This window comes from Ruegeria sp. CDSC054 (genome assembly GCF_059610645.1).
This window is the reverse complement of sequence record NZ_JBXWOA010000004.1, coordinates 1-113,358: the sequence shown is the minus strand read 5'-3', so window position 1 is coordinate 113,358 and position 113,358 is coordinate 1. Positions and strand designations below refer to the sequence as shown.

The window sequence follows — 113,358 nt, the reverse complement described above, 5'->3', positions numbered from 1 at the left end:
AGACATGGCTCGGGGTTATTCGTAAACGCGCTGATCCTCGATCACCAACCCGTCCTTCGGCAGTGATCCGGGGGTTACAACCTCGATTGCGCCTTTCAGTTTCAGCACCTCGACCACGGACTTGGCATAGGCCATGTCGTCTCCGCTTGCGCTTTCGATCTGAACGGTCATCGTGTCCATCTCACCCTGACGGGCGGCGATGACGCGGGCTTTGACGATTTCCTCGTGCTTATCGACCAATGCTGCCACCTGTTCTGGGCGGACGAACATGCCCTTGATCTTGGTGGTCTGGTCCGCGCGACCCATCCAACCCTTGATCCGAAGGTTGGTCCGCCCACAGGGTGAAACACCCGGCATGATCGCGGACAGATCACCCGTGGCAAAGCGGATCAGCGGGTAATCGGGGTTCAAAGAGGTCACCACAACCTCACCCACCTCACCCGGCTCTACCGGTGTTCCGGTGCCAGGGGTGACAACCTCGATGATGACATGTTCGTCGATGATCATCCCTTCCATCGCGGCGCTTTCATAGGCGATGTTGCCCAGATCGGCCGTGGCATAGCATTGCAGGCAGGAAATCCCCCGATCGGCATAGTCCTGACGCAACGATGGGAACAGCGCGCCGCCGCCCACGACAGCCTTTGAGAAGTTCAAGGCCACGCCCATCTCATCCGCCTTGTCCAGAATGACCTTCAGATAGTCCGGTGTGCCCGCATAGGACGTGCAGCCTACATCGCGCGCTGCTGTCACCTGCAATTCGGTCTGGCCAGTACCGGCTGGCAGCACAGCTGCCCCTACTGCGCGTGCGCCGCTTTCAAAAATCATACCCGCTGGCGTCAGGTGATAGCCGAAACAGTTCTGAACGATATCGCCGGGCCCAACTCCGGCGGCGTTCAGGAAACGCCCCATGCGCCACCAATCATGATCCGTGCTGCCAGGTTCATAGATTGGACCAGGAGACTGGAACACATGATGGAAATGCCGGGCCGGTTTGACGGTAAATCCGCCGAATGGCGGACGCGACGCCTGTGCTTGCGCCAGATCGGATTTTCGCAATACCGGCAGTTTCACCAGATCATCGGCTGAAATCACCGCGCTGGTATCCGCATCCGCCAGATGCGCAGCAAAGCCCGGTGCGGACAAGGCGCGGTCAATCTGAGTACGCAGCGCCTGCGCCTGATCAGCGGAGCGTTCATCGGCTGATCGGGTTTCGAGAGCGTCGAAATAGGTCATCGCCAGATCCTCCATTCGCTTACAACCACCTCTTGCGGCGGCGGTAAGACCGCACGTCACGGAAGCTTTTGCGGCCTTCGTCGGACATGCCCAGATAGAATTCTTTCACGTCCGGATTTTCACGCAGATCGGCGGCGGGGCCGTCCATCACAACACGCCCGGATTCCAGAATATAGCCGTAATGCGCAAACCTTAGAGCCACATTGGTGTTCTGTTCGGCCAACAGGAAAGAAACACCTTCTTTCTCGTTCAGGTCCTTCACGATACCGAAAATCTCTTCGACCAGCTGCGGCGCCAGACCCATCGAGGGTTCGTCCAGCAGGATCGTCTCGGGCCGCGACATCAAAGCCCGACCCATTGCAACCATCTGTTGCTCACCACCCGAGGTGTAGCCTGCCTGCGACCGGCGGCGTTCCTTCAGACGGGGAAAATATGTGTAGACCAGTTCAAGGTCCTGCTGGATGGCGGCCTTGCCATCCTTGCGGGTATAGGCCCCGGTCAGCAGGTTTTCTTCAACCGTCAGGTGTTCAAAACAATGGCGGCCTTCCATCACCTGGATGACGCCCTTTTCCACCAGATCGGCAGGATCGCTTTCATGCACGCTGGAGCCGCGATATTCGATCGTACCTTTAGTGACTTCACCGCGTTCCGAATGCAAAAGGTTCGACACCGCCTTGAGCGTTGTCGTCTTACCCGCGCCATTGCCGCCCAGCAGGGCCGTGATACCGCCCTTGGGCACAGTCAGGCTGACGCCTTTCAGAACGAGGATCACGTGATTATAGATCACCTCGATATTGTTGACCTCAAGCAGGGTTTCCGACTTGGTGTCAGTGGTTTGTGCCGCATCCAGCATCTGCGCGTGTCCTTAAGCGAGTGTGGGGTTCGGGACGGCGGTCTGCCGCCGCCCCGGGTTGTTCAAAGCGCTGTATCAGCAACGCCCTTCAATGTTGTTTTCTGCTGCATAAGCCGCAGAATCTTCATCGATTAGCGCGCCGATCACTTCACCATCGGTCTGCTTGAAGTCCGAGATCAGCGTCCAGGTCTTGTTTGCTGCATCCCACTGCGTCACACCCACAAGGGCGTCACCGCCATGGTTTTCGCAGGAGACCGAGAAGGTCGGACCGAAGTTTGCCAGGCCCAGTTCGGCCATCTTCTCTTCGGTCATCTCCAGTGCTTCCATACCGGCACGCATCTCAGACGGGGTGATTTCCGCATTGCCGGAGATTTCCTGGGCTTTCTTGATGGCTTCGGCAGCCAGAACAGCCGCATAGAGACCACGGTTATACAGAACAGTGCCTACCTGATCACCCGCACCAGCAGCCTTACCCGCATCGACAACGTGTTTCTGTAGATCGTCAAAGACCGGGAAATCCGTGCCAACGTTGTGGAAGGTAAGTGCCTTATAGCCATTGGCGGCTTCGCCCGCTGGCAGCACATCGTTCTCCGAACCGGACCACCAGATACCGATGAAGTTTTCCATTGGGAACCGGATATTGGCGGCCTCTTGTACCGCAACCTGGTTCATCACGCCCCAGCCCCACATCAGGACATAGTCGGGACGATCACGGCGGATTTGCAGCCACTGCGACTTCTGTTCCTGACCCGGGTGATCGACCGGCAGGGCGACCAGTTCAAAACCGTGCTTCTTGGACAGCTCTTCCAGCGTGCGGATCGGCTCCTTACCATAGGCCGAGTTGTGGTAGACCAGCGCGATTTTCTTGCCGCTCAGATCACCACCGTTCTCCTCAAGCAGATAGTTTACCGCACCCGAGGCCCCGTCCCAGTAGTTGGCGGGATAGTTGAAGGTGTGGCTAAACACATCGCCATTCTTGGCCGAGGTCCGGCCATAACCCATCGTGTGCAGCGGAATGTCGTCTGCGGTGACTTTTGGGATCAGCTGATAGGTGATGCCAGTCGACAGCGGTTGATACACCAAAGCGCCTTCGCCCTTGGTGGCTTCATAGCATTCCACACCTTTTTCGGTGTTGTAGCCGGTTTCGCATTCGACCATCCGGATCGGAACACCGCCGATGCCGCCATCGCGCTCGTTCAGCAGGGTGAAATAGTCGTTATAGCCATCCGAGAACGGAATGCCGCCAGCGGCGTAAGGCCCGGTACGATAGCTCAGATCGGGGATCACAAGATCCGCCAGAGCGGGTCCTGCAGCCATCAGGGCGCTCAGCGCCGCGGTTGCCAGTTTCAATTTCATCGGGTGTCTCCTCCCTTGGTTAGTCCGATGTTGCGTTCGGGCTTGTGCCGCCCGTTTTTTCATTGGGCCGACCCCTTAGTGCGGGAACGGCCATAGTCTCAGTTTCTCTTTCGCCACGCGCCACAGTTGTGCCAGCCCGTGCGGTTCCAAGATCAGGAACATGATGATCAGCGCGCCGACGATCACCAGCTGCAGATGTGCCACGATATCCGTGGGCCAGCCCAGAACGTCGACGCCCACCACTTTCAGGACCACCGGCAGCAGAACAAGGAAAGCGGCACCGGCGAACGATCCGAAAATGGACCCTAACCCTCCGATAATAATCATGAACAGGACTAGGAACGATTTCTGGATACCGAATACTTCGCCGACCTCGACCGCACCAAGATAGACAGCAAAGAACAGCGCGCCCGCGATGCCGATAAAGAACGAGCTGACGGCAAAGGCGCTCATCTTGGCCTTTAGCGGGTTCACCCCAATGATCTCGGCCGCGATGTCCATGTCACGGATCGCCATCCATGTCCGGCCCGTCGTGCCGCGCGTCAAGTTGCGCGCGATCAGGGCGCTGACGGCCAGGAAAATCAGGCAGAACAGATAGGTGGCCCATGCCGGTGCATTCGGGCCTGTGATGATGATGCCGAACACATCCCTTTCCGGCGCGTTGATCTGACCCGAGGCCGAATAGTTGTAGAACCAAGGCACCCGGTTAAAGAGCCACACAAGGAAGAACTGCGCCGCCAGCGTGGCCACGGCGAGATAGAACCCCTTGATCCGCAGGCTCGGCAGGCCAAACAGCACCCCGACAATGGCCGTTATGCCGCCGGCAAGAATGACATGAATGAACATGCTGACATCCGGGAAAGAGGTCATAAGCTTGTAGCAGGCATAGGCACCCACAGCCATGAAGCCACCGGTACCCAAGGATACCTGCCCGCAATACCCCACAAGAATGTTCAACCCGATCGCCGCAATGGCATAAATCAAAAAGGGCAGTAACAGCGCATTGGCCCAGTAGTCATTGATGACGAACGGGATGATCCCAAACGCCACCGCCAAAACCACATAATACCGATACCGGTCGAACTTGATCGGAAAGGTCTGGCTGTCATCTGTGTAGGAGGTTTTGAAATCCCCGGCCTCACGATAAAACATGTCTTACTTTCCCCATTCTTCTTGCGCCCGGTTGCGGGCCTCGGCGTTCAGCTGCTTGGAGCCTTTTGCATATCCGCTCGCCTCTGAGGCGCGCACCAGTTTCATGTAAGCCAGGATGCCCATGGCGAGCCCGGCAAAAGCCAGAATTGCTGCAATCACCAACTGACCTTCGGTTAAATCATCCGAAGTGAGCGCGATGTAGCCAAAAGCCCAGAACCCGGCCCACGCGATCACGTTGATGATGGCGATCAGCTTGGTCACGTCCTACACCCTCTCAATGATCTTCTCACCGAACAGGCCCTGCGGCCGGAACACGAGGAAGATCAGCGCCAGAACATAAGCGAACCAGTTCTCGGTCGCGCCGCCGACCAGCGGGCCGATCGCGAACTCGAACAGCTTCTCGCCCACACCGATGATCAGCCCGCCAACAATGGCCCCGGGGATCGAAGTAAATCCGCCCAGCATCAGCACCGGCAGCGCCTTGAGCGCGATCAGGGACAGCGAGAACTGAACGCCCGATTTGGTGCCCCACATGATGCCTGCAACAAGTGCGACAAAGCCCGCAACCGACCACACCATGATCCAGATGAAGTTCAGCGAAATTCCGACAGACAGCGCCGCCTGATGGTCATCGGCCACCGCGCGCATCGCCCGGCCCTGCTTGGTGTATTGGCTGAACGCGACCAGTGCGGTCACCAGCAGTGCGGCAATCACCGTCGCCACAATGTCCAGGTTGTCGATAAAGAAGCCGTAGCCAAAGATGTTGAACGTGGTCTCATCGATCCACAGGTTGATGCCCTGCGGCAGGCCGACATCCAACGTCTTGATCTCGGATCCCCACATCAGGTCAGCCACGCCCTCAAGGAAATAGGCCAGACCGATGGTCGCCATGAATAGGATAATCGGCTCTTGCCCGACCAAATGCCGCATCACAAAGCGTTGCACCGCCCAGGCCAGCAGAACCATGACACCCATCGTCAGGATAATCGCCACAAACGCAGGCACATTCCATCCGAACTTGTGGATATGCGTTCCGAATGTCGCGTTGATCAGATGGGCAAACGGGACCTGCCCGTTCATGATCCCCACCAGAGTCATGGCAGCGAAAAGGGCCATAACCCCTTGAGCATAATTGAAGATTCCGGACGCCTTGTAGATCAGCACAAAGCCCAGTGCGACCAGGGCGTACAGAACACCTGCCATAAGGCCGTTGAGGAAAACCTCCATCGCGAAAATCAGCTGATCAGGCATGTGCGCCCCCTCTCATGTCTGTCAGTTGCTCAGTCATGGCTCACCCCCAGATAGGCGTCGATGACTTCCTGATTGCTGCGCACCTCATCCGGGGTGCCGTCGCCGATCTTCTTGCCGTAATCCATCACGACCACCCGGTCGCTCAGATCCATCACAACACCCATGTCATGCTCGATCAGGGCGATGGTGGTGCCAAACTCGTCATTCACGTCGAGGATAAAGCGGCTCATGTCCTCTTTCTCTTCAACGTTCATGCCGGCCATTGGTTCGTCCAGCAGCAACAACTTAGGCTCGGCCGCCAAAGCGCGGGCTAACTCGACCCGCTTTTTCAACCCGTACGGCAGGCGGGAAACCGGCGTCTTGCGGATGTGCTGAATTTCGAGAAAGTCGATGATTTTCTCGACCGCTTCGCGGTTTTCAACCTCTTCCGCCTCAGCCTTGCCCTTCCACATGGCCTGCTGAAAGAGGTTGGTTTTCATATAGTTCAGCCGCCCGGTCATGACGTTGTCCAGCACGCTCATGCCTTCGAAAAGGGCAATGTTCTGGAACGTCCTAGCAATACCTTGCCGCGCAACTTCATAAGGGCGCATCTGCGGACGCTTGGCCCCATGGAACCAGACCTCGCCCTCCTGCGGGATATAGAACCCCGAAATCACGTTCAGCATCGAGGATTTACCGGCGCCGTTCGGACCGATGATGGCGCGGATCTCGCCTTCACGAATGTCGAATGAGATATCCTTGATCGCCACCACACCGCCAAAACGCAGGGTGATGTTCTTCATCTCCATCACCACGCCGCCGATCTTGCGGCCATCTTCGGTGACATATCCTTCGGAGTTATCCAGCATCAGTCACTCCCTGACTTGCGGAAAAACGGGACGGTGGGCGGGGCGATGACCACAGGTCGAGCGACGCATGACCGGCCCTCATTCCGCCGCCACCTTGTGCTGAGCAACCGGAACGACCGGTGCATCGATAATCTCAAGCGTTGCGCTGATCGACCCCTTTCGACCGTCCTCATAAGTCACTTCGGTCGTGGTCGAGACCTGCTTGGACCCGTCATAAAGCGCGTCGATGATGTCACTGAACTTGTCCTCGACAAATCCGCGTCGCACCTTCCGCGTACGGGTCATCTCACCGTCATCCGCGTCCAGTTCTTTGTGCAGAACCACAAAGCGATGCACCTGACATCCCGACAACATCTCATCAGCGGCTACAGACTTATTCACCTCTTCGACATGGCTACGAATCGTCTCTAATACACGGGGATTCGCTGTTAGTTCCTGATAGGATGCATAGGCCACGTTGTTGCGTTCTGCCCAGTTCCCAACAGCCGTCAGGTCGATATTGATAAACGCGACGCAGCGGTCTTTGCCGTTTCCGAACAGGACAACCTCGAGGATATCGGGATAGAATTTCAGCTTGTTCTCGACGTATTTCGGCGCAAACATCGACCCGTCGGCCATTTTGCCGACGTCCTTGGCGCGGTCGATGATCCGCAGATGGCCCGAACTTTCCTCGATGAACCCCGCATCCCCAGTGGCCACCCAGCCTTCCGCATCTTTGGTCGATGCCGTGGAATCTGGGTTGTTGTAATACTCGACGAAAACACCGGGTGAGCGGTAGTGGATCTCACCCTTGTCGTCGATCTTCAGTTCGACATCCGGGGCAGGCACACCAACGGTGTCGGCGCGCACCTCACCATCCGGCTGAACGGTGATGAAAACCGTCGCTTCGGTCTGACCGTAAAGTTGTTTAAGGTTGATGCCGAGCGAGCGGTAGAAATCAAAAATCTCCGGCCCGATCGCCTCACCCGCCGTATAGCCAACGCGAAAGCGGCCATAACCCAGTGTATCCTTGAGCGGGCCATAGACCAGCAGGTTGCCCAGCGCGTATTTCACGCGGTCGCCAAAACTCACCGGCTTGCCGTCCAGCAGCAGGCCACCCACTTTCTTGGCATGCGCCATGAAGTAGTGGAACATCCGCTGCTTCAGTTTACCTGCGTCCTCCATCCGGATCATTACGTTGGTCAGCTGGGTTTCAAAAACGCGTGGCGGAGCGAAGAAATAAGTCGGCCCGATTTCGCGCAGATCGGTCATCATCGTGTCGGCGCTTTCGGGGCAGTTTACGCAAAAGCCACACCAATAGGCCTGACCGATGGAAAAGATGAAATCGCCTACCCAAGCCATCGGCAGGTAAGACAGGATGTCTTCGTTCCGGTTCAAATGATCGAACTCGGCGGAGTTCTTGGCGCTTTCGATCACGTTGCGGTTCGACAGCACCACGCCCTTGGGTTTACCCGTGGTGCCCGACGTATACAGCATGACGCAGGTGCCGTCGTATTCGATCTCGGCAATCCGACGATCCAGTTCCGCATCAAAACGCGCGTGACCGGCACTGCCTTCGGCCATCAGATCGTCCAGTGCGTTCATCTGGCTGTGATCGTATTTCCGCATCCCCCGTTTGTCGGTGTAGAGGATGTGTTTGACTTGATGCAGGTTCTCCTGAATCTCGATGACCTTGTCGACCTGCTCCTGATCACCGCAGACGACGTATTTTGCGCCGCAATGATCCAGGACATAGGCCATCTCCTCAGCGACTGCATCCTGATACAGCGGAACCGGCACAGCACCCACCATCTGAGCCGCAACCATCGACCAGTAATGCGCCGGACGATTGCGCCCGATCACTGCGATGTGGTCGCCTTTTGTGACGCCAAGTTCTAGAAAGCCCAGGGCAATCGCACGGATTTCCTTGGCCGTTTCGGCCCAGGTCCAGCATTGCCAGATTCCGAATTCCTTTTCCCGGTAGGCCGGGGCGTCCCTGAACTGGGTCGCATTGCGGTGTAGCAGCGCCGGAAGAGAGTGCATCCCTTCAGCGCCCGACTGCGTCTGAGCCAATCTCTTTCTCCTCCCCATCCGACCCCTCCTCCGGGCCGGAAACGGCGGACCAGGGATCAACCCCGGACGCCAACGCCCCGATAAGGGACGCAGGAAAGATCAGCGTCAACTTTTTCCTGATGTTTTCTCAATTCTTACGAATTGTAACAGGGTTGAAGGAGTGATTTTCCCTACAGAAAAAGATGCATTCAAATCGGCCAAAAAGAGCAAATTTGGCTACGACTGTCATTTCCTCAATCGAAAGAGGAAAACCAATTGAACCAAAAAAACCGCGAGAAATACAGGAATCGTAAGAAAAGTGATCGGTAGGCAGATGAAGACTGGCCCATGTTGCCTCATCATGTCATCGCATTTTGCGAGTTCGAATGGCAAGTAACCGACCAAAGCTATAAGCACGACACCTGTTAGGATTGTAAAACGCTTGAGCATTCGAGACTAGTTCCTCTCAGACCGAAGTGGGCCCGCAAACGGGCTGCCTCTATAACCAATCTCGCAAAATCGGGATCAATGGCACATCCGCCGCAGGCATCGGATAGTTCCGCAACTCATTCGCGCGCGCCCATTTAAGCGCCTGCCCTTCCTTAGACTGCGGGATACCCTCCCACTTGCGGCAGGCAAACAGCGGCATCAACAGATGGAAATCGTCATAGCTGTGGCTGGCAAAGGTCAGCGGGGCGAGGCATGAGGCCCAGGTGTCTATACCCAGTTCCTCGTGCAATTCGCGGATCAGGGCGGCCTCGGGGGTTTCGCCGGGTTCGATTTTGCCACCGGGGAATTCCCAGAGACCGGCCATAGATTTACCCTCAGGTCGTTGGGCCAGTAGCACCCGGCCCTCAATGTCGATCAGGGCGACAGCAGACACCAGTAAAGTCTTCACGAGCGATAATCCGCGTTAATCTCGATATAGCCGTGGGTCAGATCGCAGGTCCAAACGGTGGATTTACCTTCGCCCAGCCCAAGATCGACCGCAATCACAAGGTCCTGACCTTTCATATAGGCGGCGGCGTCATCCTCACGGTAATCCGGGCTGACCCAGCCCTTTTCGGCAACCAGAATATCGCCGAAGGAAATGCTCAGCAGGTCGCGGTCAGCGGCGGCACCGGATTTACCGATAGCCATGACGATCCGGCCCCAGTTCGGGTCTTCACCAGCAATAGCCGTTTTAACCAGCGGTGAGTTGGCAATCGCCAGCCCATGCACCTTGGCGTCCGTATCCGACGCGGCACCGGTTACACGAATTTCCACAAATTTCGTAGCACCTTCACCGTCGCGCACCACCTGTTGCGCCAAGTCAAGCATCACGCCTTCCAGTGCCTCGGCAAACGCCGCATTGCCGGTTGCGTCCACACCCGAGGCCCCGGTTGCACAGAGCAACAGGCTGTCCGAGGTCGAGGTGTCACTGTCCACGGTGATGCAGTTGAATGTCCGGTCGGTCTGCGCGCCCAGCATGGCCTGCAAGGCGGGCTGTTCGACCTGTGCATCGGTAAAGATGTAGACCAGCATCGTCGCCATATCCGGCGCGATCATGCCTGACCCCTTGGCAATCCCTGCAATAGAGACTGTTTTTCCGTCAATCTCGACCTGCACACTGGACCCTTTTGGAAAGGTATCCGTGGTCATGATCGCCCGCGCCGCATCCTCGATGGCATGACGGCTGAGGCCCACCTTCAACGCCTCAAGCTGTGCCACGATGCGGTCATGGGGCAGCGGCTCACCAATCACGCCGGTGGAAGAGGTGAAGACGCGTTCGACTGCAACGCCGGTCGCTTTGGACACTGCATGCGTCACCTCGGCCACCGAGGTTTGGCCATAGTGACCGGTAAAGGCATTGGCATTGCCCGAGTTCACTAATATCGCCGCAGGCCCATCGCTAGCCCCGCCGATCTTGTCCTGACAGTCCAGCACAGGGGCTGCGCGTGTGGCCGATCGGGTGAACACCCCGGCCACAGATGTGCCCGGATCCAGAACCGCCAACATCACGTCGGTACGGCCCTGATAACGCACGCCAGCTTCGACGGTGGCAAAACGCACACCGTCAATCGCAGGCAGTTCGGGGAAGGCCGCTGGAGCCAGCGGCGAAACCTTGGTGATCGCGGCCACTGGAGTTACTCCTGAATCAGGTCGATCTGACGGATGACCTCGGGGCCCACACCGTCCAAAGCGGGACGTTCGATCTGCGACTGCTGCGTCAGCTCGTCGATCTTGGCTTGAATCGCGTCCTGCTGAAGGGACTGGGCCAGCTGTTCACGTACGGCATCAAGCCCCGGCGCTTCGGATTTTCGCGTGTCGTTGAGAATGATCAGGTGCCAGCCGAACTGTGTTTGCACCGGATCCGAAATCTGACCCTTTTCCAACGCAACAACGGCGTTTTCGAATTCCGGCACCATCTGGCCCTTGCCAAACCATCCCAATGACCCGCCATTCGGACCCGATGGGCCGGTCGACTTTTCCTTGGCCGTTTCGGCAAAATCGCCGCCGTCATCCAGCAGAGTTTTAATTTCCTTGGCTTCTTCTTCGGTGGCTACAAGAATATGGCTGGCGTCGAACTCATCTTCGCCTTCGAAGTTGCCGAATTCCGCGTCATAGGCTGCCTGAATTGACTCTTCGGTCACGACATCGCCCAGCAACGCATTTACTGTCTGCACCGCCCGCATGGAACGGCCTTCGTTTTCCAATCCCAACTGGTTCAGCCGGTTCAGATCGTCCTGCTGCTGCGCCAGCAATTGCTGCTGGATCAATTGCTCGATGACGAATTCGTACAGAACATCATCTTCGACCTCGGCGTAATTCGGAGGCAGGGCCGCGACAGATGCAATAACGTGACCCAGTGTGATTTCATCCCCGTTCACATTGGCGACAACCGTATCCGCGTCCGGCTTGGTTTCGGCGGCAAGCGGCATCGCCATCACGGCAGCCAGAGCCAGCGATGGCAGAAAAGTGAGGCCTTTGGGCATGGAATCATCCTATTTCTTTGCCGCGACGGGGCGTGGCGTTGACACTCTGGGACCTGCCGCTTACATCGCTTTGAAGCCTTGGACAGGGCCGCCTTTCATCCCCCGTATCTATGGGTTGCAAGCAAGGTGGGCAAGCCTGTCGCAACCAAGACAAGAACAGATCCGCTGGAGTGAACATGCTGGGACTCGGAACGCTCGCCAAAAAGGTGTTCGGAACACCGAACGACCGCAAGATCAAGGCGACCCGTCCGCTGGTCGAAAAGATCAATGCGCTGGAACCTGAGTTCGAAAAGTTGTCCGATGAGGGCCTGATCGAAAAGACCGCCGAACTGCGCAAGCGTGCGCTGGATGGTGAGGCGCTGGACGACCTGCTGCCCGAAGCCTTTGCAAACGTCCGCGAAGGCGCCAAGCGCGCGCTGGGTCTGCGGGCCTTTGATGTGCAGTTGATGGGCGGTGCCTTCCTGCATCAGGGCAATATCTCGGAGATGAAGACCGGTGAGGGCAAGACGCTGGTTGCCACCTTCCCGGCCTATCTGAACGCTCTGACCGGCAAGGGCGTACACGTGGTCACGGTGAACGAATACCTGGCCAAGCGTGACGCCGAGTGGATGGGTAAAGTGTTCGGAGCCCTTGGTATGACCACCGGCGTAATCTGGTCGGGTCAGCCGGACGCCGACAAAAAAGCTGCCTACGCCTGTGACGTCACCTATGCCACCAACAACGAGTTGGGCTTTGATTATCTGCGCGATAACATGAAGGCGGAGCTGGATCAGATTTACCAAAAGTACCACAATTTCGCGATTGTGGACGAGGTCGACTCGATCCTGATCGACGAAGCGCGGACGCCATTGATCATCTCGGGCCCGTCCGAGGACCGCTCGGACCTGTATACCAGCATCGACGCCCTGATCCCCTCGCTAAGCGATGATCACTTTACGTTGGATGAAAAGTCCCGGAACGTGACCTTCACCGATGAGGGCAACGAGTTCCTGGAACAACAGCTGATTGCCAACGGTCTGATCCCCGAAGGCCATTCTCTGTATGACCCCGAAAGCACCACGGTGGTACACCACGTCAACCAGGGTCTGCGCGCACACAAGCTGTTTACACGTGACAAAGACTACATCGTCCGTGACGGCAACGTCGTTCTGATCGACGAATTCACTGGCCGGATGATGCCAGGTCGCCGTCTGTCCGAAGGTCTGCATCAGGCCATCGAAGCCAAGGAAGGCGTCCAAATTCAGCCTGAAAACGTGACGCTGGCCAGTGTGACCTTCCAGAACTACTTCCGTCTGTATGACAAGCTGGGTGGCATGACCGGCACCGCGCTGACCGAAGCCGAAGAATTCGCCGAAATCTACGGTCTCGGTGTGGTCGAGGTTCCGACCAACAGGCCGATTGCCCGTCTTGACGAAGACGATCAGGTCTATCGCACCGCCGGTGAGAAATACGGCGCGATGATTGACGAGACCAAGGAAGCGCAGGAAAAGGGCCAGCCGGTTCTTTTGGGCACAACCTCGATCGAGAAATCCGAACTGCTAAGCCAGCTGCTGCAAAAGGAAGGCATCGAACATAACGTTCTGAACGCCCGCCAGCACGAGCAAGAGGCACAAATCGTGGCCGATGCCGGCCGGTATGGTGCGGTGACCATTGCCACCAACATGGCTGGTCGCGGCACCGACATTCAGCTGGGCGGCAATGTCGAGATGAATGTGCTTCAGGCGCTGGCCGAAAACCCCGAGGCCGATCCTGCCGAGCTGCGCGCCAAGGAAGAGGCCCGCCACGCCGAGGAAAAGGAAAAGGTTCTGGCGGCCGGTGGTCTTTACGTCATGGCATCCGAACGGCACGAAAGCCGCCGGATCGACAACCAGCTGCGCGGTCGTTCGGGCCGTCAGGGTGACCCGGGCCGCACCGTGTTCTACCTGAGCCTCGAAGACGACCTGATGCGCATCTTTGGCTCGGAACGGCTCGACAAGGTTCTGACTACGCTGGGCATGAAAGAAGGCGAGGCAATTGTTCATCCTTGGGTGAACAAGTCGCTGGAACGCGCACAGTCCAAGGTCGAAGGCCGAAACTTTGACATGCGCAAGAACGTTCTGAAATTCGACGACGTGATGAATGACCAGCGTAAAGTGGTGTTCAGCCAGCGGCGCGAAATCATGTCGACCGATGACCTGTCCGAGATCGTCTCGGACATGCGCGAACAGGTGATTGACGATTTGATCGACGAATACATGCCGCCAAAAACCTATGCCGATCAGTGGGATACCGATGGCCTGCACGCGGCAATCAAGGAAAAGCTGACCATCGACGCGCCAGTACAGGACTGGGCCGCCGAGGAAGGCGTCGATGATGAACAGGTGCGCGAGCGTCTGGTCAATGCTGCCGATGAGATGATGGCGCAAAAGGCGGCAGCCTTCGGTCCCGAAAATATGCGCAACATCGAAAAGCAGGTTCTGCTGCAGACGATCGACAGCAAATGGCGCGAGCACTTGCTGACGCTGGAACATCTGCGCTCGGTCGTTGGATTCCGCGGTTACGCCCAGCGCGACCCGCTGAATGAATACAAGAACGAAAGCTTCCAGCTGTTCGAAGGGATGCTGGACAGTCTGCGCGAAACAGTGACTCAGCAATTGTCGCGCGTCCGTCCGCTGACCGAAGAGGAACAGCGCGAAATGCTGGCCCAGATGCAAGCTCAGCAAGCTCAGGCACAACGGGCGGTGGATCAAGCCACCGACAAGGCGGAAGCACTGGCCGAAGCCCAGGCTTCAGGCGATGCGCGCCCTGGCTTTGTCGAAGACGATCCCTCGACTTGGGGGAACCCGTCGCGCAACGATCTCTGCCCTTGTGGATCTGGCAAGAAATTCAAACACTGCCACGGCCGGCTGACCTAACGTCACCTTGATCAAAACACATTGAGTCCGTTTCACGGCCACATATTGGCCGTGATTCAACTTCAGGATGCGACTCGCTCCTTCAACTGGGGAGGGTGTTTTGTTTGTAATAAAGAATTACGTGACCACTGGCGGCACCGTCGCTTGTGCCTTAGCCATTGGTTACCTGATGCAAAATGGATCGCCAGCGCAATCGGATGGCGCGCAGGCTCCTGTAACTGTGGCTGCCGCCAATCAGTCCTCGGTGATTGCCGGGCTGGAAGGAATTGTTCTGACCTCCTCGCTTCCGGCCGCTGATGCAACCACCGACATCAAAGCATCCCGGCGCGCCCTGCAACCCACCCGATCGACCCCCTCTGATCAGGAAAGCTGCACTCTCAGTGCCCGCGCAAAATCCGTCCCCGGCGCTGCGGCGCGCCTGACCGTCAAAGCCCCCTGCCACGGCAATGAACGGATCGAAATCCATCACAGCGGACTAACAGTTACCCAACGAACGGACAAAAACGGCGCTTTGGATCTGACGATCCCGGCCCTGTCGGAATATGCGATCTTTCTGATCTCAGTAGATGATCAGACCGGAACCGTAGCCACCACTCACATCCCCGACCTGGCCAACTACAACCGCATCGCCCTGCAATGGCAGGGTGAGACAGACCTGCAGATCCATGCGCTGGAATTTGGGGCCAGCTATGGCACAGCGGGACATGTATCGTCGGACCCTGACGCGAAAGGTGCGGGTAAAGTCGTACATCTGGGACAACAGGCATTCGGCGACGCGCAGAATATCGAAATCTATTCTTTCCCTGCAGGCGAAACCAGCCAGACCGGTTCGATCGAACTGACGGTCGAGGCCGAAGTGACCGAGGCAAATTGCGGCCGGGATTTGGCCGTTCAATCACTCGAGCTGCGTGGCGATCGCCGCCTGCGGTCGCGCGATTTGACGCTGCCCATGCCGGATTGCACGCGGGCCGGTGATTTTCTGGTGTTGAATAATCTGCTCCAAGACCTGACAATCGCGGCAAATTAAACCGCAGGCAGGCTCGACTTTCTTATGACATTTTTTCGTGTGGCAGTGGCCACACTGATTTCGGTGACTCTGGCGCCCTATGTACACGCACAGGATATCACGCTGACCTCGCAAGACGGCAAGGTCGAGGTCACAGGCAACCTGCTGAGCTTTGATGGCGAGTTCTATCGCGTGGATACGCAGTTCGGTGAGCTGACAGTGGATGGGTCGGGTGTTACCTGCGAAGGACCCGCCTGCCCCAACCTTACGGATTTCGTGGCCGAGGTTCGGTTCTCCGGTTCCTCCGTCATGGCGGAAAAGGTACTGCCGGCCCTGATCGTTGGTTTCGCCCAGCAAGAGGGGATGTCGGCGACGCCGCAGCGTTTGGATTCGGGCGCATTCACCTATGAGCTTCACCAGACCGGGCGCAATGCCCCTTTGGGGCGGTTCTATTTCGCCCCTAACAACACAGGTGGCGGCTTTGCGGATCTGATCGCCGATGAGACCGATATCGTCATGGCATTGCGTGAAATTCGCCCATCGGAACAGGAGGCTGCGCAGACCGCTGGTCTGGGTGATCTGGCAGATGCAAGGCGATCCCGGGTCATCGCGCTGGACGCGCTGGTCCCAATTGTGGCCCGGGAAAACCCGGCGCGGCAAATTTCGCCAGCAGAACTGGTGCGCGTGTTTTCCGGCGAGATCAAGAACTGGTCTGAGCTTGGAGGACCTGATGCGCCCGTTTCCCTGCACTTACCAGACGCCGGTTCCGGTTTGGCGCAAGGGGTTGAGGATCGGTTGCTGACCCCTGCTCAGCCAACGCTGGCCGAGGGAATTATACGTCACACCCGTAGCAGCGATCTGGTGCGCGCTGTCGCTGATGACCCCTTTGCCATCGGTATCGCCAGCCATGCCGAGGTCGGGCCTGCCCGGGGCCTGCCTTTGACCGGCGGTTGCGGTCACGCGCTGACCGCCACGCGGCAATCCATCAAGACCGAAGATTATCCGCTGACATCGCCGATGTTCTTGTATCTGCCGGAAATCCGCCTGCCCCGCATCGCGCGGCAATTCCTGGCCTATTCGCAAAGCGCCGAGGCACAGATGGCGATCCGCGATGCCGGATTTGTGGATCAAGAACCCGAAACCATGCGGATCGGGTTGCAAGGGGATCGTCTGGCCAACGCAGTGGTTTCAGGTGGTGCCGAGGTCGGGTTGGAAGAGTTACAGCACATGATCGACACGCTGCGCCCACAATCGCGCCTGTCTCTGTCGTTCCGGTTCGAGGCAGGTTCCTCCAGACCCGACGCGCAGTCACGTTCCAACATCCGGCAGTTGGCCCACGCCCTCGAAACCGGGACCATCGACGCTCGTAAACTGACCTTTGTGGGCTTTAGCGACGGCGAAGGCGCGGCCACAGCCAATGCAAGGATCGCATTGCTGCGGGCAAAGACCGTGCGCAACGCAGTGCTGTCGGCGGTAGAAACAGCCATTCCGGAGAGTGTCGAGATCGCCGTGGACGCATTTGGCGAAGCAATGCCCATGGCCTGTGATGACACGGACTGGGGCCGCAAAGTCAATCGCAGGGTCGAGGTCTGGGTTCAGTAACCCTTACAAATAGCCCTCGGACCGAAAGCTCAACTCATTCGATTTGCCAATAATCAGATGGTCATGCAGCGTCAGGCCCAGCGCGACGCAGGCATCCTGAATTCGGTTGGTCATATCGATATCCGATTGCGACGGTGTCGGATCGCCCGATGGGTGATTGTGTACCAAGATTAGCGCCGAGGCATTCAGCTCAAGCGCGCGTTTGGCTACCTCACGCGGATACACGGGAACGTGGTCGACAGTGCCTTTGGCCTGTTCTTCATCCGCAATCAGAACGTTCTTTCGGTCAAGGTAGAATACGCGAAACTGCTCAGTCTCGCGATGGGCCATCGTCGTATGGCAATAATCCAGCAATGCGTCCCAGCCTGATACGACGTGCCGTTGCATGACCCGCGCGCGGGTCATCCGATGTGCACACGCCTCAAGGATTTTCAGGTCGGTGATCACCGTATCGCCTACGCCTTTGATTTGCCGCAGCCGTTCTTCGGGTGCGGTCAGCACGCGGTTAAAGTCGCCAAACGTATCCATCAGCGCTCGGGCCAGGGGTTTGACATCCTGCCGTGGGATCGAGCGGAACAGGGCAAGTTCCAACAATTCGTAATCCGGCATTGCCGCCGACCCACCAGACATAAACCGTTCGCGCAATCGTTTGCGGTGATCTTTGATATACGACGGCAAGCGACCCGTCGGCAGCGGCTGCACGGGGGCTTCGTCGGTTTCAAACAGCATCGGGGCTTCGGTAAAGGCGTCCTGATTCATGGGACCACCGTGCCGCAGAATCGGTTTCTGAATGGTTAACGCGTCTCACCCGCAATGCCTGCAGTTGCCCGTCGAACGGTCAGGTGCAGCAGGATCGAAAAAACCCCCAGAGTCAGCATAGCAGCAAACATAAGGTCGGTCTTTGCCCGGCCATTGGCCAGCAGCATCAGGTAACCCAGACCCTGCGACGACCCGACCCATTCGCCGATCACTGCCCCGATCGGGGCATAGACCGCCGCCAGTCGCATGCCCGACGCCAGCGAAGGCAAGGCTGCCGGAATGCGAATGTGCCACAACACCGCCCGCGAACTGGCCTGCATGGTGCGTGCCAGATCAAGATATCCCGGTGGGGTCCGCATCAACCCGTCGAAGAAGGATGAGGTGATCGGGAAATAGATGATCAACACCGCCATCGCGACTTTAGACCACAGCCCATAACCCAACCAAAGGGTTAGCAAAGGAGCCAAAGCAAAGACCGGCAGCGCCTGCGTAAACACCAGCATCGGCTGCACCAGCACCCGCGCGGCGCGGGAATTGGCCAATTGCAATGCTGTCAAAACGCCAAGAATCGTTCCACAAGCCAAGCCGATAACGACCTCGACCGCGGTAACCCAAGTGTGTTCCGCTATAACCCAGCGGTTCTGCCACCAGGTCTCGGCCACCAAAGCCGGGCCGGGAAGAATGAATTTCGGCAGGTCAGTCAGGGAAACGATCCCCTGCCAGATCACCAGCGCAAATAGCGTCGCAGCAAGAGCTGATAACAATTTCATGCCGCGTCCTCACGAAGCGTACGCAGTAAGGTGCCCTGCGTCTCGAGCGTTTCCAGATCATCGACGCTGCGCGGAGCTGGTGCATGCGGGGGTTGGCAGGGCGTTATGCCATTCTGCCTCATGACCACAATGGATTGACCTAACCGGGCAGCCTCGCCCGGATCATGGGTGACCAGCAGAACGGTTCGGTCCTGTAACGCTTCGGCCGCAAGGTCCTGCATATCCGCGCGGGTGCGGGCGTCCAGCGCCGAGAACGGCTCATCCAAAAGAACGATGGGCCGATCTTCCATCAACGTGCGGGCCAGAGCCACGCGTTGACGTTGGCCACCAGAGAGTTCGCCGGGCTTCTTGGTCATATGATCCTGCAGGTGCATCCGTTCGATCAGCTGATCACGGCGGCGCAAATCTGGCTTTTCTCCGCGCAACCGCGCACCCAACAGGACGTTCTGCGCCACAGTCGCCCAAGGCAGCAACAAATCGTCTTGCGCCATATATGCAACCCGTTCAGGCACAGATTGCCCGTCACTTGCAGTAATCTGACCGGTGAACTCTGCGCCGGTGTCCAAGCTAGCAATCAGGCGCAGAATGGTGGTTTTGCCAACCCCCGATCCACCCAGTAAACACGTCCACCGCCCGGCCTCTAGCGTCAGGGTCAACGGCGCGAACAATAACGCGTCGCCAATTGCGGCCGAACCACGGATGGTTAGATCGGGGGCTAGGGTCATGGGGTCAGGCTCATTTGCCAGAAATTGACCTCCAACTCGGTCGCGGTACCGAAGGTGTGGCACAGCCGGGTCCAACGCGGGGATGCTTCGAAATCCTCGCCAATACGCCTCGTTAGAGCCATGTCCAACAATTCACCAACCGCCACGCAGGCATCTTGGTAGTCATCGCTGGCATAGGTGGCGATCCAATCGCGATAGGTGTCAGACGTCGCCTCAGCCGCTAGTCTTGTGCCAATCTCACCATAGCCCATCACACAAGGTACCAAAGCCGCCAGCAGGTCCAGCAGATCGCCGCTATACCCAGCCTCAAGCACGAAACGCGTATATGCCAGGTTCTCGGCACGTTCCGGAGTAGCAAAGAGTTGGTCCTGCGGGATGCTTTCGGCCTCGCAGATCCCGATATGCAGCTTCATCTCTTCGCTGATCAACCCGTTCACGGTGCGCGAGGCTGCCAGCATTTCCTCATGCGTTTCCGACTTCACAACCGCCAGCGCCCATGCACGAGAGAAATGAATCAGGAACACATAGTCTTGCCGCAGATAGTGCAGAAACGCCGCGCGCGGCAGCGAGCCGTCCTTCATCCCTTCGACAAAAGCGTGGCAGGTGTAATCCCGCCATGGCCCCTGCGCGGCATCGCGCATAAGCGCAAATGCTTTGCCATAGTCGCTCATTGCACGGTCACATCCACTGAAATGTCGCTGACCGGATTGATGCTGTCGATCATGCCGCTGTCTTTCAGAAACGCTTCGAAACGGGCATAGCGACCCGCATCAAAACCCGCCGGGCGCAGCGCGAAACGGGGCAGTGTATCCACCCATGCGCGCGCGTTCAGTTCATCCTGCAGTTCGGGTGAGGTGGCGGCGAAGATTTCCCAGCTTTTTTCCGGGTTGTTGACGATGAACTGGGTCGCCTTTTCGGTTGCAGCCAGGAAGCGGGCGACCTTATCCGCATTCATCGTGTCGGGATTGGCGACATAGATCAGCTCGTCATAAGACGGTACGCCTTCTTCCTCGATGTAGAAACAGCGGCCCGCGACGCCTTCGATATCCATCTGGTTCAACTCAAAGTTCCGGAAGGCCCCGATCACCGCATCCACCTGACCGGTCATCAGCGATGGCGACAGCGAAAAATTGACGTTGACCATCTCAATATCATCCAGCGCGACATCATGGGCGTTCAGCATGGCGCCCAGCACCGCCTCTTCCACGCCCGCGACCGAGAAGCCGATTTTTTTGCCCTTGAGGTCGGCGAGCGTTTTGATCGGACCGTCCTGTAGCACCAGCAGGCAGTTCAACGGCGTCGCGACCAAGGTGCCGACGCGCTTCAGCGGCAGGCCCTCATGGATTTGCAGGTGAAGTTGCGGCTGGTAGGACACCGCCAGATCGGCTTGCCCGGCGGCAACCAGACGCGGAGGGGCCGATGGATCCGCGGGTGGCACAATCTCAATCTCCAGCCCCTCATCGGCAAAGTATCCGTTCTCTTGCGCCACGATGATGGGCCCGTGGTCGGGGTTAACGAACCAGTCCAGCAGAACGGTCATCTTGTCTTCGGCCCAGGCCGGCGCGGCGGCCAGCAGGGCAATTGCTGTCATCAGCTTTTTCATATCTCGCGTATCCTTTTCGTTCACGAGGTTGAGGCCGCAACGAGAACGATCTCGCCCGGCCAATCCGGTTGCAATTTTTCGGCAGTACGCCACGCACGCAGACCAGTGGCGCAGCACAGTGCCAGCCTTTCTCCATTGTTAGGCTCTAATTCTATCAATTCAGGAGAACCGCGGAGCGCGTTGGGATGAATGGGTTCAGGGGCCTCATCCGGGCTGCGCAACTCGATGATCAAATCATCCGTGGTCAGTTGGCCGGCCGACACAAACGGGAAGTGATGGCTGGGCTCAGGCGCATCGTCAACGCGGAACGTTGTGCTGCGCATCGTGCGAGCATTGAACTGAACCATCTGCCCAAGTGGCGAAGGGTCCAGCCCGAGAATGACACTCAACGCCATTTGCGCTTGCATCGCGCCAATCATTCCGACGACCGGACCCAACACACCAGCGGTGGCACAGCTTGCACCGCTGCCCGGCGCGTCGGGAAAAACCGCCCGCAAAGATGGGGCACCACCGCAGAAACCGCCGACATAGCCGGACAACCCCAGGACCGAGGCGCTTATCAACGGCTTGCCCAGCGAGTGACACGTATCCGACAGCGTATAGCTTGCCGCATAACTGTCTGCGCAATCGAGGATGACATCGACTTGTGAGGCAAGTCGTTGCGAATTTAAGCTAGTTAGAGCCTGATTTTTCGTGGAAATCGTAATTTCAGAGTTTAAGGCCTGACACCGCTCAGCTGCGACTTCGGTTTTGGGGCGGCCACAGTCCCCCTCGCCGAACAAGATCTGGCGAGGGAGGTTCGACAGGGCGACTTCATCGGGGTCTACGATGGTCAAATATCCAACCCCAGCACCAGCCAGCAAAGGCAAAACCGGTGCAGCCAGGCCCCCGGCCCCCACCACAAGAACCCGCGCGTCGGACAGGCGGGCCTGTCCACGGGCGCCGACCTCCGGCAGGATCATCTGACGGGCGTAGCGGCTCATCTGGTGACCTCAATCCACGCACGTACGCGGGCTTCTGGGTCTGCATTCAACGTGATGTCTGTCACGACTGAGACAATGTCCGCCCCGGCATGCAACACCCCCGGCGCGCGCTCGACACTCATCCCGCCAATACCGACCAAAGGGACTTCCCCCACGCGCGCTTTCCATTCAGTGACACGCGGCAGGCCCTGTTGTTTCCATTTCATCTTTTTCAGGATCGTTGGGTAGACCGGCCCAAGCGCAACATAGTCGGGGCTCATGGCCAAAACACGCTCAAGCTCGTCATCGTCATGGGTCGAGACACCCAGTTTAAGTCCTGCGCGTTGGATCGCCTTCAGATCCGCATCATCCAGATCTTCTTGCCCCAGATGTATCCAGTCGCAGCCAGCGTCGATGGCCGCTTGCCAATAGTCATTCACCACCAGAACAGCGCCATGCGTACAGCACAGATCCCGCGAAACCGCTATCTGTTCACGCACGACCGCATCCGGTTGGTCCTTGATCCGCAACTGCACCAGTTTCACGCCCAGAGGCAGCGTCCGGCGCAGCCAGTCCGAATGGTCGAAGATTGGATAAAACCGGTCGAGGGTCATGACAAAAACGCCTTTCCAATAACGGGGGTCGAGGGTTCGGCCATATCGCGCGCTTCGATCGGGTCAGCCTTATAGGCCAATCGCCCGGCCTCGATGGCCAGCTTCATCGCCTTGGCCATTGCTGCGGGATCACCGGCCCGTGCCACCGCAGTGTTCAGCAGAACGGCATCATACCCAAGTTCCATCGCATGAGCGGCGTGGCTGGGCAGGCCGATACCTGCGTCAATCACCAGTGGTACTTCGGGAAACTCAGCCCGCATTGCGCGCAAGGCGTATTCGTTGTTCAAACCACGGCCCGAGCCTATCGGAGCGCCCCATGGCATCAGAACCTCACACCCTGCCGCCAACAGTCGCTCACCCACGATCAGGTCGTCCGTGGTATAGGGAAAAACCTCGAACCCGTCTTCGCTCAGGGTTCGCGCGGCCTCGACCAGTTGGAACACATCAGGCTGGAGGCTGTCGGTATGTCCGATCAGTTCCAGCTTGATCCATTTGGTGTCAAACACCTCACGCGCCATATGAGCGGTGGTCACAGCCTCTTTCACCGTATGGCAACCTGCTGTGTTGGGCAGGATAAGGACGCTCAGATCGCGGATCATCTGCCAAAAGGTTTGTCCTGCGCCTGCTTCGCGTCGCAAAGATACGGTGACCACCCCGGCCCCGCTGTCCCGAAATGCCTGTTCCAAGATTGCGGGGCTTGGATATTGCGCGGTGCCCAGCATCAGCGGGTTCGGCAGTGATGTGCCGTAGAAAGTCTTCATCGCTCAGCCCCCCTGCATCGGGGCGACGACTTCGATCCGATCGCCATCCTTGATTTTACGGGCCTTGCGCAGGCTCGAGGGCACAAAACCCTCGTTCACAGCCGTCGCCACCCGGCCCGAAAACCCACATTCCTGCAAAAGATCGGCAAGAGTTCCGGCGTGCACATCGCGCATCTCGCCGTTAAGTACGATCTTCATCAACCATCTCCGAATGTTTGGTGTCCAACGCCAGGTCAGCCACGCCCTTGGCCAGTGCAGGGGCCAGCAGGTAGCCGTGGCGGTAGAGGCCGTTGGCGTAGATTGTCGGTCCTAGCCGCCGAATACGCGGCAGGTTGTCGGGGAAAGCGGGGCGCAGATCGACGCCGGTTTCCAACACTTCAGCCTCACCAAAGGCGGGGTTCAGGGCGTAGGCTGCGCTCAGCAACTCAAGCATCGAGCGTGCGGTAATTCGGCTGCTATCCTCGGATTCGATCATTGTCGCGCCCAGCATGTAGACGCCGTCGCCGCGTGGAACGATATACAGCGGCACGCGTGGATGAAGCAGGCGTATAGGCCGGGTCAGTGTCACGTCTGGGCACCGTATCACCAGCATCTCACCCTTCACGCCGCGCAAGTCCTGCAGGTATTCGCGCGCGTGCAGACCTCTGCAATCAATGGCGTTGTCCAATCCCGTCGGAGCGCACGCATGATGGAATTCAACACCGTGATCCTGAAGCTGGTGCGACAGATCCAGCAAGGCCTGACGCGGATCCAAATGGGCTTCCGCAGCAAAGTAGAGACCTTTTTTGAAACCATACAGATCAGGCTCTAATAAGGTTATTTCTCTGTCATCAACTTCAGAAAACCCCTCCGTTCTGCGGGCGAAACGACGCAGATCCGGCAGGTCTCGTGGGTTAGCGACAACCAATGTGCCGCGCCTGTGGACCTGAGTGCGCTTGGCCCACCAGTCGATTGCCAATTGCCCCAGACGCAGGACAGGTTCTTCGGCGTTTTCATACTCGCACCAAGGTGCCAACATTCCGCCCGCCCACCAGGAACAGCCATGCGGCCCCGGTGCACCACCGGGATCAAACACCTGAACCTTGGCCCCGCGCGCGACAAGTTCGGAAGCAACGGCCAACCCGGCCACGCCTGCCCCTATGATCGACCAGACGGTCACGCGGACCAAACCTGATGGAAGTGATGAACAGGCCCGTGACCTTGCCCGATGTTCAAAGCATCGGCCTGAGCGATGGCGCCCTGCAGATAGTCATGTGCTTGCGCCACGGCCTGGGGCAGCGAAAGATCCTTGGCCAATCCGGCCGCTATGGATGAGGACAGCGTGCACCCCGTTCCGTGGGTGTTGCTTGTCTGTCGGCGCGGCGCTTGAAATTGGTCCATCACGCCAAAATCTGAGACCAGTAAGTCGTGGCAGATGTCGCCTTTCCCATGACCGCCCTTCATCAGGACCGCACTTGCACCCAATGCGCATAACTCGCGCCCTTGTGTGATCATCTGTTCGAGGCTGTCCGCTGGTTCAGCGCCCAGCAAACAGGCTGCTTCTGGCAGGTTTGGTGTCAACACGGTCGCGCGCGGCAGCAACACCTCGCGCAGGGTTTGCACGGCTTCTTCCGCCAGCAACGCATCGCCGGATTTGGCAATCATGACCGGATCCAGAACCACCGGCCCGTCAAAATCCGCGATACTGTCTTCGACACACTGGATGATCTGAGGGGTCGCCAGCATTCCAATCTTGATCGCGCCAACATCCAGGTCGGTCAGAACAGCCTCGATCTGGGCTGCAATGACGTCCAGAGGGATACCATGCACCGCCGTAACTGCGCGAGTATTCTGCGCCGTCACTGCGGTAATCACACTGGCACCGTAGACGCCAAGCGCCGACATGGCCTTGAGGTCAGCCTGAATTCCAGCCCCTCCGCCGCTGTCAGATCCTGCGATTGTTAAGGCAATGGGTGCCATGTCGTTGCTCCGGTTCAAAATGGGCAACGGGCATGGAAAACGTCTAAGCACTATAAGACCGTTCCCTACGCCGGTATTGCCCGGATCAGGTTCGATGGGTTAGCGCGTTCACGCCTCTCAGCCCCCAAGCAGGGCACCCCAACGGTTGGGGCGACACTCTCAGGGGATGGCGGGAGAATCAAGGGCCAATTTTGGGGCAGATCACGGTCAAACTGGACTTATCAAATGCAAAAGCCGGCCTCGATGGGCCGGCTTGCGACAGAAGTTTACGAAGTGCTGGTTCAGCCCTTCATGCCGTCCCAGAAAGATTTGACGGATGAGAAGAAGCTTTTTGATTCCGGGTGGTTGTCTTCGCCCAGATCGTCAAACTCGCGTAGCAGCTCTTTCTGGCGGCTGGTCAAATTGACCGGGGTTTCCACCGCCAGTTCAATGAACATATCGCCAATTCCACCGCCGCGAAGGGCGGGCATGCCCTTACCGCGCAATCGCATCTGACGGCCTGACTGGCTGCCCGCCGGGATTTGTACACGGCCACGGCCACCGTCGATTGTGGGTACTTCGATCGAACCACCCAGCGCGGCTTTCCCCATGCTGACCGGAACGCGGCAATACAGGTTTACGCTGTCGCGCTCGAACAGCTTGTGGTCCGAAACTTCGACAAAAATATACAGGTCGCCCGGAGGGCCACCGCGCATCCCGGCCTCACCTTCACCGGCAAGACGAATGCGGGTGCCGGTTTCGACACCGGCCGGAATGTTGACCGACAGAGCACGCTCTTTTTCAACGCGCCCGGCGCCTCCGCAGGATTTACAAGGATTCTTGATGATCTGACCCAGACCCGAACAGGTCGGGCAGGACCGTTCGACTGTGAAAAAACCCTGCTGCGCCCGAACTTTTCCCATACCGGAACAGGTCGGGCAGGTTGTGGGCTCCACCCCACCTTCCGCACCTGATCCGTCACAGGCAGAACAGGCCACGGCGGCAGGTACGCTAATCGTCTTTTGCAGCCCCGAGAACGCCTCTTCCAACGTCACCCTCAGGTTATAGCGCAGGTCCGAGCCGCGCGCGGCACGCCGGCCACCGCTAGTTGCACCGCGCTGACCGCCCATGAAGTCGCCGAACAGGTCATCAAACACATCCGAGAATGCGCTGGAGAAGTCGCCCTGCCCGCCAAATCCGCCGCCGGGTCGGCCACCGCCGCCCATGCCATTTTCGAAAGCAGCGTGGCCAAAGCGGTCGTAAGCCGCTTTTTTGTCGCCGTCGCGCAGGACGTCATAGGCCTCATTCGCCTCTTTGAACTGCGCTTCTGCGTCGGGATTGTCCTTATTGCGATCTGGATGCAGTTCTTTGGCCTTCTTGCGAAAGCCTTTCTTGATCTCATCCGCCGAAGCGCCCTTGGACACGCCGAGCACTTCGTAATAGTCGCGTTTGGACATCAGTATTTCCTTCTGCCTCAACGTAATCGGGCCGGCCCGGCAACCGGACCGGCCCGAATTGGCCCGGTTACCCGTTAGTTACGCTTGTCGTTGTCCAGATCTTCGAACTCGGCATCGACGATGTCGTCATCACCAGCCGGAGCTTCATCAGCTGCCGCAGGCTCATCCTCGGCTTCCTCGGACTGTGCCTTGTAGATGGCTTCGCCCAGCTTCATGGCCGCTTCGGTCACGTTCTGAATGCCGGACTTGATCTTTTCGGCGTTCTCAGTTTCCAGCTCGTCCTTCAGCGCGGCAATCGCCAGCTCGATGGCTTCGATGGTGGTCGGGTCAACCTTGTCGGCATGCTCTTCCATTGACTTTTCGGTCGAATGGATAAGGCTTTCCGCCTGGTTCTTGGCGTCGACCAGTTCGCGGCGTTCCTTGTCAGCTTCCGCGTTCTCTTCGGCGTCCTTGACCATCTTGTCGATATCCTCGTCGGACAGACCGCCCGATGCCTGGATGGTGATCTTCTGCTCTTTGCCGGTGCCTTTGTCTTTGGCCGAAACCGAGACAATGCCGTTGGCGTCGATGTCAAAAGTCACCTCGATCTGAGGCATGCCACGCGGTGCGGGCGGGATATCTTCAAGATTGAACTGACCCAGGATCTTGTTGTCCGCAGCCATTTCCCGCTCACCTTGGAAACAGCGGATGGTCACGGCGTTCTGGTTGTCCTCAGCAGTCGAGAAGACCTGAGACTTTTTCGTCGGGATCGTGGTGTTGCGGTCGATCAGACGGGTGAACACGCCACCCAGCGTCTCGATGCCCAAGCTCAGCGGGGTCACGTCCAGCAGAACCACATCTTTGACGTCGCCTTGCAGAACACCGGCCTGAATGGCGGCACCCATGGCAACAACTTCGTCCGGGTTCACACCTTTGTGTGGCTCTTTACCGAAGAATTTGGTGACCTCTTCGATCACCTTCGGCATGCGGGTCATACCACCGACCAGAACAACCTCGTCAATGTCGCCCGCCGACAAACCGGCGTCTTTCAATGCGGCCTGACAGGGTTTCATCGACTTCTTGATCAGGTCGCCAACCAGCGATTCCAGCTTGGCACGGGTCAGTTTCATGACCATGTGCAGCGGCTGACCATTAGCGCCCATCGAGATGAACGGCTGGTTAATTTCGGTCTGCGAGGTCGAGGACAGCTCGATCTTGGCTTTTTCAGCAGCTTCTTTCAGGCGCTGAAGGGCCATCTTGTCTTGCGACAGGTCGACACCGTGTTCCTTTTTGAACTCGTCCGCCAGGTAGTTGACGATGCGCATGTCAAAGTCTTCACCACCCAGGAAGGTGTCACCATTGGTCGATTTGACCTCGAACAGCCCGTCGTCGATTTCCAGAATGGTCACGTCGAACGTACCACCACCAAGGTCATAAACCGCGATGGTTTGGGTTTCTTCTTTGTCCAGGCCATAGGCCAGCGCGGCGGCTGTCGGTTCGTTGATGATCCGCAGCACTTCCAGACCGGCGATTTTGCCTGCGTCTTTGGTGGCCTGACGCTGTGCGTCATTGAAATACGCGGGAACGGTGATGACCGCCTGCGTGACTTCTTCACCCAGATAGCTCTCGGCAGTTTCCTTCATCTTGCCCAGAGTGAAGGCCGAAATCTGGCTTGGGGAGTATTTTTCACCGCGGGCTTCCACCCACGCGTCACCGTTGCCGCCATCCACGATGGCGTACGGCACCATTTTCTTGTCCTTCTGGACTTCTGCATCATCCACACGACGACCGATCAGACGCTTGACGCCAAAGATCGTGTTGTCGGGGTTGGTGACCGCCTGACGTTTTGCAGGCTGACCGACCAGACGCTCATCTTCGGTGAAGGCGACGATCGAGGGCGTGGTCCGCGCCCCTTCTGCGTTTTCGATGACCTTCGGCTGAGAGCCGTCCATGATGGCCACACACGAGTTGGTGGTCCCGAGGTCAATACCGATTACTTTTCCCATATGTTCAATCCCTTTCTCTTCAAGGCGATGTCTCGAGGTCCGGACCCGTTATGGCATCCGGCCCCGATCTGGTTTGCACGAACAGCACTACACCATCGCGCGTCCCGGCGTATATAAGGGCGAGATCAGAGGCCTGCAAGCGGTGTAAAAGGCAGGTTTTCGGGAATCTGCGGCCTTTTTGGCAAGGTTTTGGCAAGGATTGGGGAATCTTCAATGGCGCGGCTGCTTTTGCGCGGATTTGACATCAGAAAAACCTATCTGGACGTTGCGGCACAAACGCAACTGATTGAGGCGTTGCGCCCGATTCTGAAATCTGCGCCGCTGTTCCGGCCGGTTACGCCTTCGGGCAAGGAAATGTCGGTGCGTATGACCTCGGCCGGGGCGCTTGGCTGGGTCACTGACAAAGGGGGCTACCGATATCAGGCGCAGCACCCTAAAGGAACAGTGTGGCCCGACATTCCCGATACGATACTGAGCATATGGCGCAAGCTTGCCAGCACCCAACGCGATCCGGATTGCTGTCTGATCAACTATTACGGCGAAGGTGCGCGCATGGGGCTGCATCAAGACAAGGACGAGGCAGATTTTTCATGGCCGGTCCTGTCGATATCGCTGGGCGACGATGCCCTTTTTCGCATCGGAAACGAAACCCGCGGCGGCAAGACCGAGTCGATCTGGCTGAACTCCGGCGACGTCGTAGTCATGGGCGGCCCCGCCCGCCTGACCTATCACGGGGTAGACCGCATCCGTTTCGGTTCATCCAAGCTGTTGCCCAAAGGCGGACGGATTAACCTGACCTTACGGGTCGCAAACTAGCGGCGCGCGCCCCAACTGGCTGACACATGCTGACGGGTGAAAAAGATACCCAGCAACCCAATCATCAACAAGGCCAGTCCAACCCAAATCGCATATTCCCAACTGGTGTTTCGCGGAAAGTAATTGCGAAAGACAAAGCCGCGGCACTGGTCGATTATGTGAAACAACGGGTTCCAGGCAAAGAAGCTCAGCATGAAGCCACCCAGCGCGTTCCCTACAACCATTTTACCAGAAAAAATCATGTTCAGACGTCGATAGATTGTACTGAGAATTCCCGTGGTGGTGGGAAACCATGGCGAGATTGCCATAAACACGACGCCCACCGCGCATCCGGTAAACCAGGCCAATATCAACATATAGAACGCGCCACCCGGTTCTTGGATCTCCAATGGCTCAACTGCGACAGTGTAGATGAAAAGGATCACAAGGATCGAGACCAACTGCGTGTAAAGCGACCCAAATGCGGTTGCCAACAGCGCAACCATCATGTTCATCGGAGAGTGCAGCATCATCGGGTTGTTTCCTGTTGCCACGCCAGAGACGGACGAGACGGCTTTGATATGGGTCAGGAACAGAAAGACACCTGACAACAGAAATAGGATAATGTTACCCCTGATCTTGGCGACCCGCGTGCCCAGCATCGACATGATCAGGTAAAACACGGTCACAAGTGCGAGAATTTGCAAGATATTCACAATGATCGCGATCACAGCATTCGAGTGTTTGGACCGTATTCCATGCGCCACCGCATGGAAGATAAGCTCGGAAGTCGTGAAAGCGCCGCCCAGAAGCGTCTGATTCCGCTTAAAATAAAACACTCAGTGCACTCTTTCCCGCTGAATTACCTGCAAACTGCCACGAAATTCTTGCCGTTCCGTAACCGGCACAGCATAAGACCCACAAGGATTTCGATCAACAAACTACAGCAACGGAGCATTTTTGTGACCTATGACGCCCTTATTCCCGTAATCAGACGTCTGGCGCTGGAAGCCGGGGACAAAATCATGCAGATTTACGAGGCGGATGATTTCGACGTCAAAGTCAAATCCGACGCCAGCCCGGTGACCGAGGCTGATGAGGCAGCCGATGCCTTGATTTCGGCGGGCTTGCGCGCGGCATTCCCGGATATTCTGCTGGTGACCGAAGAACAGGCCGCATCACATTCCGAAAAAGGCGACACATTTCTGATCGTCGATCCGCTGGACGGCACCAAGGAATTCATCAACCGGCGCGGTGATTTCACGGTGAACATCGCACTGGTTGAAAACGGAGTGCCAACCCGCGGCGTTGTGTATGCACCGGCCAAGGGGCGCATGTTCTACACGCAAGCTGACGGTCAATCGGTTGAGGAAACCGGCGCGCTGAACAAGGCACAGGCCGGCGACGTGACCCCGATTTCGGTGTCTGAACCGGACAATTCGGCACTTATGATCGTCGCGTCAAAATCACACCGCGATCAGGCGACCGAAGATTACATCAACAAATATCAGGTCAAGGACAGCAAAAGCGCGGGCTCGTCCCTGAAATTCTGTCTGGTCGCAACAGGGGAAGCGGACCTCTATCCCCGCGTCGGGCGCACGATGGAGTGGGACACAGCCGCTGGTCACGCCGTTTTGGCGGGTGCGGGCGGCAAGGTTGTTCGTTTCGATGACCACTCGTCATTGACCTACGGCAAGGACGGCTATGCAAACCCGTTCTTTATCGCCTACGCTCCGGGCGTTGACCTGAAGGAGGCCTGATGTCTGTTCTGATTGCCATCCCCGCCCGCTATGCCTCGACCCGCTACCCCGGCAAGCCGCTGGTTCCGCTGACCGGGGCAAGCGGCAACGCGATAACCCTGATAGAACGATCCTGGCGCGCCGCCTGTTCCGTATCGGGCGTGGACAAGGTGGTTGTCGCCACCGATGACGACCGCATCCGCGACGTGGCCGAAGGGTTCGGGGCCGAGGTGGTGATGACATCCGAGACCTGCGGCAATGGCACCGAGCGATGCGCCGAGGCCCATACTGCTCTGGGCGCGGGCTATGAGATCGTGGTGAACTTGCAAGGGGATGCGCCACTGACACCACATTGGTTTGTAGAAGACCTGATCGCCGGTCTGCGCGCCGCGCCCTACGCCGGGGTCGCAACGCCGGTTCTGCGCTGTGACGGAGATGCTTTGAACAGCTTGCTGAACGATCGCAAAAACGGGCGGGTCGGCGGCACAACGGCTGTATTTGCGACCGATCACAGCGCAATGTACTTCTCGAAAGAGGTTGTGCCTTTTACCGCCGAAACTTTTGCCGGCACCGAACCGACACCGGTGTTCCACCATGTCGGCGTCTACGCCTATCGCCCTGATGCGCTGTCAGCCTATCCAACCTGGCCAGTGGGACCTTTGGAGCAATTGGAAGGGCTGGAACAGCTACGCTTTATGGAAAATGGCCGCAAGGTTCTGTGCGTTGAGGTTGAGGCCAAGGGCCGCCAATTCTGGGAATTGAATAACCCGCAAGATGTGCCGAAGCTCGAAGAGATGATGGCCGCTATGGGGTTGGATTGACCCATTTTCACCTGAACTCCTGTCAAGACGACGTCTAACCGGGCGTCACACCGCAATTTGGAACGAATATGAAGAACATTCTTGTCACTGGCGGTGCCGGGTTCATTGGATCTCATGCCTGTAAGGCGCTTTCTCAAGCTGGTTACACGCCTGTGACCTTCGACAATCTGGTCACTGGCTGGCAGGATGCGGTGAAGTTCGGTCCGTTCGAACAGGGCGATCTGTTGGATCGTGCCCGGCTGGATGAGGTCTTTGCCAAATACGAGCCCTTGGCCGTGATGCATTTTGCCGCCCTCAGCCAAGTGGGTGAGGCCATGTCCGAGCCTGGCAAATACTGGTCCAACAACGTGACCGGTTCGCTGAATTTGATCGAAGCCACGGTGGCCGCCGGATGTGAGAACTTTGTATTCTCCTCCACCTGCGCCACCTATGGCGAGCATGACAATGTGGTGCTGGACGAAGACACGCCGCAACTGCCGCTGAACGCATACGGCGCCTCAAAACGTGCCATCGAAGATATCCTGCGCGATTTCGAGACCGCGCACGGGCTGAACCACGTGATCTTCCGGTATTTCAACGTGGCCGGTGCCGACCCCGATGGCGAGGTGGGTGAGTTCCACCGCCCGGAAACCCACCTTGTGCCGCTGATGCTGGATGCCATCGACGGCAAGCGCGACGGATTGACGGTATTCGGGACGGACTACGACACACCAGACGGCACCTGCATCCGCGATTATGTACACGTTTGCGATCTGGTCGACGCCCATGTCTTGGGGCTGAACTGGCTGGAGCAAGACAAGGGCAGCCGCGTGTTCAACCTTGGCACCGGGTCGGGGTTTTCGGTGATGGATGTGATCAGCCATTCCAAGGCCGTCACCAACCGCGACGTGCCTTTCGCGATCGGACCGCGTCGAGCGGGCGATTGCACCAAGCTGGTATCCGGTTCTGTTCGTGCGGGTAACGAGCTTGGCTGGTCCCCGGAAAGATCAACGTTACAGACAATGATTGCCGATGCATGGCGCTGGCATCAGAACGGCCATTACGAAAAATGAGCTTATTGTGACTGGTACAGGGGAAGATACGCTTCCGCCCATCTCATGGGTGCAAATGTACAAGTTGCGGCTAAAACGACAGCGGTTGTTGTGGCGGTCCTTTCGCAGCCGCCATCAATTGTCCTGTCTGAGCGATCGCACGGCGAACATCATACCCGGTGGTATTCTGGCCTTCACCACGCTGCGCAATGAAATCACCCGCCTGCCCTGGTTCCTGCGCCATTATCGCGCATTGGGCGTCAATCACTTTCTGATCGTCGACAACGACAGCGACGATGGCTCGGTGCCCTTTCTCAAGGAACAGCCGGACGTGTCACTGTGGCAGACCCGGGACAGCTATCGCACGTCGCGCTATGGGCTGGATTGGCTGACTTGGTTGCAAATGCTTTATGGGCACAACCACTGGACCCTGATGGTCGATGCGGATGAGTTGCTGATCTACCCCGATCATGACACCTGGCCCTTACCCGACCTGACGAAATGGTTAGATGATCAGGGACGTGTGGCATTCGGCGCGCTGATGCTGGATCTTTACCCTAAAGGCCCGCTGGGGGAACAAGGCTATGATCCTGAAACCGACCCGACCGATGTGGTGAGTTGGTTTGATGCCGCCCCCTACCGCGCACAACGGCAAAGCCCGCTGGGCAACCTTTGGGTGCAGGGCGGCGCGCGAGAGCGTATGTTCTTTGCCGACGCCCCACGCCGATCTCCGACGCTGAACAAAATCCCGTTGGTCCGGTGGTCGCGGCGCTACGCCTATGTGAATTCATGCCATTCCGCATTGCCGCGCCACTTGAACGCCAGTTACGGAGGGCCCGGCGAAAAAGCACCTTCCGGTGTTTTGTTGCACACCAAATTCCTGCCCGAAGTTGTGGAAAAATCAAAGATCGAGAAAGAGCGTCGGCAACACTTTCACGATCCCGAACAGTTTGCAGACTACTATGACGGCATCACGGATCGCCCCGTCATGTGGGCGCCAGAGTCCAAGCGATACACCGGTTGGAACTCATTGCAGCAACTGGGTCTGATGGGAACACTTGACTGGGAAAGCCACAACTCAAACTAACGGTTTTAAAGTCGTTGCTTCGAAAGATGGAAAAATGGCATAAAACGGCAATTGTCCGGTACCACTCTGGCTTGTAAAGGCTCCGGGCACGCTCGCGTAAATAACAAAGGTTGGGCAGTCGCGTGGGCCTATTGGATTCATACCGAATGAGATTGCGGCGCAAGCGCCGTATATTGCGTTGCCTTCGAAAGCGGCGCGACCTTATTCCCGTTTCCGTAAAAACAAATTCGATAAAACGGAAAGACGTCCTGCTGGTCAGCGTCATACGGAATGAGAAAATCCGCCTGCCATATTTTCTGGCCTACTACCGGCAACTGGGCATAAACCATTTTCTGTTCGTTGATAACGCCAGCAATGACGGGTCACTTGAATATCTGGCGGGTCAACCCGACGTCTCGGTCTGGCGAGCCGATGCAAGCTATAAGCGTGCGTCGTTTGGGGTGGACTGGACAAACTACCTGCTGCGCAAATATGCACACCGCCACTGGGTTCTGACCGTCGATCCGGACGAATTCTTCATCTATCCATTCTGCGATACCCGGCCGATCCGTGCCCTGACCGACTGGCTGGACGGCTGCGCCGTGCGCAGCTTCAGTGCAATGCTGATCGACATGTATCCCGAAGGACCAGTCGAAGACGCCATCTATTCCGAGGGCCAAAACCCGTTCGAAATCGCCAAATGGTTTGATGCAGGCAATTATACGATCACAAAGAACCCGACCTACGGGAATCTCTGGATTCAAGGCGGACCCCGCGCGCGTGTGTTCTTTAAGGACACGCCGAAAAAAGCGCCTGCGCTAAACAAGATACCATTGGTGAAATGGGACAAGCGCTATGTCTATGTCAGCTCGACCCATGCGCTGCTTCCACGCGGATTGAACCAGGTGTTTGATGAATGGGGTGGCGAAAAAACAAGCGGTGCGTTGTTGCACGCCAAACTTATCAGCACATTGGGCGAGAAAGCCCAGGAAGAGATGGAGCGCGGCCAGCATTACCGCAGCTCTGACGAATATCGCGCCTATGCCGAACATCTGGCAGACATGCCCGAGCTTTGGTGCGACAAATCCGAAACCTACATCAACTGGCGACAGCTTGAGATTCTGGGCCTCATGTCTAAAGGAAACTGGGCATGAGCGATCTGGGCATCATTATGCTGGTTCACACCGCGCTGAACCGGGCCGGCCAAGTGGCTCGACACTGGACCTCTTCGGGGTGCCCGGTGGTGATCCACGTGGATCGCAAAGTGCCAAACAAGGTCTATGCGGAATTCGTTGCCGCCTGTGCGAATGACCCGCTGATCCGGTTTTCTGACCGTCATGTCTGCAACTGGGGAGGGTGGGGCATCGTTGCCGCCTCGCAATCTGCTGCCACGCTGATGCTTGAGACGTTTCCAGATGTCCGCCATGTTTTCCTGACTTCGGGCTCCTGCCTTCCGTTGCGGCCAGTGGATGAATTGGTCAACTACCTCGCGGACCGGCCGCGCGTGGATTTCATCGAAAGCGCCACAACCTCTGATGTAAGCTGGACTATGGGGGGCTTGGATCAGGAACGCTTTACCCTGAGATTTCCGTTCTCGTGGCGCAAGAACCGCAAACTGTTCGATGCCTATGTGAAACTGCAGCGCGCATTGCGCATTCGACGCTACATACCCGAAGGGTTGGTGCCGCATATGGGTAGTCAATGGTGGTGCCTGACCCGCCAAACCCTGTCAGCCATATTGCAGGATCCAAAACGCGAGACCTATGACCGGTATTTCCGGCGCGTCTGGATTCCCGACGAAAGTTACTTCCAGACGCTGGCGCGCCTGTATTCGACCCATATCGAAAGTCGGTCTCTGACCCTGTCCAAATTCGACTATCAGGGTCGTCCGCATATTTTCTATGACGATCACCTGCAGCTGCTGCGCAGATCCGACTGTTTTGTTGCCCGTAAAGCCTGGCCAAACGCGGATCGCCTGTATCAGGCCTTTCTGACCGATCAGGCCGGTGCCATGAAACCCACAGAGCCCAACCCGAGCAAAATTGACCGGGTGTTTTCCAAAGCAGTCGAACGGCGCACACGTGGGCGTGACGGGTTGTACATGCAAAGCCGGTTTCCACGGCACGGCAACGAAAACGGGCTGACGTCCTCTCCGTATTCAGTTTTTCAGGGCTTTACTGAAGTATTCGAAGATTTTGAACCCTGGTTGACCAACATCACGGGCGCGCGTGTCCACGGGCACCTGTTTGACCCTAAGCGCGCTGAATTCGCTGGAGGAGAAACCATCGTCAACGGCGGCCTCAGCGACTGCGCAAAGCTGCGGGACTACAACCCAACGGCTTTCCTTTCGAACCTGATCTGGAACACGCGCGGCGAAAAACAGTGTTTTCAGTTCGGCCCCGCTGACACGCAAGAGATCAACTGGCTCCTAGCTCGGGACAAGAATGCGCTGATTTCAGTCATAACCGGGGCTTGGGCGATCCCGCTTTTTCGATCAAACCTGAACTTTGCCGATATCCGGGCTGAAGCCGCACGGCTGCAGCAGATCGAAACCAAGCAACTGGAAATCCTGTCTTCAGTCTGGACCAAGGCGCGGGTTCGCAAGTGGACACTGGCAGAATTCGTTGAATCTCCGGTCGAGCCCTTGCAGACCGCGGTCGAGGATACCGGAACCACCCAAACCAGCCACCTGACCGAAGCACCGAAAATGGTGGATCTGTCCGGGTTTGGCCAGTTCCTGCAAAACCTGAAGAACCAGGGCATGCACCCTTATCTGATGGGCGATTTCCCACCGGACGACAGCTTTGCGGACCGGGTCCGGCCATATCGAAAACCCTATCTGGTGCAGTAAAGCTAAATGACGCCCCAATTTGACTATTTCATCATTCTTGCAGCCATGCGGACCGGGTCCAACCTGCTTGAGGCAAACCTGAACGCCATCGAAGGGGTCACCAGCTATGGCGAGGCGTTCAATCCCCATTTCATCGGGCGCCTGAAATCCGACACTCTGCTGGGCATCTCGGTGGAAGAGCGGGATCGTGACCCTTCCGCATTGCTTGAGGCGATCCGGCGGGCACCAGGGGAACTGAACGGGTTTCGCCTTTTTCAGGGACATGATTCTCGTGTGTTAGAGCCTGCTTTGGGCGATCCACGTTGCGCCAAGATCATTCTGACCCGAAACCCTCTGGACAGTTTCATCTCGTTGAAAATAGCGCGCGAAACCAAGCAGTGGCAGCTGAAAAACATCAAGCGTCGTCGCGAAGCACAGGTTGAGTTCGATGCCGAAGCGTTCATGAAATACCTGAACCGGCAGCATGAATACCACCTGATGCTGGCGCAGCGTTTGCAGCAAAGCGGCCAGACCCCATTTTACATTGCCTATGAAGACCTGAACCAAGTGCACCTGTTGAATGGTCTTGCCGCCTGGCTGGGTGTGTCCGGCAGGCTGTCGGCGATCGACGAAACACTCAAACCGCAAAACCCCGAGCCTGCGCTGGCAAAGGTGACGAACCCCGACGAAATGGAGCAGGCGTTGTCACAGATCGACAGCTTCAACCTGCACAGCACTCCGAATTTCGAACCACGCCGACGCCCCTTGGTGGCGAACTACGTTGCCGCACCAAAGACGCCACTGATGTACATGCCCATCCGCGGGGGAATGGAAAGCCCGGTAACAAGGTGGATGGCCGCACTGGACCAAGTTGATGTCGAACAATTGCTCACCAACCAGAACAGAAAACGGACGCGTCAGTGGTTTTTATCCAATCCCGGGCATCGAAAGTTCGCCGTGCTACAACACCCAATGGCCCGCGCGCATCGCGCTTTTTGCAGACATATCCTCAACACAGGTTCCGATGCGTATCCGAAAATCCGACACGTCCTGCGCAACCGGCTAAAGATTCCGATCCCCGGACAATTGCGCGATGGCAATTACCCAGTTGAGCAGCATTACGAGGCGTTTTCAGCGTTCCTGACATTCCTGCGTCAAAACCTTGCCCAACAGACCGCCATACGCGTGGATGCGGCATGGTGCAGTCAGTCGCAGGCCATTGAGGGGATGGCGTCCTTCGCATTGCCCGACCTGATCCTGAGGGAGGATGAGGTCACAACCGCCCTGCCCGATCTGGCGCGCCGGATGGGGCACAGCACACCGCCCCTACCCGAACTCAGCGAACCGGATACACCGTTTACCTTGGCCGAGATTTATGACGACAAACTGGAAACGCTGGCCGCCCAGGCGTACCAGCGTGACTATATGCAGTTCGGATTTGGGCCCTGGAAACCGATTAGGGACGCAGAGTAATCAGCGTGCCCCGGTTTACCATCGAATAGATCTCTTCGATCTCGTCATTCTTGACGGCGATGCAACCTGCGGTCCAATCCGACGTCTTTTTAGCGCGCTTACGCTCTTTGCGACGGTTCGGTTGTCCGTGGATAAAGATATCGCCGCCGGGATCAACACCCATGGCCTTCGCCTTCGCGACATCCTCAGAATTCGGGTACGAGATCCCCAGCGACAAATGATAGCGGCTATTTGGATTGTGCCGATCAATCAGATAGCTGCCTTCCGGCGTACGCCCATCACCGCGCTTGGCTTTGGTGCCGTTGGGCGCAAATCCAAGATCAACCTTGTATTCTTTCAGGATCTTATCATTGTGCAGAAGATATAGTTTCCGTGAGCCCTTGTTGATGACCAGAGAGGTCACTTCGGGTCCGTTGTAAGTTAGAATTCTGGGGTTGGCCGAGGCACAAGCTGAGAGGCTCAGCGTTGCCATTGCACCCAATCCAAATGCTCGACGATCCATGTTCACTGCCTGCTGCTTTTTTTTCTGTATTATGCCAGAAAATGTGAAAACTGAAATCACTTTTTGATGTTTTGCTGCTCTGTCAGGCGACGCTCGATGCTTTCAAGCCGCTCCAGCACTTCGTCACGATAGGCATCGGTTTTGACTTCGTCCTCGGCATGGTGCGCATCCTGCATCGAATTCACGATCAGACCGACCAGCAGGTTTACCACCGCAAAAGTGGTCACCATGATGAACGGCACAAAGAACAGCCAAGCGTAAGGATATATCTCCATCACCGGGCGCACGATCCCCATGGACCAGCTTTCCAGCGTCATGATCTGGAACAGCGTATAGGCCGAAAGACCCAGATCACCGAACCAGTCCGGGAAGGTCTGCGAGAACAGCTTGGTCGAAATCACCGCGCCGATGTAAAACAGGATCGCCATAAGAAGGAATACGCTGGCCATGCCCGGCAAGGCCGAAATGAACCCTTCGACCACGCGGCGCAGGCGCGGCGCCACCGAGATGACACGCAGAACCCGCAAAATCCGCAATGCACGTAGCACCGACAGACCGGACCCACCTGGCACAAGAGCAATGCCGACAATCACGAAATCAAAGGCGTTCCAGCCGTTGGTGAAAAACCTGCGCCCGGTTGCCAGTAGCTTTATCGCAATTTCAACAACGAAAATGGTCAGGCAAAGGCTGTCCAGAGTCACGATCAACGGACCTGCAGTTTCCATCAGGGTGGGTGATGTCTCCATCCCCAGCAGCACCGCATTGAAGATGATGACACCGGTAATGAACTTCCCGAAAGCTGGTGCTTCGATAAGGGTCAGCAGGCGTTGGGTGATCCCCATTCGGGTGGTCTCCTGTAAATCTTAAGGGTTCAGGGTGAACCGTGCGGCAAGTTCGGTGTGTGACGACCATCGAAATTGGTCAACAACCTGTACCCATTCAAGGGTGTAGCCCGCATAAACAAGAATTTTCGCATCGCGGGCGAAGGTCACCGGGTTGCAGGACACATAAGCAATCACTGGGCGCAGGGCCCGCGCCAGTTCGGTCACTTGCGCCTCGGCTCCGGCGCGTGGCGGGTCGATCACCGCTGCATCGAAAGACTTTAGTTCATCCGGCATAAGCGGCCGCCGGAACAGGTCCCGTGCCTCGGTCGTGATCCGTTTGAGGCCCTGCGCCCTGCGCCACCCCTGATCCAGCGCTTGCGTCATCGCTGCTTCGCCCTCGACGGCGTGAACCTCGGCCCCCTCTGCCAGGGGCAAAGAGAATGTGCCGCTGCCAGCGAACAGATCCACAATGCGCTTGGATGCACCCACAGCTTCGGAAACGGCCTTTAATAGAGCCTGCTCTCCGTCTTTTGTCGCTTGTAGAAACGCGCCAGGCGGCGGAACAACATCTGCCTGACCAAAACGCTGGACGGGTGGCTGGCGCATGGCGATCACTTCACCGTCCCAGCTAAGCCGGGCAAGACCGTGTTTCTCGGTCGCTTGTGCCAAAGATAGCTCAAGCGGGCCGTCCAGCGGTTTGCCGCCTTTGACCGCCACATCAAGCCCGGATTCGGACAAGGTTAGCGTCACCGCCAACACGCCTTTACGGCTACCACCCAGAATCGCCAATGCTTCGGCAACCGGAATGGCCGCGATCAGGGCAGGGTCGAGCAAATGGCAATCCGGGATCTCGGTGATCGTGTCAGATGCACGGCCATGGAACCCGGCCAGAGTGCCCTTTTTAGTCCGTCGTACCGCGATCGTCGCGCGACGGCGGGACCGTTCTGTTGACGTATGGATCGGGCGCATCGACGCCTCCAACCCCTGCGCGGCCAGCGCGGTACGCACCACTTCGACCTTCCAATCCGCAACGAATCCATCTGCAGCGTGCTGCAACTGGCATCCACCACAGGATTTGTAGTGACGACACGGTGCCTTGACCCGCTGATCCGAGGGTGTCTCGACGCGAATATCTGTCAGAAACTGGCCCATCAGCGTGCCGCTGACGACCTCACCCGGCAAGGTACGCGGAGCGTAAACAGGGCCATCAGCGATGCCGTCGCCCTGATGGCCAAGGCGGGTAATGGTGTAGGTTTGCGTCATGAGGGCCTGATACCGGGGCTTGGCCCGCAACAAAACCCTTATTCCGCTGCCTCGGCCTGAATGAACCCACCGGATTGGCGATGCCAGAACCGGGCATATAGCCCGCCCTGGTCCAACATCGCGTCATGGGTGCCGGTTTCAACGACACGTCCCTGGTCCAGGACAATAATCCGGTCCATCTCGCTGAGCGTGGACAGACGGTGCGCAATAGCCAGAACCGTCTTGCCTTGCATAACCCGATGCAACGCCGTCTGGATCGAGGCCTCAACCTCAGAATCCAGCGCCGAAGTTGCCTCATCCAGCACCAATATAGGCGCATCCTTGAGGATGGCGCGCGCCAGAGCGATCCGCTGACGCTGACCACCGCTAAGCTTCACTCCGCGCTCGCCCAGATGTGCGTCATAGCCGGTGCGACCATGGGCATCCTGAAGGCTAAGGATGAATTCATGCGCTTCGGCCTTTTTGGCCGCCTCGATCATTTCCTCTTCCGAGGCGTCTGGGCGACCGTAAAGAATGTTCTCACGCGCCGACCGGTTGAACATCGCGGTTTCCTGCGTGACCATGCCGATCTGACGGCGCAAGCTATCCTGCGTCACTCCGGAAATATCCTGACCATCAATCAGGATCGCGCCCTTTTCACCGTCGTAAAGACGCAACAGCAACGAAACCAAGGTTGATTTCCCCGCCCCCGAAGCGCCGACTATGCCCAGTTTCTCGCCGGGGTGCACGGTCATGTTCAGGCCTGATACACCACCAACATCCCGACCGTAGGCAAAGCTGACATGGTCAAAGGTGATCTGGCCTTCGGGCACGGACAACTCCGCCGCGCCCGTTTGATCCTCAACCCGTTCACGCTTGGCCAGCGTATTCATGCCGTTCTCGATCTCGCCAACATTGGCGTAAAGACCCATGAGGGTGAAACTTACCCAGCCTGTCATTTGGGCAATTCGGATGGAAATGGCACCTGCGGCCACAATGTCACCGGCTGTCGCAGACCCCGCTTGCCACAGCCACAGCGTTGCACCTATCAGCAAAACCGGCAGAACCCCGGCCAACAGCATCAAGATAAAGCGGAAACTGGCCGACAGGCTTCCGAACGCCAACATCTTTTCTCGCAGATCAACCATGGAATTCCGCGCGGCCTGATCTTCGAAGTCAGAGTGGGCAAACAGTTTAACGGTTTTGATATTGGTGATCGTGTCGACGACTTGCCCGGACACCATCGCGCGAGCGCCTGCCCGCGCCGCTGAGCGTTTACGGATGCGCGGCAGATACCAACGGACAAGCAGGAAATACACAACCAGCCAAGCCGCAAATGGCAGCATAACCAGCGGATGAATAGACCCTAACAAAAGCAATGAGCCCGCCAGCGAGGCCAAGGCAAACACGATCGCACTGATCGTCTCGGACACGACCGACGCCATCGCGTTGGATGTTTGCATCTGCTTTTGCGCGATCCGCCCGGCAAAATCGTCGTCGAAATATGTGACCGACTGACCCAGCGTCCACCGGTTCAGCTTGGCCAGAACCAACGGCGTGATGTTGGGCATGACGATATAGTTGTTGGTCAACGACGAAAGCCCGAACAGGGCTGGCCGCAGCAGCATGAAAAATGCAACGACCCCAAGGATCATCCAGACGTTACTGGCGGTCAAAAAGTTCTCAGGCCCGCTTGTGGTTGCTGCGTCAATGACCAGACCCAGCATCCACGCCGTGCCCGCCTCCATCGCACCCGCGGTGGCCGAGAAAAACGCCGCGACGAATATCATTGGCCATGCACCCGACAGGCACCAGCGAATGAACGCCCCCAGCGTTTGCGGCGGGGGCGTTTCGATGTTCTTGAACGGGTTTATGAGGTCGGCAATCCTCATTCAGCGGCCTCCGGGTTCAGGAAGCCCCCAGATTGCCGTGCCCAGAACTTGGCGTAAAGCCCACCTTGCGCCAGCAGTTCTGAATGCCCGCCCTGTTCAACGATCCGACCACCATCCATGACCAGAATACGGTCCATCTGCGCGATGGTGCTCAGCCGGTGGGCAATGGCGATCACGGTTTTTCCTTGCATCATACCGTAGAGAGTTTCCTGAATTGATGCTTCGACCTCGGAATCTAGAGCGGATGTCGCCTCGTCCAACAGCAAAATTGGTGCGTCCTTCAGGATCACCCGCGCCAGCGTCACGCGCTGCCGCTGACCACCGGACAGCTTCACACCCCGCTCGCCCACATGCGCATCATACCCCGTGCGCCCTTCTGGGTCTTGCAAATCAAGGATGAACTCATGCGCCTCAGCCTGTTTGGCGGCGGCGATCATCTGTTCTTCGGTGGCATCGGGGCGACCATAGAGGATGTTGTCACGCACCGACCGATGCAACAGGGCGCTGTCCTGCTGAACCATACCGATATGGCTGCGCAAACTGTCCTGCGTGACCCTGGAAATGTCCTGATCGTCAATCAGGATCGCACCTTGCTCAACGTCGTAAAACCGCAAAAGCAGCTTAACTAGGGTCGATTTTCCCGCACCGGACCGCCCGATTAGACCGATCTTTTCGCCAGGATTGAGGGTCAGATTGATGTGATCCAGCCCGCCGGTCTTGCGACCGTAATGGTGCGACAGATCGCGAATTTCGATCTGGCCCTTGTTCAGCTGCAAGGACTTAGCGTCCGGCATATCCAGCAGGTCAACGGGCTGGGCAATTGTTTGCATGCCCTCTGCCACGACACCAAGCTGGCGGAAGAAGCTGGTCAACGCCCACATGATCCATCCAGTCATCGCGTTCAGTCGCAGGGTCAAGGCAGTCGCCGCCGCAACGACACCCACAGATGCGCTCCCTTGCATCCAAAGGGAAATGGCCCAACCAACCACGCCGACGATCAGCAAACCGTTCAGAGCGACCAGTACCGCATCCATTATGGTGAAAATCCGCATTTCGACCTGAAAGGTACGACGCGTTTCTTCAATGGCTTCGCGGGCATAGTCCAACTCTTGTTCGTTATGGGCGAACATCTTGACCGAATGGATGTTGGTATAGCTGTCCACCACCCGACCCGTCACAGCCGAGCGCGCATCGGACGCAGCCTGCGAAGCCGGACCGACCCTTTTCACCGTCCAGCGCACCAGAATGGCGTAAAGCGCAAACCAGATCAGCAGCGGCAACAGCAACCGTGGATCCGCCGCCATCAACAGGATCGCCGCGCCAATCAGATAGGCGATCGAAAATGAGATGGCGTCAAACACCTGAAACACGGCCTCGCCTGCGGCAGGTGGCGTCTGCATGATCCGATTGGCAATGCGTCCGGCAAAGTCATTTTCGAACCACCCCACCGATTGTCGCAGAACATGTTTGTGGGCACGCCAGCGGATCAGGGTGCCAAAGTTCGGCAGGATCGTGTTGTTTAACAACAGCACATCCACGACATGCAGCATCGGGCGCAGCAGCAGCACAAACGCCGCCACCAAGATAAATTCGGTGCCGTGGTTCTGCCAGACCTCGGCCGGAGGGCCCGACAGCAGGTCAACCACTCGGCCCATGTAGTAAATCAGGCCAACTTCAACCGCCGCAACAACGACGGAAATCAAACCAGCCCAGAAGAACACCCGCATGAACGGTTGCGAGTAGTCCAGCATGAACGGCCACAACCGCGTCGGCGGTGTGTCGGTTTCCTTATAGGCAACAAAAGGGTCAACGAGGTTTTCGAAATAGCGAAACATGGAGAGTGCTCCGATTGAGCAGAAAATTAGTCATGCGAAGAAAGATGGCGTCAGAACACCACCCTTACGGGTCAAAGTGTTCCAGCCTTAGCTGTCCCAGATCCCGTAATACATTCGCATCCCTCCATTCATGTGACAGGGGCAAGTAACCATAAACTTATTTGCTTGTCATCCCCTTTTGAGACTTCCTTTATTCGCCCAGCAGGTCTTCGCGGCCCAGCATGAAACCCGACGCAATCCACTGCGCCTCAAGCTCAGCCAGTTTCTTGCCCAGCGCGGGGCCGGTGAATTCAGGGATCAGATCTGTTGCCTTGATCGGAAAGATCGCAGCAGCACCTGCGTGAAGATCGCGTTTGATAGTGTCTGACCAGGGCTGCTCCAGAAAGGCACAGCGCAAAAGCGATTCATGCAGCCCGTCTGTTTCGCCGTACCGAAACCCCAATTCGGCAAAGCTGGCCGGGCTGGATGCTTCATCGCGCATTCGGGTCAGGCGCTGCAATTGTGCGCGACTCAGACGCAGCGATTTCGCGACCTCAGGTGGCGCAATGGCCGCCAGCCGCCGCACCGGTTCCGGATCGGCGCCGGCCTGCTGTTCCAACGCGATCAACGGTGCCAATGCACGATCATCTGCGCCCGGCAATAGCTGCACCATAACTCCGGCGCTGCGCATCGCGGCAACGGAGGGCGCGGGATCAGGTGCCCCCAACAGTTTCAATAGCTCGGCCCCGACGCGTTCGCGGGATAAACCCGCCAGACCGTCCAGGTTGGACGCAATGGCCGCCAGAGCGTCGGGATTAAACCCAGCCTCGGCATCCCCATACCAGGCGTGAAAGCGGAAATAGCGCAACGACCGCAGGTAATCCTCACGAATTCGGTTCGCAGCAGTGCCGATAAACCGGACGCGACGCGCCTGCAGATCAGGCAAGCCATTCAAAGGGTCCAGAACGATACCGTCAGGCCTCGCATAGATCGCATTCATCGTGAAATCGCGACGTGCGGCATCCTCTTCGACTTTGTCCGAAAAGGCGACGACAGCGCGACGGCCATCCGTTTCAACATCACGGCGAAAGGTGGTGATCTCATGCGGGATACCCTGACTAACCACGGTGATTGTGCCGTGATCAATCCCGGTGGGAATGGCCTTAAGCCCTGCTTTCTGCGCCAGCTCGACCACTTTTTCAGGCCGCGCGTCGGTGGCGATGTCGATATCCGATACCGGAGATCCCAATAGCGCGTTGCGCACGCATCCGCCGACAAACAGAGCCTGGAAACCGGCACCGGTCAGGGCGGAGCAGACCCGTTGCGTTGCAGGTTCGGACACCCAGTCTTCTGTGATGTGAGTCATTCGTTAATCCGTGCTGCCAATCCCCGCAAAATTCGAGCTGTTGCACCCCAGATGTAATAGGGGCCGAAAGGTACCGTGAAATAATACCGCCTTTGTCCGCGCCAGCGACGCGATTCAACGATATAATTCGCAGGGTTGAGCACATGTACAAGCGGAACTGAAAACACCTCGGCCACTTCGCCCGGTTCCGGTACCGGTTGGAAGGGTTCCCGCAGGATCGCCACCACAGGTGTGACCGTGAAGGAGGTCACCGTTTCATGTGTCGGTAAGTGGCCAAGAATTTCCGGCATTTCCTGCGGCAGGCCGATTTCTTCGCGCGCCTCACGCAGTGCGGTGGCGGTTACGTCCGCATCGCCGCTATCCTGCTTGCCGCCTGGAAACGCTATCTGCCCCGGGTGATGCTTGAGCGCCGAGGATCGCTTGGTCAAAATCAAGCGCGGGGCGCCATCTGCGACTGAAATCGGAACCAAAACGCCCGCGGGGCGCAGTTTACGACCCTCAGGCAGGACAAAATCAGGGTTCAGGTCGAAATCGCTTGAACCTTCACCGGGGCGGCACAAGGCCGCCCGCAGCTGATTAGTTGGATCAGGCGTTGTCCGCATCAAAACCAACCGTGGAAGGATCAAGCACGTAATGCGCACCGCAGAACTGGCAATCGGCGGTCACGTCACCCTCGGGCGTGGTCATCTTCTCGATGTCCTTTGCCGAATAAATCGACAGGCTTTGTCGCACACGATTTTCGGAACATGTGCACCCGAATTGCACCGACTGTGCATCGTAGACCCGCGGCTGTTCCTCATGAAACAGACGGATCAACAAATCCGTGGGTGCAATTGACGGGCCGATCAGCTCCAGGTCATCAACCGTGTCCAACAACACGTTGACGCGACCCCAGTTTTCGCCTTCTTCACCATCGACAAGGTCATTTGCAGTCAGGATGTTCCCCTCGCCCTCACCGGAGGCCACAAAGGGCGAGGCTTTGGGCATGTGCTGCAGCATGACCCCACCTGCACGCCAATGTTCGCCAACGCCTGGCTCGATCGATTTGCCAAAGCTCAGCGAAAACCGCGTCGGTAACTGTTCCGACTGGGCGAAATATGCCTCGGCACAGGCGCTAAGCGATCCACCGTCCAGGGGTGTGATGCCTTGATAAGGTTGGGTTCCCTCACCCTGATCAATCATGATGGCAAAATACCCCTCGCCCACCTGATCGAACGGCGCACCATCGGTCAGGCGATCACGGTCAAAGCTGGCATAGGCGCGAATGCGGGCGGGTTCCCCCTCTTGCTGAGGCGCATAATAGTCGGTCGCAATCATGCGCACCGGACCTTTGGACTGAACCTGCAGCGACAGCTTCCAGCGAAGCGCAACAGTCTGGCCGATCAATGCGGTCAGCAGGGCCATCTCGGCCACCAGCGCCTCGACCTTTTCTGGATAGTCATGCTGGCTCAGGATGCCATCAAGCACACCATCCAGACGGGCCACACGGCCGCGGATATCCGATACATCGAGTTGAAAGGGCAGGACGGTATCGTCCCACGCGATTTTTGTTCCAAGAGACATGGGGTTTCCTTACACGCCACAGGTTGGCATACCGCCAGCACATAGGTCGAACTATTCGGGTTTTAAGGGGCCATACATGATCAGACGGTTTGGTGAAACCCCTCAAGCTGGGCGAACATATACACGCCGGGTGGGTGTTTATGCATTGCTGCCCCGAGGTCGAAGCCTTTTGCTGACCTGTCAGACAGAACCCGGGCCTGATCTTCAATTGCCCGGCGGCGGAATTGATCCGGGCGAATCACCCATCACAGCCCTGCACCGAGAAGTGTTCGAAGAAACCGGCTGGTTGATCGCGTCGCCCCGCCGCATCGGCGCTTTTCGTCGGTTCACTTATATGCCCGAATACGATTTGTGGGCCGAAAAGCTGTGCCATATCTATCGCGCGCGTCCCATCCAGCGCATGGGTCCACCGTCTGAGCCGTTCCATGAAGCCTTATGGATGGACACCGCCGATGCGGTCCAATTGCTGGGCAATGACGGAGATCGCCACTTTGCCGCGCTGCATGAAAAGCGGCTTTAGTGACCGTTGTATTCAAAGAAAACAGCCGAAACATCATCATCCATACCCCGGCCAGGTGCCATCGCCTGTGTCAGCCGCCAGAACATATCGTCAAGGAACTCCGTTCCGTTTCGATCGGGCCCGCAATCCAGCGCCATCTGTCGTAAGCCATCCTCGTCCAGCAGGCCACCGTCGGCGAGACTGCATTCTGTGAACCCATCGGAATAAAGCAGTAGCCGGTCGCCGGGTTGCATGTAGAATTCGGTCCGCTGAAAGGTGACGTCCGGCAGCAATCCGATAGGCAACCCGCCCTCGCCCAGAAATTCAGTTCTGCCGTCCTGACACAACAACAGCGGATGAGGGTGCCCGGCCTGCACCATTTTCACATGCCCGTTGCGCAGGTCTACGATGGCATAAACCATCGTGAAATACTCTTCGATTCCTGTATCCGCCATCAGCCGCGAGTTCAGGGTTTCGGCAACCTCTTCCGGCGGCAGCAGAGCATAAAACTTGTCGAAACGCCGCGCCATCGCCACGTTCTGATCAAAGTGGTTGCTGGACAGATAGCCCCCCAAACGCGCGGTCATCATCGCAGATGTGATGCCATGCCCGGACACATCGATACTGTAAAAACCAAGCCTGTTCACACCCGGAGAGAACATCCCCACCAGATCGCCGCCGATATGACCGCAAGGTTTCAGCAACATGCTGACTCGGGACTTACCGAAATCGCGCGTCAGTTCGGGTACCAGCGATTCCTGTATCTTGCGTGCCTGGATGAGGTCCTTGTCGATCGCGTCATGGGCGACGCGCAGCTCCTCAAGCGCGGATTCGATCATCTGGTTTTTTTTAGACAGCTCGCGCTGCATATCCAGAATACGCGCACCGGCTGATATACGCGCCCGCAGTTCATCCGCCTCAAGCGGTTTAATCAGAAAATCATCCGCACCGGCATCCAGACCGCGCGCCACTTCTTGCTTTTCGCTTTTGGAGGTCAGCAGGATGAAATAGCTGTATTGCCTGTTGTCCAAGGCGCGGAACGCCTTGCAGAAATCCAGCCCGCTCATCCCCGGCATCACCCAATCGCTGAGGACAAGATCCGGCGGGTCCGCTGCGCACATTTCAATCGCAACATCGCCGCTATCGGCCTCAAGCACGTCAAAGCCCCATTTTTTGAGCGAGGCGACCAGAATACGGCGCTGCAGGCGGCTGTCATCGACGACAAGCACCTTTTGGATCACACCAAAATCCAGATCTGACCCACTGTCTGCCTGACTGACCCTTGTCACCTTAACCCTCTGCCCAGCGGCGCTTATCAGAATAGGAAGACCCTATCGCGCCGCAGTTTAACAATGGGTGAAAGCCGAAGTTCATTCCGCTTAACCTGCTCTTTACCGGTTCTGCGGTACCAAATCCCCTGGCAGATAAAGCGAGGATGGCATGATCAACTGGTCCAGGGTCCGGCAACTAAGGGACGAGGTTGGCGCCAGCGAATTTGAAGAGGTAGTGAACATCTTTCTTGATGAGGTGAACGAAGCCCTAGCCCGGCTTCGGAACGACACCGCCCGCACAGAGTTTGAACAAAACCTGCATTTCGTAAAAGGCAGCGCACTGAGCCTTGGGTTCGAGGCTTTGGCCAAGCTGTGTCAGGATGGGGAACGACAATCGGCGCAAGGGAACAGCCAGGTGGTCGACTTTGCCAATATCCTCAGTGTATTCGAACGCTCTGCCAGTGAATTCAAGACTGGGCTGGGCGATCTTTAACGGCCAAGGCCATTTTCGGGACCTACAGGCGCAAGATTTTCACGGCAAACCCGTCCAACGAAGGGGATTTCTTGAAGTTGAACTCCAATCCTCGTTCTTGAGTCAAAAACCCAACGCCCATCTTTTTCAGGATTCGCAGCGCGTCCTGTCGGCACAGCTCCACGCCGTCCTTCATACCGCAGTTCTCTGCATGCGTGTCCTAGTTGGCGCGAACCGTGGCGTTCATTCCTGCGCGCGACTGTTCATTTTCTGCCGGGTATTAATACTCTGATCAGTGTCGAACAAAGAAAGAAACCCAGCTGAAGGCTTTCAAACAATGCATGTCAGTTCCAATTAGGCTTTCTGCGACAGCCCTAAACTGGCAGCGATAGTTTTTGCCGCCGCCAGAAAACTGTACTCCTGCACAACGTAGTGCGCGAAGTCTGCACGCTTGCGGCGTTTCGCAGCCGATTCCGTTTTTGCCTGCGTGATTAAGTCCGCCAACGGCAAGCCATCATCAAACATATAAATGAATTCCTCGAACCCATCAGGCAGGCCTTTTATTCTATCTGAAATCAGCGGGACTGCGCAGGCAAGTACATCGAACACCCGGTTGGAAATCAGACCATTCTCACGCATGGGGGGGCGGTGATCGTTCAGAACGACGCCCGCCGATCGGTATAGTTGACCCAACTGGAGGTTCGGAACGCTTGCAGCACGAAGGCGATCCGCGTTTAATTTTCTATCCCACCTGTCACCATAAACGTCGACAGGCAATTCCTCGGCCAATGCTTTTTGAATGACCGGCCGAACTTCCCATCTTCGGTAATTGTTGCCCACAAACAGCGTAGGACCACCATAGTCACGCTCGCCCGGGTAGAAAATGCGATGATCCGTTGCCTGAAAAAGAACGGAATCCTGAGGGCGAGTTTTGATTCCCTCGAAAAAGAGACGCGATGCAAAGAAGTTGGCTGTATGATTGTCGGCCTCTTTTGAGACCTCGCCCCGAATCATCTCGCTGATTAACCAACTGGCAGAGCCCTGTTTTGCTTCATACGGATACTTCAACTTACCGCGAATCAAAACGGCCGCTTCGTCGGCGTCAGATTTTGATGACCACTCGTTGTGGTCATCTACCCGCGCAGGAAGACCAATGTCGGAAAATGCGTCAGCAAGGCTGCGTGCATATATTTTTTCCCCCCAACTGTGCTGCTTGCCTTCTTGATAGGGTGATTTCACAGCAATCAGGACTGGGTCAGTTCTGCGCGATGTTGAGGATCTTTTTTTTTTGCTGGGGCAGATTTGACGGCACGCATGAAGGAACGCTCAAGCTGTGTGAAACGATCATATTCATCATTCGTCAGCGTCAAACCAATGCCTTCCAAAACCATTCTTGCGGTGCCAAAAATTCTTGCTTGATTGTATGAAATCTTGGGCGATCCATGCATCATGACCTGCCTGACACCGCGCGCGATCACCCACCCCAATGGAACGTCTTGTTCTGCCCGCCATTCGACATCAATTTGCTTTAGCCCGCTGGGGGTTCTGATGAAATTGAATGGTGTAGCGTCGACATAAGAACCGTCGATGGTCCAGTCCTCACTTGAGTTGCTGTCCGCTGCTTGCGTGCACTGGGCTTTCAGATGCTCTGCCCAAGGCAAAAAACTCCGCCAAAGACGGACAGGACGTGGGGTTCGGTGCATCTGGCGGATAATCTGGCCACCCTCGCTGACGCCTGAAACGTATGGCGCGGAAGAGGTGTCGTGACAAATGGTGTAGGGGCCGACGTCAATTTTCCGGTCCGGCTCTGAGATTGCTGTCGTTTTTTGAACGGATATCTGACCTCTGCGGGGCACAAATGCGGTCTCGCAGGTAAATGCCAGGTGCCGTTTTCCGATGTTATGCGTGAACGCAAGTTTCGTGGCGTGTTTGAATTTCCGAGAGCTTGCAACGATCAGAAACGAGTTGGCGAACTCACCAAGAAGCCCGGCCTTGTTCAGAGTAGAGATGGCAAGACCGTCTGTGAATGCTGGCTCCCACTTTCGGCTGTAGTCGCGTGAACGGGTGCCCAGAAGCAGATCAGAGGAATTGAAGCCAGGAGCAGTAAGGCCGGCCTCGGTAAGCAAAGTCTCACAGACTTTGTAATCTGGAAAAGCGTATTGGAATTCTTGATGTTCAAAACCTTTGTCAGACAGTAGGTTCGCTATTTCCCGCTTACTGAATGTTTCAGCTGAGCCCCCATCATACAAATCGTGGATTCCGTAGTAAGGGCTTCCCACGTGATCTTCTGACGCCCCGTTCCAGTACTTCAAACCAAGCTTGTTCTCGATCGCGATGACCATTTTACCGCCAGGCTTTAGGTGCCGCTTGGCCACTTCCAAATAAGAACCGAACGGGTCATTCTGGTCACCAAACAACGGCGCATACTCCAGCACGCCAATAAAGAGGACCCAATCGAATTTTTTGTCGGACTGAAACTTGGTGAAATTGTCGACATAAAACTCGGCGTTCGGCAGGTCTTCGCAACGTTTTGATGCGGTTCGTGCACGCGAGACCGTTCCTTCGACGGATGTTAGATCCACGCCCTGCTCTGCCAGATACCTGGAAATGGCACCGCAACCGCAACCTAGTTCCAGTACCGACTGGTTTTTCTTGAAGTCCAAGCCTTTGAGAACAAAGTGGCGCTTGGCCGAGAAATGGTATTCCGAAGCCCAATCCGTGATCAATGCGTCGATCTCGGATGAATTTACGGATCGGTCCTTACAGCTTGATACACCATTAAAGAGTCTATCCTCCTTCGCGACACCATCCGAATAGAGGATGTCTGCGGAATCGTTGCGAACCCAAATGTTGTGTTCGGCATCTTGTACGTATGTCATTTTGATCAAGCTATCTGAGGGTGTTGGTGGCTGTACACTATCCGGCAACCGGAGTTGTCTCTAGAGGGAATTTGGACAGAAGCGTTCCCATTCTGTTGACCTGCACCCACGCTGCCAAGCGAACGACGACACCACAAGCCGGCCCGTGATCCAGCCGCCGTGGCGTTTGCGCCCGTCAGATCACGAACTGCGCCAGCGTTTCGTCTTCGGTAATGTCGGTATAGGTAAAGCCCGCATCATCAAGATGCGCGAACAGGCGCACAAAATTCTCAGGCTTTCGCGTTTCGATCCCGATCAGGACAGACCCGAAATTGCGGGCCGATTTTTTCATGTACTCAAAGCGGGCAATATCGTCCTCTGGACCTAGAATGCCCAGGAATTCCTTCAACGCGCCTGGACGTTGTGGCAGGCGGAGGATGAAGTATTTTTTGACACCCGAATACCTCTGCGCCCGTTCCTTAACCTCGGGCAAGCGCTCGAAATCGAAATTGCCGCCCGAGGTGACGCACACCACGGTCTTACCACGAATGAAACTTTGCACGTCGCCGACGGCTTCGACCGCCAGAGCACCCGCAGGTTCCAGTACGATGCCCTCGACGTTCAGCATTTCGATCATGGTGGAACAGATGCGATCTTCGGACAGAACCAAAACGTCGGACAGATGGCGGGATTTCAACAGCTCAAATGGCTTTTCCCCAATCCGACCCACGGCCGCACCGTCGACAAACGTATCCACATGGTCCAAAGCCACCGGATGCCCCGCCGCCAAAGCCGCGCGCAGACAAGCCCCACCCGCCGGCTCCACGAATAGACAATGGGTGCGATCCCCGAACCACGTGGCGACGCCGGACGACATGCCGCCCCCGCCGACCGGTAAAACAACGTGGTCGGGCACGCGGCCCAGCTGTTCCTCGATCTCGACCGCCAGTGAAGCCTGCCCTTCGATCACATCTTCATCGTCGAACGGCGACAGGAAATATCCACCTTGCTGGGCACACCAGTCCTGCGCCGCAGACAGAGTATCGTCAAAATAGTCTCCGGTCAGGTGGATCTCGATATTGTCGCCGCCAAAAATCCGTGTTTTCTGGATTTTCTGCTGAGGCGTCGTCACCGGCATGAAGATAACGCCCTTCACGCCCAGATGCTTACACATGAAGGCCACGCCCTGGGCGTGATTACCTGCGCTGGCGCAGACGAACAGGTCCTGCCCCTGCTGCTTGCGCATGGCATTGAACGCACCGCGAATTTTGTACGATCGTACCGGACTGAGATCCTCGCGCTTTAGCCAGATATCGGCCCCGTAGCGGTCTGACAGATGGGCGTTCCGCTGCAACGGCGTTGCCGGAAACACAGAGCGCATCGCCTGTTCGGCAGCGCGGGCGCGGGTCACGAAATCACTCATGACCCGTTCAGTGGCCTATCCCGACCAAAAGGGCAAGGAATACATATGTGTACGGCTCACGAGAGCTGGCGTCTTTCGATAAAGACGCCGTAGATCGTGGTCAGGATGCTGACATTGATCAATGGGACAACCAGCATGCTGGCAAACAACACGATCAGGACGCCGACTACCGGGACAAAGAGCAACAGCGACGCCAGCAGTTGAAGCAACAACTGGAGGAGTATGGACAAAACGACCAAAAGCGCAATTGCACCGCTGGCGCCCGAAGTTGCCTGCCAAGCCTCAGAAAGTTTTAGTGGTTTTCCGATGGCTGCGCCGGGCAAAATAGGGGATGCCCGATAAAACCCGATGGTGAGAAAGATTACCAAAGCCACCCAGACCAAAATTCCCAACGCTGCTGAAGCTTGCGCCATCATACCCATGACCAGCACCGCCGGTATCATGATTACAAAAGCTATGAGGCAAAGCATGAGAAGACGCCCGAAATAGGCGAGAACTCGGTCGAACCGGAAAGGTGGAACCAACCCGGTCGGGTATTCTTCAAGCAGAACAAACCGGTGCCACGACACGACAATCCAGAGCATAGCCCCAAAGATAACCACCACTAAACACAACAGAAACCCCGCGAAGGAAGCCGCTGTTACGCCTTCAGGGAAGCCGTTCGTTTCACTGTCGAATTCTTCAAAAGGGATGCCGAACAGAAAAAACAATCCGATGACCAGAAGCCCACCGATGAGCGCAGGCACAACTGAAATCTGCAGCGCTTGTTTAAGGTTCCTTAGAACCATTTTCACCGAATGCACCAAAATCTCTAGTCCCAGCACGAAAACCGCCCTCTCAACCAATCCTTGTTCTCTATCCGACCGTTTCACCCCAATTCCGGGCCTGCGTCAATCCACACAGCTTGCCCCCGCGTCCAAAACCCGCTAGGGGCCAGTCGTTCTACGCATAAAGGGAAGTCAGATGTCCGCGCCCAAGAAAGTTGTTCTGGCCTATTCCGGTGGCCTTGATACCTCGATCATTCTGAAATGGCTGCAGACCGAGTATGGCTGTGAGGTTGTGACCTTCACCGCCGATCTGGGTCAAGGTGAGGAACTGGAACCCGCCCGCCAAAAGGCCGAGCTGCTGGGGATCAAACCCGAAAACATCTATATCGAAGACATTCGCGAAGAGTTTGTCCGCGACTTTGTCTTCCCGATGTTCCGCGCCAATGCGCAATACGAAGGCCTTTACCTGCTGGGCACCTCAATCGCGCGTCCGCTAATCTCGAAACGTCTGGTTGAGATTGCCGAGGCAACCGGTGCCGATGCCGTCGCCCACGGCGCGACAGGCAAGGGCAACGATCAGGTGCGCTTTGAACTGGCGGCCTATGCGCTGAACCCCGACATCAAGGTGATCGCGCCTTGGCGTGAGTGGGACCTGACCAGCCGGACCAAGCTGTTGGAATTCGCCGAAGCGAACCAGATCCCGATTGCCAAGGACAAACGTGGCGAGGCGCCCTTCTCGGTCGATGCCAACCTACTGCACACTTCGTCCGAGGGTAAGGTTCTGGAAGACCCCGCCGATATGGCGCCCGATTACGTCTATCAGCGCACCGTCCACCCCGAGGATGCGCCAAACGAGCCGGAATTCATCGAGATCGGCTTTGAAAAAGGCGACGCGGTCAGCATAAATGGCGAGGCTATGAGCCCCGCGACCATCCTGACCAAGCTGAACGAATACGGCGGCAAGCACGGTATTGGGCGTCTTGACCTGGTCGAAGGCCGGTTTGTGGGCATGAAGTCGCGTGGCATCTACGAAACGCCCGGCGGCACCGTCCTGCTGGAAGCACATCGTGGTATCGAATCCATCACCATGGACCGTGGCGCAATGCACCTGAAGGACCAGTTGATGCCGCAATATGCGGAGCTGATCTATAATGGCTTCTGGTACTCGCCTGAGCGTGAGATGTTGCAGGCTGCAATCGACAAGTCGCAGGAACACGTCACCGGCACCGTCCGCGTGAAACTTTACAAAGGTTTGGCCTCGACGGTTGGCCGCTGGTCGGATCATTCGCTCTATTCTGAAGAGCATGTAACCTTTGAAGACGATGCTGGCGCGTATGATCAGAAAGACGCGGCTGGCTTCATCCAGTTGAACGCGTTGCGTCTGAAACTGCTGGCCTCGCGCGAGAAGCGTCTGTCCAAGTAATTCTTGCCATCGCTGCAACGACGAACCCGGTGCCCGAAAGGATGCCGGGTTTTTCTTTGTCTTCGTTGGCCTGTTAGTTCCAGTAGCGTCACCCTTGCCTGCTTTGCCTGTTTGTCTTTACGCAAAGGTCAACGGGGAAAGGACATACCATGCTTCAGGACATCGCCGACGGGATCCAGAAAGGTCTGAACGGCAAGACATTTGACGGCTCTCTCAAGTTCGATTGCGGTGATGACGGGGTGATCGTGCTGATCGACAATCAAGCGACGACGCAAGATCAGGATGCAGACTGCACGATCCGAATTTCACAGGAAAACCTGACCAAGCTGCTGACCGGCAAGCTGAACCCAATGACCGGCGTGGCATTGGGCAAGCTCAAGATCTCGGGCAATATGGGTGTGGCGATGAAGCTGGGGCAACTGCTGGGGTAAGCGCCGATAAACTCGTCTCACCAGCGCGTGACAAACCATGTCAGCGGATTGCAACGGCAGAAAAGTCGGGGCAGCCTGATCTCAGAAGGAGATCTGCCATGACCCGGACCGCATACCTCTGTTTCGTTAAACCGTCGCTTCTGTTTGTTCTGATCACACTGGCCGCGATGCTGCGCGCCCTGCCCGCACCAGCTGCCGGCACCGAAACCCTGACCGTCGCCGGAGGGTGTTTCTGGTGCGTTGAATCCGATTTTGAATCGGTTCCCGGCGTGATTGGCGCCGTATCCGGCTTTACCGGCGGTAAGACAGCCAATCCGACTTATGACCAAGTGACGAAAGGTGGCACCGGACATTACGAGGCTGTTCAGATCACCTTCGACTCTTCGCGGGTTTCCCGTGAAACGCTGCTGAGCATGTTCTTCCGTTCCGTTGATCCAACCGATGCGGGTGGCCAATTCTGTGATCGCGGCAACAGCTATCGCACTGCTGTTTTTGTCTCTAACACAGGCGAAAAGGCGTTGGCGCAGAAAGCCAAAGCCAATGCGCAGCAGGCGCTGGGTCAAACCGTAGTTACCCCCATCTTGAACGCGGGCACCTTTTACCCGGCCGAAGCTTACCATCAGGATTACTATAAGGGCGACAAGCTGGTGCTCACCCGCTTTGGTCCGAAACGCCAGAAAAACGCATACAAAGCCTACCGCAAAGCCTGCGGTCGGGATGCGCGCGTCAAACAGCTCTGGGGTAGCAATGCACCTTTCGCCGGGTCCTAACCGAACCGGGCCTCCAGCACCTCTTTGAGGTCGGGAATAACATCCGCCGTGCCGTGCCGCGTGACCATCAGGGCCGCGGCACGATTTGCTTGTGCAATCGCCTGCGGCATCGGCAACCCGCGGTCCATTCCGGCCAGAACGTAACCGGTGAAGGTATCCCCCGCGCCGGTCGTGTCCACGGCTTTCACCTTGTGTGCCGAAATCTCAAGTGCCTCACCATCCTTGGGTAGGTAGCGCGCGCCTTTAGACCCCAACGTGACCAGTACATGCTTAACAGGCAATTCAGCGACGGATTGACCCGTACTTTCGCGCAGCTGTTCTGCTTCGACCTCATTCAGGATCAGGAAGTCCAGATAAGGCAGCACCGCCTGCACGGCATCAGCCTGAAACGGCGCGGCGGCATAGCAGACGGTCAGTCCAAGATCACGGCCCATGCGGGCGGCCTCGACCTGGGCGTTGGTCTCGTTCTGCATAACCAGCAGATCACCGGGAACAGCCTGCGATAAGGCCTGTCCCAGCTGATCCTGCTCGATGGCGTGGTTTGCGCCGGGATACAGAATGATCTGGTTCTCACCCTGCTTGTCCACCGCAATGATCGCGTGACCTGTAGGCACGTCGACCTCGGCAATGAACCGGGTGTCGACGCCATATTCGGTCATGCGATCCAGGGCCCAGCGCCCGTCCGGCCCAATGCCACCGATATGCGCCACACGCGATCCGGCACGCGCCGCTGCAACGGACATGTTGGCCCCTTTGCCACCCAGAAACCGCTCCAAGTTCGAAGCGGCCAGCGTTTCACCGGCAGTGGGAAGATGCGGCAGGGCATAGACCATGTCCGCATTGATCGAGCCTAGGTTCCAGATCGTCACGGTTTATCCAATATCGCAAGAGGCCAGAATGGCCATGTTCAGAATGTCATTTGCTGTCGAGCCAGTCGAACAGATCTGAATCGGCTTATCGACACCGGTCAGGATAGGGCCAATGACGTTCGCGCCACCCATCTCTTGCATCAGCTTGGTCGAGATCGAGGCCGAATGCCGTGCGGGTACAATCAGGATATTCGCCGGGCCCGTCAGACGCGAGAAGGGATAAGCCTCTTGCTGTTCCACGTTCAGCGCCACATCCACAGTCATCTCGCCATCATATTCGAAATCGACGCCGCGCTTATCCAGAATCTCAGGCGCAACGTGCATTTTCTCAGCCCGTTCAGATACCGGATAGCCGAAGGTGGAAAAGCTGACAAAGGCAACGCGTGGGTCCAGCCCCAAATGCCGCGCGACCGAGGCCGAGCGTTCGGCGATATTGGCCAGATCATGCTCATCCGGCCATTCATGGACCAGCGTGTCACCAATCAGAACGATCTTACCCTTGTGCAACAGCGCCGTTACACCAACGGCCCCATGTTCGGCATCAGCGTCAAACACATGATTGATGCGTTCCAGCACATGTGCCGATTTCCGCGTTGCGCCGGTGACCATGCCATCGGCGTGGCCATGCGCCAACATCAGGCAAGAGAACACATGGCGATCCCGCGCGGCCAGACGATGGATATCTTTGCGATCAAAACCACTGCGCTGCAGACGCTTGTAAAGGAAATCCTTATAGGCTTCGAGATGCGTGGTTGTGGAGGCGTTAATCACCTCCAACTCGCGCACCGCGTCCTCCAGACCGGCGGCTTCCAGCTTTTCCTTCACATCGTCAGGGCGACCAACAACAAGCGCCTTGCCAAAACCCGATCGCTGATACATCACCGCCGCGCGCAAGACGCGTGGATCGTCGCCTTCGGCAAAGATCATCCGGCTTTGCGCCTGACGTGCACGGGCGTTCAGGCCGCGCAGGATGCTGGCGGTCGGGTCCATGCGGGATTTCAGGCTCAGCTCATAGGCGTCCATGTCAATGATCGGGCGGCGGGCTGCTCCGGTGTCCATCCCCGCCCTGGCAACGGCAGGCGGAATACGGTGGATCAGGCGTGGGTCAAACGGCGTCGGGATAATGTAATCCCGGCCAAAGGTCAGAGATTTGCCATAGGCCATGGCAACCTCATCCGGCACATCCTCGCGCGCCAGATTGGCCAGCGCATGGGCACAGGCGATCTTCATCTCGTCATTGATAGCGCGGGCGTGAATGTCCAGCGCGCCGCGGAACAGGTAAGGGAAGCCCAGAACGTTGTTCACCTGGTTCGGATAATCGCTGCGCCCGGTGGCGACGATGGCATCAACACGAACCTCATGCGCCTCTTCTGGCGTAATCTCCGGGTCCGGGTTCGCCATGGCGAAAATCACCGGATTGTCTGCCATGCTGGCAACCATATCCTGGGTCACTGCCCCTTTGACCGACACACCAAGGAATACGTCCGCGCCCTTCATCGCCTCTTCCAATGTGCGCAACTCGGTGGTGATCGCGTGGGCCGATTTCCACTGGTTCATGCCTTCGGTTCGGCCTTGGTAGATCACGCCCTTGGTGTCGCAGACGATGCAGTTCTCGTGTTTTGCGCCCATCGACTTGAGCAGCTCGATACAGGCGATACCCGCCGCACCCGCGCCGTTCAGCACGATTTTCACGTCTTCGATCTTTTTGCCCGAGATACGCAGCGCATTCAGCAGACCCGCCGCACAGATCACCGCCGTGCCGTGTTGGTCGTCGTGGAAGACGGGGATGTCCATCTCTTCCTTCAGGCGCTGTTCGATGATGAAACACTCGGGCGCCTTGATGTCTTCCAGGTTGATACCGCCAAAGGTCGGTCCCATCAGACGCACAGCGCGGCAGAATTCGTCCGGGTCTTCGGTATCCAGTTCGATATCGATCGAGTTCACATCAGCGAACCGTTTGAACAGGACTGATTTCCCCTCCATCACCGGCTTCGAACCCAGCGCGCCAAGATTACCAAGGCCCAGAACGGCAGTACCGTTTGAGATCACCGCAACCAGATTGCCTTTGTTGGTGTAATCATAGGCGGTTTCCGGATTTTCCGCGATGGCTTCACATGGAACCGCCACACCAGGGCTGTAGGCCAGCGACAGATCGCGTTGCGTCGTCATGGGTACGGTGGCCTGAACCTCCCACTTGCCGGGTGTCGGGTCGAGGTGAAAGGCCAGCGCCTCTTCTTTGGTGATCTTCGCTTTGGGCATGTGATGGGTCGTTTCTTTACATCTGCGGGACTTTTGCCTCATAGCGCAGGCAGGCGCGCGCCTCAACGAGAATACTTTTCACCTTTCGCCGAGATGGGTGGATTTGTAAGGTCGCGACCGGAATACGCCAAAAGGGGTCAGCCTTGTCCACAGTCACGCCGATGATGGCGCAATATCTCGAAATCAAAGAGGCGCATGCCGATGCCTTGCTGTTTTACCGCATGGGCGACTTTTACGAGATGTTCTTTCAGGACGCCGTCAACGCCGCCGAAGCGCTGGACATCGCCTTAACCAAGCGCGGAAAGCATAACGACACCGACATTCCGATGTGCGGCGTGCCCGTCCATGCGGCCGAGGGGTATCTGCTGACGCTGATCCGGAAAGGGTTTCGCGTGGCTGTCTGCGAACAGATGGAAAGCCCGGCTGAAGCAAAGAAAAGAGGCTCTAAATCGGTCGTAAAGCGCGATGTTGTGCGCCTTGTTACGCCTGGCACGTTGACCGAAGATGCCCTGCTTGAGGCTCGCCGCCACAACTTCCTGGCCGCCTATGCCGAGGTTCGCGATGAGGCCGCGCTGGCTTGGGCCGATATCTCAACTGGGGCGTTTCACGTGATGCCTTTGACCTCAGTGCGCCTCAGTCCCGAACTGGCCCGGTTGGCACCATCCGAGTTGATCGTGGCCGATGGTGTGCAGGACAAACTGAACGAACCCGTTATGGATCTGGGTATCTCACTGACCCCAATCGGGCGGGCCAGCTTCGACAGCACTGCGGCGGAAAAGCGCATCTGCAGGCTGTTTCATGTGGGCGCACTGGACGCGTTTGGCAGTTTCGGCCGGGCTGAGATTTCGGCCATGGGTGCGTTGATCGACTATCTGGAAATCACGCAAAAAGGCAAACTGCCGCTTCTGCAAACCCCACTGAAAGAATCCGAGGACCGAGTCGTTCAGATCGACGCTGCCACACGGCGCAATCTGGAACTGACCCGATCCCTGTCCGGTGGCCGCGCTGGTTCGCTGCTGTCTGTGATGGATCGCACCGTCACACCGGGTGGTGCACGACTGTTGGACCAGCGGCTTTCCAGCCCATCCCGCAATCTGGACGTCATCCATGGGCGGCTGGATGCTGTAACTTTTGCGGCCGAAGACAGCTTGATCACATCAGACCTGCGTGAGGCTTTGCGCAAGACCCCGGATCTGGACCGGGCGCTGTCCCGACTGTCACTGGATCGGGGTGGCCCGCGGGATCTGACCGCCATTCGCAACGGCCTGACACAGGCCGCCGCAATCGCTGAACTCTGCGCGGGTCAAGACCTGCCGGTTCTTCTGGCCACTGCCCTTCAAAATCTGGTCGGATTTGACGACCTACTGAACCTGCTTGACGAAGCGCTTGTGGCCGAACCCCCATTGCTGGCCCGAGACGGCGGGTTCATCGCCCCGGGTTATGATGCCGAACTGGACGAAGCCCGCACCCTACGCGACGAAGGTCGTTCCGTCATTGCCGGGTTTCAGCAGAAATATGCGGAACACACCGGCATCACGTCACTGAAGATCAAGCATAACAATGTGCTGGGCTATTTCATCGAAACAACGGCTACCCATGCCGAGAAAATGCTGAATCCTCCATTTTCTGAGACCTATATCCACCGCCAAACAACCGCCAACCAAGTCCGGTTCACGACAGTGGAGCTGTCCGAGATCGAGACCCGCATTCTAAACGCCGGAAACTTGGCGCTAGAGATAGAAAAACGGCTCTATGCAAGGCTTTCTAGCGAAATTCTGGATAAGGCCGCACGGCTCAACCAAGCAGCGCGCGGTTTGGCTGAACTGGATCTGACCACTGCTCTGGCCGATCTGGCGCGTGGTGAAAACTGGTGTCGCCCGCAAGTTGATGCCTCACGCGCGTTCGATGTTCAGGGCGGAAGACACCCGGTGGTCGAACAGGCATTGCGCCAGCAAAACGGCGACGCCTTCATCGCCAATGACTGCGATCTCAGTGCTGATAAAGGCGCGGCGATCTGGCTGCTGACAGGTCCCAACATGGCCGGTAAATCGACCTTCCTACGCCAGAATGCCCTGATTGCCCTGCTTGCCCAGATGGGCAGTTACGTGCCTGCGGAACAGGCGCATGTCGGGCTAGTCAGCCAACTGTTCAGCCGCGTCGGAGCGTCGGATGATTTGGCCCGCGGACGCTCGACCTTTATGGTCGAAATGGTCGAAACCGCCGCCATCCTCAATCAGGCTGATGACCGCGCTCTCGTTATTCTTGATGAAATAGGTCGCGGCACGGCCACCTATGATGGCCTGTCCATCGCCTGGGCCACGCTGGAACATCTGCACGCCTCCAACAAATGCCGGGCCCTGTTCGCAACCCATTACCATGAACTCACCGCACTTGCCGGCAAACTGGAAGGCGTAGAAAACGCCACCGTTGCCGTCAAAGAATGGGGGGGCGAAGTGATCTTCCTGCACGAAGTTCACAAGGGCGCGGCCGACAGGTCCTATGGTGTTCAGGTCGCTCAATTAGCCGGGCTACCCACATCAGTGGTCGAACGGGCCCGTATAGTTCTGGATCAGTTGGAAAAAACCGAACGCGAAGGCGGCAAGCAAAAGACATTGATTGACGACCTGCCTTTGTTTTCCGCCGCACCACCTCCACCGCCTCCGGCACCCAAAGCGTCACCCATCACCGACATGCTTGACGACATCCTGCCGGACGAACTGACCCCGCGTGAAGCCCTAGACCTGCTCTACAAACTAAAAGAGGCGGCCAGAACCTGACCGCCTCGTTATTCGTATGAACTGAAATCGCTCAGCTTGCAGGGGTTGAAGACACCCCAACCTGCGCAGGGCGCAGCAAGCGGTCATGCAGCATGAAGCCTTCGGCTGAAACCTGAATGATGTCACCGGCGCGGGTGCCCGGCACCGGAGCCTCAAACATCGCTTCATGCACGTTGGGATCAAACCGGTCGCCAACTTCGGGCGTGATCACTTCGATCCCATGCTTCTGGAACACGTCTTTCAGCGCGCGCATGGTCAGTTCGACGCCTTCCAGAAGGGGTCCCGCCACTTCTTTCTGCTCATCGGTCGCGGCTTCAAGCGCACGTTTCATGTTGTCGTAAACCGGCAGCATGTCACGGGCCAGCTTCGATCCGCCATATTGTTCGGCATCGCGGCGCGCTCTGTCGCCACGCTTGCGCGCGTTTTCTGCATCCGCCAGCGCGCGCATGAACTTGTCCTTGAAATCGTCTCGCTCAGCACGCAGCGCATCAATTTCCAGCGCTTCTTCACTGATTTCGGCAAATTCCTCGGCCAGTTCTTCCGCCTCAGCGGTTGCGATATCGTCCAGAAATTCTTCGTTCTTGGGCTCTGCCATCTCTTACCCTCTAGCTCCGGTCGGAAATCAGTTTGCCGACCAGTTGCGCCGTATAGTCCACGATCGGTACAATCCGTCCATAGTTCAGACGAGTGGGTCCGATGACCCCAACCGCACCAATTATCTTTCGATCAGCGTTCATATATGGAGACACCACCAAAGAGGAACCCGAAAGTGAGAAAAGTTTGTTCTCAGAGCCGATAAAAATGCGCACACCCTCGCCTTCTTCGGTCAATTCGAGGAATTCAGCAATGTCTTGCTTTCGCTCCAGGTCGTCAAACAACGTTCGGATTCGGTCCAATTCCTCGGCTTCGCCTGGCTCCCCCAGCAGATTCGCCCGCCCGCGCACGATCAAACGGGCCGAGTCGGTCCCATCCCCATCCCAAGCGGCCATGCCGCTTTCGACCATCTCGCGCGCTAAAATATCAATTTCCTGCCTGCGCGCGGTAATCTGGGTCTGCATCTGACGCAGTACTTCGCTGAGCGTTCGTCCTTCGATCAGGGAATTCAGAAAGTTCGCCGCCTCTCGCATCGAACTGGGTGTCTGGCCCGGCGGAGGCGTAAATAGACGGTTTTCCACATGCCCATCCGCAAAGACCAGAACCACCAAAGCGCGGTCATGGGCCAGCGAGACGAACTCAATATGCTTGATCTCAGACTCTTGCTTTGGGGTCAGAACCAGCGATGCGCCATGTGTCACGTGTGACAAGGCCGAACCAACTCGGTCCAGCATCCCGCCCACATCACCCGCGTTAGAGCCTAATGTCTCATCCAACTTCTGCCGATCGTCTACACCAAGATCACCCACTTCCAGCAACCCATCGACAAACATCCGCAACCCCTGCTGCGTTGGAATCCGCCCCGCACTGACATGAGGGCTGTCGAGCAGACCCAGAAACTCCAGATCCTGCATGACGTTTCGCACGGTCGCCGCGCTGACCTTTTCCGACAACGTGCGCGTCAGCGTGCGACTTCCAACCGGTTCGCCACTGTCCAGATAGCTCTCGACGATCAACCGGAACACCTCGCGTGACCGGTCATTCATTTCGTCCAGAACTCTACTTGCTTTGCTCATCGGCAATCCTCTGCTGGATCGGCATTAAATCGCAGACATCTGAAAGGTCAATCGGGGTTGCATCCTAAGGCACGGGGACGTTATCCCCAACCCAGCAAACAAAGGATTTTCCATGCGACCCTCAGGACGTGATTTAAACGAAATGCGCGCCGTTTCAATCGAGACGGGCTTTACCAAACATGCCGAAGGTTCCTGCCTGATCAAAATGGGCGACACCCATGTTCTGTGCACCGCCACGATCGAGGATCGCGTGCCACCGTTCATCAAAGGCTCGGGCCTGGGTTGGGTCACTGCCGAATACGGCATGCTGCCCCGTGCAACCAACACCCGCATGCGGCGCGAGGCGGCCTCGGGCAAGCAAGGTGGTCGCACCGTGGAAATCCAGCGGCTGATCGGTCGCGCCCTGCGCGCCGGTGTGGATCGGGTTGCACTGGGCGAACGTCAGATCACGGTGGATTGCGATGTAATTCAGGCCGATGGCGGCACCCGTTGCGCCTCGATCACCGGTGGTTGGGTCGCGCTGCATCTGGCGGTGAACAAACTGATGAAGGCTGGCGACGTGATTTCTGACCCGCTGGTCGATCCGGTAGCAGCGGTCTCTTGTGGCATCTATGCCGGTCAGCCGGTGCTGGATTTGGATTACCCCGAAGACAGCGAAGCTGGCGTCGACGGAAACTTTATCATGACCGGATCAGGCAAGCTGATCGAAGTGCAGATGAGCGCCGAAGGCTCAGTCTTTAGCCGCGCCCAGATGGATCAACTGATGGATCTGGCCGAAAAAGGCGTCGGTGAACTGGCCGCAGCGCAAAAGGCAGCCACCGCATGACCCGCAAGTTCGACGGCGACAGGCTGCTGGTGGCCACGCACAACAAAGGCAAGCTTGAGGAGATGACCCATCTGCTTGAGGCCTTCGGCGTGAAGGTTGTTGGCGCGGCAGAGATGAACCTGCCGGAACCGGAAGAGACCGAAGAAACGTTCGTCGGTAACGCCCGGATCAAGGCCCATGCGGCGGCACAAGCTACCGGCCTGCCTGCCCTGTCGGACGATTCCGGGATCACCATTGACGCGCTGGACGGCGCGCCCGGTGTCTACACCGCCGATTGGGCAGAAACCGGCAATGGCCGCGATTTCCTGATGGCGATGACCCGCGCACATGATGAACTTGAGGCCGCACAGGCGCCTCATCCACGCACAGCACAATTTCGCTGCACGCTGGTTCTGGCCTGGCCTGATGGTCACGACGAAGTGTTTGAGGGTGTCATGCCCGGTCAGCTTGTCTGGCCCATCCGTGGCGAAAACGGCTTCGGCTATGACCCGATGTTCCAACCGGACGGGCACGATGTGACCTGTGCAGAAATGGTTCCGGAGGAAAAACACAAAATCAGCCATCGCGGACGCGCCGTAAACGCCTTTGTTCAAGGCTGTTTCGGTGGATGACTGGCGGCATGGAGGCTTCGGCCTCTATGTGCACTGGCCTTTTTGTGAGGCTAAGTGCCCCTATTGCGATTTTAACAGCCATGTTTCGAGAAATATTGAACAAAAACAATGGCTTATATCTTATTTAGCTGAACTGCACCGCTCGGCATCTGAAACCCCTGACCGGGTTTTGAACACAATCTTCTTTGGCGGCGGCACGCCGTCCCTTATGGCACCAGAAACGGTGGCGGCCATTATCGACGAGGCGCGCAAGCTTTGGCGCCCTGCAAATGACATGGAAGTCACGCTTGAGGCCAACCCCGGATCGGTCGAGGCAGGCCGGTTTGCCGCCTATCGCGATGCAGGCGTGAACCGAGTTTCCATGGGCGTTCAGGCCCTGAATGACGAAGACCTGCGTCGACTGGGCCGCATCCACACGGCCGCCGAAGCCCGCGCAGCATTTGATATCGCCCGCAACTGTTTCGACCGGGTCAGCTTTGACATGATTTATGCGCGTCAACATCAAACCCCGGATTCCTGGCAAGCGGAGCTGACTGAGGCACTGTCGATGGCTATCGACCACCTGTCGCTCTATCAACTGACGATCGAGGAAGGCACCGCCTTTGGGGACCGCTATGCAGTCGGCAAGCTGCGTGGACTGCCCGAGGACGACCACGCCGCCGATATGTATCTTGCCACGCAAGAGATATGCGAAGCCCACGGGCTGCCCGCCTATGAGGTTTCCAACCATGCCCGTCCGGGGGCAGAATCCCGGCACAACTTGATCTATTGGCGTTACGGAGATTACGTCGGTGTCGGCCCCGGCGCGCACGGGCGTATTACGCTGGACGGCCAGAAGATAGCGACAGAGACCTATCTGTCACCCAACGCCTGGCTCAGTGCTGTTGAAAAAGGAAACGGCGAGAAAGAAAGATCATTGCTATCTACGCAAGATCAGGCAAGTGAATACCTTATGATGGGCATGAGAATTGCCGAAGGACTAGATGTTGAACGCTTCAATGCGCTTTCCGATCTCACACTGCCAGAAAACAAACTGAGAGACCTAGAAGAGCTGGGTATGATACACCGGTCAAACGGCCGATTGATCGCCACTAAAGATGGTCGCGCAGTCCTGAATGCGGTCATCCGAGAGTTATTGGGATAAACGATGCAGTACCTCTGGGCCGCAATGGGATTGATCTGCGTCGGGCTTGCTGTTGTCGGCATTGTATTGCCCCTACTTCCAACAGTCCCGTTTCTGTTGCTGGCCGCGTTCTTTTTTGCCCGATCTTCCTCCCGACTGCACACTTGGCTGGTCAGTCATGGAACCTTCGGGCCGATGATCTTGGATTGGCAACGCTCGGGCGCCATTCGTCCGGCCGCAAAAAAGGCGGCCACCCTATCGGTTGCCGCCGTTTTTGGATTGTCTGTGATTCTTGCACTTCCAAGCCACGTCCTGATCATTCAGGCAGTCGTCCTCAGCGGCGTTATGATTTTTATCTGGACCCGCCCTAACGGCTGAGCTTGGCGCACAGATCGTCCAATTGATCGAGGTTTTCGTAGGTCAGCACGACCTGCCCCGCTTCCGATCCCGCTTTGTGGTTGATGGCCACTTTCATCGCCAGAATGGCCGAAAGATCCTTCTCCAACGCGCGTGTATCCGCATCCTTGCCAGCATTCAGGTTTCTGGACCGCGGCGCCGCCTGAGGAGCATCCCCCTGCTGTTGTTTTTTCACCAGCGCTTCGGTCGCACGCACGCTTAGCCCATCCTTGACGACGATCTTCGCCAGCTCAGAGGGGTCTTCAGCTGTGATCAGCGCCCGGGCATGACCGGCAGACAGTTTTCCTTCAACAACAAGCTTCTGAACGTCCATAGGCAACGACAGCAAACGTAAAAGGTTCGCAATATGGCTGCGGCTTTTACCCAATGCTTCGGCCAGTTTTTCCTGTGTATGGCCAAAACGGTCCATCAACTGCTTGTAACCCGCGGCCTCTTCAACAGCGTTCAGGTCTGCGCGTTGAATATTCTCGATAATGGCGACTTCCAGAACTTCGGTGTCGTCAAAATCCCGCACGATAACCGGGATATCATGCAGCTGCGCCATCTGAGCCGCACGCCAGCGGCGTTCGCCTGCCACGATTTCATAGTCGCCGCCACGAACCTCACGCACGATCAGCGGCTGAATGATGCCCTTTTCTTTGACCGAGGCCGCAAGTTCATCCAATCGCTCTTGCTGAAAGGTTCTGCGTGGCTGGTTCGGGTTCGCTCGCAGTTTTTCAATCGGGACTTTCATATCCGGACGGCGCGGGTCTGAGGGCATAAGCCCCCCGGTATCCTGCGTCACATCCGCCATCAAAGCGGAAAGTCCCCGGCCCAAACCTCTGGGTTTTGTTTTTTTGGCGGCCACGGTGCCCTCCTCACTGTCGCTTAGGCGGCGACTTTCTTATTCTTGTGCATGACTTCGCGGGCCAAATGCCGATAAGCCATCGCCCCCAGCGATCCCGAGTCGTATTGCAACACAGGCAACGCGTAAGACGGAGCCTCGCTGACCCGCACATTTCTGGGTATCTTGGTTTTAAATACCATCTCACCCAGATTGTCACGCGCGTCTTTTTCGACCTGGCGGGACAAGTTGTTGCGGTTGTCATACATAGTCAACACAACACCTTCGATTCTAAGGTCCGGATTCGCGGTCTGGCGCACCTCTCGGATGGTCAGCATTAGTTGTGACAATCCTTCCAATGCAAAGAACTCACTCTGCAACGGCACCAGGACAGAATGTGCAGCGACCATAGCGTTGACAGTCAGAAGATTTAGCGAAGGCGGGCAGTCGATTAGCACAAAATCTAGGTCAAACTTGTCGATTGCGGTTTGACGCAGCGCGTCATGCAACAGATAGCTGCGTTTTTCATTGGATATCAGCTCAATATCTGCCGAGCTTAGATCAACCGTCGCCGGGACAACAAACAACCCCTCGATTTCGGTTTCCTGAACAACCGCCTCCAAAGGGGCATCATCCAATATCAGATCATACGTCGTCCAATCCCGATCTTCGACCCCCAATCCGGTGGATGCGTTCCCCTGAGGATCAAGATCAACAACCAGCACTTTGCATCCAGCCTCGGCCAGACCGGCCGCAAGGTTGATCGCTGTTGTGGTTTTCCCAACCCCGCCCTTCTGATTGGCTACCGCAATAATCCGGGGCCCTGAGGGACGAGACAAATCAACCACGTGATACTCCTTTGATTTTAAGGATAACGGCCTGAGGCTCAGTTAAACTTGTAATCGGGTCAACGTCGAAATTCCATTCTTCCTGCGCCTCTTCCAGCTCTTTTTTCCACCTTTCGCCTTTCGGCAACAGCGCCAGCCCCTTTTTGCTCAAATGTCTGTTGCAAAAGGACAATAGCGTAGGAAGATCGGCGAGGGCCCGCGCAGAAAGGATATCTGCGCTCAACGGTTCAACCACTTCGATTCGCTTGGAAATAACGGTGCATTTCGCGCCGCATTCACGTGCTACATTGCGCAGAAAGGCAGACTTTCGTTGGTCGCTTTCTATGAACATGAACTGGGCATCTGGTGCGTCTTCAATGGCCATTATGGCACATACCATCCCGGGGAACCCGCCTCCGCTACCTAAATCTACCCAGTTTTCGAATGGCCCTGCGCATCTATAGACTTGTACGGAATCCTTTATGTGTCGAACCCAGATGTCATCCAAGCTTTTCCGTGAAACAAGATTGATTTTCGGGTTCCACCGCTTAACAAGCTCCACATAGGCTGTGAGACGCTCAAATGTTTCACGTGAAACATCCAAATCATCAATAGTGGTCCCATTCATACCTTGCGGACCTTCTGATCGCGGCGAAGCTTAGCCAACAACAGCGTCAGCGCCGCAGGAGTAACCCCTTCAACGCGCCCCGCCTGCGCAATGTTCTCTGGCTTTGCATTTGAAAGCTTTTGCTTCATTTCAGAAGATAGCCCTTCCATCGCAAAATAGTCGAAACCCCGTGGAATCTCATATGATTCATCGCGTTTCATCGCCTCAACATCTTTTTGTTGCCGGGCAATGTAGTTTGTGTACAAAGCGTCCCGCTCTACTTGTAGACGGATTTCCTCCTCAACACTCTCAATCTCGGGCATCAGGGGAACAAGATCACCAAAGTGAACATCCGGGAACGCCAGAATAGCCATCCCGTCCCTGCGGTTTCCATCTTGATTGACATTGATACCAGCCGCTCGAACTTCTTTTGGAGTAAAGGTTTTTTCTGTCAGCTGGGATTTTGCGGCGGACAACCTCTCCATCTTATTTGAAAATATGCCGCTCCGCTTACCGCCAACACAGCCGATATCCAACCCAATTGGCGTAAGGCGCTGGTCTGCATTATCCGCACGTAGTGATAAACGGAATTCTGCGCGTGACGTGAACATCCGATAAGGTTCCACAACACCGCGTGTTGTCAGGTCGTCGATCATCACGCCGATATAACTGTCAGCACGTGTAAAATGCAGCGGTTCCCGGTCAAGCACCTTTAGCGCAGCATTCAACCCCGCAACCAAGCCTTGCGCAGCTGCCTCCTCATATCCTGTGGTTCCGTTTATTTGCCCTGCTAGATATAGTCCTTCGACATCTGGTAGCGCGAGAGTCGATGTCAAAACACGCGGATCCACATAGTCATACTCGATCGCATAACCAGGTTGCAGGATCTCTGCTGCTTCAAGACCTTTGATTGACCGCACATACTCAAGCTGTACATCCTGCGGTAGAGAGGTCGAAATCCCGTTTGGATAGATTGTGTGATCATCGACGCCTTCGGGTTCCAGGAAAATCTGATGTGATTCCTTATCTGCAAAGCGTACGATCTTATCCTCGATGGATGGGCAATACCTGGGGCCCACCCCATCAATATGTCCGCCATACATCGCTGATCGAGACAAGTTTTTTTCAATGATTTCGTGCGTCCGTGCGTTTGTATGCGTGATTCCGCAAGAAATCTGAGGTGCAATCACCTTTGTTGACAGGAATGAAAACAAGGTTGGGTCATCATCCCCGTCTTGTTGTTCCAGATCACTCCAATCAATCGTCCGGCCATCCAGCCTCGGCGGTGTTCCTGTTTTCAAACGCCCCAGGGGTAGCTCGAAACTGTCGAGCCGTTCTGCCAATTTGACTGACGGGCGATCACCCATACGACCGCCGGGCCGAGATACATCACCAATATGAATGACACCGCGCAAGAAGGTTCCGGACGTCAGGATAACCGTTCTACTCTTGATTTCAGAACCGTCGGCCAGTTTCACACCTGAAACTTGGTTCCCGTCCATCAGGAAATCGACAACTTCCCCGGTAACGACGAAAAGATCTGTCTGTTTTTCCGTCTCTTTCTGCATGGCCGCGCGGTACAGCGCACGATCTGCCTGTGTTCTGGGACCTTGAACGGCTGGTCCTTTGCGTCGATTAAGCAAGCGGAATTGAATGCCGGCCTGATCGGCAACACGTCCCATGACACCATCCAGGGCATCAATTTCACGGACCAAATGGCCTTTACCCAGCCCACCAATTGCCGGGTTACAAGACATGACGCCTATATCTGACGCGGACAATGTGACCAGTGCTGTCTTGACACCCATACGCGCTGCTGCATGAGCTGCTTCTGTACCCGCATGGCCTGCGCCAATTACAATCACGTCGAAATCTGAATGTTTCACGTGAAACACTCCTTACTTACCCAGGCAGAAACTCGAGAAGATCTCATCCAAAAGGTCTTCAACACCGATTCTGCCAACCAAGGTTTCTAGGGCACGGATCGCCGTGCGTAATTCTTCTGATGCGATATCATACAAGTCTGGACCCGATTCCAGAACCGCCATAGCAGAACTCAGGGATTCCCGCGATTTGATCAAGGCAACCCGGTGCCTTTCCCGCGTCGCAATACCACTACTTGTAGTTCGGGTACTAAGCACATCCGAAATCTGGGAAATGAGTTGATCAATACCCTGCCCTGTTTTTCCGGATATTCCACCTTCGGATGGATCTCGAAGATCAGATTTCGGCAAAACCAGTATATCGCCATTCATCATCTGAACACCCAGGTCCTTCGGGTCATCTGTCAGAAACACACGCAAATCAGCTGAATCCGCCCGCTTTCTAGCCAGTTCAATTCCCAGGCTTTCGACGTGATCCTCAGTTTCCCGCAATCCTGCGGTGTCCAGCAATGTGACCGGAAGTCCTGCAAGATCCATTCGAACCTCGATTACATCGCGAGTAGTTCCGGCATACTCCGAAGTAATCGCCGCCTCACGCCCTGCCAGTGCATTTAACAAGGTTGATTTTCCGGCATTCGGAAGACCAACAATCGCGACTTCAAACCCCGTTCGAATGCGCTCTGCAATCTGTACGCCATCTGCTTCACGTTGCAGATCAGCCATGACATCCTTCACAAGGGATTTTACCTCAGGTGTAACGTCTGTTGGAACATCCTCATCCGCGAAATCAATGACGGCTTCCAGCAAGGATGCAGCACGGATCAGATCGCGTCGCCACCGTTCCGCCAATACACCCAAATCACCAGCCAGAATAGTTTGCGCTTGTTTGCGTTGCGCCTCGGTTTCCGCATCAATCAGATCAGCAAGACCTTCGACCTGTGTCAGGTCCATCTTGCCGTTTTCCAGCGCGCGTCGGGTGAACTCACCAGGCTCCGCCAGTCGCAGCCCGTCCATATCGGAAAGGCACCGCATCACTGCGTTAACCGAAGCGGTGCTACCATGGATCTGCAGTTCAGCCACGTCTTCGCCGGTAAAACTGGCCGGGGCTTGAAAGGTCAGAACCAGCCCGTCATCCAACCGTGCGCCATCCGCAGCATATAACGACCGGACTCGCATGCCACGAAATGGCAACGGACTTCCAGTTAAGCTGGCAGCTGCGGAATGCGCGTGTGGTCCCGAGAGGCGGATGACCGCCACCCCGGCTTTGCCTTGCGCGCTGGCCAAGGCGAATATCGTATCCATTCGAAGGCCTCGCGTCGTTTAAGACCTGTGTCAGGTGTTCATCGAATCGAAGAACTCACCGTTCGTCTTGGTCTGTTTCAACTTGGACAACAGGAACTCGACCGCGTCGGTTGTGCCCATCGGGTTGAGGATACGACGCAAGACGAATGTCTTGGCCAGATCGCCCTTGTCGACCAGCAGATCCTCTTTCCGGGTGCCGGATTTTAGGATGTCGATGGCCGGGAACACGCGCTTATCTGCGATCTTGCGATCCAGAACGATTTCTGAGTTACCGGTGCCTTTGAATTCTTCGAAGATAACTTCGTCCATCCGACTGCCGGTGTCGATCAACGCGGTGGCGATGATGGTCAGCGAACCACCCTCTTCGATATTCCGCGCGGCACCAAAGAACCGCTTGGGCCGTTGCAGAGCATTCGCGTCCACACCACCGGTCAGAACTTTACCCGATGATGGCACCACAGTGTTGAAGGCCCTACCAAGTCTTGTGATCGAGTCAAGAAGAATAACAACATCTCGTTTATGTTCGACCAAACGCTTGGCTTTTTCGATCACCATCTCAGACACAGCCACGTGGCGCGTTGCGGGTTCGTCGAAGGTTGAAGACACAACTTCACCCTTCACCGAACGCTGCATGTCGGTCACCTCTTCGGGGCGCTCGTCGATCAGCAGAACGATCAGATAGCACTCTGGGTGGTTCTGTTCGATCGAATGCGCGATGTTCTGCAGGATCACTGTCTTACCGGTCCGCGGCGGCGCCACAATCAGCGATCGCTGGCCTTTACCGATCGGGGCCACCAGATCGATCACACGCGCCGACTTGTCCTTGATGGTGGGATCCTCGATCTCCATCTTCAGGCGTTCATCGGGATAGAGCGGCGTCAGGTTGTCAAACGCGATCTTGTGTCTGGCTTTTTCCGGTTCTTCAAAGTTGATCTTGGTGACCTTGATCAGCGCAAAGTAACGCTCATTATCATCAGGCGCTTTGATATCCCCTTCGACCGTATCACCGGTGCGCAAGGCATGCTGGCGGATCATGTCGGGCGAGACATAGATATCATCCGGACCTGGCAAATAGTTTGCCTCGGGCGAGCGCAGAAAGCCGAAGCCGTCTTGCAGCACTTCCAGCACGCCGTCGCCGCCAACGGTCCAGCCTTCATCCGCGCGTTCGCGCAGAATCTGGAACATCATCTCGCCTTTTCGCATGGTCGAGGCGTTTTCGATCTCCAGCTCTTCGGCCATCGCCAGAAGGTCTTTGGGGCTTTTGGCCTTCAGGTCGGCCAGATTCAGGGATTCAGTGGACATGATATATACCTTCGCCGCTGACATTGCGGCACGAAGTGGAATTTCAGTACGGAAGATACGCCGCCCGGACGGGCGTGTTGATCCCTACATAAGCGCGACTGCCCTCGGAGTCAAACAGGCCCTCAGAACTTCACAACGGCCGCCAGAACGATGATAATCATCAGAACGGTCGGAACCTCGTTCATCATGCGAAATTGCCGTCCAGTAAGCTTGTTTCGGCCTTCCAAGAAATCCTTACGTCTCGCCATCAGCCAATGATGGAACCAGGTCATGCCAATTACGGCAGCACCCTTGATCCAGGGCCAGGACCAATCCCACCCCACGATGCCGGGCGTGAAAACCATGATCAGCCCGCAAAGCCACGCAACATACATTGCAGGGCGCATGATCACACGCAGCAGTTTCTCTTCCATCTCAAAGAAGATGGTTTCTGCGCCTTCGACGTGTTGGGCTTTCTCAACGTGATAGACGTATAGTCTGGGCAAATAGAACAAACCTGCCATCCATGAAATCACAGCCATGATGTGCAATGACTTCACCCACGGGTAAATCGTGAAAAGAAGATCGGTCATTCTGGCTCCGGACTTTGGTTGGAACCCTCCCTAATAAAAAAATAGGAAAAGAAAAAGGATGATGGTTTTGTAGGGTGAGTAAATTCCGTGGATTACTTTTTTACGCATGTGTTTTCCCCAGGTGGATAGAATTGTGCCGTAAATAGGTGATTCTGTTGATTTCAGTTTTTATTATTTAATTTCAGTATATTAGTCCGATACCACTCAAGCTTGTCTGGGGATAACTCGTTGGGTAAGACAGGAAATCCCAGTTTTCCCGTGCAGCAAAGTTATCCTTGTCCCAAAAGGACGGTCTTCGAACGACTCAAGGAAGTTTTAGGCGAAATTCCCGGGGTTGCGTGTCAACCGGAAAACCATACAAACCATCCTAGAACGCTCAACGATTTGCTAAGGGGGTTTTCCACATGTCTGTCCCCATCATCCTTGCCTCGGGGTCATCTATCCGCGCGCAGCTTTTGCGCAATGCGGGCGTGCCGTTCGCAGTGGAAACCGCGCGCGTTGACGAAGATACAGCCAAGCGCGCCTTGCTGGCCGAGGATGCGCCCCCTCGGGATATCGCAGACACTTTGGCAGAAATGAAGGCCCGCAAGGTTAGTGACAAGAACCCGGGCGCGATGGTTCTGGGCTGTGATCAGGTGCTGGACTTCGATGGCCAGCTTTTGTCGAAACCAGAAACGCCCCAAGACGCGCTTGCGCAGTTGAAGGCAATGCGGGGAAAGCGGCATATGCTGTTGTCCGCGGCCGTGATCTATCAGAATGGTGAACCCATCTGGCGCCATGTTGGTCAAGTGCGTCTGCGCATGCGGATGAGTTCGGATGCCTATCTACGCGACTACATAGACCGCAACTGGGACAGTATTCGCCATGCGGTCGGGGCTTATAAGCTTGAGGAAGAAGGCGTGCGCCTTTTCGCGACCATTGACGGCGACTATTTTAATGTTTTGGGTATGCCCCTGTTGGAGTTGCTGAATTTTCTGGCTGTGAAAGGGATGATTGATCAATGACGGATAACCAAATTCCATTGGCCGGCGTGATTGGGCATCCTATTGGACATTCAAAATCCCCTAAACTGCATGGACATTGGCTAAAGACCTATGGGCTGCCCGGGCACTATGTCCCTATGGATGTCGCACCCGAGGATTTGGAGAGTGTTCTGCGGACCCTGCCCAAAGCCGGGTATGTCGGTGCAAATGTAACCGTCCCCCATAAAGAAGCCGCCTTGCAGGTTGCGGATCACGTGTCGGATCGGGCGGCAAAGATTGGTGCGGCAAATACACTTGTCTTTCTGCCTGATGGCTCGATCCACGCAGACAACACCGATGGCTACGGATTTATGGAAAACCTGCTTGCAGGGGCGCCCGACTGGAACCCACAGGATGGGCCGGCCGTGGTCTTCGGCGCGGGCGGGGCTGCGCGCGCCGTTTTGCAGGCACTGGTGGATGCCGGAGTGCCCGAGATCATGCTGACCAACCGCACGCGTGCCCGGGCCGACCAATTGAAAGCAGAGTTTGGGCCGCGCATTACAGTGATTGATTGGGTCAAGGCCGGCAATGTGATCGAAAATGCGGAGCTGGTGGTGAACACAACATCTCTGGGTATGCAGGGACAGCCCGAATTGCGTGTGCCGTTGGATGGTTTGCAACCGGGTGCTGTGGTTACCGACCTTGTCTACGCCCCTCTGAAAACCAAGCTTCTGCAAGCGGCCGAAGAGGCCGGGTGCACAACAGTTGACGGTCTGGGCATGTTGCTGCACCAGGCGGTTCCGGGCTTTGAGCGTTGGTTTGGAAAACGACCCGAGGTAACGGATGAGTTGCGCGCCACGGTGCTGGAATGAGCTTTGCTCTTGGCCTGACGGGCTCGATCGGAATGGGCAAAAGCACGACGGCGCAAATGTTCGTGGATGAAGGCTGTGCGCTTTGGGATGCGGATGCGGCTGTGCATCGGCTGTATTCAGCGGGCGGCGCTGCGGTAGAACCGATGCGCGCTGCCTTTCCTGAGGCAATTGTTGATGGCGCGGTCAGCCGGGATGCCTTGAAACAAACTATTTCCGCGGACCCAACAACATTGAAAGTGATCGAAGGCATCGTTCACCCTTTGGTGGCCGCCGACCGGGTGGGTTTTCGGGATAGCGCCACGGCGGACATTCTGGTTTTCGACATCCCTTTGTTGTTTGAAACAGGCGGCAATGCGGCGATGGATGCGGTTGCTTGTGTTCAGGTCCCGGCCGACGAGCAAAAGCGACGTGTGATGGAGCGCGGAACGATGACCGAAGAGCAATTCGAACAAATCCGCGCCAAGCAGATGCCCAATGATGAAAAATGCGCGCGGTCGGACTTTGTGATCGTGACGGACACGCTGGACCACGCCCGTGCGCAGGTGCAGGATGTTGTCAGACAGATACGGGCGGGGATGGCTAATGCGTGAGATTGTACTCGATACCGAAACCACGGGGTTTGATCCCGAAAGCGGCGACCGGATCGTAGAAATCGGCGCAGTCGAACTGTGGAACCATATGGCCACAGGTGAGACTTATCACGTTTACATCAACCCCGAGCGTTCGATGCCCGAAGAGGCATTTGGTGTGCACGGTATCGGCCCCGACCTGCTGGACACTCCGCGCCCGCCGGAAAAGGGCGAGGTCACGCTGAAAGACAAGCCGGTTTTTGCCAAGGTTGGTCAGGGGTTCCTTGATTTCATTCAGGATTCCAAACTGGTGATCCACAACGCCTCGTTCGATATGAAATTCCTGAATGCGGAACTCAGGTGGATGGGTTTGCCGCAGCTGCCGATGGATCAGGCGCTGGACACACTGGCGATTGCGCGCAAACGGTTTCCGGGTTCGCCTGCATCATTGGATGCGTTGTGCCGGCGGTTCAACATCGACAACACGAACCGTGTTTTGCATGGGGCGCTGCTCGATTCAGAAATTCTGGCCGAGGTGTATCTGGAACTGATTGGTGGGCGACAGCCGGACTTTGGCCTGTCCACCAGCGCGGCTTCTGCCGGTGGCGGAGGGGACGATTGGCGGCCCGCTGCGCGCCCGACGCCGCTGGCGTCGAAAATCACCGCGGAAGAACGCGCGGCACATGAGACATTTGTGGAAAAGCTGGGCGAAAACGCCCTGTGGACCCGCGCCTGAGCCCCTGCCCGGCGCGGGTGCAACCGATTAAGCTTCGGTTTTCTCAGCTTCCGCCTGACGGCGCATCAGCTCGTTGCGGTACAGCGCAACAAAGTCGATGTTGTCCAGGTTGACTGGCGGGAAACCACCGTCACGGGTGATGTCACTGACGATGCGGCGCAGGAACGGGAACAGCATGCGCGGGCATTCGATCATCAGGAACGGGTGCAACTGATCTTCGGCCACGCCTTCGATGTGGAACAGACCGCAATAATCCAGCTCGCACAGGAAAAGAACGTCTTCCATGCCCTTGGCTTTGGAGGTCAGGTTCAGTTTGACGGCAACTTCGAACTGATGCTCGGTCGGGCGTTTTTTGGCGTCCAGGTTCACCTGAACAGCAATCTCGGGCTGAACGTCACCAGACACGCCTTTTTGTGCCATCACGTTTTCAAAAGACATATCGCGAATGAACTGTCCCAGAACACGCATCTGGATCTGAGGGGCGGTCTGTGCCGCGGTGTTTTCTGCAGGGCTTTCGTCAGCCATGGATCTACTCCGAAAATGAAATTCGCCACTGCTTAGCAAGTTGGGCGCTGCACCTCAATGCTGAGGCGGACCTTCGACCCATTTGGATGGCTTTGAAGGGTTTTGACGGGGGCGCACTTCGGTAAATTCACCGTCGATCACGTCATCCTGATCGAACTGGGTGGGACCGGTTCCAAATTGTGCCCCGGTGCCCATCTGGAAATGAGTGATGGTCGCCTTGGATTTCAGATATTTGAACACGGCCACCCGAATACCAGGAATAAGCAGTGCAAAACCAACGGCATCGGTAAAAAACCCCGGCGTTAGCAGTAATACACCCGACAACAAGATCATGGCACCGTGGGCAAGCGGCTCTGTCGGGTCATCAAGTTCAGAAAAGGATCGCTGCAAATTGACCAGCGCCATGCGACCTTGTGTCCTGACCAAAAAGGTGCCGATAACGGCTGTCAGAACGACGATCGCCAATGTCGGCCACAGTCCGATCAGGCCGCCGACCTGTATGAACAGGGCGATCTCGATGATCGGCACCAATAAAAATGCCAAGAACAAGTACATTTGCTTTATCCTTTCCCTTAGGCCGGGCTGTGGACTTGCCACGATCTGTCACCTACATAGTGGCATGAGGCCGCGTATACAAAGCCGCGGTCTGAAAAGAGGATGAAATGAACGAACCGATGATCCAGTTGCTGGTCCTGGCCGGAATTGCCGTTTTCCTGATCCTGCGCCTAAAAAGCGTGCTGGGTACACGTGAGGGTTTTGAGAAACCCCCTGTTCAACAGCAACCCGAGGCGGACAAGTCGCGTCGCGGCTTCGAGGTGATCGAAGGCGGCCCGGATCATGACATTACAGACCATGTCGCCGAAGACAGCGAACAGGCGCAAACACTGGCCGCGATGAAGCGGGTTGAGCCCAGCTTCTCGGTCACTGAATTTGTGCAGGGCGCACGCGGTGCCTATGAGATGATCGTCATGGGGTTCGAAAAGGGGAATCTGGATGAAATTCAGCCCTTCCTGTCCGAAGAGGTGTTCGACACTTTTGTTTCAGTTGTGGCAGCCCGTGAAGATCAGGGCCTGACCATCGAGGCCGAGTTTATCGGCGTCCGCGAAACCGCGCTGGCGGATGTGACCTTCGACAAAGACACAAACCAAGCCGAGATTACGATGCGGTTTGTGGGCGAGCTGACCTCGGTCGTACGCGACCGCGGTGGCGACATCATCGAAGGCAACCCGAACACCGTAAAACGCCAAAAGGACAGCTGGACCTTTGCCCGTGTGATGGGTGCTGATGATCCAAACTGGCTGCTTGTTGCCACGGACGCATGATTGGCGCGCTCCGGTCGCTATTACTGGTGGCAGTCATGACCACTGCCACCAGCGCTGAACCGACGCGATCAATTCTTTCCTTTGACGATCTGGATGGATGGGCTGCCGATGATCATGGGGCGGCCCTTTCGGTATTTCTGAACACCTGCGGCGATCTGGATAATCCGGACTGGCAAGCGCTATGCAACGTGGCCCGAACATACAAGGCAGACGCGGCGCGGTCGTTCTTTGAGTTATTCTTTCGCCCGGTTCTGGTCGAGGACGGCGACGACGCCCTTTTCACCGGTTATTTCGAACCGGAACTGGATGGGTCTAAAACCCGGACCAACCGGTTCAAGTATCCAATCTACAAAATGCCACCCGAAGCGCGGGCCGAAGGACCATGGCTCAGCCGTCGCGAAATCCTGACCGGAGACGCAATGCAGGGCCGTGGCCTTGAGATCGCCTGGGTGGATGATCCGGTCGAGCTGTTCTTTTTGCAAATCCAGGGTTCGGGACGTGTGCGCCTGCCAGATGGCAGTGCCCTGCGCGTGGGCTATGGCGGTGCAAACGGTCACCCTTATCGATCCATCGGGGCCGAACTGATCAGGCAGGGCGCCTTGGGCGCGCATGAGGTCAGCGCCCAAATGATCCGCGCTTGGGTTCGCAAGAACCCTGAAGCCGGGGTTGAACTGTTGTTTCACAACCCTTCTTACGTGTTCTTCCGTGAAGTTTCGCGCGTTGCGCCTGAGCTTGGGCCGTTGGGTGCCATGAACAGATCAGTTACCACGATGCGTAGCATTGCGGCTGATCCGGCTTTTACGCCGTTGGGCGCCCCTGTCTGGGTGGAAAAGGACGGCAAGAGCCCGTTGCGAAGGTTGATGATTGCTCAGGACACCGGTGCTGCCATCAAAGGTGCGCAGCGTGCGGATATCTTCTTTGGCACAGGTGATGACGCCGGAAGGGCCGCCGGGCGCCTCAGGGATCCGGGGCGGATGGTGCTGTTGCTGCCGATCCAACGGGCCTATGCCTTACTACCGGATGAATTCTGATGTCCCGGCGCAAACTGACGGCAGATGAGATCGAGCTGTGGCGCAAGGTCGCCAAACAGGCTGAGCGGCTGCATCCCGAAATTCCACAATCGGTCCACCCGGTCACGCTGCCCAAACCCAAGCCGAACAAACCCCCAAAACCCCGGTTTGAGGCATTCGAGGTCGGACAAAACGCGCCCGGTAAACCCGTGCGAAATGCGTTAAAGCCTTCGATCAGTGAAAATTTGCGTACCAGCCCGGTGCAAATGGACACCAAGGCATTTGGCCGTATGAAACGCGGCAAGATCAGGCCTGAAGGGAAACTGGACCTGCATGGCATGCGCATGGACACTGCGTATCCGGCGCTCACCCGGTTTATTCTGACGGCCCAGGCGTCAGGTAAGCGCCTTGTTCTGGTTGTCACCGGAAAAGGAAAGGACAGGGATGAACCCGGTCCTATCCCCACGCCGCGCGGTGTATTGCGCAACCAAGTGCCGCAATGGTTGGCCTTGCCGCCGCTTGCGCAGGCCGTTTTGCAAGTGACCCCAGCCCATATCAGCCACGGCGGCGAAGGGGCCTACTACGTCTATTTGCGCCGAACGCGTTAAAGCGAGCGCACAGCGCGCGTAATTCCGATTTTAGCCGACAGGCATACAAGAATGAAAACACCTCCGATCCACAGGAACTGTGTGCTCAGCGGTATACCGGCGTCGATCAAAATCCCGGTCAGGCCGGGGCCGATCGCTGATCCCAAAACCATAACTGCTGTGGCCATCGCCTTGATCGCCCCAATGTGCCTGGTGCCGTAGAATTCTGCCCAGAAGGCGCTTGGTAGTGTGTTGTTTGCTCCAACCGTCAGGCCCAGAAAGATCATTGCGATCAGGGCCCCTCCGATCGAGTTTGTCATTCCTGCGATCATAAAACCAATTGCGATCGGGATTTGGTAAAAAGGCATCAGCCTCGCGGTGCCCCATTTGTCCAGCGCCCAGCCGGCCGCAAACATCCCAATCAAGGAAACGCCGGTGAAAACCGGAAACAGCGCGACCAGTTCGATATGCTGCCAGCCCTTGATCTGGGCCAGATGCACCTGATGGAAGAAAAACGCGGTGATAAAGGCCGATGGGGCCAGTATTGCTGGAGCCATGAACCAGAACAGCGGATGAAACAGCGCGTCTTTCCGGGTCCAATGGCGACCCTGCATCCCTGTCGCTGAATACGCATCCGCCAGACTTTGCGGCGTGCGCTCCTGACGCAAAAGCCGTGTCAGAACGGGTATCCCCATCAGGACGACCACTGCGGACAACACCCAAAGCCATCGCCAGTCCAGAAACGCCATCGCGGCCACGAAAGCCAGCGGCAGCAGCGCCTCACCAATCGCGTAGCCAACCGATGCAATCGACAGGGCTTTGCCACGTGTAACGATGAACCATCGCGCCATGGCGACCTGTGCCAGATGGACGCTCATCCCCTGTCCGAACAGGCGCAACAAAAAGACCACCAGCGGTAACAGGACAAGCCAGCTGTTCACGGCCATTGCCAATGCCGCCACGGCCAGGCCGACCAGAACGGCGGGTCCCAATACACGGACGCGGAAAACATCTGTCAGCCCGCCGGCCCAGATCATAACGATGGCCGAAACGGTGGTGCCCAAAGAGTAAAGACCGCCCCACGCGCCGTGCCCAAGACCAAATTCGGCGCGGATGTTTCCAGCGAAGATCGAGATGAAGAAGGTCTGCCCAAAGCTGGACAGAAAGGTCAAAAGGACCCCCGCACCCAACCAGGTCGCGTTGTCCCGAAAATATTCACGCAAACTAAACTGCGTCACGGGGTAGTGACCTGAGCCTGCCCTGTTTCTGTCAGAACGATTTCCGTGGCGCCGTCTGGATTACGCTCGCTGGGCGGCACCAGTATATCGATGCCGGGCCTGTCTTCGCGTCCGAACGTGTTATTGACGCGCCGCAACGAACTAAGGATCGACAACAGAGCCGGGGAAGTCGCCGCCACAAAATGCGAGGATTCCGCATCGCTGCTGAACGCGGTTGTATCGATCACGTTGATCGGGAACTCCTCGAGGGACTCGAGTGAGGTGATGTTTCCCAGCCGCACACCCTCATCCGTGCCGCGCAGGCGGGCGGAAATGTTCAGGATTTTGTCCTTTTGCGAGACCATCACGATAAATGGGTCGGGAGGATTGTCGATCCGCCTCATCTGGGAGCGAAACAGATCCAGATCCAGATCGGGCGAGATCAGCACAACCCCTTCGAGGTTCCTTTTCGCCCAACCCGGTTCCTGCAGTTCCGTTTGGCGCATCATCTCCATCGTCAATGCGCCCCCCATGGAATGCGCGACTAGAATGACGCGTTTGACACCCATGGATTTCAGTTCACGGATTGTCTGCTCCAACCCGTCGCGAGCAAACAACATGCTGTCCAGATCATAGGCATATCCATACCCGGTCGCGCGGCTGGGCCAGGAATAGACCAGAGTAGATCCCGGAAGGCCAATGTCATGGGTCAGCTGAGCCGCGCGGAAAATCGTCTCGGTTTGGGTCGAGTTGTAGCCGTGTACAAAAATCGTAACATCGTCTTCGCCGCGCAAATGTTCGCGTAAGCCCTTTGGCCCGCCCAGTTCGGTAACATTTGTAAGAACAAATTCTTTTTTCGGGTTCGGATTCGCATAAGAGAATTTCAATGTTCCCGGCGTGTGTGATGGCGGGATCGACACTGTTGTTTCCAAAAACTTCAGCGCTTCCCCACGCTTGAATCCATAAGTTCCGTCTGCTTCACGCGCTCGCGTCGTGGCTGCGAATATCTTTTCAGGCGTTCCGACAGTTGCGGCCGATGGAACAATCTCGGTTACCGTCCGATCAACACAGGCGCTTAGCGTCAGGGATGTAATCAGAATTATTAAATAGCGCAGCACTGGTCAGCCCTCTGGGTGAGTTGCGACTACGCTATCTCATTCTGGCCCGGCGTCCAGCGGCACTACACTGCCGAAGCGGCAAAAACCGGCTGGCGATGTTACAAAACGTAACGGCTGAGGTCGGTGGATTTGGTCAATTCGCCCAGATTGTCGTCCACGAATTGCGCATCAACCGTGATCGAGATTCCGGCCTGATCGGGCGCGGTAAAGGACAGCTCTTCGAACACGCGCTCCATCACCGTGTACAAACGGCGCGCACCGATGTTTTCGACGCTTTGGTTCACATCGGCCGCGATACGCGCAAGGGCCGCGATTCCGTCATCGGTAAAGCTGACCGTGACCTCTTCGGTGCCCATCAGGGCGGTGTATTGACGGGTCAGCGCGTTGTCGGTTTCGGTCAGGATGCGCACAAAGTCTTCTTCGGTCAGCGCGCGCAATTCCACGCGGATCGGCAGGCGGCCCTGCAGTTCCGGCAACAGGTCCGACGGTTTGGCGATGTGGAACGCACCCGACGCGATGAACAGGATATGGTCAGTTTTGACCGGGCCGTGCTTGGTGGATACCGTCGTGCCTTCGATCAAAGGCAACAGGTCACGCTGTACCCCTTCGCGGCTGACATCGCCACCCCGCGCGTCAGTGCGGGCGCAGACCTTGTCGATCTCATCCAGGAACACGATGCCGTTCTGTTCAACGGATTCCAGCGCGATGCGGTTAACGATCTCATCATCCAGCAGCTTGTCGGCCTCTTCCCCGATCAGTGCTTCATAGCTATCGGCGACGGTCATCTTGCGTTTCACAGTACGCCCGCCAAAGGCCTTGCCGAATATGTCGCCCAGATTCATCATACCCATCTGGCTGCCGGGCTGGCCGGGAATATCGAACATTGGCATCGGGTTCGACGAGTCTGACAGCTCCAACTCGATCTCTGTATCATCCAACTCGCCCGCTTTCAGCTTTTTGCGGAACATCTCGCGTGTGCCTTCGCGTGCATCGGTGCCTGCAATGGCTTCGATCACGCGGTCTTCGGCGGCCTGATGCGCCTTGGCTTTGACATCCTCACGCATGTATTCGCGGGTTTGCAGGATGGCGGCGTCGGCCAGATCGCGCACGATCTGTTCCACGTCACGACCGACATAGCCCACTTCGGTGAATTTGGTGGCTTCAACCTTGATGAAGGGCGCGCGGGCCAGTTTGGCCAGACGGCGACTGATCTCGGTCTTGCCGACACCGGTGGGGCCGATCATCAGGATGTTCTTCGGATAGACCTCGTCCCGAATGTCGTCAGCCAACTGCTTGCGCCGCCAGCGGTTGCGCAGCGCAACGGCCACTGCACGTTTTGCATCCTTCTGCCCGATGATGAAACGGTCCAGTTCCGAGACGATCTCGCGCGGGGTCAGGTCGGTCATGTGAGTTCTATCCAATTGTTTCGCTCCGGAACCTAAGCATAAGCCACAAAAACACAAGCTGATCACGAAAAACTCACGCCAACACACGGTCTGCACACGGAAAATCGTGGTGATGTGAATCGCCAGACAGAAAATAGCTGCGCATAGTCTGCGGTGACGGGCAAGTTCGCCTGCACTTTGAAATGGAGACCCACATCATGATGACTCGTCGTTCGCTCTTTTTGAATGCCGCTGCAACGGGCGCCGCTCTGACTCTGGCCAGTGCCAATGTCGCTGCCGCCGGCGGTGCCAAGAAAAAGGGCACATTCGAGGGCCGCTCGAAACATATCACCACCGGTTCGGTCAAAGTGGTCAAAGACGGTGAGCGCTATATCGTTGAGCTGGGTGATGACTTTTCGCTGGATAACGGTCCGGACCCGCGCGTGGCCTTCGGCAAGGATGGCACCTATGATCCGAACTCGAAGCTGGGCGCGCTGCTGAACCTGAAGGGCAAGCAGTCTTATGCCGTACCGCCGACTATGGATATCTCGGGCTATAACGAAGTTTACATCTGGTGTGACGTCGCCGGCGTTCCGCTGGGCGTTGCAGCGCTTTCGTAACCCAACGACGAATTGCGCCCGGAGGCCGGTAATTTCCGGCCTCTGACAAGGCGTTAGGTGCCATTGCGCCTGTCTGCTACACTTACCTCAAAGGACCAGTTCCGAGGTGTGTATCATGACGAAGATTGCCAAGATTACGTTATTGTTCGTGGTATTCGTGGATCTGATCGGACAAGGGCTGGTCTTTCCCATCATCAACTCTCTGATCATGGAAACAAAATCCGGGTTCTTGCCGGAAAGCACTTCTATGGGTCAGCGCCATTTCTACTATGGGCTGGTGATCGGGTGTTTCTTTCTGTCCTGGTTTTTGGGTGTGGTCTATGTCTCAAAGGTCTCGGACTCCATCGGGCGCAAGAATGCTTTGTTGGTGTGTTTAGGTGGGGCGCTGGCCGGTTATGCAATCACCATCACGGCACTTTACCTCAACAGTTTGCTTCTGCTGATCGTTGGTCGGTCGATCACCGGCTTTACGGCGGGTAATCAGCCCATTGCGCAAGCGGCGATGATCGACGGCAGTACCGATGCCGCCGACCGTGACCGCAATATGGGGTATATCATCACCGGCGTAAGCTTTGGTCTGGTCGGCGGCCCGATTATCGGAGCTGTTCTGTCCGACGCAGCGATACTGGGTAGCTATGCCACGCTCAAGATGCCATTCTACGGCGCGTTTGTTCTGGTGATGATCGCCATCTTCCTGGTGAGCGTTTACTTCAAGGACACCCGAACCGAGCGGGCTGCGTTTGTCTTTCGCCCGCGCGATATCACCGACAGCCTGATCGCGGTGCGTGAACACCCGTTGGTTCTGAAAATCCTGCCCGTCTATGCGCTGTTCATGATTGCCAATGTCACGTTCTATGTATTCGTCGATAATTTCCTGACCAGCGCATGGGGCTACGGTGTGATCGGTGGCAGTATGGCAATGGTGGTCATCGGCTTTGCTTTGGCGTTTTCCAGCACATTCCTTGTGAAACCAGCGCAAGAGAGGTTCAGCAAACACTCCATCATCCACACCTCATTGGTGGTGATGGTGATCTGCGGTTTTGGCTTCGCCTTCAGCCCCAGCGGCGTCCTGAGCTATGTTCCGGTCTTCTTCTTCTATTTCTTCTTTGGCGTCGCCTACCCGACCCTGCTGGGTCTGTTTTCGTCCAGCGTTGGCGAAGCGGATCAGGGTTGGGTCATGGGCGTCACGACAGCAGTCTTCTGCCTTGCTGGTGGTGTCATGTCCCTGGTCGGCGGTGGATTGATGAGCATCGACATCCGCCTGCCCTATTACATCGTCATAGCAACCGCCCTGCTTGGGCTGGTCGGCATGTACCGGCGCTGGAAGGGGAAAGAAATCTCGGCGCTGTTGGCCTAGATCGCCTCAACCGTCAGATTGCCATTGGTATAGACGCAGATGTCCGCGGCAATCGCCATGGCTTCGCGTGCGACCTCTTCGGCGGGTTTATCGCCGCCCATCATTGCCCGCGCAGCGGCCAGGGCAAAGTTTCCACCCGATCCGATGGCGGCCACGTTGTGTTCGGGTTCCAGCACATCCCCCGCCCCGGTGATAACCAACAGGTCTTTGCCGTCGGTGACGATCAGCATTGCCTCAAGCTTTTGCAGGTACTTGTCGGTGCGCCAGTCCTTGGCCAGCTCGACCGAGGCACGGGCCAGTTGACCGGGTGTCGCTTCCAGTTTCGCCTCAAGCCGTTCCAGCAGCGTAAAAGCGTCAGCGGTCGATCCGGCAAACCCGGCGACAACTTCGAACCCACCCGGCGACAGACGACGCACTTTACGCGCGGTCCCCTTGATCACGGTCTGGCCCAGGCTGACCTGTCCGTCCCCGGCAATAACGACTTGCCCGCCTTTTTTGACACCAATGATCGTGGTCCCGTGCCATCCGGGAAAATCGCTGTCCGCCATGAAAGCCTCCGTATTCTCAGTCGCTATATATGGGCCGGGCGCGGGATCGGCGCAACCCGTTGCACAACTGCCCAAAAGATATGCACAAAACGCAAACCGGGGTTACCAGACCAGCAATTGTGAGTCCTCGCGCTTGGGACTACATGAGGCTCACAACCGACAACGGGTCGGCTGTTTCAGATATAAGGACTGGGAACATGGCAACAACTGCAAACATCCATGCCCCACTCGGAGCAGCTACCATCCTGCACGTAGTGGATGCATTCATCAATGTCTTCGAATCCGCTGTTGAGTGGAACGAAAGCCGCAAGACACGCAAGATCCTGTCGGGTCTGACCAACGCACAGCTGGAAGACATCGGTCTGGTGCGTGCGGACATCGCAAAAATCTGATCCTGCAATCAGAACCAGAATTTGAAGCAGCCGCCCGGGTATCCGAGCGGCTTTTTCTTTGTCAGCTTTGCACGTATTTACCAGCCTGATCCGGCAAATACGCCTCGATCGCGGCAGTGGCGATGACATGGCGCGTGCCAGCGGCGTCATCCACAACATCCAACCCACCCTTGACGGCCCGCACTTCGGCGCGGCCCCTTGGCAGATCGGCGGCGACCTTGTCACAGTCAACCTCATCAGGTTGTTGAACGGCGATGGTCACCCGAACCCGCATCTCCGTGTGATCGATTCCAAGCTTGGAAAACAGCGTGATCGACGAATGATGCAGCGCGTCCTGCACGGCGCGACAGGCGGCTTTGGTGTAATCCTGACCGTACAGATCGTTGCCGGTGCCCATTTCCAGAATAATACGCTTCTCGGTCATTGGGCGGGCTCCATATCGAACGAGACGATGACCGCCGCGTTGGCGATCACAGTGCGGCCATCGGTATGGGGCTTATCGATATCCAGACCACCCTGCGTTACTGTGATGTTAGGCTGGCCGTACGGAAAGATCGCCTTCAGCATATCGGTATCGACCTTGTCGGGCTGCTGCACACCCACGTCGGCGTCGATGATCATCGCCTCTTTCGGAAACCCGAACAGCTCGGCCATGTTCACCGAGTTATGCCACAGCGCATCCTTGATCGCCCGCAGGGCAGCCTCGGTATAATCCTCGCGCCTTAGGGATGTTCCCATCCCGAATTCCACCAGAACCCGTGTTTTCGCCATTTGCTTTCCCTGTATTGATGGCCCAATTGAGCCAGTCACAAAGAAGGGCGCCCGAATTCGGACGCCCTTGTTCAATACCGATCACATCGGATCAGATGGATTCGTCGATCCAGCTTTGCAGTGCGGCTTTGGGGGCCGCACCGGCGCGGTTCGACACAACCTGACCGTCCTTGAAGATGAACAGAGCAGGAATGCCACGCACACCCATGGCGGCAGCGGCGTTCGGGTTGCTGTCCACGTCTACCTTGGCAATTTTGATTTTGCCGCCGTATTCGTTGGCCAGTTCTTCCAGAGCGGGGCCGATTTGTTTACAGGGGCCACACCATTCGGCCCAGAAATCCACCACAACGGGGACATCAGAGTTTTTGACTTCGGCGTCAAAGGTATCGTCGGTAACGGCAACGGTCGACATATTCTGTCTCCTGAATGGGGTATCTCGGGAACAGAACGTAGGGGCCGGGCAATCCAAGGTCAAGATATCTGGGTGCGCGACAGGGCGTGCGTCACAAGATCGTGTGGCAGCCACATCAGATCTGCTTTTCTGGTCCATAGGATCGCGGTGCGGATTTCGTGGTTCGGATAGACCTGCGACAAGGCGTTGGCATACGCCCCCATCTGTCGCAAAAGCCCCTCAGGGCATGTCTCTGCACTGTTGGGAACCGTTGCATTTGTTTTGAAATCAATGACCTGAACCTCGGTATCCGTGACGATCAATCGGTCGATCACCCCGTGCATGCGGCGTCCGTTCAGGTCGGCTGTCACGGGCACCTCAGCCAAGGCGCCGGCGGCAAAGACAGGCCGAAGATGCGCCGCAGTCAAAACGTCGCATGCCTCATCCATCAGCTCTTGCCGTTCCGCGTCCTGCATATCGGGCAGAACCCGCGCGCAAAGCTGCGGCCAGTCTTCCCGCGTGACCGAAGGCAAGTGTTCCAGCAGCAGGTGCAATCGTGTGCCGCGCAACTTTGCCACTTCTTCGTCGTGACCTGCATCGCCGGGCAAAGCCTTGGCGCCGCCCAGATCTGAAGGGCTGAGCGTTTCCGCTTCGGGCTCTGGTGGTGTGGCGGGAGACAGGAACGGGGCTGGCAGGTCCGTCACGGCAGTTGAGGTCTTTGCGGATTCAATAATCGGCGATGCGTTCCAATCACCATGTGACAATCGCAGGGTTTCTGAGCCGGGCAGTGCCACCGCCCCTGCCCGTTCCATCGCGGCTTGAACCATCTGATACCAGCTGGTCCCATCCTTACCGACATCGCCGGCAGCCGCCACGATTAACCACTTTTCAGCTCGTGTTAGAGCCACATAAAGCAAGCGAAGCCGCTCATTTTCTTCCCGCGCTCGGGCTTCGTCGCGCGCACGCGCAACCAACGCCGGGGACGCGTCAGCCGGAACTTTCCAAAGCGGTGTTCCTTCGGCCACCATGATCTCGGCATCGCGCGGAGCTTGCCGTTTACCCGTATCCGGCAGGATCACAATCGGCGCCTCCAACCCCTTGGAGCCATGTACGGTCATCACTCGGATCATGTTGCCCACACCGCTCATCTGCCGTTTGATTTCCAGATCGTCGGTCTGCATCCACACCAGAAATCCGGTCAGGCTGGGGATATCTGTGCGTTCATAGGTCAGCGCCTGCGACAGCAACGCGTTGATCCCGTCTTCAGCCTCGGCGCCCAGCCTGCCCAGCAGTTTACGACGGCCATCATGGCGGGTCAGGATGCGTTCGATCAGGTCGTAGGGGCGCAGAAAGTCGATCTGCCCGCGCAGGTCGTTCAGAACGGCCAGTGTTTCAGGGTACTCTTCGGCGCGTTGACGCAGAGCCGCCCAAAGGAACTGTTCTTTGCGCCGATGTGCCAAGTCGAACAACTGTTGTTCGCCCCACCCGAACAGAGGCGATTTCAAAACCGTGGCAAGCGACAAACTATCCTCGGGCGTGGCCAGAAAGCTTAACAGCGCGGCCAGGTCTTTGACCGCCAATTCCGCGCCGACCTTAAGCCGGTCTGCCCCGGCGATCGGCAGTTCAGCGGCCTTGCAGGCGCGGATGATCTCGGCAAACAGGTCCGAACGGCGTTGAACGAGGATCAGAAAATCCCCCGGCTGAACTTTACGCCGCACAAACGCGCCGGGCGTTTCGCCATCCTCAGGGATTGTCTCACCCTGTTCGATCATTGCCTTTATCGACTGCGCCACCTTTTCGGCCAGAATGACGGTGTGATGCCGTGCGCCGGGCCGATCTACCGGATCGGTCCAGTCGGTATCGTCATCGTCTTCGACCTTTTCGACCACGGGCCACAGATCCACCCGGCCGGGCAGATCCGCCTTGAACGCGCGGTGTTGGCTTTCCTTATGAAACCCGGCCTCAACGCGGTTTTCGAACAGGATGTCGACCAAGGACAAGATCGCACTGGAGGATCGGAATGAGTATTCTAACGTGGAATCCCACAGTTTAGAGCCTGATTCCAAGAGTTTTCGCCCAAACTCGGCCTGCATCAGATCGAATGCCTGTGGATCAGCGCCCTGAAATGAATAGATTGACTGCTTCTTGTCACCGACCACAAAAATTGTGCGCTCAACCCCGGACCGGGCCCCTTCCCCGCTGGTAAATTCCTGCGCCAGTTTTTCGACCACGTCCCACTGGTCCGGGCTGGTATCCTGCGCCTCGTCCACCAGAATGTGGTCGATGCCGCCATCCAGTCGGTACAACACCCATTCGGCAACTGCGGGATCATTCAGCACCCGCCGCGCGCGTAGGATCAAGTCGTCAAAGTCCAACCACCCGCGCAGTTGCTTGCGCCGCTCATATTCCGGCAAAAACGCCGCAGCGAAGCGGTGCAGCACCATTGTCTTGCGCGCGGCAACCAGGGCCAGCCGTTGCTCACGCGCTGCCTCGACCCGCAGCATCAACGCTTCGAGTTGGGGCATCTGGTCCACCAGCACGTCTTCTCGCAGAGTTTTGGTGGGGAAACTGTTGATTTTGGCCGTAAAGGGTTCTTTGGCGGATTTTCCGGTCAGAAATACACTTTCCAGAATTGGCAAGCTGCTGACCCGAGCCTCGGAAAATGCTGCCAGCTTGTCGGCCGCCTTGGCGTTGTTGCCGCCGCTTTCGGAAAGCGCCGGCAGGATCGACCGGATCAATTCCACTTCGCCACCCAGAAACACACGTCCTTTCAAAGCGTCTTCATCGAATCCGTCGGCCAGTTCAAACCGCTGCAGCACATCGGCCCATTCCAGCGGCTGCGCAAACAGGTTGCGTTTCTGGGTGATGGCCGCGGTGAGTTTGTCGAACCCTGTATCGGTGACAAACCGGGCGACGTCTTCGATCAGATTCGCCTGCGGACCTGCGGCAAAATCCTCGACAACCTCTTCACGCAATAGGGCCGCCGCACGGTCCTCCATCTCGGAAAATTGCGGGCTGACCCCGGCCTCAAGAGGGAAGCGCCGCAGCAGTGAAGCGCAAAACGAGTGGATCGTCTGGATCTTCAAGCCACCAGGCGTTTCAATAGCGCGCGCAAACAAGGTTCTGGCCTGTGCCAGCCGTTCCGAGTCGATCTCGCCGGGTACGCCCAGATCGGTCAGTTGGGACATCAGACCGGCATCATCCTTCATTGCCCATTGTCCGAGGCGATCAAACAACCGGTTTTGCATCTCGCTGGCGGCAGCCTTGGTGTATGTCAGACAAAGGATATGCTGTGGCTGCACGCCGCCCAACAACAGACGCGCCACCCGATCAGTCAGAACCCGCGTTTTCCCCGAACCTGCATTGGCTGCCAACCAGGTCGAGGCGTCGGGCCGCGCGGCCTGTACCTGCCGCTCGGTTGCGTCGTTGCGGGCGCTCATGTCAGGTCCTCGGGCGTAGTGTCATCAGTGCGGTCCCATTCCCCGAACCGGGCCAGTTGATCGTAGTCACCCACATCCGAATCCTTGTGCAACATCCGACGGGAAGAAAACCCCTGATCAGGCTCTAAATAGGCAGAAACCAACTCTTTGAGCTCGGCCAGTACCTTGTCTGGCGGCTCTTTCGCTAGCGGTGCGGGTACTTCTTTGTAGGTGCCGCCCATACCGATGAAAACCGCCTCGGCCACGGGTGAAGGGTCGAACCCGTCGATACCGCCTTCTTCAGCCATAGCGGCTTCGATCAGCAACTGTTTGTCGAACTTGGATTGCTGGCTTTCCGTAGGGGGCGTTCCTGTCTTGTAGTCAACTATCCGTAATGCACCGCGCTTGTTGCGATCTATCCTGTCGGCGCGCCCCACGATGGTGAAATCCAGGGGCGACAGCACAAGTTTCACCGCCGCCTCGAAGGCGACTGGCCCCCCGTCCCCTCGCCGCGCGATTTCAGCGGCCAGAAAATCATCCGCGATGCGTTCCAACCGCGCAAGCCACAATTTACGCGCTGTGGGCCACGCAACATGTTGATCCAACAAGGTTTCCGCACGTTTTAAAAAGTTTTCGCGGGTCAACAAGGCGGTGTCCAGAACACTGTCTTTGATGAAATGTTCCAGAATTTCGTGGATCACGATCCCGCGCAACAAGGCATCCGGCGCTTGCACCAAAGGGTCCAGCGGTTTCAGGCGCAGCACATGTTTGGCGTAAATCGCATAAGGATCGCGGATCAGCCGTTTGATTTCCGTCACGCTCAACCGGTTTGGGCGCGATGCCACCGGCGGCCGCGGAGACGGGCGCGTTGCCGGTTCGATATGCGGCGCGATTTCAAGCTGTTCCGCCCATTGCAACCATTGCCGGCCTTTGTTGCGCATTTCTGACAATGCCTCAGGCCCGCCCTGCCCCGGCAAGCCGTGCAGCAAGTTCGTCAGGCGGTTCAGCCAGCGCGATGGAACGGTTTCTGCGTCATCGGACCGCTTGGCACGGGTCAGCCAGACCTCGGGCGCGCCGATGGCTTGTTGAAAGTCATGTGCCGACAAGCCGATCCGCCGTTCGGGCAGCAAAAGTCCGGCCTTGTCGCGCATCTGGCGGTTCAGCCAGGGGTCTGGCGCGGCGGCCTCGGGCCAGCTGCCTTCATTTAGGCCGCCCAAGATAAGCAAATCTGCCCCTTGCACGCGCGCCTCAAGCGTGCCCCAGATCATGATGTGTGGATGCGGGGCGTCGCGATCCCGGACCTCTTCGCCCGCGAGCAAAGCACCCAACAGGTCGGCGAAATCATGGGCGGTCATCGGGCCGCCGTGTTGTGCCTCTTTTTCCAGTGCGCTTAGGACGCCTTGCGCCTTTTGGCCTGCGTTCTTGTCCCAGAGCGTGCCTGTTTCCCCTGACGCGCCCGCCGAAATCGCCTCGGCCAAGATGCGCAGTCTGGCAACCCAATCCGTCAATGGGAGTTGGCCCGCGATCTGTTGATCGCAGAAATGGGAGTTTAGCCAACGTACCCAGTCCTCGGGAACTTCTTTGCGGATTGCAAAAGCGGTCAGGCTAGCGCTGTCCGGGAAAGGCGGGCCATGTCGGCGCAAATCTAGTTCAAGGTCCCGCGTGTGCAGCAAATGCGCGCCGCGCTCGTCACCATCATGACACAGCGGGTGTTTCAGAAGGGTCAACAATGCCTCGCCATCCAGACGCCGTGCGAAAAGCCCCGCCACGTGACGCAGAAACCGGCCGGGCGGCGATAGTTGCAGCGGTAGACCAGCGCTGTCATCGGGAAGGATGTTCCAGCGATCTAAAGCAGCGCTGACTTGGCGGGTCAGCATCCTGTCAGGTGTGATTAGCGCGGCAGTTTGGCCGGTTTCGGCTGCCTGGCGAAGGCGCAGTGCGATGGCCAGGGCCTCGGATCTGGGCGATTGCGCCTCGACCAGTGTCACGTCCTTTGTGGCGCCATCCAGATCGGTCAGTTGCGGGCCTTCGGACATCCATGCATCAGTGATTGGCGCCGGGCGTAAAGCCAGCGAAACCAAGCGGTTGCGAGCAGGCGAGGGTGGTTGATCACCCGTCCAAGGCATGATTTGATCTGGCTCCAAACCAAGCCGTGACATCAGCTTGCGGAACCGGTACTGCGGGTGATCTTCCGATGTCAGCGCATCGTCCAGTCCTTGCCAAACGCGGTCGGGCTGATCGAAATCGTAACCCGGCAGGATCAACGCGCCTTGCGGCAGGCGCGCGACCGCCTCCATTAGCATCAGAGTGGTTCCGCGAGACCCGGTTGACCCGGCAAGGATAACCGGATGCTGCGGCGGAGCGACTTGCCAACGTTCTATCAGGTTTTCCACCACAAGCCGCTGCCGGGCCTGAACATCCAGCGCATCTGGGCCTGAGTCTATGATTTGATCGGCAATTCCGATGAACTTTTGCGCCCTTTCCCAATGCCCGGACATGTCACTGACATCCAAATTCCGGATCGCGTCGGGCGAAACACCTTCGCCCTGCATCTCATCAATCAACGCGGCTAGGCTGTCGGACAAGTCAAAAAGTGAAGACCGTGCAGCCAGATCAGGCTGTTGTTCCAACAGCTTAGCGATCAACTGCGTCAACTCTAACCTGCGCCGCAGCGGTGGAATCGCCGGAGGTATCTGCGCAAGATCGACGCTTTCCCCCAGATCGGTAACCAGTGAAAGACGCGGCAAAAGGCACGCCGGGCCTTGGTCAAACAGGTCGCGGACGCGCCGGGCCATACGCCTTGTATTGACGACCAGTTGAACGCGCGCCAGCATCTCGGGCGGATGCGCTGCACTGCGATCTTGCAGCCCCTGAACCAGCATTTTTGGGAAGTCCGAACCGGGCGGAACGGCAAAAACGCGCGGAGCTGGGCTGGGTTCAAACATCGGCAATCAACCCCTCGGCTAGTGCAATCCCTTCGGGGTGGCCGACATCGCACCAGCGGCCGGGATAGGTGAGCGCAAACAGACGATCCTGCCGCTGCAACCGGTCCCATAGCACGTTAAGTGAGAACGCTTTCTCAGGGATATCCATCAACCCTTCGGATTTCATGATCTGCGCACCGCCATAGATCAAACTGCCGCCGCGCACGATCCGTCCGTTCTCATCTGCTGTGAAATCGCCTTTGCCCGTGTGCCCGACAGTCTGATCCACCGGTACGCACATCAACAGCGCGTCCATGTGATCGGGGTTCCACGCCTCGCGGAGCATCGTCAAAGGGTTCGGTCCTGACCAGATCGCGTCTGGGTTCAGGGTGTAAACCGGGTGCGAACCAAGCAGGGGCAAAGCGGCGCGTATTCCGCCGCCAGTCTCAAGAATCTCCGGCGTTTCATGGGAAAGCTGAACACCTTTTGGGACCAGGTGAGCCTCAAGCTGATCTGGCAGATAATGCAGGTTGGCCACGATACGCTTGGGTTGCAGGTCATTCACCAGATCCAACGCGTGGTCTATCAAGGGTCGACCGGCGACCTCGATCAGCGGTTTGGGTCGATTTTGGGTCAAGGCGCCCATACGGGTGCCAAACCCGGCTGCAAACAGCATGACGGCTTCGGGGTCTTGGGTCATTTCTGTCGGAGCCTGTCCAGATTTTCAGGGGTGGGTGCAGGCAGGGCGTCGCGCAGCAGGTCTGCGACCGCAACCAGTGCGGGGTGTTCTAGATCCCGCATCACATGCGCCCAGGTTGACGGGATCAGATCGATATAGCTGGGCTTGCCGTACTCGGTTGCCAGCCGGGCAAAGACGCCCAGAATGCGCAGGTTTCGCTGTGCGCCCAGAACAGCGTAGGCGGTGCGAAAGTCATGATCATTCACCCCGGTCGCGGCGATATATCGGTTCACCATTTGCATCTCGGTTCCGAGTGACACATCGCGACGCACGTCTTGCAACAACGATACTAGATCATAGGCCGGATGGCCCAGCATAGCGGTTTGAAAGTCCAACAGACCGGCGCGCTGAACCCCGTCGCGATCAGGCAACCAGATCAGGTTTTCGGCGTGGTAATCGCGCAGCACAACAACTTTGGACCCCGAAGTGTCCTGGTGCAGAATGTCCGAGAACCGATTTTCGAAACGGTTACGCGCGTCGGCGTCGTGCGTGCCCTGCACGGCCTGCGCGTATTTGGTAAAGGACAACGCGGCCAGTTCGGTCATCAAACTCGGATCATAGGATCGCAAAGACAGGCTTGGCGCGTTGTACAGGTCGATCAGAACATCCGTTGCAGCCTCGTAAAGCGCACGCTCCATGCTGGGGGTCTGGGCAAGCACGCGCGCGAAGAGGTCATCTCCAAGGTCTTCGAGCAGAAGAAAGCCGTAATGCGTGTCCTCGGCATAAATCTCGGGCGCGCTCAGACCAAGGGACCGCAGGTAATCGGCCATGCGGGCAAAATCTTCGACACTTTCTGCCTTGCCCGGGGGTGAATCCATCAACACGGCCGTTTTGCCGGTTTCCGGATCGGTCAGCCGCTCGTACCGCCGGTTCGATGCATCCCCGGCCAGCGGCGCGTGCTTTGCATTTGACCATTTGGTCTGCGCGATCAACGCTTCGGCCAATACCGCGCGGTTTGTCATGCGGGAATCCTTAGTTTCACGGGCCATTTCGGGGCTGACCAGGAAAGGGTCAGATGGCGTGCTTCTGTCATGTTAGGGTCTGTTTCGAAGGATATCTTCGCCGCAGACTCTGGCGTCAGCGGGCCCAATTTATCCGGCCATTCAATCAGACAGATTGCGGTTTCGAAAGCCTCGGTCACGCCCAGTTCTTCGACCTCCTCAACCGCGCTCAGGCGGTACAGGTCACAGTGCCAGATTTCCCCGGCCGGCGTGTCATAAGCCTGAACCAAGGTGAAAGTCGGCGAAGGCACATCTTCGGGCTCGATCATCAGCGATTGGATCAAGCTGCGGGCAAAATGGGTCTTTCCGCTGCCGATCTCGCCCTCAAGCAACAAGATGTCTCCAGATCTCAATTCTGCACCGAGGCGGGCAGCGAATTCTGCTGTTTCCTCGGGCGAATTCAAAGTGATCGTGCAGGGCGAATTGGTCATGGCGCCACAATGGCCTTGCGCCCGGTTGGCTGCAACCCGGTTCAGGCGCTGATTTGCTGCGCCTCTTGCCGCATCAGCGCATCCCGATCCACCGAGAAACGAACAATGGTGGCCCCGTTCTGCATCGGGCTGACCGTGCACAACACTTGAATACCGTTTCGCAGATAGATCACGCCTGACCATTCCGCGCGATTTTCCCGCGCCTCCACAAAATCGCGAATTTCGCCAAGGATCGGCGTTGCAGTGCAATTCTCCTGCCAGCTTTTGGTCACTTCAAGGACGGAGTCCGCGTCAAAGCCTGTGTCGCCTGTATCACCCCAAAGCTGTTGGTAGGCGAAATTGGTGAAAGCCAGTGTACCATCGTCACTGAAGACCGCGATGGCGTCGGCCAGTTTGTCCAGAATGGATTGCATCAAATCCATTTCTGACCGGAATCGACGGGTCAGAGTGATCTCGGCAGTGATGTCCTCGAACAGAAAAGCAACCGCTCCGTCCGGGTGCGGGCGTCCACTGACCGAGTAAACCGAGCCCGAGGGCAGGGACCAAGTTTCTTGATAGTTCCCGTCTTCTGCCGCTTCGAGAAGGTCATTCATCTGACTGCGCCAGCTTCTATAATTCTTGGGTTCCGGCATCATATGCTGATCCCGCAGGCGATCGAAAAAGCTGGACAGGCTGGGGCGGCAGCTTAGGAAATCCGGGGGCAGGGTGGTCAGGTCGATCAGGGCCGGGTTGAACAACGCCAGCTGACGGTTACGGTCAAAAATAGCTAGCCCGATGGACAGTTGCGCAAAGGTCTTGGTCATGGTCTGAACGAATTTGCGCTGCGCCATCTCCGCCTCGACGATTGCGTTAATGTCCACGGCATAAGACAAGTGCCCTTCAGGGTGATCTACCGACGTTAGATCGAACCACAGCTTGTTTTCACTGAACTCGGAGGAGATTGAGACCCGCGCCTTTGCGCTTAGCCGTTGGTCGGCATCGGGGACTGGAAACAATGGTGCGGTCAGGTCCGTGTCCTGATCCCGCACTTTGCGCACCAGCGAAACATAAGCGGCATTGCACCAGTGCACATCGCCCTGATGATCCAACAGCCAGACAGGGTAGGGTGCCTTTTCCATGGCAAGGCGGATTGGATCATTTGATGCGTTTTGAGGCATCGACAGACATTCAGTCCGGTCGCGTAATTGAACGCGTACGATGCCGTCTATCCATTCGCACAGAACATCGCGTTCAACTGTGCAATCGATGGCTGGGATGACCAAATTGCCTTCACGCCGGACCCGGTCAGGTGACTCGGGGAATGTCGGAAAGTCCCTGTGCAGCAGTCGGCACAGATCGGCCCAGTTGCGGACCTGCTCGAACCCCTCCAAAGCGATGTCTGAATGACTGATAAGCCGGTCGCCATCAAACAGGAAGGCAGCATCAAACAAAGAGGCAGGTGAGGACAGGCCAAAATTGTCACCCCGTTCCCGCCTGCGCGGTAACAGCCACTGCACGGCAAGACTTGCGGAAACAAGGCCGATGATGGCCAGAATGATCCAGTCGACCATGCGCCCTCCGGTGCGCGAAACCAAGAAACCGTACTATGCGCCTTAATGGTTAACGGGGTCTTAACTTTGTTCCCCAGGGACAGGTCAGGTTTGGAACCGTTGGTTTACACCTGAAGGCACAGGCGTATCACCGGTTTGCGCATCCACAAGATTACGCGGCCAGGTCACCTTGACGATCGCGCCCCGACGTTCGGGGTTATTCGACAAGCTTTGGTAAGGGTCCGATCCGTTGGCGAAATCCAGCTCGGCTCCGCTGCGTTCAAGCAGCGTTTTGGCAATGAAAAGACCCAGACCCATGCCTTCATATTCCGGACGGGTCCTTTTGTCGGTCTCACTGCGGCGGCGACGCATGAAGGGATCGCCGATCCGGCCGATCATCTGCGACGGATATCCACGACCGTCATCCATGATGCTGACGGTGATCTGTTTGGTGGACCATTCCGCCTCGACCCAGACATTCCCGCGCGAAAAATCCACCGCGTTCTGAATCAGGTTGCGCAGACCGTGAATGATCTCGGGCTTGCGCAGGATCGAGGGCTGCTGCACATCGCCATCCTCGGCCGGACCTTCGAAGAAATGAACGGTCTTGCCACGGTTGATATGCGGCTCGGCAGCTTCATGCACAACGGTCGAAAGCGGGGCTTGTCGCAAATGCAGGTCGTCTTTGCCGGCCCGGCCCATGTCTCGCAGGATATCGCGGCAGCGGTTCGCCTGCTCGCGGATCAGGGCGGCGTCCTCGATAAGGTCGGGCCGGTCGTCCAGCTCTTCCATCAGTTCGGAGCTGGCGAGTTTGATCGTCGCCAGAGGCGTGCCCAGCTCATGCGCGGCGGCAGCGACCACGCCGCCCAAATCGGTCAGTTTCTGTTCGCGCGCAAGCGCCATATGGGTGGCAGCCAGCGCTTCGGACATGGACTGCACCTCAGAGCTGACACGATGGGAATAGGCGCCCAGAAAGACGATTGCGATGACGATTGCCGCCCAGTTCCCGAACAGCAGAATATCTGGGATGTCCAGTTCTGCCCCCAGTGCGGTGCGCAAAGGCAGGTGGAATTCGGCCAGAAGCGTTGTCAGGGCAATGGCCACGCCGCCTATAATCAGCGTAGATCGGGTGCTCATGACGCTGGCGGAAATAGTGACAGGACCCACCAACAGCAGTGCAAAAGGGTTGTTCAAACCGCCGGTCAGGTACAGCAAAATAGTCAGCTGAAGCAAGTCGAACAGCACCATCAGGAAGTTCTCGAACTCGGACAGGCGCTTGTTGCGGGGAAACAGCAGAATTGCAGTCAGGTTCCCCATGACCGAGACGCCGATAGCCAGATAGCAAAGCGTCGCATCCAACTGGATGTCATAGGCCTGCTGCGCGACCGTGATCGCTGTGATCTGGCCGAAGATCGCCACCCAGCGCAACAGGATCAGGGTGCGCAGCCGAATCCAGCTGCTGCGTTCCTGACCGCGCCATAATGTGATGTTGGAATTTGCCATCGGTCGATTATGTCCTGTTGCATCGGCTGAACTTCTTGATAGGTGTCCCGGCCGAAACGATCAACAACCCCTCTTATGTCAGGATTGATGTCATGGTCCGTCTTTATGCCATCCTCGCAACCGTTGTTCTGGCTGTGGGCCTGGGGGCCATGTGGCTGCTGACGCGCGGTGCCGGATCAGACGACAAGTTCGCACAATGCCGGACCAGTCAGATCGCTGGCGGAACGGCGGCCATCGGCGGGCCGTTTGAGCTGCTCAACGGCAAGGGCGAAACAGTCACCGACACCGACGTGATCACCGAACCGACGCTGGTCTATTTCGGCTATACCTTTTGCCCCGACGTCTGCCCCTTCGACATGTCCCGCAATGCCGAGGCCGTGGACATTCTGGCCGAGCGTGGCCAGTCCGTGACACCCTTGTTCATCTCAATCGACCCTGACCGTGACACGACCGAGGTGGTAGCGGACTATGCCTTTAACCTGGGTGGCAAGACTATCGCGCTGACCGGCACGCCCGAGCGGGTCAAGGCAGCCAGCAAGGCCTACAAGACCTACTACAAGGCCCATGACAAAAGCGATGAGTACTATCTGGTCGACCATTCGACCTTTACCTATCTTGTCACACCCGAGGATGGGTTCATCGAATTCTTCAACCGCGATGACACCGCCGAGCAGATGGCCGACAAGGTTGGCTGTTTTCTCGACAAGATCTAGAAAGTGACGGGTTGTTTGACCTTTGGGATGGCGCTGCTATTACTCATGGTTAAGCCAAAGGCGTGAAATAGCGGAAAGAACAGAATATGGCGGACAGCTCTGACCTCGACATCGGCCCCGATAAAACCCTGCTTTTGGTGGACGATGACGAACCGTTTCTGAGACGTCTGGCCAAAGCAATGGAGAAACGCGGGTTCGAGGTTGAAACCGCAGGTTCCGTCGCCGCAGGCCGCGCCATTTCCACCGCCCGCCCGCCCGCCTATGCGGTCGTTGACCTGCGACTTGAAGATGGCAACGGTCTGGATGTGGTCGAAGTTCTGCGCGAAAAGCGCCCCGACAGCCGGGTTGTGGTCCTGACCGGATACGGTGCGATTGCCACCGCCGTTGCTGCAGTCAAGATCGGCGCCACGGATTACCTGTCGAAACCCGCCGACGCCACCGATATCACCAACGCGCTGCTGGCCAAGGGCGATGAACTGCCCCCACCACCAGAAAACCCCATGAGTGCGGACCGCGTCCGTTGGGAGCATATCCAGCGGGTCTATGAGCTGTGTGACCGGAACGTTTCCGAGACAGCTCGACGTCTGAATATGCATCGCCGGACGTTGCAGAGGATTTTGGCAAAGCGCAGCCCACGGTAGGAGCTTCACTACAAACCGAAAAACAGCAGAGCTACGCGGAACCCAAGATTTTCCACCACTTTTTCTTTGTGTTTTTTCTAGGGGGCGTGTTGCTTTCAGGTACCGGGTTTTTACTGGCGCAGGGGTCTCTCGTCCCATCAGATGCACCAATACACAAGGCCGATCTGAAGTATGAATGAGCTCCTCTGAACATCTTGGAGCGCTCATCTTTGTTTGGTTCCTGAGAAATTTTGTCCAAGAAATTCGAGTACGCGATAACCAATCCTTCGATTTCTGTCCCGAACATCACGGCACCGGCCCGCTGCGCCTTTTCTGGATCAGTGTAAAAGTAAGCGATGTTGTACATCGCGTTTGGATCAAACTCACCATTTGTGACTTCGTCGATCAATTCCCGTTAGTTTTGATAGACTTCTAGGGGCAACACAAATTGAGCTTCTGTTCCTTCGGGCTTCATTTTCAATTTACCTGTAATGCGTTTTCAACTGGGGTTATTCAGTGATGAAGTGCTTTGTTTCACAATAGTGGAAAGCTGTCACCTGTTCGTGACTTGCGCAGTCCGATCCAATCACCAAATCTTTGGCCACAAACTTCAAACAAAACAGGAACCCCCAAAATGATCGGATATGTGACCATCGGCGTTTCAGATATGGAGCGCGCTAAAAATTTTTACACGACACTGTTTGCCGACAAGGGCGCAAAAGTTGTGATCGACGCGGGTCGCATCGCCTTCATCGGAAATGACCCGTCGGCTCCGATGCTGGCCGTTTGCACACCCTACGATGGCGAAGCCTGCGCGACCGGCAACGGTGGAATGGTTGCTTTTGCAGCAGACTCCAAGGATGAGGCCAAAGCGCTTTACGAGAAGGCAATAAGCTTGGGAGCTACAGATGAAGGAGAACCCGGCCAGCGCGTCCCTGATCGGTTCTACGGTGCTTATGCTCGCGATCTGGACGGCAACAAGCTGTGTTTCTACGTCTTCGGTTAAAGCTGATTCAGCAGAACCTCATGCCGATCCATAAGCGCCCGCCTTAACTGAACAGGCGGGCGTACTCGATTGGCACCTTTTCCTTATGGCCTTGTAGTGGATTTTGACGAACCGCAAACCGCGATTGCACGCAATGAACTTGGGTGGATCTGAGCAGTAAACCGTTCAGAGGACTCTCATTTAGGTGGATTGCCAGAGTCCGGATAAATGAACCCGTTCACGGGGTACAAACTGCCATATTGACCCGGAAGGCTTTCGACCCGAACCAAGGTCCAGTCATTGTGCTTGGATACGTCTTTGACGCCCATTTTCAGGGACACCTTGTTGCGATGCCAGTTGGCGTGGTTCACGATGACTTCCCGATCGGTAACAACATCTGACACGACAGCCACATGGCCAAGCGGCATCCCGCGGGTTGCCCGAAACGACATCACCGCACCCACGACCGGCTCATTGCCGCGGCCAAAAGAACTGCGCGCCTTGCCCCACCAATCCTTTGCGTTGCCGCGAATTTCGATACCGCTGAGGCTGCGTGCGTAGGGAACACACCATACTCTTTGCCCCCGCGCCTGTTTTTGAGAGACCTCTCGCAACGCCATTGACTGACGTTCCGGATCAAGTTCCACATCGGTTGGGTTGTGCGAGCAGGCAGAAATCAGACTAAAGAGCCCAACCGCAAGCGCGGTTCGGGTTTTGCCGGACAAGCGCGGCCAGGTCGTATTCGTATTGCGTATGTCGTTGTTCAAGAAGCTTCACTGCCCGTTCGAAGACAAGCATGTTTTAGGGTGATCCGATGGGTTGTGAAAAGAGGCCTGCCAATACGCGGCAAGATTTTGCCGGTTCTCTGTTACATGATTGAAACACTGGTTGAGCTTTTAACTGTACCCATATCCTGAAGGTTGAGTACAGGCTTGCGCAGGCTTTTCCCTTGGGATGAGAACCGACAGTGGATGAGACCGGTATTTTATAGCGAGGATATCAACGCCTCATGCCGCGCCATAAACGCTTCTCGAACCTCAACCGGAGGTCTGAGCGTTATTTGCAAGCCCTCCATCACGGTCTGATCGGGCCGACCAAAGAACTTTGTCGCCTCATCCTCGGAAAACCCGGAAATCTGGGTCGCTTCCATCCATGCGCTGATCTTGTCGGCCTTCTTGATCTGCCGTTTCACCGTTTTCGGCACCTCGGCGGGTAATCCGAACCGGATATGAATCGCCGCCGCCAGACGGTCATCCAGCGCACCGTAATCCGGGCCAACGGCGGATTTGACGGGTGAGATCATGTCTCCGATCACATATTCCGGCGCATCGTGTAACAGCGCGGCCAATCGCCACTTCACGGGTGCTTTGGGTGCAATCCGGCCGAAAAGCTCTTCAACCAGAAGGGAGTGCTCGGCCACGGAATAGGCATAATCGCCAGCGGTTTGCCCGTTCCAGCGGGCCACAAAGGCCAGACCGTGCGCGATATCTTCGATCTCGATATCCACAGGGGTCGGGTCCAGCAAATCCAGTCTGCGACCGGAAAGCATTCGCTGCCATGCTCTGGGTTGTGTTGCCATTCTGCCATGCCTTGTGAAGTAGGACACGTTAACTTCGCGCTTTTGTGCTATGATGTACCTGTCTGGATCACAGGCTGCCAACAATTTATTGAGCTTTCGTGCTTTGAACCTGCACGTTTTGATCCCGACATATGGACTGAGGGGGGCGTACTCCTTTCAGTTGTGCCCCTCTCGTACTGAAACACGTATCGAAAGGAGCATGTTATGTTCAAACGTCTATTTGCTATAACCCTGACCTTCGGCATGGCCGCTACAGCGCCGCCCGCCTTCGCCAAAAGCTGTGCACAGCGCGAACATGTGATCGCCAAACTGCAGGACAGTTATTCAGAAGAACTGGTCTTTGGCGGATTGCAGAAAACGCGGGGCGCACGGGCTGTTATGGAGGTTTGGACCTCGAAGACAACCGGAAGCTATACGGTTCTGGTGACCCAGGCGAACGGCATTAGTTGTATTGTCGCCGTTGGCACAGATTTTTTTGAAGCGATACCAAAGATAGAGCTAAAGGGTGAACCAAGTTGATTTAGACGGACGGTTTATCCCCTTTCCGGCCATTCGCGTTGCCACCTGCCCCAAGTAATGCTAGGGGCTGCCCGGACTATGATTTACCGGAAATGGAGCACCTGATGGCCGGGGACTATATCGTTAAAGACATTTCATTGGCTGGGTTTGGCCGCAAAGAGCTGGACATCGCCGAAACCGAGATGCCGGGCCTGATGTCCCTGCGTTCAGAATATGGCGAAAGCAAACCTCTGGCGGGTGCCCGTATCGTCGGTTCGCTACACATGACCATCCAGACCGCTGTTCTGATCGAAACTCTGGTCGCGCTGGGCGCGGACGTGCGCTGGGCATCGTGCAACATCTTCTCGACCCAGGATCACGCGGCGGCAGCAATTGCCGAGGCAGGTATTCCTGTCTTCGCCATCAAAGGTCAGACACTGGAAGAGCACTGGGATTACCTGGACAAGTCCTTCCTGTTCGACGATGGCCCAAACATGATTCTGGACGATGGCGGCGACGCGACATTGTACATTCTGCTGGGCGCACGTGCCGAAGCGGGTGAGGATATCATCGCTGTTCCGACATCCGAAGAAGAAGAAGTCATCAAGGCGCAGATCGCCAAGCGCATGGCAGCATCCCCGGGCTGGTTCACCAAGATGCGCGACCAGATTCAGGGCGTGTCTGAGGAAACCACCACCGGCGTGAACCGCCTGTATCAACTGGTGAAAGACGGCCAACTGCCGTTCCCGGCGATCAACGTGAACGACTCGGTTACCAAGTCGAAATTCGACAACAAATACGGCTGCAAGGAATCGCTGGTCGACGGCATCCGCCGCGCCACTGACACCATGATGGCCGGCAAGGTTGCCGTGGTTTGCGGTTACGGTGACGTTGGAAAAGGCTCGGCCGCGTCGCTGCGCGGTGCTGGTGCCCGTGTGAAAGTGACCGAAGTTGACCCGATCTGCGCCCTGCAGGCCGCGATGGACGGTTTCGAAGTCACGCTGCTGGAAGACGAAGTCGCATCGGCCGACATCTTCATCACCACAACCGGCAATAAGGACGTGATCCGCATCGAGCATATGCGCGAGATGAAGGACATGGCCATCGTCGGCAACATCGGCCACTTTGACAACGAAATTCAGGTGGCCAGCCTGAAGAACCACAAATGGACCAACATCAAGGAACAGGTGGACATGATCGAACTGCCCTCGGGCAATCGCATCATCCTTCTGTCCGAAGGCCGTCTGCTGAACCTTGGTAATGCGACCGGTCACCCATCTTTCGTGATGTCAGCCTCGTTCACCAACCAGGTTCTGGCGCAGATCGAGCTGTTCACCAAAGGCGACCAGTATAACAACGACGTTTACATCCTGCCCAAGCATCTGGATGAGAAGGTCGCGCGTCTGCATCTGGATCGCATCGGCGTCAAGCTGACCCAGATGGACAACGAGCAGGCGTCTTACATTGGCGTGAAGCCCGAAGGCCCCTACAAGCCGGAACATTACCGTTATTGAGTGCGAAAGAACGCATGAGCAAACACTCCGGACGCCGCCGATTCCTGTTATCGGCGGCGTCTTTTGTTTTCAGTATCGCCGTTGTCGCCATCCTGTTCGGAGGGGGCGGATGGTGGTTGCTGGCGCACCCGGAAACACCGGTGCCAACGCATTGGAATCCCCTGCGAGAGCTGAAAGTCACCGCGCCAGTCACGCCAATCACCCGGTTTCAGCTTAATCGCACGCTAGCGAACGAAGTACAGTGTCGCGCCGCCTTGGCCGACGCCGGAGCGAACTTTGAGGCGATGGATGATCTGGTCGTGGATGAGAATTGCGGCATCACCGGGCGCGGCCTGTTGTCTGCGCTGGTGACAGCGGATGTAAATGCGGTCGAAACCAGTTGCGCGACCACTCTGCGGCTGGCCATGTGGGAACATCATGTAATTCAACCCGCTGCGAGAGATCTTTTGGGCACGCAGGTCAGTCGCTTGCGGCATGTGGGCAGTTACAATTGCCGCCAGATGCGTACCGCTCAGGGTCAGAGCAGTGGTTGGAGTAGCCACGCCAAGGCGGATTCCATTGATATTGTTGGTTTGCAATTCGCGGATGGGCGCAGTCTGACATTGCTATCCGATTGGGGCGACGAAGGACCTGAAGGTCAATTTCTGCACCAGATCTGGCGCGGCGCATGTGATTGGTTTCGTGTGGTATTGGGTCCTGATTTCAATCGCTTGCACGCGGACCACTTTCATCTACAGGGTCCCGGATGGGGTTATTGCCGATAGGTTATCTTGGCGGGTATTTAACGCAGGGACGGAAAGAAATCTCCGCGTCCTTGTGGTGTGAAGTCCAGAATGTTCCACAGCGGCCACGCCGCATCCACGTGCCGCGGATGCCAGTCACTGGGCTCGAAGAACAGCTCGGAACTCCAGAAATGGCTTATGCCGTCCGCATCGCGTTGAAAGACGTTCAGGATCGGCAGTTGGCTTCCATCATCGGCCTCGGCCAGATAGTCGCGCTGATAGTCTGTGCCCAATGCAGAATGAAGCGGTAGATCATCCCACGACATATCCGCTTTCAGCGCTGCCAGCCTTTCACAGGTGTTTTGCGCCACGACCGCAAAGGCGATTTTCTGCGATATATGGGCGATCTGCCCATTCAACCCGTCCAGAAAGGCAGAACACATCGGGCAAGGTGCCTCTGCATCCGGCCCGTACATAAGCGAGTATATAGCCAAGGTGTCATGTGATCCGAACAAAGACGACAGCGGTGTTGGCGCACCCTTGTCCGACCGGAATGCATAGTCCCGCGGAACTGCCCCGCCTTTGGGCAAACCGCGGCGCAGCTTTGCAACATTTTCAATCTGAGCCCGCAGTTCGGCTTCAGCCGACAGCAAGGTGTTTCGCGCGGTTCTGTATTGCGAAGTTTCGTTGGGTAGCGACACAGGCATTGTAGCCTCCTGGTTCTGGAACAAGTAACATATTTAACCTTATTGTTAAATAAAGGACCATCAAAATCAAGCCTCAGATCAAACCGGCAGGGTTTAGGGGGAATGCCGCTAATTTTTCCCTTTGTGCAAATTCCCGCTCCCGTTACCGTGTCTGCGGCGCTGGTATGGCCAAAAACGAGTTTCAACCGGGAGATAACCATGGGAAAACGCGACGACCTGATCGCTAAATATGCCGAGGACCTGAAGTCCAAATGCGGTATGGACGCAGATATGGATCTGCTGACCAAAGTCACAATCGGCTGTGGACCTGCAATTTATGACGCCGATGCATCGACTGTCGCGGCAACTCAGGAAGGTGAGTTGGAAACGGTCAAGAACAACTTCCTCATCAAAAAGCTGGGCCTGTCGGACGGACCGGAACTGATGGAAGCGATCAACAAGACACTGGAAACCTATGGCATGTCCGAGCGTAACAAATACCGCGCCGTCGTATATTACATGCTGACCAAGCACTTCGGCAAAGAGGCTGTTTACGGCTGATCCCGCCACACCTTTTTTGCAGCGCCCGTCAGATCCCTGGCGGGCGTTTCCAATTTTAAGTACTTGCCGTTTGAACCGCGTCGCATGGATCGGTTAGTGTCAGGACGTGACCAGGACGGTCAGAGCCAAAATTTCCATACGCGTGTGGTGAGTCGGGAGCACGCGGGGTAGGGAAGGTTCTGCATCTGTCAGGGCCTTCCCTTTAATTTGGTATTAAGTGGACTGCGTGCCGCCCAGATCGCAGATCACCTGCCATTCCGCATCGCTGACCGGCTGAACGGACAGGCGAGAGTTTTTGACCAGCACCATTTCCGCCAAACGTTCGTCGGCCTTGATCTGATCCAGCGTGACGGGGGTTGCAAACGGGCGCACGGCCTTGACGTCCACGCATTCCCAACGCTCATCATCCGTGGTGCTATCGGGATGCGCCTCGGCGCAGACCTCGACAATACCAACAATCGCCTTGTCCTTTTGCGAGTGGTAAAAAAACCCGCGATCGCCAACTGCCATCTGACGCATGAAATTGCGCGCCTGATAGTTGCGCACGCCGTCCCATTCTTCGCCCGCATCCCCTTTTGCAACCTGCTGGTCCCAGCCCCAGGTCGATGGTTCGGATTTGAACAGCCAGTACGCCATCAGCCTATGACCTTTTTCCACGCAATCAGGTCAACCGATTGGAACAACCCGGCTTTTGCATAAGGATCGTTGTCCGCCCAATTTTGCGCGGCGGCCATGTCTTCGACCTCCAGAATGATCAACGAGCCGATCATTGCGTCGCCGTTCAGCAAGGGACCCGCCTGCGCAACGACACCCGTTTCCTCAATATAGGCCAGGTGGGCAGCGCGATTGTCCAGGCGGGTTTGCAGCGCGCCGTCCTTGTCGCGGGCGATGAGAGCGATCAGCATATTATTCCTCCTTCAGGGGTCGGTTGAGCAGGGCTCGGATAGCTTCGGTCACACTGTAGGCGCCACTGCTAAGGTCTGCCACCGTTGTACTGATTGGCATGTCCAGCCCCTCAGCGGTGGCAATTTCCGTCATGGCCCGCGCTGTGGCGACCCCTTCAACAGTGGTGTGGGTATCGAACTGGATATTCCGACCCAATGATAGGCCAAAGCGATAGTTTCGGGATAGTTCGGACGAGCAAGTCAGGACCAGATCCCCCAATCCAGACAATCCCATAAGCGTATCGGGTCGCGCCCCGCGCATCAGCGCAAAGCGCTGCATTTCTGCAAACCCGCGTGTCATCAAGGCGGCGCGCGCGCTGTCGCCCAACCCGGCCCCGATTGCAGCGCCACATCCAATGGCGATCACGTTTTTTAAAGCACCGCCCAATTCCGCCCCAACCATGTCGGTGGTTCGATAAAGGCGCAGGTTGGCAGTGGTCAGGTCGTGCTGCAGAGTCAGACTCAGCGAGTCATCTGCGCAGGCCAAGGTTAGCGCCGTTGGCAGTCCGCGTGCAATGTCGTCGGCAAAGCTGGGGCCGGTCAGCAGGGCGGGTCGCGCATCCGGGATCGTTTGCTGGATCACTGAAATCGGCCCAAGCCCGGACGATAGCTCGATACCCTTGCAGCACGCCACCAAGGTTTTTCCGGCCAGATCAGAGGCCTGCGCTTGCAAGGCATCGCGCAACTTTTGCATAGGGACAGCTATCAGCAGAACACCAGCCTTGGTCGCCTGATCGATGTTCGATGTCACCGTGATATCAGCAGGCAAAGCCACGCCAGGCAAACGCTGGGTGTTTTCACGCGCTGTTTGCATATGCTGGGCCTGATCCTGATCCCGAGACCACAGCGTGACCGGCCCGTTCCCGGCCAGTGAAATGGCCAGGCTCGTGCCGAATGCGCCAGATCCCAGAACCGAAACGCTCATGCCTTGGCGCCTTTCTTGCCGCCGCCCAGCATAGCAGGACTGGTCTTGTCCAAAGGCCAGCGAGGGCGCGCCGTAAGGTCCAGACCATCCCGCGCACCAGCGCGAAATCGTTCCATGCCGGCATAGGCAATCATGGCGGCATTGTCGGTACACAGTTTGAGCGGCGGTGCAGTAAACCGGGCGTCCTTTTCGGCACAAACAGTCTCTAACGCAGCCCGAATGGCAGAATTGGCGGCAACGCCGCCAGCGACGGCAATAACTGTGTCTGTAGGGTTTTCCTCAAGATACCTGTCAATCGCGCGGCGGGTTTTCTCGGCCAGAGTATCGACGATGGCTTGTTGGAACCCGGCACACAGATCAGCGCGGTCCTGACGGGTCAGGCCGCCCTTTTCGGCAACAATCTGATCCCGCATCCGCATCAACGCGGTTTTCAACCCCGAAAAGGACAGATCGCATCCCGGCCGATCCAGAAGAGGTCGGGGAAACCGGAAACGCTTGGGATCGCCAGAATGTGCTTCAACCTCCACCGAAGGACCGCCGGGTTGCGACAGGCCCAGCAAACGGGCGGCTTTGTCGAACGCTTCTCCGGGCGCGTCGTCAATGGTTCCGCCCAGTCGGGTAAATTGTTCCGGCCCGTGTGCGATCAGGTACTGGCAGTGCCCGCCTGAAACCAGCAGCATCAGGTAGGGAAAGGCTATGCCATCCGTTAACCGGGGCGTCAGCGCATGACCGGCCAGATGGTTTACACCGATCAAGGGAAGCCCGGTCGCAGCGCTCAGCCCCTTGGCGCACATGACGCCGGACATGACCCCTCCGATCAGGCCGGGACCCGCAGTGACGGCGATCGCATCCATATCTGCCAGTGTCAGTCCTGCGACCTCCAATGCCTGCACCACGCAAATGTCCAGCTTTTCGGCATGGGCCCGCGCGGCGATTTCCGGCACGACCCCGCCGAATGCGCTGTGCAGTTCCGTCTGGCCGTGAACGATAGAGGACAGAACTTCGGCACCCGCACCATCGGATTGGCGCACGACAGCGGCGGCCGTGTCATCACAGCTGCTTTCCAATCCAAGAACGGTAAGTGTTTGCACCATAGGCCTGATCCGTTGCATCATGACACCCAAGCGGGGTATCACCCTGCGCGGACGCAAACAATCCCAAGGCCGAAGGCCCCGCCATTGTATTTGTTGATGACCCGCCCTCGCGCCGCCTCTGAAAGGTTTGTTGCGCAGTTGCCGACCCGCGTCAGGTCACGGATAGACGTCATCTATTCTCCAATCCTGGAAATCCGACCCCTGAGGGTTGCGGTCGAAACGGGCGGAATTCGCGGATTGATCTTTACTTCGGCCAATTCGGTCAATGCCGCCGCTTCGCTTGGCGTCAAACCCAATCTGCCCGCCTATTGTGTTGGTCCGGCGACCACTGGAACCGCCAAAGGTGCCGGATGGGATGCAATGATGGTAGGCAATACCGCCGAAGAACTGGTGGCCTACCTGTTGAAGCAGCGGCCTGAAAGCCCGTTGCTGCATCTCAGGGGTGAACATACGCGGGGAAATGTTGCCAGACGCCTGACCGAATCGGGGCTGACAGTTCGCGATCAGATTGTCTATCAACAGCGCCTGTTACCGCTGACATCCGAAGCGGCTGCGGCCACATCCGGTGTCAGACCTGTGCTCGCGCCGCTGTTTTCGCCCCGAACGGCGCGACAATTTGCCGAAATCTGGACCGGAACCGCGCCCTTGTGGCTGGTTTCCATCAGCGAAGCCACGGCCGAGCCCCTTTATTCCTTGGACTATGAGCGCCTAAAGATCGCCAAAGAGCCGACACCCAAGAAAATGCGGAAAGCCGTGAAAAAGCTTGTCAAACACGCGATGCGGGTTGAGCGTGGAGAGACCACTGATTAACTTAGACCGGTCTGTTATTCATATGAAATTGGATTCGATAAGGGGAACGTCGCGGTGGCTCGTAAGAAAAAGACCGATCAAAAGCCGGTGGAAGACCCCAAGTCGGACGAAACGGTTGAATTCACCTCGCAGCGTGATGAGACAGTCGTTGACGCGGATGAGCCGCTAGAAGAGACCCTTTCCGAAGCCGAAGCCGAAGCCGAAGCCGAAGCCGAAGCCGAAGCCGAAGCCGAAGCCGAAGCCGAAGCCGAAGCCGAAGCCGAA

At 57.0% G+C, this 113,358-nt stretch carries 113 protein-coding genes, 1 pseudogene and 1 riboswitch; of the genes and pseudogenes, 40 read left to right on the top strand and 74 right to left on the bottom strand.

Annotated features, from left to right (window positions below; genetic code table 11):
- Positions 1-15: 15 nt before the first annotated feature.
- The 11 genes from AC2FGC_RS10335 to AC2FGC_RS10285 form a co-directional block, all read right to left on the bottom strand.
- On the bottom strand, positions 16-1,233 hold the full coding sequence (locus tag AC2FGC_RS10335; protein WP_496726227.1) for a phenylacetate--CoA ligase family protein: 1,218 nt from the start codon (positions 1,231-1,233) through the stop codon (positions 16-18).
- A 19-nt stretch (positions 1,234-1,252) separates the two neighbouring features.
- Positions 1,253-2,086 carry an ABC transporter ATP-binding protein gene (locus tag AC2FGC_RS10330; RefSeq protein ID WP_496726228.1) on the bottom strand — a complete coding sequence of 278 codons (834 nt, stop codon included), beginning with the start codon at positions 2,084-2,086 and terminating at the stop codon, positions 1,253-1,255.
- Positions 2,087-2,161: 75 nt separating this feature from the next.
- Complete coding sequence (locus AC2FGC_RS10325; protein ID WP_058275084.1) at positions 2,162-3,442, bottom strand: ABC transporter substrate-binding protein; 1,281 nt, start codon at positions 3,440-3,442, stop codon at positions 2,162-2,164.
- A gap of 75 nt (positions 3,443-3,517) precedes the next feature.
- Complete coding sequence (locus AC2FGC_RS10320; RefSeq protein ID WP_058275085.1) at positions 3,518-4,594, bottom strand: branched-chain amino acid ABC transporter permease; 1,077 nt, start codon at positions 4,592-4,594, stop codon at positions 3,518-3,520.
- 3 nt (positions 4,595-4,597) lie between these two features.
- Positions 4,598-4,855 carry a hypothetical protein gene (locus tag AC2FGC_RS10315; protein ID WP_058279215.1) on the bottom strand — a complete coding sequence of 86 codons (258 nt, stop codon included), beginning with the start codon at positions 4,853-4,855 and terminating at the stop codon, positions 4,598-4,600.
- 3 nt (positions 4,856-4,858) lie between these two features.
- A complete protein-coding gene (locus tag AC2FGC_RS10310) occupies positions 4,859-5,845 on the bottom strand; it encodes a branched-chain amino acid ABC transporter permease (protein ID WP_496726229.1) in 987 nt (328 codons plus the stop codon).
- Positions 5,846-5,874: 29 nt separating this feature from the next.
- Positions 5,875-6,693 (bottom strand): ABC transporter ATP-binding protein, encoded by an 819-nt coding sequence (locus tag AC2FGC_RS10305; protein ID WP_058275088.1) that lies wholly within the window; start codon positions 6,691-6,693, stop codon positions 5,875-5,877.
- Positions 6,694-6,771: 78 nt separating this feature from the next.
- Complete coding sequence (locus AC2FGC_RS10300) at positions 6,772-8,715, bottom strand: AMP-binding protein (protein ID WP_496782385.1); 1,944 nt, start codon at positions 8,713-8,715, stop codon at positions 6,772-6,774.
- A 508-nt stretch (positions 8,716-9,223) separates the two neighbouring features.
- Positions 9,224-9,622: an 8-oxo-dGTP diphosphatase MutT gene (mutT, locus tag AC2FGC_RS10295; protein ID WP_058279219.1), complete on the bottom strand. Its 399-nt coding sequence runs from the start codon at positions 9,620-9,622 to the stop codon at positions 9,224-9,226.
- On the bottom strand, positions 9,619-10,845 hold the full coding sequence (gene argJ, locus AC2FGC_RS10290) for a bifunctional glutamate N-acetyltransferase/amino-acid acetyltransferase ArgJ (RefSeq protein ID WP_496726231.1): 1,227 nt from the start codon (positions 10,843-10,845) through the stop codon (positions 9,619-9,621). The genes mutT and argJ overlap by 4 nt, the downstream gene beginning before the upstream one ends.
- Positions 10,846-10,850: 5 nt before the next feature.
- Complete coding sequence (locus tag AC2FGC_RS10285; protein WP_496726232.1) at positions 10,851-11,699, bottom strand: peptidylprolyl isomerase; 849 nt, start codon at positions 11,697-11,699, stop codon at positions 10,851-10,853.
- A 176-nt stretch (positions 11,700-11,875) separates the two neighbouring features.
- Here AC2FGC_RS10285 and secA point away from each other — a divergent pair, with 176 nt between their 5' ends.
- From secA to AC2FGC_RS10270, 3 genes are all read left to right on the top strand, one after another.
- Positions 11,876-14,593, top strand: coding sequence for a preprotein translocase subunit SecA (gene secA / locus AC2FGC_RS10280; protein WP_496726233.1), 2,718 nt, complete (start codon positions 11,876-11,878; stop codon positions 14,591-14,593).
- A 100-nt stretch (positions 14,594-14,693) separates the two neighbouring features.
- On the top strand, positions 14,694-15,620 hold the full coding sequence (locus AC2FGC_RS10275) for a hypothetical protein (RefSeq protein WP_496726234.1): 927 nt from the start codon (positions 14,694-14,696) through the stop codon (positions 15,618-15,620).
- Between the two features lie 24 nt (positions 15,621-15,644).
- Positions 15,645-17,201, top strand: coding sequence for a phosphate ABC transporter substrate-binding/OmpA family protein (locus AC2FGC_RS10270; RefSeq protein ID WP_496782260.1), 1,557 nt, complete (start codon positions 15,645-15,647; stop codon positions 17,199-17,201).
- A 3-nt stretch (positions 17,202-17,204) separates the two neighbouring features.
- Here AC2FGC_RS10270 and radC read toward each other — a convergent pair whose 3' ends face one another.
- From radC to dnaK, 13 genes are all read right to left on the bottom strand, one after another.
- Positions 17,205-17,960, bottom strand: coding sequence for a RadC family protein (radC, locus tag AC2FGC_RS10265; protein ID WP_496726237.1), 756 nt, complete (start codon positions 17,958-17,960; stop codon positions 17,205-17,207).
- Positions 17,961-17,995: 35 nt separating this feature from the next.
- Entirely contained in the window at positions 17,996-18,730 is a 735-nt protein-coding gene (locus tag AC2FGC_RS10260) for an ABC transporter permease (protein WP_496782258.1), read from the bottom strand.
- Complete coding sequence (locus tag AC2FGC_RS10255; protein WP_496726239.1) at positions 18,727-19,455, bottom strand: ABC transporter ATP-binding protein; 729 nt, start codon at positions 19,453-19,455, stop codon at positions 18,727-18,729. The genes AC2FGC_RS10260 and AC2FGC_RS10255 overlap by 4 nt, the downstream gene beginning before the upstream one ends.
- Positions 19,452-20,126: a TenA family protein gene (locus AC2FGC_RS10250; protein ID WP_496726240.1), complete on the bottom strand. Its 675-nt coding sequence runs from the start codon at positions 20,124-20,126 to the stop codon at positions 19,452-19,454. The genes AC2FGC_RS10255 and AC2FGC_RS10250 overlap by 4 nt, the downstream gene beginning before the upstream one ends.
- Positions 20,123-21,058, bottom strand: a complete 936-nt coding sequence (locus AC2FGC_RS10245) for an ABC transporter substrate-binding protein (protein ID WP_496726241.1) — start codon at positions 21,056-21,058, stop codon at positions 20,123-20,125. The genes AC2FGC_RS10250 and AC2FGC_RS10245 overlap by 4 nt, the downstream gene beginning before the upstream one ends.
- A 20-nt stretch (positions 21,059-21,078) precedes the next feature.
- Positions 21,079-22,041 (bottom strand): HesA/MoeB/ThiF family protein, encoded by a 963-nt coding sequence (locus AC2FGC_RS10240; RefSeq protein WP_496726242.1) that lies wholly within the window; start codon positions 22,039-22,041, stop codon positions 21,079-21,081.
- The gene (locus AC2FGC_RS10235; protein ID WP_496726243.1) at positions 22,038-22,634 is read right to left on the bottom strand and encodes a thiamine phosphate synthase; all 597 of its coding nucleotides are present in this window, start codon (positions 22,632-22,634) and stop codon (positions 22,038-22,040) included. Before AC2FGC_RS10235 ends, AC2FGC_RS10240 begins: the two co-directional genes overlap by 4 nt.
- Positions 22,631-23,395 (bottom strand): thiazole synthase, encoded by a 765-nt coding sequence (locus AC2FGC_RS10230; RefSeq protein WP_496726244.1) that lies wholly within the window; start codon positions 23,393-23,395, stop codon positions 22,631-22,633. Before AC2FGC_RS10230 ends, AC2FGC_RS10235 begins: the two co-directional genes overlap by 4 nt.
- Positions 23,396-23,398: 3 nt before the next feature.
- Entirely contained in the window at positions 23,399-23,593 is a 195-nt protein-coding gene (thiS, locus tag AC2FGC_RS10225; RefSeq protein WP_496726245.1) for a sulfur carrier protein ThiS, read from the bottom strand.
- Entirely contained in the window at positions 23,577-24,554 is a 978-nt protein-coding gene (locus tag AC2FGC_RS10220) for an FAD-dependent oxidoreductase (protein WP_496726246.1), read from the bottom strand. Before AC2FGC_RS10220 ends, thiS begins: the two co-directional genes overlap by 17 nt.
- Positions 24,551-25,354, bottom strand: a complete 804-nt coding sequence (thiD, locus tag AC2FGC_RS10215; RefSeq protein WP_496726247.1) for a bifunctional hydroxymethylpyrimidine kinase/phosphomethylpyrimidine kinase — start codon at positions 25,352-25,354, stop codon at positions 24,551-24,553. Before thiD ends, AC2FGC_RS10220 begins: the two co-directional genes overlap by 4 nt.
- A 45-nt stretch (positions 25,355-25,399) precedes the next feature.
- Positions 25,400-25,505: riboswitch (TPP riboswitch) on the bottom strand.
- Between the two features lie 130 nt (positions 25,506-25,635).
- Complete coding sequence (gene dnaJ, locus AC2FGC_RS10210) at positions 25,636-26,790, bottom strand: molecular chaperone DnaJ (RefSeq protein ID WP_496726248.1); 1,155 nt, start codon at positions 26,788-26,790, stop codon at positions 25,636-25,638.
- Between the two features lie 74 nt (positions 26,791-26,864).
- Positions 26,865-28,775 (bottom strand): molecular chaperone DnaK, encoded by a 1,911-nt coding sequence (dnaK, locus tag AC2FGC_RS10205; protein WP_496726249.1) that lies wholly within the window; start codon positions 28,773-28,775, stop codon positions 26,865-26,867.
- 213 nt (positions 28,776-28,988) lie between these two features.
- Here dnaK and AC2FGC_RS10200 point away from each other — a divergent pair, with 213 nt between their 5' ends.
- On the top strand, positions 28,989-29,591 hold the full coding sequence (locus AC2FGC_RS10200; protein WP_496726250.1) for an alpha-ketoglutarate-dependent dioxygenase AlkB family protein: 603 nt from the start codon (positions 28,989-28,991) through the stop codon (positions 29,589-29,591).
- Here AC2FGC_RS10200 and AC2FGC_RS10195 read toward each other — a convergent pair.
- Complete coding sequence (locus AC2FGC_RS10195) at positions 29,588-30,409, bottom strand: ABC transporter permease (RefSeq protein ID WP_496726251.1); 822 nt, start codon at positions 30,407-30,409, stop codon at positions 29,588-29,590. The two genes, AC2FGC_RS10200 and AC2FGC_RS10195, sit on opposite strands and share 4 nt — an antisense overlap.
- 123 nt (positions 30,410-30,532) lie before the next feature.
- Here AC2FGC_RS10195 and cysQ point away from each other — a divergent pair, with 123 nt between their 5' ends.
- The 7 genes from cysQ to AC2FGC_RS10160 all read left to right on the top strand — a co-directional run bounded on the left by cysQ (position 30,533) and on the right by AC2FGC_RS10160 (position 38,530).
- The gene (cysQ, locus tag AC2FGC_RS10190) at positions 30,533-31,330 is read left to right on the top strand and encodes a 3'(2'),5'-bisphosphate nucleotidase CysQ (RefSeq protein ID WP_496726252.1); all 798 of its coding nucleotides are present in this window, start codon (positions 30,533-30,535) and stop codon (positions 31,328-31,330) included.
- Positions 31,330-32,130: a 3-deoxy-manno-octulosonate cytidylyltransferase family protein gene (locus tag AC2FGC_RS10185; RefSeq protein ID WP_496726253.1), complete on the top strand. Its 801-nt coding sequence runs from the start codon at positions 31,330-31,332 to the stop codon at positions 32,128-32,130. The genes cysQ and AC2FGC_RS10185 overlap by 1 nt, the downstream gene beginning before the upstream one ends.
- A 68-nt stretch (positions 32,131-32,198) precedes the next feature.
- The gene (gene galE / locus AC2FGC_RS10180; RefSeq protein ID WP_496782255.1) at positions 32,199-33,182 is read left to right on the top strand and encodes a UDP-glucose 4-epimerase GalE; all 984 of its coding nucleotides are present in this window, start codon (positions 32,199-32,201) and stop codon (positions 33,180-33,182) included.
- A gap of 7 nt (positions 33,183-33,189) precedes the next feature.
- The gene (locus AC2FGC_RS10175) at positions 33,190-34,248 is read left to right on the top strand and encodes a glycosyltransferase family 2 protein (protein ID WP_496782253.1); all 1,059 of its coding nucleotides are present in this window, start codon (positions 33,190-33,192) and stop codon (positions 34,246-34,248) included.
- 146 nt (positions 34,249-34,394) lie between these two features.
- Positions 34,395-35,381: a glycosyltransferase family 2 protein gene (locus tag AC2FGC_RS10170; RefSeq protein WP_496782251.1), complete on the top strand. Its 987-nt coding sequence runs from the start codon at positions 34,395-34,397 to the stop codon at positions 35,379-35,381.
- Positions 35,378-37,078 (top strand): DUF5927 domain-containing protein, encoded by a 1,701-nt coding sequence (locus tag AC2FGC_RS10165; protein ID WP_496782249.1) that lies wholly within the window; start codon positions 35,378-35,380, stop codon positions 37,076-37,078. Before AC2FGC_RS10170 ends, AC2FGC_RS10165 begins: the two co-directional genes overlap by 4 nt.
- Before the next feature lie 6 nt (positions 37,079-37,084).
- Positions 37,085-38,530, top strand: coding sequence for a nodulation protein NodH (locus tag AC2FGC_RS10160; RefSeq protein ID WP_496726257.1), 1,446 nt, complete (start codon positions 37,085-37,087; stop codon positions 38,528-38,530).
- Here AC2FGC_RS10160 and AC2FGC_RS10155 read toward each other — a convergent pair.
- The 8 genes from AC2FGC_RS10155 to hslO all read right to left on the bottom strand — a co-directional run bounded on the left by AC2FGC_RS10155 (position 38,514) and on the right by hslO (position 47,733).
- The gene (locus AC2FGC_RS10155; RefSeq protein WP_282153618.1) at positions 38,514-39,032 is read right to left on the bottom strand and encodes a L,D-transpeptidase family protein; all 519 of its coding nucleotides are present in this window, start codon (positions 39,030-39,032) and stop codon (positions 38,514-38,516) included. The genes AC2FGC_RS10160 and AC2FGC_RS10155 overlap by 17 nt on opposite strands.
- 56 nt (positions 39,033-39,088) lie before the next feature.
- Complete coding sequence (locus AC2FGC_RS10150; RefSeq protein ID WP_496782246.1) at positions 39,089-39,874, bottom strand: ion transporter; 786 nt, start codon at positions 39,872-39,874, stop codon at positions 39,089-39,091.
- A gap of 21 nt (positions 39,875-39,895) precedes the next feature.
- Complete coding sequence (locus tag AC2FGC_RS10145; RefSeq protein ID WP_496782244.1) at positions 39,896-41,119, bottom strand: class I SAM-dependent RNA methyltransferase; 1,224 nt, start codon at positions 41,117-41,119, stop codon at positions 39,896-39,898.
- Between the two features lie 38 nt (positions 41,120-41,157).
- Complete coding sequence (locus tag AC2FGC_RS10140; protein ID WP_496726260.1) at positions 41,158-42,990, bottom strand: ABC transporter ATP-binding protein; 1,833 nt, start codon at positions 42,988-42,990, stop codon at positions 41,158-41,160.
- Positions 42,987-44,825 carry an ABC transporter ATP-binding protein gene (locus AC2FGC_RS10135; protein WP_496726261.1) on the bottom strand — a complete coding sequence of 613 codons (1,839 nt, stop codon included), beginning with the start codon at positions 44,823-44,825 and terminating at the stop codon, positions 42,987-42,989. The genes AC2FGC_RS10140 and AC2FGC_RS10135 overlap by 4 nt, the downstream gene beginning before the upstream one ends.
- Before the next feature lie 190 nt (positions 44,826-45,015).
- Positions 45,016-46,170, bottom strand: coding sequence for a CCA tRNA nucleotidyltransferase (locus tag AC2FGC_RS10130; protein WP_496726262.1), 1,155 nt, complete (start codon positions 46,168-46,170; stop codon positions 45,016-45,018).
- On the bottom strand, positions 46,167-46,772 hold the full coding sequence (locus AC2FGC_RS10125) for a CoA pyrophosphatase (RefSeq protein WP_496782242.1): 606 nt from the start codon (positions 46,770-46,772) through the stop codon (positions 46,167-46,169). The genes AC2FGC_RS10130 and AC2FGC_RS10125 overlap by 4 nt, the downstream gene beginning before the upstream one ends.
- Positions 46,756-47,733, bottom strand: coding sequence for an Hsp33 family molecular chaperone HslO (hslO, locus tag AC2FGC_RS10120; protein ID WP_496726264.1), 978 nt, complete (start codon positions 47,731-47,733; stop codon positions 46,756-46,758). Before hslO ends, AC2FGC_RS10125 begins: the two co-directional genes overlap by 17 nt.
- A gap of 76 nt (positions 47,734-47,809) precedes the next feature.
- Here hslO and AC2FGC_RS10115 point away from each other — a divergent pair, with 76 nt between their 5' ends.
- A complete protein-coding gene (locus AC2FGC_RS10115) occupies positions 47,810-48,253 on the top strand; it encodes an NUDIX hydrolase (RefSeq protein ID WP_496726265.1) in 444 nt (147 codons plus the stop codon).
- Here the strand turns inward: AC2FGC_RS10115 and AC2FGC_RS10110 are convergent.
- The gene (locus AC2FGC_RS10110; RefSeq protein ID WP_496726266.1) at positions 48,250-49,521 is read right to left on the bottom strand and encodes a PP2C family protein-serine/threonine phosphatase; all 1,272 of its coding nucleotides are present in this window, start codon (positions 49,519-49,521) and stop codon (positions 48,250-48,252) included. The genes AC2FGC_RS10115 and AC2FGC_RS10110 overlap by 4 nt on opposite strands.
- Before the next feature lie 151 nt (positions 49,522-49,672).
- On the opposite strand from AC2FGC_RS10110, the gene AC2FGC_RS10105 reads away from it, so the two are divergent.
- Positions 49,673-49,996 carry an Hpt domain-containing protein gene (locus tag AC2FGC_RS10105; protein WP_496726267.1) on the top strand — a complete coding sequence of 108 codons (324 nt, stop codon included), beginning with the start codon at positions 49,673-49,675 and terminating at the stop codon, positions 49,994-49,996.
- A gap of 22 nt (positions 49,997-50,018) precedes the next feature.
- Here the strand turns inward: AC2FGC_RS10105 and AC2FGC_RS10100 are convergent, their stop codons facing one another.
- The 5 genes from AC2FGC_RS10100 to AC2FGC_RS10080 form a co-directional block, all read right to left on the bottom strand.
- Complete coding sequence (locus tag AC2FGC_RS10100; protein ID WP_496782240.1) at positions 50,019-50,171, bottom strand: hypothetical protein; 153 nt, start codon at positions 50,169-50,171, stop codon at positions 50,019-50,021.
- Between the two features lie 158 nt (positions 50,172-50,329).
- Complete coding sequence (locus tag AC2FGC_RS10095) at positions 50,330-51,214, bottom strand: glycosyltransferase family protein (RefSeq protein WP_496782237.1); 885 nt, start codon at positions 51,212-51,214, stop codon at positions 50,330-50,332.
- A 5-nt stretch (positions 51,215-51,219) separates the two neighbouring features.
- Complete coding sequence (locus tag AC2FGC_RS10090) at positions 51,220-52,854, bottom strand: SAM-dependent methyltransferase (RefSeq protein WP_496782235.1); 1,635 nt, start codon at positions 52,852-52,854, stop codon at positions 51,220-51,222.
- Positions 52,855-53,029: 175 nt separating this feature from the next.
- Positions 53,030-54,256, bottom strand: coding sequence for a threonine ammonia-lyase IlvA (gene ilvA / locus AC2FGC_RS10085; protein WP_496782233.1), 1,227 nt, complete (start codon positions 54,254-54,256; stop codon positions 53,030-53,032).
- Positions 54,257-54,312: 56 nt separating this feature from the next.
- On the bottom strand, positions 54,313-55,080 hold the full coding sequence (locus AC2FGC_RS10080; RefSeq protein WP_496782229.1) for a hypothetical protein: 768 nt from the start codon (positions 55,078-55,080) through the stop codon (positions 54,313-54,315).
- Between the two features lie 139 nt (positions 55,081-55,219).
- Here AC2FGC_RS10080 and AC2FGC_RS10075 point away from each other — a divergent pair, with 139 nt between their 5' ends.
- The 3 genes from AC2FGC_RS10075 to msrA all read left to right on the top strand — a co-directional run bounded on the left by AC2FGC_RS10075 (position 55,220) and on the right by msrA (position 57,647).
- Positions 55,220-56,446 carry an argininosuccinate synthase gene (locus AC2FGC_RS10075; protein WP_496726272.1) on the top strand — a complete coding sequence of 409 codons (1,227 nt, stop codon included), beginning with the start codon at positions 55,220-55,222 and terminating at the stop codon, positions 56,444-56,446.
- 149 nt (positions 56,447-56,595) lie between these two features.
- Positions 56,596-56,877, top strand: a complete 282-nt coding sequence (locus tag AC2FGC_RS10070) for an SCP2 sterol-binding domain-containing protein (RefSeq protein ID WP_113791154.1) — start codon at positions 56,596-56,598, stop codon at positions 56,875-56,877.
- 98 nt (positions 56,878-56,975) lie between these two features.
- Positions 56,976-57,647 carry a peptide-methionine (S)-S-oxide reductase MsrA gene (gene msrA, locus AC2FGC_RS10065; RefSeq protein ID WP_496726273.1) on the top strand — a complete coding sequence of 224 codons (672 nt, stop codon included), beginning with the start codon at positions 56,976-56,978 and terminating at the stop codon, positions 57,645-57,647.
- Here the strand turns inward: msrA and AC2FGC_RS10060 are convergent.
- Positions 57,644-58,516, bottom strand: coding sequence for a ribokinase (locus AC2FGC_RS10060; RefSeq protein WP_496726274.1), 873 nt, complete (start codon positions 58,514-58,516; stop codon positions 57,644-57,646). The genes msrA and AC2FGC_RS10060 overlap by 4 nt on opposite strands.
- Before the next feature lie 3 nt (positions 58,517-58,519).
- Positions 58,520-60,775 carry an NADP-dependent malic enzyme gene (locus tag AC2FGC_RS10055; RefSeq protein WP_472722505.1) on the bottom strand — a complete coding sequence of 752 codons (2,256 nt, stop codon included), beginning with the start codon at positions 60,773-60,775 and terminating at the stop codon, positions 58,520-58,522.
- Positions 60,776-60,936: 161 nt separating this feature from the next.
- Here AC2FGC_RS10055 and mutS point away from each other — a divergent pair, with 161 nt between their 5' ends.
- Positions 60,937-63,552 (top strand): DNA mismatch repair protein MutS, encoded by a 2,616-nt coding sequence (gene mutS / locus AC2FGC_RS10050; RefSeq protein WP_496726316.1) that lies wholly within the window; start codon positions 60,937-60,939, stop codon positions 63,550-63,552.
- Between the two features lie 31 nt (positions 63,553-63,583).
- On the opposite strand, the gene AC2FGC_RS10045 is transcribed toward mutS, so the two are convergent.
- Together AC2FGC_RS10045 and hrcA are read right to left on the bottom strand one after the other, a co-directional pair.
- Positions 63,584-64,147, bottom strand: coding sequence for a nucleotide exchange factor GrpE (locus tag AC2FGC_RS10045; protein WP_496726275.1), 564 nt, complete (start codon positions 64,145-64,147; stop codon positions 63,584-63,586).
- A 10-nt stretch (positions 64,148-64,157) separates the two neighbouring features.
- Complete coding sequence (gene hrcA, locus AC2FGC_RS10040; RefSeq protein ID WP_496726276.1) at positions 64,158-65,222, bottom strand: heat-inducible transcriptional repressor HrcA; 1,065 nt, start codon at positions 65,220-65,222, stop codon at positions 64,158-64,160.
- A 112-nt stretch (positions 65,223-65,334) separates the two neighbouring features.
- Between hrcA and rph the strand changes: the two genes are divergently transcribed.
- Genes rph through AC2FGC_RS10020 form a run of 4 tightly spaced genes read left to right on the top strand, consistent with a single transcriptional unit; the run spans position 65,335 to position 68,160 of the window.
- On the top strand, positions 65,335-66,048 hold the full coding sequence (rph, locus tag AC2FGC_RS10035; protein WP_496782224.1) for a ribonuclease PH: 714 nt from the start codon (positions 65,335-65,337) through the stop codon (positions 66,046-66,048).
- Positions 66,045-66,659: an RdgB/HAM1 family non-canonical purine NTP pyrophosphatase gene (gene rdgB, locus AC2FGC_RS10030; RefSeq protein WP_496726277.1), complete on the top strand. Its 615-nt coding sequence runs from the start codon at positions 66,045-66,047 to the stop codon at positions 66,657-66,659. Before rph ends, rdgB begins: the two co-directional genes overlap by 4 nt.
- Positions 66,652-67,803: a radical SAM family heme chaperone HemW gene (hemW, locus tag AC2FGC_RS10025; protein WP_496782223.1), complete on the top strand. Its 1,152-nt coding sequence runs from the start codon at positions 66,652-66,654 to the stop codon at positions 67,801-67,803. The genes rdgB and hemW overlap by 8 nt, the downstream gene beginning before the upstream one ends.
- 3 nt (positions 67,804-67,806) lie before the next feature.
- Complete coding sequence (locus AC2FGC_RS10020; RefSeq protein WP_496736601.1) at positions 67,807-68,160, top strand: YbaN family protein; 354 nt, start codon at positions 67,807-67,809, stop codon at positions 68,158-68,160.
- Here AC2FGC_RS10020 and AC2FGC_RS10015 read toward each other — a convergent pair.
- From AC2FGC_RS10015 to AC2FGC_RS09985, 7 genes are all read right to left on the bottom strand, one after another.
- Complete coding sequence (locus AC2FGC_RS10015; protein ID WP_496726279.1) at positions 68,150-69,046, bottom strand: ParB/RepB/Spo0J family partition protein; 897 nt, start codon at positions 69,044-69,046, stop codon at positions 68,150-68,152. The two genes, AC2FGC_RS10020 and AC2FGC_RS10015, sit on opposite strands and share 11 nt — an antisense overlap.
- Before the next feature lie 20 nt (positions 69,047-69,066).
- Positions 69,067-69,870 (bottom strand): ParA family protein, encoded by an 804-nt coding sequence (locus tag AC2FGC_RS10010; protein WP_058279264.1) that lies wholly within the window; start codon positions 69,868-69,870, stop codon positions 69,067-69,069.
- Positions 69,863-70,477, bottom strand: coding sequence for a 16S rRNA (guanine(527)-N(7))-methyltransferase RsmG (rsmG, locus tag AC2FGC_RS10005; protein ID WP_496726280.1), 615 nt, complete (start codon positions 70,475-70,477; stop codon positions 69,863-69,865). Before rsmG ends, AC2FGC_RS10010 begins: the two co-directional genes overlap by 8 nt.
- Positions 70,474-72,342 (bottom strand): tRNA uridine-5-carboxymethylaminomethyl(34) synthesis enzyme MnmG, encoded by a 1,869-nt coding sequence (gene mnmG / locus AC2FGC_RS10000; RefSeq protein ID WP_496782221.1) that lies wholly within the window; start codon positions 72,340-72,342, stop codon positions 70,474-70,476. Before mnmG ends, rsmG begins: the two co-directional genes overlap by 4 nt.
- A 12-nt stretch (positions 72,343-72,354) precedes the next feature.
- Positions 72,355-73,641 (bottom strand): tRNA uridine-5-carboxymethylaminomethyl(34) synthesis GTPase MnmE, encoded by a 1,287-nt coding sequence (gene mnmE, locus AC2FGC_RS09995; protein ID WP_496726282.1) that lies wholly within the window; start codon positions 73,639-73,641, stop codon positions 72,355-72,357.
- A gap of 30 nt (positions 73,642-73,671) precedes the next feature.
- Positions 73,672-74,943 carry a transcription termination factor Rho gene (rho, locus tag AC2FGC_RS09990; RefSeq protein WP_496726283.1) on the bottom strand — a complete coding sequence of 424 codons (1,272 nt, stop codon included), beginning with the start codon at positions 74,941-74,943 and terminating at the stop codon, positions 73,672-73,674.
- A 122-nt stretch (positions 74,944-75,065) separates the two neighbouring features.
- Positions 75,066-75,515, bottom strand: a complete 450-nt coding sequence (locus AC2FGC_RS09985; protein WP_496726284.1) for a CopD family protein — start codon at positions 75,513-75,515, stop codon at positions 75,066-75,068.
- A gap of 404 nt (positions 75,516-75,919) precedes the next feature.
- On the opposite strand from AC2FGC_RS09985, the gene AC2FGC_RS09980 reads away from it, so the two are divergent.
- The 4 genes from AC2FGC_RS09980 to dnaQ are packed head-to-tail and all read left to right on the top strand — an operon-like array spanning position 75,920 to position 78,654.
- Positions 75,920-76,519: a Maf family protein gene (locus AC2FGC_RS09980; RefSeq protein WP_496726285.1), complete on the top strand. Its 600-nt coding sequence runs from the start codon at positions 75,920-75,922 to the stop codon at positions 76,517-76,519.
- A complete protein-coding gene (locus AC2FGC_RS09975; RefSeq protein ID WP_496726286.1) occupies positions 76,516-77,349 on the top strand; it encodes a shikimate dehydrogenase in 834 nt (277 codons plus the stop codon). The genes AC2FGC_RS09980 and AC2FGC_RS09975 overlap by 4 nt, the downstream gene beginning before the upstream one ends.
- Positions 77,346-77,939 (top strand): dephospho-CoA kinase, encoded by a 594-nt coding sequence (coaE, locus tag AC2FGC_RS09970; RefSeq protein WP_496726287.1) that lies wholly within the window; start codon positions 77,346-77,348, stop codon positions 77,937-77,939. Before AC2FGC_RS09975 ends, coaE begins: the two co-directional genes overlap by 4 nt.
- The gene (gene dnaQ / locus AC2FGC_RS09965; protein ID WP_496726288.1) at positions 77,932-78,654 is read left to right on the top strand and encodes a DNA polymerase III subunit epsilon; all 723 of its coding nucleotides are present in this window, start codon (positions 77,932-77,934) and stop codon (positions 78,652-78,654) included. Before coaE ends, dnaQ begins: the two co-directional genes overlap by 8 nt.
- 27 nt (positions 78,655-78,681) lie before the next feature.
- Here the strand turns inward: dnaQ and secB are convergent, their stop codons facing one another.
- Positions 78,682-79,179 carry a protein-export chaperone SecB gene (secB, locus tag AC2FGC_RS09960; RefSeq protein WP_496776972.1) on the bottom strand — a complete coding sequence of 166 codons (498 nt, stop codon included), beginning with the start codon at positions 79,177-79,179 and terminating at the stop codon, positions 78,682-78,684.
- A gap of 54 nt (positions 79,180-79,233) precedes the next feature.
- The gene (locus AC2FGC_RS09955; RefSeq protein WP_496782219.1) at positions 79,234-79,734 is read right to left on the bottom strand and encodes an FxsA family protein; all 501 of its coding nucleotides are present in this window, start codon (positions 79,732-79,734) and stop codon (positions 79,234-79,236) included.
- Positions 79,735-79,841: 107 nt separating this feature from the next.
- Here AC2FGC_RS09955 and AC2FGC_RS09950 point away from each other — a divergent pair, with 107 nt between their 5' ends.
- From AC2FGC_RS09950 to AC2FGC_RS09940, 3 genes are read left to right on the top strand one after another with little or no spacing between them, the layout of a single operon-like run.
- Positions 79,842-80,501: a Tim44/TimA family putative adaptor protein gene (locus AC2FGC_RS09950; protein ID WP_496766034.1), complete on the top strand. Its 660-nt coding sequence runs from the start codon at positions 79,842-79,844 to the stop codon at positions 80,499-80,501.
- Positions 80,498-81,532, top strand: a complete 1,035-nt coding sequence (gene mltA, locus AC2FGC_RS09945; protein WP_496782216.1) for a murein transglycosylase A — start codon at positions 80,498-80,500, stop codon at positions 81,530-81,532. The genes AC2FGC_RS09950 and mltA overlap by 4 nt, the downstream gene beginning before the upstream one ends.
- Positions 81,532-82,119, top strand: coding sequence for a Smr/MutS family protein (locus tag AC2FGC_RS09940; protein ID WP_496726290.1), 588 nt, complete (start codon positions 81,532-81,534; stop codon positions 82,117-82,119). Before mltA ends, AC2FGC_RS09940 begins: the two co-directional genes overlap by 1 nt.
- Here the strand turns inward: AC2FGC_RS09940 and AC2FGC_RS09935 are convergent.
- The 3 genes from AC2FGC_RS09935 to hslU all read right to left on the bottom strand — a co-directional run bounded on the left by AC2FGC_RS09935 (position 82,116) and on the right by hslU (position 85,839).
- Complete coding sequence (locus AC2FGC_RS09935) at positions 82,116-83,336, bottom strand: MFS transporter (RefSeq protein ID WP_496726291.1); 1,221 nt, start codon at positions 83,334-83,336, stop codon at positions 82,116-82,118. The two genes, AC2FGC_RS09940 and AC2FGC_RS09935, sit on opposite strands and share 4 nt — an antisense overlap.
- A complete protein-coding gene (locus tag AC2FGC_RS09930; protein ID WP_496726292.1) occupies positions 83,333-84,433 on the bottom strand; it encodes an alpha/beta hydrolase in 1,101 nt (366 codons plus the stop codon). Before AC2FGC_RS09930 ends, AC2FGC_RS09935 begins: the two co-directional genes overlap by 4 nt.
- Positions 84,434-84,531: 98 nt before the next feature.
- Positions 84,532-85,839 (bottom strand): ATP-dependent protease ATPase subunit HslU, encoded by a 1,308-nt coding sequence (gene hslU, locus AC2FGC_RS09925; RefSeq protein ID WP_496726293.1) that lies wholly within the window; start codon positions 85,837-85,839, stop codon positions 84,532-84,534.
- Between the two features lie 197 nt (positions 85,840-86,036).
- Here hslU and AC2FGC_RS09920 point away from each other — a divergent pair, with 197 nt between their 5' ends.
- Together AC2FGC_RS09920 and AC2FGC_RS09915 are read left to right on the top strand one after the other, a co-directional pair.
- Entirely contained in the window at positions 86,037-86,438 is a 402-nt protein-coding gene (locus AC2FGC_RS09920) for a DM13 domain-containing protein (RefSeq protein WP_058279372.1), read from the top strand.
- Between the two features lie 115 nt (positions 86,439-86,553).
- Positions 86,554-87,795, top strand: coding sequence for an MFS transporter (locus AC2FGC_RS09915; protein WP_109313825.1), 1,242 nt, complete (start codon positions 86,554-86,556; stop codon positions 87,793-87,795).
- Here AC2FGC_RS09915 and hslV read toward each other — a convergent pair.
- A complete protein-coding gene (gene hslV / locus AC2FGC_RS09910; protein WP_496726294.1) occupies positions 87,792-88,343 on the bottom strand; it encodes an ATP-dependent protease subunit HslV in 552 nt (183 codons plus the stop codon). The genes AC2FGC_RS09915 and hslV overlap by 4 nt on opposite strands.
- Before the next feature lie 197 nt (positions 88,344-88,540).
- On the opposite strand from hslV, the gene AC2FGC_RS09905 reads away from it, so the two are divergent.
- Positions 88,541-88,735, top strand: coding sequence for a DUF1127 domain-containing protein (locus tag AC2FGC_RS09905; RefSeq protein WP_109313874.1), 195 nt, complete (start codon positions 88,541-88,543; stop codon positions 88,733-88,735).
- A 61-nt stretch (positions 88,736-88,796) separates the two neighbouring features.
- Here the strand turns inward: AC2FGC_RS09905 and AC2FGC_RS09900 are convergent, their stop codons facing one another.
- The 10 genes from AC2FGC_RS09900 to regB form a co-directional block, all read right to left on the bottom strand.
- On the bottom strand, positions 88,797-89,159 hold the full coding sequence (locus tag AC2FGC_RS09900; RefSeq protein WP_496726295.1) for a Lin0512 family protein: 363 nt from the start codon (positions 89,157-89,159) through the stop codon (positions 88,797-88,799).
- Positions 89,156-89,506: a Lin0512 family protein gene (locus tag AC2FGC_RS09895; RefSeq protein WP_496726296.1), complete on the bottom strand. Its 351-nt coding sequence runs from the start codon at positions 89,504-89,506 to the stop codon at positions 89,156-89,158. Before AC2FGC_RS09895 ends, AC2FGC_RS09900 begins: the two co-directional genes overlap by 4 nt.
- A gap of 91 nt (positions 89,507-89,597) precedes the next feature.
- Positions 89,598-89,918 carry a thioredoxin gene (trxA, locus tag AC2FGC_RS09890; RefSeq protein ID WP_058275159.1) on the bottom strand — a complete coding sequence of 107 codons (321 nt, stop codon included), beginning with the start codon at positions 89,916-89,918 and terminating at the stop codon, positions 89,598-89,600.
- Positions 89,919-89,977: 59 nt separating this feature from the next.
- The gene (addA, locus tag AC2FGC_RS09885; RefSeq protein ID WP_496726297.1) at positions 89,978-93,337 is read right to left on the bottom strand and encodes a double-strand break repair helicase AddA; all 3,360 of its coding nucleotides are present in this window, start codon (positions 93,335-93,337) and stop codon (positions 89,978-89,980) included.
- Positions 93,334-96,261 (bottom strand): double-strand break repair protein AddB, encoded by a 2,928-nt coding sequence (addB, locus tag AC2FGC_RS09880; protein WP_496782214.1) that lies wholly within the window; start codon positions 96,259-96,261, stop codon positions 93,334-93,336. Before addB ends, addA begins: the two co-directional genes overlap by 4 nt.
- Positions 96,254-96,940 carry a nucleotidyltransferase family protein gene (locus AC2FGC_RS09875; protein WP_496782212.1) on the bottom strand — a complete coding sequence of 229 codons (687 nt, stop codon included), beginning with the start codon at positions 96,938-96,940 and terminating at the stop codon, positions 96,254-96,256. Before AC2FGC_RS09875 ends, addB begins: the two co-directional genes overlap by 8 nt.
- The gene (locus tag AC2FGC_RS09870) at positions 96,937-97,941 is read right to left on the bottom strand and encodes an aminoglycoside phosphotransferase family protein (protein WP_496782210.1); all 1,005 of its coding nucleotides are present in this window, start codon (positions 97,939-97,941) and stop codon (positions 96,937-96,939) included. The genes AC2FGC_RS09875 and AC2FGC_RS09870 overlap by 4 nt, the downstream gene beginning before the upstream one ends.
- A complete protein-coding gene (tsaE, locus tag AC2FGC_RS09865; RefSeq protein ID WP_496782208.1) occupies positions 97,938-98,411 on the bottom strand; it encodes a tRNA (adenosine(37)-N6)-threonylcarbamoyltransferase complex ATPase subunit type 1 TsaE in 474 nt (157 codons plus the stop codon). The genes AC2FGC_RS09870 and tsaE overlap by 4 nt, the downstream gene beginning before the upstream one ends.
- 41 nt (positions 98,412-98,452) lie before the next feature.
- Positions 98,453-99,961 carry a PAS-domain containing protein gene (locus tag AC2FGC_RS09860; RefSeq protein WP_496726303.1) on the bottom strand — a complete coding sequence of 503 codons (1,509 nt, stop codon included), beginning with the start codon at positions 99,959-99,961 and terminating at the stop codon, positions 98,453-98,455.
- An 84-nt stretch (positions 99,962-100,045) separates the two neighbouring features.
- On the bottom strand, positions 100,046-101,443 hold the full coding sequence (regB, locus tag AC2FGC_RS09855; protein ID WP_496726304.1) for a sensor histidine kinase RegB: 1,398 nt from the start codon (positions 101,441-101,443) through the stop codon (positions 100,046-100,048).
- 92 nt (positions 101,444-101,535) lie between these two features.
- On the opposite strand from regB, the gene AC2FGC_RS09850 reads away from it, so the two are divergent.
- Entirely contained in the window at positions 101,536-102,156 is a 621-nt protein-coding gene (locus tag AC2FGC_RS09850; protein WP_496726318.1) for an SCO family protein, read from the top strand.
- 86 nt (positions 102,157-102,242) lie between these two features.
- On the top strand, positions 102,243-102,797 hold the full coding sequence (locus AC2FGC_RS09845) for an ActR/PrrA/RegA family redox response regulator transcription factor (RefSeq protein ID WP_058275167.1): 555 nt from the start codon (positions 102,243-102,245) through the stop codon (positions 102,795-102,797).
- Positions 102,798-102,828: 31 nt separating this feature from the next.
- Here the strand turns inward: AC2FGC_RS09845 and AC2FGC_RS09840 are convergent, their stop codons facing one another.
- Positions 102,829-103,185, bottom strand: coding sequence for a hypothetical protein (locus AC2FGC_RS09840; protein WP_496726305.1), 357 nt, complete (start codon positions 103,183-103,185; stop codon positions 102,829-102,831).
- A 225-nt stretch (positions 103,186-103,410) separates the two neighbouring features.
- On the opposite strand from AC2FGC_RS09840, the gene AC2FGC_RS09835 reads away from it, so the two are divergent.
- Positions 103,411-103,782 carry a VOC family protein gene (locus AC2FGC_RS09835; protein WP_496726306.1) on the top strand — a complete coding sequence of 124 codons (372 nt, stop codon included), beginning with the start codon at positions 103,411-103,413 and terminating at the stop codon, positions 103,780-103,782.
- 176 nt (positions 103,783-103,958) lie between these two features.
- Here AC2FGC_RS09835 and AC2FGC_RS09830 read toward each other — a convergent pair whose 3' ends face one another.
- Together AC2FGC_RS09830 and AC2FGC_RS09825 are read right to left on the bottom strand one after the other, a co-directional pair.
- Positions 103,959-104,486, bottom strand: a complete 528-nt coding sequence (locus tag AC2FGC_RS09830) for a CHAP domain-containing protein (RefSeq protein ID WP_496726319.1) — start codon at positions 104,484-104,486, stop codon at positions 103,959-103,961.
- 260 nt (positions 104,487-104,746) lie between these two features.
- Entirely contained in the window at positions 104,747-105,340 is a 594-nt protein-coding gene (locus AC2FGC_RS09825) for an HD domain-containing protein (RefSeq protein WP_496766071.1), read from the bottom strand.
- Positions 105,341-105,544: 204 nt separating this feature from the next.
- On the opposite strand from AC2FGC_RS09825, the gene AC2FGC_RS09820 reads away from it, so the two are divergent.
- From AC2FGC_RS09820 to AC2FGC_RS09810, 3 genes are all read left to right on the top strand, one after another.
- Positions 105,545-105,859 carry a hypothetical protein gene (locus AC2FGC_RS09820; protein WP_282170565.1) on the top strand — a complete coding sequence of 105 codons (315 nt, stop codon included), beginning with the start codon at positions 105,545-105,547 and terminating at the stop codon, positions 105,857-105,859.
- Positions 105,860-105,963: 104 nt separating this feature from the next.
- Complete coding sequence (gene ahcY, locus AC2FGC_RS09815) at positions 105,964-107,352, top strand: adenosylhomocysteinase (protein ID WP_496726308.1); 1,389 nt, start codon at positions 105,964-105,966, stop codon at positions 107,350-107,352.
- A 14-nt stretch (positions 107,353-107,366) separates the two neighbouring features.
- Positions 107,367-108,116, top strand: a complete 750-nt coding sequence (locus AC2FGC_RS09810; protein ID WP_496782205.1) for an extensin-like domain-containing protein — start codon at positions 107,367-107,369, stop codon at positions 108,114-108,116.
- 17 nt (positions 108,117-108,133) lie between these two features.
- Here AC2FGC_RS09810 and AC2FGC_RS09805 read toward each other — a convergent pair whose 3' ends face one another.
- Complete coding sequence (locus tag AC2FGC_RS09805) at positions 108,134-108,781, bottom strand: DUF899 family protein (protein WP_496736549.1); 648 nt, start codon at positions 108,779-108,781, stop codon at positions 108,134-108,136.
- A gap of 198 nt (positions 108,782-108,979) precedes the next feature.
- On the opposite strand from AC2FGC_RS09805, the gene AC2FGC_RS09800 reads away from it, so the two are divergent.
- The gene (locus AC2FGC_RS09800) at positions 108,980-109,321 is read left to right on the top strand and encodes a DUF2853 family protein (RefSeq protein WP_058275175.1); all 342 of its coding nucleotides are present in this window, start codon (positions 108,980-108,982) and stop codon (positions 109,319-109,321) included.
- Positions 109,322-109,534: 213 nt separating this feature from the next.
- Here AC2FGC_RS09800 and AC2FGC_RS09795 read toward each other — a convergent pair whose 3' ends face one another.
- From AC2FGC_RS09795 to tsaD, 4 genes are read right to left on the bottom strand one after another with little or no spacing between them, the layout of a single operon-like run.
- Positions 109,535-109,957: an EVE domain-containing protein gene (locus AC2FGC_RS09795; protein WP_496736547.1), complete on the bottom strand. Its 423-nt coding sequence runs from the start codon at positions 109,955-109,957 to the stop codon at positions 109,535-109,537.
- Positions 109,957-110,226 (bottom strand): YciI family protein, encoded by a 270-nt coding sequence (locus AC2FGC_RS09790; RefSeq protein ID WP_496736545.1) that lies wholly within the window; start codon positions 110,224-110,226, stop codon positions 109,957-109,959. The genes AC2FGC_RS09795 and AC2FGC_RS09790 overlap by 1 nt, the downstream gene beginning before the upstream one ends.
- A 1-nt stretch (position 110,227) precedes the next feature.
- Positions 110,228-111,190, bottom strand: a complete 963-nt coding sequence (locus tag AC2FGC_RS09785) for an NAD(P)H-dependent glycerol-3-phosphate dehydrogenase (protein WP_496782203.1) — start codon at positions 111,188-111,190, stop codon at positions 110,228-110,230.
- Entirely contained in the window at positions 111,187-112,284 is a 1,098-nt protein-coding gene (tsaD, locus tag AC2FGC_RS09780; protein WP_496782201.1) for a tRNA (adenosine(37)-N6)-threonylcarbamoyltransferase complex transferase subunit TsaD, read from the bottom strand. The genes AC2FGC_RS09785 and tsaD overlap by 4 nt, the downstream gene beginning before the upstream one ends.
- A 96-nt stretch (positions 112,285-112,380) precedes the next feature.
- Between tsaD and AC2FGC_RS09775 the strand changes: the two genes are divergently transcribed.
- Entirely contained in the window at positions 112,381-113,094 is a 714-nt protein-coding gene (locus tag AC2FGC_RS09775; protein ID WP_496726313.1) for a uroporphyrinogen-III synthase, read from the top strand.
- A gap of 54 nt (positions 113,095-113,148) precedes the next feature.
- A pseudogene (locus tag AC2FGC_RS09770) lies at positions 113,149-113,358 on the top strand (hypothetical protein); the annotation flags it as partial.

Excerpts from the sequence above, each read along its gene's own strand:
- AC2FGC_RS10335 (WP_496726227.1), bottom strand. The coding sequence starts at position 1,233 with ATGACCTATTTCGACGCTCTCGAAACCCGATCAGCCGATGAACGCTCC.
- AC2FGC_RS10330 (WP_496726228.1), bottom strand. The coding sequence starts at position 2,086 with ATGCTGGATGCGGCACAAACCACTGACACCAAGTCGGAAACCCTGCTT.
- AC2FGC_RS10325 (WP_058275084.1), bottom strand. The coding sequence starts at position 3,442 with ATGAAATTGAAACTGGCAACCGCGGCGCTGAGCGCCCTGATGGCTGCA.
- AC2FGC_RS10320 (WP_058275085.1), bottom strand. The coding sequence starts at position 4,594 with ATGTTTTATCGTGAGGCCGGGGATTTCAAAACCTCCTACACAGATGAC.
- AC2FGC_RS10310 (WP_496726229.1), bottom strand. The coding sequence starts at position 5,845 with ATGCCTGATCAGCTGATTTTCGCGATGGAGGTTTTCCTCAACGGCCTT.
- AC2FGC_RS10305 (WP_058275088.1), bottom strand. The coding sequence starts at position 6,693 with ATGCTGGATAACTCCGAAGGATATGTCACCGAAGATGGCCGCAAGATC.
- AC2FGC_RS10300 (WP_496782385.1), bottom strand. The coding sequence starts at position 8,715 with ATGCACTCTCTTCCGGCGCTGCTACACCGCAATGCGACCCAGTTCAGG.
- AC2FGC_RS10285 (WP_496726232.1), bottom strand. The coding sequence starts at position 11,699 with ATGCCCAAAGGCCTCACTTTTCTGCCATCGCTGGCTCTGGCTGCCGTG.
- secA (WP_496726233.1), top strand. The coding sequence starts at position 11,876 with ATGCTGGGACTCGGAACGCTCGCCAAAAAGGTGTTCGGAACACCGAAC.
- AC2FGC_RS10270 (WP_496782260.1), top strand. The coding sequence starts at position 15,645 with ATGACATTTTTTCGTGTGGCAGTGGCCACACTGATTTCGGTGACTCTG.
- radC (WP_496726237.1), bottom strand. The coding sequence starts at position 17,960 with ATGAATCAGGACGCCTTTACCGAAGCCCCGATGCTGTTTGAAACCGAC.
- AC2FGC_RS10260 (WP_496782258.1), bottom strand. The coding sequence starts at position 18,730 with ATGAAATTGTTATCAGCTCTTGCTGCGACGCTATTTGCGCTGGTGATC.
- AC2FGC_RS10255 (WP_496726239.1), bottom strand. The coding sequence starts at position 19,455 with ATGACCCTAGCCCCCGATCTAACCATCCGTGGTTCGGCCGCAATTGGC.
- AC2FGC_RS10250 (WP_496726240.1), bottom strand. The coding sequence starts at position 20,126 with ATGAGCGACTATGGCAAAGCATTTGCGCTTATGCGCGATGCCGCGCAG.
- AC2FGC_RS10245 (WP_496726241.1), bottom strand. The coding sequence starts at position 21,058 with ATGAAAAAGCTGATGACAGCAATTGCCCTGCTGGCCGCCGCGCCGGCC.
- AC2FGC_RS10240 (WP_496726242.1), bottom strand. The coding sequence starts at position 22,041 with ATGAGCCGCTACGCCCGTCAGATGATCCTGCCGGAGGTCGGCGCCCGT.
- AC2FGC_RS10235 (WP_496726243.1), bottom strand. The coding sequence starts at position 22,634 with ATGACCCTCGACCGGTTTTATCCAATCTTCGACCATTCGGACTGGCTG.
- AC2FGC_RS10230 (WP_496726244.1), bottom strand. The coding sequence starts at position 23,395 with ATGAAGACTTTCTACGGCACATCACTGCCGAACCCGCTGATGCTGGGC.
- thiS (WP_496726245.1), bottom strand. The coding sequence starts at position 23,593 with ATGAAGATCGTACTTAACGGCGAGATGCGCGATGTGCACGCCGGAACT.
- thiD (WP_496726247.1), bottom strand. The coding sequence starts at position 25,354 with ATGGCACCCATTGCCTTAACAATCGCAGGATCTGACAGCGGCGGAGGG.
- dnaJ (WP_496726248.1), bottom strand. The coding sequence starts at position 26,790 with ATGTCCAAACGCGACTATTACGAAGTGCTCGGCGTGTCCAAGGGCGCT.
- dnaK (WP_496726249.1), bottom strand. The coding sequence starts at position 28,775 with ATGGGAAAAGTAATCGGTATTGACCTCGGGACCACCAACTCGTGTGTG.
- AC2FGC_RS10200 (WP_496726250.1), top strand. The coding sequence starts at position 28,989 with ATGGCGCGGCTGCTTTTGCGCGGATTTGACATCAGAAAAACCTATCTG.
- AC2FGC_RS10185 (WP_496726253.1), top strand. The coding sequence starts at position 31,330 with ATGTCTGTTCTGATTGCCATCCCCGCCCGCTATGCCTCGACCCGCTAC.
- galE (WP_496782255.1), top strand. The coding sequence starts at position 32,199 with ATGAAGAACATTCTTGTCACTGGCGGTGCCGGGTTCATTGGATCTCAT.
- AC2FGC_RS10170 (WP_496782251.1), top strand. The coding sequence starts at position 34,395 with ATGAGATTGCGGCGCAAGCGCCGTATATTGCGTTGCCTTCGAAAGCGG.
- AC2FGC_RS10165 (WP_496782249.1), top strand. The coding sequence starts at position 35,378 with ATGAGCGATCTGGGCATCATTATGCTGGTTCACACCGCGCTGAACCGG.
- AC2FGC_RS10160 (WP_496726257.1), top strand. The coding sequence starts at position 37,085 with ATGACGCCCCAATTTGACTATTTCATCATTCTTGCAGCCATGCGGACC.
- AC2FGC_RS10155 (WP_282153618.1), bottom strand. The coding sequence starts at position 39,032 with ATGGATCGTCGAGCATTTGGATTGGGTGCAATGGCAACGCTGAGCCTC.
- AC2FGC_RS10150 (WP_496782246.1), bottom strand. The coding sequence starts at position 39,874 with ATGGGGATCACCCAACGCCTGCTGACCCTTATCGAAGCACCAGCTTTC.
- AC2FGC_RS10145 (WP_496782244.1), bottom strand. The coding sequence starts at position 41,119 with ATGACGCAAACCTACACCATTACCCGCCTTGGCCATCAGGGCGACGGC.
- AC2FGC_RS10140 (WP_496726260.1), bottom strand. The coding sequence starts at position 42,990 with ATGAGGATTGCCGACCTCATAAACCCGTTCAAGAACATCGAAACGCCC.
- AC2FGC_RS10135 (WP_496726261.1), bottom strand. The coding sequence starts at position 44,825 with ATGTTTCGCTATTTCGAAAACCTCGTTGACCCTTTTGTTGCCTATAAG.
- AC2FGC_RS10130 (WP_496726262.1), bottom strand. The coding sequence starts at position 46,170 with ATGACTCACATCACAGAAGACTGGGTGTCCGAACCTGCAACGCAACGG.
- AC2FGC_RS10125 (WP_496782242.1), bottom strand. The coding sequence starts at position 46,772 with ATGCGGACAACGCCTGATCCAACTAATCAGCTGCGGGCGGCCTTGTGC.
- hslO (WP_496726264.1), bottom strand. The coding sequence starts at position 47,733 with ATGTCTCTTGGAACAAAAATCGCGTGGGACGATACCGTCCTGCCCTTT.
- AC2FGC_RS10115 (WP_496726265.1), top strand. The coding sequence starts at position 47,810 with ATGATCAGACGGTTTGGTGAAACCCCTCAAGCTGGGCGAACATATACA.
- AC2FGC_RS10105 (WP_496726267.1), top strand. The coding sequence starts at position 49,673 with ATGATCAACTGGTCCAGGGTCCGGCAACTAAGGGACGAGGTTGGCGCC.
- AC2FGC_RS10100 (WP_496782240.1), bottom strand. The coding sequence starts at position 50,171 with ATGAAGGACGGCGTGGAGCTGTGCCGACAGGACGCGCTGCGAATCCTG.
- AC2FGC_RS10090 (WP_496782235.1), bottom strand. The coding sequence starts at position 52,854 with ATGACATACGTACAAGATGCCGAACACAACATTTGGGTTCGCAACGAT.
- ilvA (WP_496782233.1), bottom strand. The coding sequence starts at position 54,256 with ATGAGTGATTTCGTGACCCGCGCCCGCGCTGCCGAACAGGCGATGCGC.
- AC2FGC_RS10075 (WP_496726272.1), top strand. The coding sequence starts at position 55,220 with ATGTCCGCGCCCAAGAAAGTTGTTCTGGCCTATTCCGGTGGCCTTGAT.
- AC2FGC_RS10070 (WP_113791154.1), top strand. The coding sequence starts at position 56,596 with ATGCTTCAGGACATCGCCGACGGGATCCAGAAAGGTCTGAACGGCAAG.
- msrA (WP_496726273.1), top strand. The coding sequence starts at position 56,976 with ATGACCCGGACCGCATACCTCTGTTTCGTTAAACCGTCGCTTCTGTTT.
- AC2FGC_RS10055 (WP_472722505.1), bottom strand. The coding sequence starts at position 60,775 with ATGCCCAAAGCGAAGATCACCAAAGAAGAGGCGCTGGCCTTTCACCTC.
- mutS (WP_496726316.1), top strand. The coding sequence starts at position 60,937 with ATGATGGCGCAATATCTCGAAATCAAAGAGGCGCATGCCGATGCCTTG.
- AC2FGC_RS10045 (WP_496726275.1), bottom strand. The coding sequence starts at position 64,147 with ATGGCAGAGCCCAAGAACGAAGAATTTCTGGACGATATCGCAACCGCT.
- hrcA (WP_496726276.1), bottom strand. The coding sequence starts at position 65,222 with ATGAGCAAAGCAAGTAGAGTTCTGGACGAAATGAATGACCGGTCACGC.
- rph (WP_496782224.1), top strand. The coding sequence starts at position 65,335 with ATGCGACCCTCAGGACGTGATTTAAACGAAATGCGCGCCGTTTCAATC.
- rdgB (WP_496726277.1), top strand. The coding sequence starts at position 66,045 with ATGACCCGCAAGTTCGACGGCGACAGGCTGCTGGTGGCCACGCACAAC.
- AC2FGC_RS10020 (WP_496736601.1), top strand. The coding sequence starts at position 67,807 with ATGCAGTACCTCTGGGCCGCAATGGGATTGATCTGCGTCGGGCTTGCT.
- rsmG (WP_496726280.1), bottom strand. The coding sequence starts at position 70,477 with ATGAATGGGACCACTATTGATGATTTGGATGTTTCACGTGAAACATTT.
- mnmE (WP_496726282.1), bottom strand. The coding sequence starts at position 73,641 with ATGGATACGATATTCGCCTTGGCCAGCGCGCAAGGCAAAGCCGGGGTG.
- rho (WP_496726283.1), bottom strand. The coding sequence starts at position 74,943 with ATGTCCACTGAATCCCTGAATCTGGCCGACCTGAAGGCCAAAAGCCCC.
- AC2FGC_RS09985 (WP_496726284.1), bottom strand. The coding sequence starts at position 75,515 with ATGACCGATCTTCTTTTCACGATTTACCCGTGGGTGAAGTCATTGCAC.
- AC2FGC_RS09980 (WP_496726285.1), top strand. The coding sequence starts at position 75,920 with ATGTCTGTCCCCATCATCCTTGCCTCGGGGTCATCTATCCGCGCGCAG.
- AC2FGC_RS09975 (WP_496726286.1), top strand. The coding sequence starts at position 76,516 with ATGACGGATAACCAAATTCCATTGGCCGGCGTGATTGGGCATCCTATT.
- coaE (WP_496726287.1), top strand. The coding sequence starts at position 77,346 with ATGAGCTTTGCTCTTGGCCTGACGGGCTCGATCGGAATGGGCAAAAGC.
- dnaQ (WP_496726288.1), top strand. The coding sequence starts at position 77,932 with ATGCGTGAGATTGTACTCGATACCGAAACCACGGGGTTTGATCCCGAA.
- secB (WP_496776972.1), bottom strand. The coding sequence starts at position 79,179 with ATGGCTGACGAAAGCCCTGCAGAAAACACCGCGGCACAGACCGCCCCT.
- AC2FGC_RS09955 (WP_496782219.1), bottom strand. The coding sequence starts at position 79,734 with ATGTACTTGTTCTTGGCATTTTTATTGGTGCCGATCATCGAGATCGCC.
- AC2FGC_RS09950 (WP_496766034.1), top strand. The coding sequence starts at position 79,842 with ATGAACGAACCGATGATCCAGTTGCTGGTCCTGGCCGGAATTGCCGTT.
- mltA (WP_496782216.1), top strand. The coding sequence starts at position 80,498 with ATGATTGGCGCGCTCCGGTCGCTATTACTGGTGGCAGTCATGACCACT.
- AC2FGC_RS09940 (WP_496726290.1), top strand. The coding sequence starts at position 81,532 with ATGTCCCGGCGCAAACTGACGGCAGATGAGATCGAGCTGTGGCGCAAG.
- hslU (WP_496726293.1), bottom strand. The coding sequence starts at position 85,839 with ATGACCGACCTGACCCCGCGCGAGATCGTCTCGGAACTGGACCGTTTC.
- AC2FGC_RS09920 (WP_058279372.1), top strand. The coding sequence starts at position 86,037 with ATGATGACTCGTCGTTCGCTCTTTTTGAATGCCGCTGCAACGGGCGCC.
- AC2FGC_RS09915 (WP_109313825.1), top strand. The coding sequence starts at position 86,554 with ATGACGAAGATTGCCAAGATTACGTTATTGTTCGTGGTATTCGTGGAT.
- hslV (WP_496726294.1), bottom strand. The coding sequence starts at position 88,343 with ATGGCGGACAGCGATTTTCCCGGATGGCACGGGACCACGATCATTGGT.
- AC2FGC_RS09905 (WP_109313874.1), top strand. The coding sequence starts at position 88,541 with ATGGCAACAACTGCAAACATCCATGCCCCACTCGGAGCAGCTACCATC.
- AC2FGC_RS09900 (WP_496726295.1), bottom strand. The coding sequence starts at position 89,159 with ATGACCGAGAAGCGTATTATTCTGGAAATGGGCACCGGCAACGATCTG.
- AC2FGC_RS09895 (WP_496726296.1), bottom strand. The coding sequence starts at position 89,506 with ATGGCGAAAACACGGGTTCTGGTGGAATTCGGGATGGGAACATCCCTA.
- trxA (WP_058275159.1), bottom strand. The coding sequence starts at position 89,918 with ATGTCGACCGTTGCCGTTACCGACGATACCTTTGACGCCGAAGTCAAA.
- addA (WP_496726297.1), bottom strand. The coding sequence starts at position 93,337 with ATGAGCGCCCGCAACGACGCAACCGAGCGGCAGGTACAGGCCGCGCGG.
- addB (WP_496782214.1), bottom strand. The coding sequence starts at position 96,261 with ATGTTTGAACCCAGCCCAGCTCCGCGCGTTTTTGCCGTTCCGCCCGGT.
- AC2FGC_RS09875 (WP_496782212.1), bottom strand. The coding sequence starts at position 96,940 with ATGACCCAAGACCCCGAAGCCGTCATGCTGTTTGCAGCCGGGTTTGGC.
- AC2FGC_RS09870 (WP_496782210.1), bottom strand. The coding sequence starts at position 97,941 with ATGACAAACCGCGCGGTATTGGCCGAAGCGTTGATCGCGCAGACCAAA.
- tsaE (WP_496782208.1), bottom strand. The coding sequence starts at position 98,411 with ATGACCAATTCGCCCTGCACGATCACTTTGAATTCGCCCGAGGAAACA.
- AC2FGC_RS09860 (WP_496726303.1), bottom strand. The coding sequence starts at position 99,961 with ATGGTCGACTGGATCATTCTGGCCATCATCGGCCTTGTTTCCGCAAGT.
- regB (WP_496726304.1), bottom strand. The coding sequence starts at position 101,443 with ATGGCAAATTCCAACATCACATTATGGCGCGGTCAGGAACGCAGCAGC.
- AC2FGC_RS09850 (WP_496726318.1), top strand. The coding sequence starts at position 101,536 with ATGGTCCGTCTTTATGCCATCCTCGCAACCGTTGTTCTGGCTGTGGGC.
- AC2FGC_RS09845 (WP_058275167.1), top strand. The coding sequence starts at position 102,243 with ATGGCGGACAGCTCTGACCTCGACATCGGCCCCGATAAAACCCTGCTT.
- AC2FGC_RS09835 (WP_496726306.1), top strand. The coding sequence starts at position 103,411 with ATGATCGGATATGTGACCATCGGCGTTTCAGATATGGAGCGCGCTAAA.
- AC2FGC_RS09825 (WP_496766071.1), bottom strand. The coding sequence starts at position 105,340 with ATGGCAACACAACCCAGAGCATGGCAGCGAATGCTTTCCGGTCGCAGA.
- AC2FGC_RS09820 (WP_282170565.1), top strand. The coding sequence starts at position 105,545 with ATGTTCAAACGTCTATTTGCTATAACCCTGACCTTCGGCATGGCCGCT.
- ahcY (WP_496726308.1), top strand. The coding sequence starts at position 105,964 with ATGGCCGGGGACTATATCGTTAAAGACATTTCATTGGCTGGGTTTGGC.
- AC2FGC_RS09810 (WP_496782205.1), top strand. The coding sequence starts at position 107,367 with ATGAGCAAACACTCCGGACGCCGCCGATTCCTGTTATCGGCGGCGTCT.
- AC2FGC_RS09805 (WP_496736549.1), bottom strand. The coding sequence starts at position 108,781 with ATGCCTGTGTCGCTACCCAACGAAACTTCGCAATACAGAACCGCGCGA.
- AC2FGC_RS09800 (WP_058275175.1), top strand. The coding sequence starts at position 108,980 with ATGGGAAAACGCGACGACCTGATCGCTAAATATGCCGAGGACCTGAAG.
- AC2FGC_RS09795 (WP_496736547.1), bottom strand. The coding sequence starts at position 109,957 with ATGGCGTACTGGCTGTTCAAATCCGAACCATCGACCTGGGGCTGGGAC.
- AC2FGC_RS09790 (WP_496736545.1), bottom strand. The coding sequence starts at position 110,226 with ATGCTGATCGCTCTCATCGCCCGCGACAAGGACGGCGCGCTGCAAACC.
- AC2FGC_RS09785 (WP_496782203.1), bottom strand. The coding sequence starts at position 111,190 with ATGAGCGTTTCGGTTCTGGGATCTGGCGCATTCGGCACGAGCCTGGCC.
- tsaD (WP_496782201.1), bottom strand. The coding sequence starts at position 112,284 with ATGGTGCAAACACTTACCGTTCTTGGATTGGAAAGCAGCTGTGATGAC.
- AC2FGC_RS09775 (WP_496726313.1), top strand. The coding sequence starts at position 112,381 with ATGACCCGCCCTCGCGCCGCCTCTGAAAGGTTTGTTGCGCAGTTGCCG.